Raw genomic sequence first — 115,343 nt, 5'->3', positions numbered from 1 at the left:
ATCCTCTTCCCACGAATCCCACAGCCCTTTCACCACCTGCAAATATTCGTCGGCGATGCGATAACGCAATGCATGCTCAGGATGCTGCTGGCGCGAGAAGTTTTTCGCCGACCCTTCCAGCGGCGAGGTCACCACGTTCCAACCCGCACGTCCCCCGCTCAGATGGTCAAGGCTGGCGAACTGACGCGCCACGGTAAAAGGTTCGCTGTAGGAGGTGGAGACGGTGCCCACCAGGCCGAGATGCTGGGTGACGCCCGCCAGGGCTGACAGCAGCGTCAGGGGTTCAAAGCGGTTAAGAAAATGCGGGATCGACTTGTCATTGATAAACAGGCCGTCGGCAACAAACAGGAAATCCAGCTTGCCCTGCTCCGCTTTGCGCGCAATCTGTTTGGCATAATCAATATTGATGCTGGCATCGGCCAGCGCCGCCGGATGACGCCAGGCAGACATGTTGCCGGATGCACCATGCAGAATGGTGCCCAGTCGAAGTTGTCTTACAGTCATAATGGTCCCTCTTTAGCCATAGCGAAGCCTGACGGCATCGCGCAGGATGCCGCTATAGGTGAATATCGGGTTGAAGAATGGGTTAATTCAGAATGGCGTCACGACATCGGGCATTGAGATGTAGCAGCGCCTGCTGCGCCAGTTGCGTGAAATAACTGGCAGCAGGGGCGATCAGCGCTTCATCCGGGTTAAACCCACCATGATGCAGGCCAAAATCGCTGGCGCTGCCGATGCTGACAAAAGCGCCGGGGATCTGTTGCAGATAAAAGGCGAAGTCCTCGCCACCGAGATGCAGATCGGCGGTTTGCACGCGATAGCCCGCCTGCTGCGCCACGTTACTGGCGAAAGCAGCCCAATGCGCGTCGTTCTCCAGCACCGGTGGCCCGGCGTGCCAGCTCAGGCTGGCGCTGGCTCCGGCGGCAGCCGCCACGTTCTCGACCAGGCGGCGCACCCGTTGTTCCAGCTGCTGCCGGACTTGCCGGTCGTGGGTACGGGCTGTTCCACCAAATTCGACCTCACCCGGCAGCACATTCCAGGTTTTTCCTCCGTCGATGCGGGTGACGCTCAGCACCAGGCTATCGAGCGTATTAAAGCTGCGGCTGGTCAATGATTGCAGCGCCTGAATAATCTGGCTGGCGACCAGGATACTGTCCACTCCCTGTTCCGGGTGTGCGGCATGCGCGCCGGTGCCGCTGACGCGGATCACAAAGCGATCGGCATTGGCATAAAAAGCGCCAGCGCGCGTGGCGAAGGTGCCGGTGGGCAAGCCAGGCTCGTTATGCATCCCAAAAATCGCCTGCACATCCTGCAACACGCCGGCTTTGATGAATTGCCGTGCGCCGGTGGCGTTCTCTTCACCGGGTTGAAACAGGATACGAATACGCCCCGTTAGCTGCGCCTCCTGGGCCTTCAGTTGCAGCGCCGCACCCAGCATCACCGCGCTGTGCACATCATGACCGCAGGCATGCATCACACCGGTATGACGCGAACGAAACGGCAGGCCAGTGGCCTCATGAATCGGCAAACCATCGATATCGGCGCGCAGCGCAATCACCGTATCACCCTGACCGATCTCCGCCACCACACCGGTTTCCAGTGCATAATCCAGCAACCGTATTCCGGCAGCTTGTAGCCAACCGCGCAGACGGGCGGTGGTTTCCACTTCGTGACTGGAGAGTTCCGGCCAACTGTGCAGCTCGCGTCGCCAGTCAATCAGCTGTTGTTGCGAAAATTGCGTCATAGGATGTCTCCGGGGATGTTGCTCAGGCCGCGACCAGACGATGGGTTGCCAACAGTTCAAGGGATTTCAGGCGAGCTTGTTCTTCCGCCACCGGCGAATCAATCACAAATTCATCAATGCCGAAGTTCTGATGCAGCGCCTCCAACTGGGCATGTACCTGTGCGGCGGTGCCTTTCAGTAACGACGGGGTACGGGGTTCAATCACGTAATCGCTGTATCCCCCCTGACGCACATAACGTTCCGCTTGCTCCAGACTGCCAACATTCACGCTCTGGCCGCCCTGCACGTTGACGTGAAAGAAACGCAGATTACTGACCAGCAGGTCAGCCGCTGCCGGGGAATCCGCCACCACCACCTGCACCGCCACCAGTGCGCGCTGACCGTTGCTGAGTTGGTGATAACGTGCCAGCACCCGTTCCATCAATTCACGGTCGCCATTCAGATGCGCGGCGAACACCAGTTGCCAGCCAAGATCGGCTGCCAGCCGGGCACTCTCTTCGCTGGCCCCCAGCAAAAAGCGATTGGCCGGGCGGGTAGGTTGCGGCGTGGCGACCAGTGATTCTTCATCATGTTGTTGCGTTGCGGGCTGAAGCCAGCCATCCAGCAGCGCCAGCTGTTCGGCAAAACTGCCTTTTTCAGCGGCATGGACACCGAGTTGCAATGCACGCGTCGACAGCGGCAGACCACCGGGCGCTTTACCTACGCCAAGATCGATCCGGCCCGGCGCCAGTGAGGCCAGCAGGTTGAAGTTTTCTGCCACTTTATACGGGCTGTAGTGCTGCAACATCACGCCACCGGAACCCACGCGAATATGGCGCGTCTGACCGATAATCCACGCCATCAGCAACTCGGGTGACGGGCTGGCTAACTGAGTAGAATTATGGTGTTCCGCCAACCAGAACCGATGATATCCCCAGGCTTCCGCCTGCTGCGCCAAATGCAGGGTGCGATGCAGCGCGCCAGTCGCACCCTCTCCTTCCGCTATCGGCGATTTATCCAGCAAACTCAGTCGGTATGACATGCGCCTTATCCTTTTCCATCGTGAATATGGCGGCTAGTGTGGAACGGGGAATAACGTTCGTAAAACAACAAAATCGACAAAGTGAATTAAGAAAATGGAAATAGTCCGCCCGGAAGTCCTGACCCAACTGGCCGCAACTTACCTGAACGGTAACGATCCCACCACGCCACTGGCCTCACCGCTATACGGCGCGCCGGAAGTATTACCACCGCTGGCGATTCAGGTTGGAACCGATGAGTTGTTGCTGGATGATGCCACCCGTTATGCCGCAGCGGCCGCATTTATTACGCGTCACTGGCGTTAATTCTGCGCGATAAATCGCGCCGCTGCCGATCGTTCGCTTTGTAGCGCGCGCGATTTATCACGCATTTTTACTCACCCCGCCATTTATTTTTTCCGGCAAAGCTTAGTGCATTTCCTTTGTTCAACTCCGCGCCGTGGCATTCGATGATGAAAACCGCCCGTCGGGTAATTGATAACAAAGGAATTCACCATCATGAAGCAACGTTTTCACTTGCAGGCATTAACTTTCGCCCTGCTGACCGGGATCTTTAGCGCGAAGGCAGCCGACACGCCGGTAAAAGGCGGGACGCTGATTTATCTGGAACAACAACCGCATACCAACCTCTATCCCCCCGCTGGCGGATTCTACCCGAACGGCGGCATTCTCAATCAGATTACCGACAAACTCACCTGGCAAAACCCAAAAACTTTGCAGGTTGAACCGTGGATAGCCGAAAGCTGGAGCAGCAACGCCGATAAAACCGAATACACCTTTAAAATTCGTCCGGGCGTGACCTTCTCCGATGGCACACCGTTAGATGCCAACGCCGTGGCAAAAAACTTCGATACTTACGGGCTGGGTAATAAAGCGCAGCGCCTGCCGGTTTCTGAGGTGATCAACAACTACGATCACAGCGAAGTCATTGATCCTCTGACGGTGAAGTTTTACTTCAAAAAACCGTCGCCGGGTTTTTTACAGGGCACCGCCACCATCGGCTCAGGGCTGGTTTCCCTGAGTACCCTGCAACGCAGTTTTGACCAACTTGGCGATGCACGTCATATCATCGGTTCCGGGCCGTTTGTGGTCAGCAATGAACAACTGGGCCGTGAAGTGGACCTGGTGGCGCGCAAAGATTATCACTGGGGGCCAAAAAACATTCAGCAGCAAGGCCCGGCCAATCTCGACGGCATCAAAATTATTGTGACGCCTGAAGATAGCGTGCGTATCGGCGCGCTGCTGGCCGGACAGGCCGATTTTATCCGTCAGGTACAGGCGTATGACGAAAAACAGGCCACCGCACAAAACTTCCCGATTTATGCGGCCCCCACGCGTGGTGTCAACGACAGCATCAGTTTTCGCCCGGATAACCCGCTGGTCAGCGATGTGAAGGTGCGTCAGGCCTTGCTGCATGCCACCAATGCGCAGCAAGTGGTGCAAACCCTGTTCTCTCCCAATTATCCGCAAGCGACGTCCGTGATTGCTGCCTCAGCGGCGGGTTACGTCAACCTGAGTGACAAGCTGAAGTACGATCCGGCACAGGCGAAACAGCTGCTGGAGGAGGCAGGCTGGCATACCGACAGCGATGGCATCCGTGAAAAAGGCGGTCAGAAACTGGCGCTGACGGTGTATGAATCCCCGCCTCAACCACAAAACAAAGAAGTGCTGCAACTGGTGGCGCAGCAGTGGCGTCAGGTGGGCGTGGTGCTGACGGTGAAAGCCGGTGATGCGGGCAGCAAAACCCTGGATAACCTTGATCCGCTGAAAACGCCGCTGACGGTGTCGGAAGTGGGGCGTGCCGATCCGGATGTGGTAAAAAGCATGTTCTATCCCACCAATCGTGATGCGCTGCTGCAAAAAGGCGGCTCCAGCGACAAGGTGAAAAATTTCCGTGACGACCAACTGAACAGCTTGCTGGTCAATATCTCGGCGGAAGTCGCACCACAAAAGCGTCTGCAATTAACCGCAGACGCCCAGCGTTACCTGCTGGACCACGCCTATGTCATCCCGATTTTTGAAGAACCGCAGGTGTTTGCCGGTGCGCCCTGGCTGAAGGGCATCAGTTTTGAAGCCGTAGGGCGTCCGTCGTTCTACGGCGCGTGGCTGGAAAAACACTAACGGGGGCTGACGATGCGACACTCTCTGCTGCGCAGGTTGGGACAAAGTCTGCTGGTGCTATGGGCGGCGTTTACCCTGTCATTCTTTCTGCTCCAGGTGCTGCCGGGCGATGCGATTCTGATTAAGTTTCAGAACCCGGACCTCGGCCTCAGCCCGGCGCAAATTGCGCAAATGCGGCTGGCGTACGGGGCCGACAGCCCGATCTGGCAGCAGTATCTCCATACCCTGCTGGCGATGTTGCGTGGTGATTTTGGTTATTCGGTACAGGCTGGGGTCGCGGTGAGCGCATTGATCGCCAGTAATCTGCCAGCCACCCTGAGCCTGGCACTACCGGGTTTTCTGTTGGCGGCATTGCTGGCGTTTGCCCTGGCGGCGTTGTCACGTCTGCCGGGCCTGCGTGGGGTGCGAACATTTTTGCAATCAGTCCCGGCGTTATTTATCTCGTTACCCACCTTCTGGCTCGGCATCGCCTTGATCCAGATGTTCTCCTTTCAACTGCGCTGGATCCCGGTCATCAACCCTTCCCCTCTTCAGGGCTTGATTCTGCCGGTGATCACCGTGGCGATCCCTATCTCCGCGCCGCTGGCGCAGATTTTGTTGCGCAGCATTGATGAAGTCGCTACCCAACCCTTTGTCGCGGTGGCGCGCGCCAAAGGGGCCAGCGAAAACCGGGTGTTATGGCGTCATGTGCTGCGCAACGCATTGCTGCCGGTACTGAACATCGCCGGTTTACTGCTCGGCGAATTGATTGCCGGAGCGCTGATTACCGAAACCGTGTTTGGCCGCAGCGGGCTGGGCCAACTGACGCAGCAGGCGGTCAACAATCAGGATGTCGCGGTACTTCAGGCAGTGGTGATGATCTCGGCGCTGGGGTTTGTGCTGATTAATTTGCTGGTGGATGTGTTGATGCCATTGCTCGATCCCCGTTTGCAACCTATTCCAGGAGGCCACTGATGAGTCTGGTGGATTACGCAGCCGCACGCCGTGGCGAACGCGTGTCTGACCCACGCGCCAGGTTATCGCTACAACCGGGTTTGTGGCTGGCGTGGGGGGTGATAACGCTGGCGCTGTTAGCCGCCCTCGCGCCGGGACTGCTGACCCATTTCAGTCCCACCGCAGGCATCGCCGGCGCGCAGCGATTGCCGCCGCAGGCCACTTACTGGCTCGGCACCGACCAACTCGGACGCGACCTGTTCACCCGCATCGTGTATGGCGCGTCGCAGTCGCTGGCGGCAGCCTTTGCCGCCGTGGCAATGGGGTTTGTCGGCGGTACCACGCTGGGGGTGATTGCCGGGGCCGTCGGCCGACGTACCGAAAACGTGCTGATGCGGCTGGTGGACGTGTTGCTCTCCATCCCTTCCTTGCTGCTTTCCCTCAGCATCCTGATTTTGCTGGGATTTGGCACGATTCATGCGGCACTGGCGGTGGGTATTGCTTCGGTTGCCAGTTTTGCCCGCCTGGCGCGCGGTGAAGTGGTACGCGTCAGACGCAGTGAATATGTCGAAGCCGCATACGGCAGCGGTGGTAGTTTCTGGCGCGTGTTATGGCGGCACATTTTACCCAATTCGCTGACGGCGGTGGTCGCCTTTGCCGCCCTGCAATTTGGTCAGGCGATTCTGGCGCTCTCCACCCTGAGTTTTCTCGGGTATGGCACCCCACCACCGACACCAGAGTGGGGATTGTTAATCGCGGAAGGTCGCAATTATCTCGCCACCGCCTGGTGGCTGACCCTGTTTCCCGGCATCGTGGTGGTCGCCGTGGTGCTGGCAGCCAACCGCATCAGTCAACAATTGGCCGGAGGGGCAAAATGAGCGCATTGCTGACCCTTGAAAACCTCACCCTCAGCTATCGCCAGCAGGGGTTATGGCGTCCGGTGGTACATAACGTCAGCTTCAACTTGCAGGCGGGCGAAATGGTGGCGCTGGTCGGCGAGTCCGGCTCCGGTAAAACCACCACGGCTCAGGCGATTATTGGTTTGCTGGCGGAAAATGGTCGCCGCGACCACGGGCGGATTCTGCTTAACGGCACCGATATCAGCAACTGGTCCGCCAAACGGCTGGATAGCCTGCGCGGGGTGCGCATCAGCCTGGTGCCGCAGGACCCCGGCAACTCGCTCAACCCGGTCAAGACCATCGGTGAACAGGTGGGTGAGATGTTGCAACTGCATCTGCGCATCAGCCGTCAGGAGCGGCAGCAGCGGGTGATTGAGTTACTGAGCCGCGTCGGCCTCAGCCATCCCGAGCAGCGTGCCGCCCAGTACCCGCATCAACTCTCGGGTGGGATGAAGCAACGGGTGTTGATCGCAATTGCCCTCGCCCTGCGCCCGCAAATTATCATCGCCGATGAACCGACCAGCGCGCTGGATGTGACGGTACAGAAGCGCATTCTCGATCTGCTGGACGTGCTACGCCGGGAATCCGGCACCGCCGTGCTGTTCGTCACACACGATCTGGCGCTGGCCGCGGAACGGGCGGATCGTTTGCTGGTGTTTCGTCACGGTGAGATTCAGGAACAGGGTGACACCGCGCGGGTGATCCATGCTCCGCAGCATCCCTACACCCGCCAGCTTTTGCAGGATGCTCAGCTTAATCGCCTGGCGCAGGCTCCGCAGGTGAACGCGGCGTTTTCCACCCCGGCGATACAGCTTTCCGCCATTGGTAAACAGTTTCGACTGGGACGACGGCAGCAGTTTCATGCCCTGCGCGAGGTCAGCGTCAGCGTGCCGCGTGGCACCACCCACGCGCTGGTGGGTGAGTCCGGCTCAGGTAAAACCACCCTGGCGCGCATTCTGGTCGGTTTTGAGAAAGCCGACAGTGGCCGCGTTGTGATTGATGGCATTGACGCCAGCGGCCTGAGCAGCGAAGCACGTCGCCAGCTGCGACGCAAAATTCAGTTCGTTTATCAGAACCCGTACGCATCGCTCGATCCGCGCCAGACGCTGTTTGCCATCATCGAAGAACCGCTGCGCAATTTTGAGCGTCTGAGTCGTGACCAACGCCGTCAGCGGGTTGAGGCGGTGGCGCAGCGCGTGGCACTGCCGCTGGAGCTGCTGACACGCAAAGCACGCGAATTGTCCGGTGGACAGCGGCAGCGGGTGGCGATCGCCCGCGCGCTGATCCTCGAACCGGCCATTCTGGTGCTGGATGAAGCCACCTCAGCGCTGGATGTCACGGTGCAGGCGCAGATTTTGCAACTGCTGCAACAGCTCCAACGCGATCTTGGCCTGACCTATCTGTTTATTACTCACGATCTCGCTACGGTGCGGCAGTTGGCGCATAGCGTCACCGTGCTACGCGCCGGAGAAGTGATAGAACAGAGTGACGTTGTCACCTTGTTCACTACCCCAAAGCATCCCTACACCCGGTCATTGATCGAGGCGATTCCCGCTTTCCGTCCGCTGATTAAGGAGTCTGCATGACGCGCAAACGCATTGGTTTTTTTACCCGTCTGCTGGATGAAGGCAGCGCCCAACAGCGCTACCGGCTGGCGACCGAACAGATTCAACACGCCGAGCGCTGCGGCTTCGACAGCGCCTGGATCGCGCAACACCATTTTCATGAGCACGAAGGCGGGCTGCCTGCCCCACTGGTGTTTCTCGCCTATGTGGCAGCGCATACCCGCACCATCCGTCTTGGCACCGGCATCATTACCCTGCCACTGGAGAATGGGCTGCGCGTGGCGGAAGACGCTTCAGTGCTGGATTTGCTTAGTAACGGGCGTCTGGAGGTCGGTTTTGGCTCCGGAGGCACGGCGACCTCGTTTCTGCCGTTTGGTCTGACAATCGAGCAACGCGCGCCTTTTTTTGCCGAACAATTGCATAGCGTATTGAGTGCCTGGCGTGGCGATAGCCTGGCGCATCCCGATAACCATCTTTATCCGCCGGCCACTTCATTGCCACAGCGGGTGTGGATCGCCACCTTTTCGGTGGAGGGAGCCGCACGCGCCGGTCAGGCGGGGCATGGTTTGATGCTATCGCGTACCCAACCGCGTCCCGCCGAACAGCCCGATTTGCCGCTGGATGCGTTGCAAAACCCGATGATCGACGCCTATCTGGCGGCGCTACCCGCAGGGATTGCGCCACGTATCCTCGCCTCCCGCACCGCCTTTGTCGCGGATTCCAGCGGCTATGCGCGGCGTCTGGCGCAAGCCGGTTTGCAGCGTCAGGCCGACCAGTTTCGCGCCAGTGGACATCACCTGTTCGGTGATTCACTGGATGACCATATTCGGCAGTTTGACGCCCATCTCGGCGATGTCGCAGCGGTGCAGGCCTCACTGGCGCAGGACAGTGTGCTGGCGCGCGCCACCGATATCACCTTCCAGGTGCATTCGATTGATCCTCCCCACGCCGATATTTTGCGCTCGATTGAACTGATTGCCGACCACATCGCGCCGCAACTGCGCAATGCTTAACAGGAGAAAGAGATGTCTCAAGTGAATGATTTGCTCGCGGCACTGGCCGATATCGATCCGGCATCGGAACTGGCGCAGGCGCGTGCCCAACGCGATGCTGCCACCCGCCATACTCAGGGCAGCTATGAGGTGCTCTTTGGTCAGCATGACGACGATTTCCCGCTCCCGGCGCGTTTTGCACTGGCGGCACAGGTGGCGGCCTGGCATGGCGAAGTGGCTTTGCAGGCGCATTACCAGCAGCAGGCTTCGGGCGCGCAGCATAGCGCGCGCGATGAGGCGGCGCGTGCTTTTGCCGAACGCCTGAGTTTCCGTCCTGTCGAAGCAACACCGCAGCATATTGCCAACCTGCACAGCGCCGGCTGGACACCACGCGGCATCGTCACGCTGGCGCAGTTGGTCGCCTTTGTCAGCTTCCAGAGTCGGCTACTGGCCGGGTTCCGCTTACTTAACGGCGACAGTTTAGCGTCCACACAACACGCGGTAGCCGGTATCTGGCATAACGCCCCGCGCACCCATAGCGGGAAAACCGCCCTCACGGCTTTCACGCAGCAGGAACTGGGCTGGGAACCCTGGCTGGCGGCTAAACCGCTGCATGAATTTACCACCGAAGAAAAAGCCACGCTGGCACGCTTTGGTCACAGCGATTCTGATTACTTCCGCCTGTTGGGTCGCAACCTGCCACTGCTGGAACAGCGTACCCTGACCGATAAAGGCATCTTTTATACGTCCGGCGGTTTAGCGCGTGCGGAGCGTGAGCTGGCAGCCACGGTGGTGAGTAAAGTCAATGGCTGCATCTATTGCGCCTCAGTGCACGCACGTAAAGCCAGCCAGTTAGCGAAAGATGATGCGGCGGTGCAAAAGCTGCTGAATGTGTCACCTGGCGCGGAGTTATCCCACGGTCAATCGCCGCGCTGGCAGGCCATCATTGATTTCAGCGCCGCACTCTCCGTCACTCCCGCCAGCGCCAGCCAGGCGCAGCTACAGGCGCTGCGCGCGCAAGGGCTGGACACCCTGCAATTGCTGGATCTGGTGCAGTCCACCGCCTTCTTCGCCTGGGCCAACCGTCTGATGCTAACCCTCGGCGAACCCTTTCTCCCCGCTGATGCTCAAGGATAACCATGACGGCCATTTCCACAGAACAACTGATCCACTGGCGACGTGAACTGCATCAGCACCCTGAGTTATCCAATCAGGAACACGCCACCACCGCACGGATTACCCGCTGGCTGCAACAGGCAAATATTCGCTTGTTGCCGCTCGGCCTGAGCACCGGGGTGGTCGCGGAGATTGGTCAGGGCGACGCGGTGATTGCGTTACGCGCTGATATTGATGCCCTGCCGATTGACGAATTGACGCAGCAACCGTGGCAATCCCAACAGCCGGGCGTGATGCATGCCTGTGGTCACGACCTGCACAGCAGCGTGATGCTGGGGGTGGCGCATCAGCTCAAACGCATTGAAGCACAACTGCCTGGCCGGGTACGCATCCTGTTTCAACCCGCAGAGGAAACCTTCAACGGTGCACAGCAGCTGATTGATGCAGGCGCACTGGAGGAGGTGCAGGCGATTTTTGGTTTACACAACGCGCCAGATTTGCCGGTTGGCACGCTGCGTACCCGTGGCGGTGCGATGTACGCCAATGTCGATCGTTTTCAGATCAACATCAGCGGCAAAGGTGCCCATGCCGCGCGCCCGCATGAGGGCATTGATGCGATCGTTATCGCCAGCCATATCGTCACCGCGTTGCAACATCTGCCCAGCCGGGTATTCAGCGCGCTGGCATCGGTGGTGGTCAGCGTGACGCGTTTTACCGCAGGCAATAGCTGGAATGTGTTGCCGCATCAGGTGGAGCTGGAAGGGACGGTGCGTACCCATGATGCCGCCATCCGCGCAGAGATTCCGCAAAGAATCCGCAGCCTGATTGCCGGTATCGCCGCAGGCTTTGACGGAGACGCCGAGTTGGTGTGGCAACCTGGCCCACCTTCGCTGATCAATACCCCGGCGTGGGCAGAGGTGGCGCTGCATCTGGCGCAACAGCAGGGATATGACATCCATACCGCGACACCGCAGATGGGCGGCGAGGATTTTGCCTTTTATCTGCATCAGGTGCCGGGGGTATTTGTCAGCATCGGCAGCGCCAGCACACACGGGTTGCATCATCCCGCCTTCGACCCGGATGAAGCGATGCTCGCCCCGGCGGTGCAATATTTTACGGCCCTGGCACAGCGGGCGCTGGCTGAGGTGCAGCAAGCGCAGGAACTGGCCTCGTGACGGTGAGAACAAGGAGAATACCGATGGCGATAACCGTTCCGCTGCCACGTCTCGATCATGTGGTGATCAACGTGGCAGATCAACTCGATGCAGCCAGCACGCTGTTTCAGCGGCTGGGTTTTCAACTGACCGAACGTGGTCACCACTCGCTCGGGTCCAGCAATCATCTGGCGGTGTTTGGCGAGAATTATCTGGAGTTGCTGGGTTATGAAGCGACGCGTGGCAATCTGCGTCAGGATCTCTGGCAGTCCCCCCTCGGATTGAGCGGTCTGGTGTGGAAAAGTGATGATGCTGACGCAGTGTGGCGTTATCTGGAGAGCCAGGATATTGATGGCGAGCCACCCGCCAGTTTTTATCGGCCGGTGACGCTGCCGGATGGTTCAGCGCAACAGGCTCGCTTCCGTACTGTGCGTTTACGCAGCGATTTGGTGCCGAATGGCCGCAGCTTCTTCTGCCAACACGAAACACCGCAGGCGGTCTGGCAACCGGCATGGCAGCAGCACCCGAACGGGGTCAGTAACATCGTCGAGTTTGTGGTGGTGGCTCAGGATCCGGCAGCCGCCGCGCTGGTGTATAACCGGCTGTTTGGTGCCGGACGGCTGGTGGCCTGTCAGGAAGGGGCTTTTGTGCTGAAAGCCGGTGCCGCAACGGTGCGCTTCGCTGCCGCCGAGTACGTGGTGAAGCGATTTAACAGCCTGCCGGACGATTACGATGGCAGCGCACGCATGGCGGCACTCAGCCTGCACACCCAGGACCTGAGTAAGGTGAAAGCCTGTTTGCTGCTGGGAGACGTGCCCTTTAGCGAGGCGGAGAACGCGGTGAGGGTGGCGGCCGAACACGCGTTCGGTGTCGCGTTACGGTTTCAGCACTAAACACCTTGCGCGATAAATCGCGCCGCTACGGGGGGGATGAGGTGTAGCGGCGCGATTTATCGCGCGTTTCTCAGGCTGCCGCTCGCTCTGCCCCCAGCAGATCGAGAATGCGGCTGCGCAGCGCCACCAACTGTGCATCGTCGCGACGGCGCGGCCAGGGTAAATCCACCGTGATGATATCCAGCACTTTCGCCGGACGCGGGCTGAACACCACCACGCGATTCGCCATGACCAACGCTTCTTCCACATCGTGCGTCACCATCAGGGTGGTGAATTGTTGCTCCTGCCACAAATCGACGATCTCCTGCTGCATACGCAGGCGGGTTAATGAATCCAGCTTACCCAGCGGCTCATCCAGGATCAGCAGACGTGGATGATTGACCAGCGCCCGCGCCAATGCGGCACGTTGCGCCATACCGCCGGATAACTGGTGCGGCCAGGCACGGGCAAACTGCGTCAGGCCGACGCGATCCAACATCGCATTGATACGCTGTTCCCGCACCGTGCGGCACTCACCACGGATTTGCAGGCCAAGACCGACATTGTCGTACACCGTCCGCCACGGATAGAGCGTGGGGTCCTGAAACACCACCACGCGCGACGGATCGGGCGCGGTGATGGCGCGCCCCTCTTCCGCCAGCAAGCCGCTGACCGGTTGTTCGAGCCCAGCCAGCAGACGCAGCAGCGTCGATTTGCCACAGCCCGACGGCCCGAGCAATGCCACAAATTCTCCGGCGGCAACCTGCAGATTAATATTTTCCAGCACCGGTAACGCCCTGCCTTCAAGGCTGAAATGGTGGCTGACTTTTTCTATCGCAATATTCACCCCTGACAGTTCACCCGCCATATATTTGCCCCCACTGTTCAGAAAAATAAAAAATAATTAGCACGCGCCTTCTCGCCCACGAAATAGCAATTTCGGCAATCAATACCCCCGAAAAACATAAAGGGAATTTGCATGAAGACATGCGGGATTGTTATTTGGTGGCGCAGTCAGGCTTTGCCATAGTGCCTGAAGTGATTTTTTTACATGGAAGGAATGATGGCAATGCACAATATCTCTCTCACTCGCCGCAGCTTATTACGTGGATTAGGTTTGCTGGGTGCCGCTGGCGCGGTAAATCCGGCGGTATTTGCGGCGGATAACACGCTGAAAACCGTCAAACTGGCCTGGGGGCAAACCGCTGTCTGTCAGGCCCCCATTTCCGTCGCGCTCAAACAAGGTTTCTTTAAAAAATATGGCCTGAATGTTGAGCCGGTTAACTTTAGCGGGCCAACCGATGCGCTGTTGCAGGCCATCGCGACCGGACAGGCGGATGGCGGCATCGGCATGGCGCTGCGCTGGCTTAAACCGCTGGAGCAGGGTTTTGATGTCGATCTCACTGTCGGTACCCACGGCGGTTGTATGCGTCTGCTGGCACCGCAAAACAGCGGTATCCATCAGGTGAAAGATCTGGTGGGCAAATCCGTGGCGGTGAGCGACCAGGCCAGCCCGATCCGCAACTTCTTCGCCATTCAACTGGCGAAACTGGGCATCAATCCTGATACCCAGGTGAACTGGCTGCAATATCCCTCTGACCTGTTCGGGGAAGCCCTGCGCAAAGGTGAAGTGCAGGCGCTGGCGACCGACGATCCCCAGGGCTGGTTGCTGAAAAAGCAGCATAACCTGGTGGAGGTGGACAACAACCTCAACGGGGAATACGCCCACCTCACCTGCTGTGTGCTGGGCCTGCGTGGCTCGCTGGTGCGTGACGATCCGGCCACCGCGCGGGCAATCACCCAGGCGATTGTCGATGCTCAGCAGTGGACCGCCGACCACCCCGATGAAACCGCGCGCATTTTCCAGCCGTTTGTCCCCGGCTCAGTACCGGTAGCGGATATTGCCGCCATGCTGCGCGAGCATACGCACCATCACCACTCCACTGGCGCGCAATTGCGCAGTGAAGTCGCGGTGTATGTCGATGAATTGAAGAAAATCAATGTAATCCGGTCAGATACGAATGCGCAGCGCTTTGCCGAGCACTACGTCCCGCAGTTGCTGACCGAGTCCTCCAGCCACCAGCACGCCAGCACCCTGGCGTCGATGAGTAACATGTCCAGCTAAGGAGACCATGATGGCCAGTGAAACGCTGACGATAACCCGCAGTCAGGCAAGCGTACGCCGGGTGCAGCCCGCCATCTGGGGTGCGCTGGTGTTGTGGTGGGCGCTGGTAGCGCTGATGGTGGCGGTGCCAGATAAGCCAGTTGGCTTCGCTGCGCCGCGTTTTGTCGATCAAACCCATGAACTGTTTACCGCTCTGGCGGGGTTACTCAGCGTGCTGGCGATTATTGCCGGTCTGTTTCCCCGGTTGCAGGCACTTTCGCCTCTCAAGCGCAGCGGCCCCTGGCTGATGGTACTGGCAGGGCTAATCGGCGTGTGGGAGATCGTCACCGCCAAGCTGGCGTTGCTGCCCGCCCCCTTCTTTGCGCCACCGCGCGCGCTGATTGAGGCGTACGCCACCGACTGGCCACGTCTGCTGGACAGCGTGCTCAACTCGCTGCGCCTGCTGGCATTGGGGTTTATCTACGGTAGCCTGGTTGGCTTTGTCACCGGTGTCGCCATCGGTTGGTCGCGTGGGTTGGGATATTGGGTCCATCCGATTTTACGCTTCCTTGGGCCGGTGCCCTCAACGGCGCTGTTGCCGCTGTCACTCTATTTCTTCCCGTCCAGCTTCTCGGCGGCGGTATTTTTGATTGCGCTGGCAACCTGGTTCCCGGTGACGGTGCTGACCTGGTCGGGCGTCGCCAGTGTCGATAGTCGTTACTACGATGTGGCTCGCACCCTGGGGGCAAACGCGTGGTTCCTGGTGCTGCGGGTGGCAGTCCCGGCTGCGTTACCTCATCTGTTCGTGGGTTTGTTTATGGGATTGGGTGCATCGTTTTCGGTGCTGGTAGCGGCGGAAATGATGGGGGTGAAATCAGGCCTTGGCTGGTATCTGCAATGGGCGCAGGGTTGGGCGGCTTACGCCAATATGTATGCCGCGCTGATCGTGATGGCGCTGCTGTTCTCCTCACTCATCTCTCTGCTGTTCCTGATTCGTGACCGCACGCTGGCGTGGCAGCGTAGTGCGGTGCAATGGTAACCCCTGACTACATGAGGTCGACTAGTAACGGCGCGATGCGCAAGGTATCGCGCCGTTACGGTCACACCAATACATTCGAGGTAATCCCTTTGGCAAACAGCAGCGGATCGGTTTCTGGTCGCAATACGTTGATGGCTTTCAAATCCCGCGCATAGATATCAATCTCTTGTACAAACGCATTGCCCACCGAGTAATGGCCGTGGGTATGGGTTTTCAACACGCTGGCGATTTCCTGTGGCGTGGTGTTGAGCGCTTTGCCGTTAAACGCCTGAGCGACGACCTCCGGGTGTTGTGCGGCGTAAGCGTGGGCCTGCAAAATCGCGTGGGTGATCGCCGCAGCGACGTCCGGCTGATCGCGGATCAAACTGCCACGCGTCCCCACCACGCAGCAACTCAGGTTGGCGTATTCATCCATCAGGTTGGTCGCCACTTCGCGATAACCCGGCTGCTGGGTTAAACGCCACATAATCGGGTCGGAGCCGCTGGCAGCCTGAATTTCGCCTTTTTGTAACACCATCGGCAGCAGGTCCTGCGGAAAAACGCGCCAGTTCACGTCGGCAGTGGGATCAACGCCGTGCTTTTTCAGCAGCAGCGAGAAAAAGTTCTTATCCGCGCCAGCCATATCGGTCACCCCAATGGTTTGGCCTTTCAATTGTTCCAGCGAACGCGGGCCATCATCACGCGTCAGCAGGCGCATACAGCCGCCGTGGGTTCCGGCGGTCAGCTTGACATCAAAACCCTGCTCCAGCGCCTTTAGCCAGCGCAGCGCCATGCCAATCGCCGCTTCAGCCTTACCGGTGGCGATCGATTCCAGTAACAGTTCAGTCGAGTTGCCAAAATTGACGAACTCCACTTCGAGGTTGTGCGCTTTAAAGAATTGATGCTGGTCGGCCACCACCACCGGCGCGAGGCAAATGGCGTTCAGATTGACCGCCATGCGAATGTGGGTGGGTTTAGCCAACGCCCATTTTCCCGCTCCGCCCTGCAATAAATCGCCGGACATGTGCATTCCGGCCAGCGCATCGTCAGCGAACACCTGGCCTGGTGCCAACATAGCGGCAGCGGAATAACTGAGAAAATGGCGGCGTGAAAGTGAATAATTAACTGGCATGGTTTTACTCCCAAAAATAAATGCAGGTTGAGATGTTGTTGCTGTAATAATTCTTTTCAGGAGCAGGCAGGTTAATCGTAATTAACCGTGGCAACCAGCCGCAGAATTATGCCGATTACGCATGTGGTTATCCGCTTTATTGCTTTTACATCCCCGGCATAAAAATAAACAATCAGACCTTATTAAAAATATGCATGAATAAGGCGGCACGTAATGGCGGATAATATTTCTCTGCTCAACGAAATTTTACCGGTGATAACCCGTTCGTTAGAAAGCCAGGCAGCCGCCGTGGATGAAAACGGCGATTTTCCCCACGCCATTTTTGCGCTGCTGCGCCAGCACGGTTTGTTGCATTACGCGTTGCCGCTGGAAGCCGGTGGCAGCGGTGCGACGTTGCGTGAATGTCAGGCGGTTATCGCTGCCGTGGCACGCGGAGAGCCTTCCAGCGCGCTGATTCTGATCATGCAATATCTCAATACCCGCCGTCTGGGCAAAGACGCTGACTGGCCTGACGCCGTACGCCAGCAAGTTGCCGCCAGCGTTCGGCAGCACGGTGCTTTAATCAATGCGCTTCGGGTGGAACCCGAGCTGGGCACCCCGGCACGCGGGGGGTTACCGCGTACCCGGGCACGGCGTACCGCCGAGGGCTGGCGTGTTAGCGGTGAAAAGATTTACTCCACCGGCAGCCACGGTTTGCACTGGTTTCTGGTGTGGGCCAGCAGCGATGATGCCGATCCGCTGGTCGGTGGCTATCTGATACCCGCCAGCGCGCCTGGCATCCGTATTATCGAGGAGTGGGATCATCTGGGTATGCGTGGCACCTGTAGCCATCGGGTGGTGCTGGATGAGGTGCTGATCCCCTTCGATTACGCAGTGAATGTCGCCCCCTGGAGCACACCCAAACCGGGATTGAGTGACGAGGAGCAGATATGGATGGCAACGCTGCTTGGCACCCTGTATGACGCCATCGCCCAAAGCGCGCGCGACTGGTTTATCGCTTTCCTGCAACAACGCGTTCCGGCCAACCTTGCCGCGCCACTCGCCACCCTGCCTCGTTTTCAGGAGATAGTGGGACGAATCGACACCCGGTTGTTTACCAATGCCTGTTTGCTGCATAGCTGCGCGCAGGGAGAGATCGCCAGCGCGCATGCCTCCCAGGTGAAACAGGTGGTGACGGAGAACGCCATCCATGCTGTACAACTGATGGTGGAGAGCATCGGCAACCACGCCTTAACCCGCCAGAATCCGTTACAACGTCACTTACGTAACGTGCTGTGTGGCCGTATCCATACACCGCAGGATGACGCCATCTTCACTTCAGTGGGAAAAGCCGCCCTGGGCGCGGCGACATAACATCCCCTGTAGCGGCAAGGTTTTATAACAGTGCGATATATCGCGCCGCTACGCATTGATGCAGCCAGACATGAGATAAAAAATAGTGATATCAAATATCATAACTATCAATTTCACTTATATGAAAAACAGGCTCATGCTAATCCCATCAAAACACATGAGAGGTGATTACCATGAAAATGAATGCCATTGTCTGGCCGGAAGGCTTTATCCCCGGTTTTACCGATAACTACTGTTCTAATGAAGTGATTGTTGCGGGTCTGTCTGCCGCAGACATTTGGCCGCTGCTGGTAACACCGGCGCTGTGGCCGACCTACTACAAAAACTCCGCCAATGCCCGTTTCTACGACAACAAAGGACCGGTACTGGCACAGGATGATCGTTTCTACTTTGAAACCTTTGGTTTCCCGGTTGAAGCCCGCGTAACGGAATACGTTGCGCCGTCAGCCGGTGAAGCGGGACGTGTTGCGTGGCACGGCTGGGCTGGCGAAGAAGGGGCGGCAGATCGCCTTGATGTGCTGCACGCCTGGCTGGTGGAAGATTTATCTGACAACCGTGTGCGCATCCTGACCCAGGAAACGCAAAACGGTAACCCGGCGAAAGAGCTGGCTAAAGCCCAGCCGAACCCGATGATTAATGGTCATCAGGACTGGCTGGATGGCCTGGTGGCCGCCGCCAGAGCGCAAAAAGGTCAGTAATATTCATTCGTCGCGGCGCGATTAATCGCGCCGCGACAGAAGACGCCGCAGAGGCGTCTTATTATCAGAAGCGGTAAGTCGCGCTGACCGAGAAGTTTCGCGGTTCACCGTAGACAATGCCACCGCTGCCGACGTTGGTGTCGTACTCTTTGTCAAACAGGTTATTCAGGTTGGCCTGTAAGCTAACGTTTTTGGTGACGTCATAACGGGCAAACAGATCCACCAGCGTATAGCTACCCTGACGGGCACGCCAGGTGCCATTGCCGTCCGGACCACTCACACCTCCCCAGGTTTTTGATTGCCAGGTCGCGCCGCCACCCAGTGTTAACGCGTCCAGTTGCGGCAGGCGATAGCTGGTGAACAGGTTGAACGAGGTGCGTGGCAGCTGCGAGTTGTAGGCATCGCCATTACGATCTTCCGCCAGATAGGTGGTGCCGCCGAAGGTCATCTGCCAGTTATCGGTCAACGCACCATTGACTTCAAATTCGACGCCTTTGCTGACCACGCCATTCTTGCCTTCATAAATGGTGTTGCCGGTGCTGGCATTCACCTGCCCGGTGCTCACCGCAACATTGTCCAGCTCAGAACGGAATACGGACAACGTGGTGGTCAGACGGCTGTTATACCAGTCCGATTTCACGCCAGCTTCGTAGTTTTTGCCAATCACCGGGGAGAGGTAACCACCGGAAGCATCCTGATAATCCTGCGGCTGGAATACCGAGGTGTAGCTGGCATAGGCTGACCAGTTATCCGAGATGTCATAAATCACACCACCATAGGGGGTGATGTTGTTTTTCTCCATCTCTGCACTCATGGTCTGGCGGTTCCAGTTGGTATAACGGGCACCGAGGATCACATGCAGTGGATCGGCCAGAGAAATGCGTGTCGCAAGATAGGTCGATTTCTGCCGCACCAGTTGGCTGTCGCTGGACTCGGTACGCGGGTTCCAGTCGGTTTCCGGGTACTGTCCGTTGAAATCGCTGTAGTCACCCAACTGGGTTGGAGAGATATTGTCCCAGGCGCTGTAGTATTTGTTGTCCTGGCGGCTGTAGCTCACGCCCACCATCAGCTCATGCTGACGACCAAAGAGTTCATACGGACCGCTGGCGAAGGCATCCACCGCATCGACTTTACGTTTTCCGGTATTATAACCGGTGCCACCGATGACTGGATAGTTGGCATACGGCGAGGTGCCGATACCGGTGGATTTATCGAAATAGCCATCGACATACAGCATCTTACTGTCGAGGAACATCTCGTTGTGCGTGCCGTTCAGCGTGATGTTCCAGCCGTTATCGAAGTTTTGTTGCAGATTAACAAAGACCTTTTTGTTCTCTTTGTCGTTATAGGCCCAGTCCGGCGCGGTGTTATAACCACGGCGAGTACGAATCTGCGTGCCGTCGGTGTACCAGCGCGGCGCACCACTCCACATCGGTGAATCAGTGTTAACCTGGCTGAATTCATAACCGACCGAGAGTTTGGTGGAATCGGTCAGATCGGCGTCCACCACGGCATAGACAAACTGTTTCTGATTATTGTAACGCTCGATAAAGCTGTCACGGTCCTGATAACCCGCCACCACGCGACCACGCACGCGGCCATCTTCACTCAGTGGTGCGGAGAGGTCAGCAACATAGCGTTGCTTATTCCAGCTGCCATAGCTGGCTTCAAGACTGCCGGTAAATTCTTTGCTGTCGGCGTGTTTGCGCACCATGTTGATGGCGGCTGAAGGGTTGCCCGGACCGGTGAGCAGGCCAGTCGCGCCACGCACCACTTCCACGCGTTCATACAGGGCCATATCAGTTTGCACATCGCCGAGGTTCCAGCGTGAAGCAAACGCGGTGGGAATGCCGTCGATCATGTAGTTATCAATCAGGAAGCCACGCGAATAGAACAGTGGGCGGTCCATATCCTGACTGACACTTTTGATACCGGTGGTATTTTTCAGCACGTCATTCAACGTTTGCAACTGCTGATCTTCCATACGTTGCTTGCTGATAATGCTGACTGATTGCGGAATATCACGCGCGGTCAGCGCCATTTTGGTACCGGCACGGGTCACAGGCACGCTGTAATCCTGTGCAGCCTGCTCCTGCTGGTCAGCATTCGTGGCACTGGCATTAACCGTCAGCGTTTGTTCTTTATTGGCCGTATCTGCCGCATGGGCGATACCCGAGGTAATCAACATCGCCAGCATTGACAACCGCAGCACGCGCTGCGAAGTCCGGGCGTTTTCCCTGACGCGCTTTTCTTCGAAAGACATAATATTCCTCAATTTTTTGTTATTAATGACGACATGCCCGCTGGCGTCTGCTGGCATCCGGCCATAAATAGCTGTTGAAGAATAACGGTCAGGAGGAAATAAGCGCCTGACTGTGCCGTCCCGGCACGTACAGCGCGACAGTAAAGATGTCGTTAAGAAAGCAAATGAGAAATATACGCATTAAGATTTCCATTGCAAGTAATTGTTTCCAGTTGAGTAGAATTTTTTCGTGGAAAAATCACTTATTCTTCAATGATTAAGGAAAGATGAGAGTTTCTGATGGCAATCATCACTCAAGGAAAGCTCCGTAGCGGCACGATTTATCGCGCTTTTGCCTCAATGCGCAAACGGCTCGCGCGATAAATCGCGCCGCTACGAATCACAAGGAACGTCTTACCAATGCCAGCGTTTTTCCGCTAAATCAACCAGTAAACGTGAGGCGGGGGAAAGCTCGCTCAAAGAGCGGAACTGCCAGCCAAAGGTTCGGGGCATGGTGACCAGCGGCAGAGGAATCTCCACCAGCGAGGCATCTTCGCCCTCGCCTTTCAGCAAACGCCGCGAGAGAAAACTCAGCAATTGCGTACTGGCGATGACCTGACGCAGCGGCGATAAGGTATTACTTTCCATTTGTACGCGCGGGGGCGCATAGCCTCCGCTGCGTAAGCGTTGCTCCAGCCACTGACGCGTCGCCACCTGCATGGAAGGCAACAGCCAGTTAAATTGATCAAGCTGTTCCGGTGTCGGATGGATATTCGCCAGCGGATGCCGTTTGCTGGCGGCAATCACCACCGGATCGTCAATCAGCGGGCGGGTAATAAACTCGCTGTTGCCATCCGGCAAATAACCGAGGATGAGATCGATCTTGTTTTCCCGCAGCATTTTTTGCAGCAAGTCGTTCATCCCCACGGTCACTTCCAGCCGTGCCGTTGGCGCTTTATGTAGCAAATCACGACTCAGCATTGGCAGCATAAATTCTGCCGCGGTGGCAGCCACGCCGAGGCGGATCACCCCCGCCGTCCCTGCCCCCAACGCCTGTAAATCCTGGCGCGTCACCTGCATCATGTGCACGACTTTTTGAGCACGTTCACAAAGTAGCAGTCCCGCTTCCGTCAGTTGCATGCCACGCCCGACCTTTAAAATCAGTCGGGTGGCGTAGAACTTTTCCAGCCGCTGCAAACATTTGGTCAGCGCAGGCTGAGTGATACCAAGGGATTGCGCCGCTTTACCCAGATGCCCGGTCTCCTTCACCGCCAGCAGATAATGCAGATCTTTCAGCTCCATTCATTCCCACCAGGAATTAATTGATAAAAATCAGAGAATATAATTTATCACTCCGGACTGCCAGGATGGAAAGACATTAACAACAGAGCAACAAATAACCTGCCATGTTCAGAAGGAAGATAAGGATGAAGCATTCGCTGCAAGCGCTGATCGCGGCGCTGACCGTTACCGTCGCCGCACCGCTACTGGCACAGGATACCCTGCCGGTTAAGCTACCCACCCAACAAGATAGCCGCCTGCAACAGGTGACCACCTCCCCAAGGGTGTGGAATGGCATCACCGTCAGCCACGATGGCCGCATTTTTGCCTCTCTGACCCAATCGGAGGGCAGCGGTTTACAGCTGGCTGAAGTGGTGAACGGTCAGCTTAAGGCGTATCCCGATGCGGCCTGGAATCAATGGCAGAGTACCGATCCTGAGCATCATTTCTATCACGTTAATGCCCTGCGGATTGGCCCGGATGGCGATCTCTGGGTGATGGATGCCGGTAACAAAGGCATCGGTACCGGCGATCACGCGGTAGCAGGCGCAGCCAAACTGGTACGCATCAATCTGCAAAGCGGCAACGTGGTCGGCAGCTACGTGTTTAACGCTCCGGTACTGAAAGCCACCAGCTATCTGGATGATGTGCGTTTCAATGGGGATTACGCCTATCTGACCGATCCCGGTGCGGTGGGGTTGGTGGTGTTAAATATGAAAAGTGGTAAAAGCTGGCGCGTACTGGATGATCATCCGCTCTCTATCGATCATCAACCAATCTATGCCGACGGCAAAAAACTGTTCCTGCGCGATGGCCGGGAAAAACGTGTTGGCCTCGATCAGCTGGAAGTCTCACCTGATGGCAAATGGCTCTACTATCAGGCTATTCCCGGACCGCTGGCGCGCATCGAAACCCGTTATCTGAATGACGAGAAACTTTCACCGGCTGACGTGGCACTACACGCTGAGAAAGTGCGCGACACCTGGAGCACTGGCGGCACGGCGATTGACGCCGCGGGCAATATCTATGCCTCGGATATCAATACCCGCAGCATCAAACGCATTGCGCCGGATGGTGCCGTGACCACGGTGATTCAGGATCCACGCCTCGTTTGGATTGATGCGATGTGGATTTCTAAAGGGGCGTTATGGATGCCTTCGGCACAAATTAACCGCACGCCTGCCACCACCGGCGGGAAACCTTCAACCGTAGAATATCCGGTGAAACTTTATCGCCTGCCACTACCGATTGCGCCTTCACCACGCGATCACGGTTAATTTATGCGCCCGGTTGCAGTGGCCGGGCGTGTTTTATTTCTTTGCGATATGGTTGAGGAGCGCAAATAATACCGCGATAAATCATAACCTGAAGCGATTTTAATTTTATTAAAAATAAGAAGTTGCACGCATTTTTCCCATAAATGCACCTTGCTCTCGTCAAAATAATTTCCGGATAATAATGTCTGAATGATGAGGGAAAAAAGGTGTAACTGAACAATAAATAGTCGTTTGTTTTTATTTATACCCGAAACCTCTGAACAGGACACCTGCCATGCTGTTAATCCTCAGTGTGCTTATGATCGGCTGTTTTATCGGCTTATTAATGAGCAAAAAACTCTCCGCCTTAACGGCATTGATTATTATCCCAACAATTTTCGCGCTGTTATCCGGCCAGGGTGCGGAAATGGGTGCCATGGTGATTAAAGGATTACGTACCGTTGCCCCCACCGGTGTGATGTTGATTTTCGCCATGCTTTATTTTATGAGCGTCACCGATGCCGGAATGTTTGATCCGATTATTAAACGCATCGTATCCGCCGTTGATGGTGACCCGGTCAAAATATTTATCGGCACCGCCCTGCTGGGTTTTATTGTGGCGCTGGATGGTGACGGCGCAACGGTATATATGATTGTACTGGCGGCTTTTATGCCGATATATGAACGCGTTGGCTTATCAAGACTAAGTGTGGCCTGCCTGCTATTACAATGCACCGGCCTGGGGAATATGTTTCCCTGGGGTGGCCCGACAGCGCGTGCCGCTACGGCGGTGCATGCCGATGTTGCCACCTTGTTTGTGCCAATGCTGCTGCCGCTGCTGGCCTGCGTGGTCTGGACCTTTGTCATGGCCTGGTTGCTGGGCCGCCGCGAGCGCACCCGCATTGGTTTTCACCGCGGGAACTCAGCAACGCTGAGCGGATTGCAGTTTGAAGAGAAACCCCGTGTGGCCTGGCGTTTCTGGTTTAACTGGGCGCTGACAATCGCGCTCATGACCTTGCTGGTGCTGGATGTGGTGCCGATGGCCTATTTGTTTATGCTGGCAACCGCCATCATGTTCGTCGTGAACTATCCGCAACTCAGTCAGCAGCAGGAGCAAATTGCGCGCCATGCCCCGGCCATCCTCGCCGTGGCCGGGTTGATCTTCGCAGCTGCGGTGTTTACCGGCATCTTCTCAGAAACCGGCATGGCCGATAGCCTGGCAACCGCGATAGTGAACGTGATTCCGCCTGCGCTTGGCCCTTATCTGGCGGTAATTACCGCGTTAATAAGCATCCCGGTCACCTGGATGGTTTCCAACGATGTGTTTTATTTCGGCATGTTGCCAGTGCTGGTTCAGGCGGCAGGACATTATGGTATCGCGCCAATTGAAATGGCACGCGCCGCGTTGGTGGGACAACCGGTGCATATTCTCAGCCCGCTGGTCGCCTCAACCTATTTACTGATTGGCATGCTGAAACTGGATTATGCGCAAGCTCAACACTTTACATTACGCTGGTCGTTTATAACCTGCCTGGTGTTATTGCTGGTTGCGCTGATTACCGGCTGCTTTCCGTTTTATCGTGATGCCTAAAATATCCTCGCTTTAAACGATGGGATATCAGGTTATAGTTTGCCACCCTGATATCCCGATATTTTTCAGGACTAATCTGGCTGCGACAGAATATTTTCTTTTGCCTTCATTTCCCGTAGAATGCCCTTTTTTGATTGAGTCATACCATTACTAAGGGTTTATTTATGAGCGATGCACTGAAGGCATTGAACAATCTTCGTACACTGCGTGCCCAGGCGCGTGATATTGAGGTTGAAGTTTTAAACGAAATGCTGGAAAAGCTCAGCGCGGTGATCGCCGAACGTCGTGAAGAAGCTGCGGCGGAAAATGCCGCACAGCGCGAGAAAGAAGAAAAACTGGCGCTGTATAAAGAAATGCTGCTTAACGACGGTATTGATATTAATGAACTGGCGCAATTAACTCAGGGCGAAAGCAAACCTAAAGCAAAACGCGCACCGCGTCCGGCGAAATATAAGTTTACCGATGAAAACGGTGAAGAGAAATTCTGGACCGGTCAGGGCCGTACGCCTTCCCCGATCAAAAGCGTACTCGACGCTGGCGGCTCGCTGGATGATTTCCTGATCTAATATTCAGGGAAAACGCCTTGCTCTAACGTGGGCAGGGCTTGCCCTTCTCTTCCAGGCTACGTAGCGGCGCGATAAATCGCGCCGCTACGGTGACGTGCAATTAAATCAATGCTGCACAGGCACGAGCAATGCGATGCCCTGCCTCGGTGACACTCGCAATATCCGTGGCAATCGACAGACGAAAATACGGCGACAAACCGTAGGCACTGCCGGCGACACCGGACACCCCACTTTCCAGCAGGTAGTTCAGCACATCATCTTCACTTTCCAGCCGTTTGCCATCCGGGCGGGTTTTCCCCAGCAGACCAGCACAGCGACAGAAAATAAAAAACGCCCCTTCCGGGTTAAGCACCTCAATACCCGGCACCTGACTCAGCGTTGCCATGATGGCATCACGTCGTTGCTGATACGCTTCGCGCTGCGGCGGCAGAAAATCCAGCCCCCCGTTAAACGCAGCGACCGCAGCGGCCTGGCTGATGGCGCTGGCACCGGAGCTGTTTTGCGACTGCACCACGGTCATGGCGCTGATCAATTTTTTCGGACCGGCGCCAAAGCCGATGCGCCAGCCGGTCATGGCATAGGTTTTCGATACCCCGCCCACCAGCAAGATGCGTGGTGTTAAATCTGGCGCAACGTGCAGCAGGCTAACGTGTTGACGACCATCAAACAGAATATGTTCATACAACTCATCCAGCATAATCAGGACGTCGGGATGATCGCGTAGCACTGCCGCCAGCGCGGCCAACTCTTCGTGGCTGTACACCATACCTGAAGGGTTGCCGGGGTTATTCAGCACCAGCCAGCGTGTCTTGTGGGTGATTGCCGCAGCCAGTTGTTGTGGTTGCAACTTGTACTGCTGCTCCAGCGGGCACGCCAGTAACACCGGCTCGCCACCGTTAAAACGCACGCTGTCCGGGAAGGTCGGCCAGTATGGCACCGGCACAATCACCTCATCGCCCTCGTTGAGGGTGGCAGCAAAGGCGTTGAAGATAACCTGCTTAGCGCCATTAGCGATGGCGATCTGCTCCACCTCATACGGCAATTGATTTTCCCGCGCCAGCTTCTGCTGTACTGCTTTGCGCAGCGCCGTGGTGCCGGGCGTAGGCGTATAACGGGTTTCGCCCGCTTCCATTGCTACCACAGCCGCCTGGCGGATAGGGGCCGGGGTATCGAAATCAGGCTCCCCGGTGGTGAGGTCGAGAATATCCACGCCCTGCTCTTTAAGCTGGCGCGTCAACTGACGCGCCGCAGCATTGGCGGAGAGAGACACGGACTGCACACGCTTTGATAAGGTGACCATGCTGTTCTCCAGTCGTTACACCACAGGCAGGCCGAGGTTCTCGCGCAGGGTGGCAAATTCATACTCATCACGGAACAGGCCGCGACGACGCAACTCCGGGATCACCAGTTCAACGAACAGGTCAAGCTGCTCCGGCATAATCGCTGGCATGATGTTGAAGCCATCCGCGCCCCCCTGCTCCAGCCACAGCTGGAAGTCATCGGCGATATCTTCGGCGGTGCCGACAATCACCCGGTGTCCACGGGAACCGGCAGCGACCGCGGCCAGCTCACGCAGCGTCAGGTTTTCGCGCTTCGCCATATCGGTCATCAGTTTGACGCGACTCTGGTTACCTTCACCCAGCGGCACTTCCGGCACCGGACCATCAAGCGGATACTGGCTCAGATCCATGCTGAAACGCAGGGAGAGCTGACGCAGACCGTTTTCGATATCCACCAGGGTGTTCAACTCTTTCCACAGCGCTTTGGCTTCTTCACGGGTGTGGCCGACAATCGGCATCACGCCCGGCATAATCACCACATGGTCCGGGTTGCGTCCGGCGGCAATCACCTGATCTTTCTGCGAACGGTAGAATGTCTGCGCTTCTTCGAGGCTGGCTGCCGCAGTGAAGATCACTTCGGCGGTTTCCGCCGCCAGCTTCTGACCGTCGGCAGAGGAACCGGCTTCGATAATCACCGGACGCCCCTGCGGCGAACGGGTGATGTTCAGTGGCCCCTGAACCTGGAAATGCTCGCCTTCGTGGTTGATCGGCTGGATCTTGTCATCAATAAAATATTGGCCGGTGGCTTTGTTTGGCTGCACCGCATCTTTTTCCCAGCCTTCCCACAATTTGTAAGTCACTTCGAGGAACTCACGCGCCCGCGCATAGCGCTCAGCGTGATTTGGCATATCGCTGCGGCTAAAGTTGCGCGCAACGTCGGTGGAGAAAGAGGTCACTACGTTCCACGCCGCGCGACCACGGCTGATATGGTCCAGCGAGGAGAAGCTGCGCGCCATAGTGAACGGGTCGCTAAACGTGGTGGACGCCGTTGCCGCCAGGCCGATGCGTTTGGTATTGACCGCGAGGGCCGACAGCATGGTCAACGGCTCAAGGCGTGCCATAGTGGAAGGCAGGCGGTACATACTGGTCGCCAACGCATCGCCAACAAAAAACAGGTCAAATTTGCCTGCTTCCGCTTTTTGCGCGATGGTGATCAGCCAGTCGATATCGGTCGGATCGCCGAGTTGCTGCGTCAGACGCCAGCCACTGACGTGTTGACCAACGGGTTGTACAAAAAGGCCGAGTCGCAGGCGACGAGATGAAGTTGCGCTGTCCATAAAAGATGTCCTGGTCTGTAAAAGAGAAAATGTGCGCCGCAGCGCACGCTTAAAATGCGTTGTCGGTTGCCAGCAAAGCCTGTTCCAGCGCCTCAGCGGACAGGCTAAACGGCAGACGTTCGGCACTGGCGGCCGGGAATTTAATTTGCTGCGCAATGGCACGAATACGCTCAGCGCGATCGCCACTTAGCGGAGCCAGCGTCAGCGGCATATCGTATTGACGCAACAGCGCCAGCAATTCAGCATCCGGTACGCCTTCATGTTCGATGAGCGACTGAACCAGCAGGCTGTAGCCGACCTTTTCGCCATGCAGCCAGTGATGCAGCTCCGGCTGGTGGGTCAGGCGATTATGAATGGCGTGAGCAAAACCTGGGGTGGGCAGCACGTCGCGTACGCTGTTCGCCAGCCCGGCCAGCACGATATTGGCATCAATGACTTTTACCAGCGCCGGGGTGACCTGCTGCTGCTGATTGGCGGCCACCGCCTCAGCGCCAAACTGACGAAAGGTATCCAGTGCGCGTAACGCGGTCATCACCTTGAGATCGAGCGCCAGGTCGTCGGGGTTGTGGCGTTGATAAGGGCGGAATTCGTAGTATTTTGCCAGCGCATCAACAATACCCGCCTTCAGATAACGGGCGTCGCTGCGCGCGATCACTTCACTGTCTACCAGCACCAGTTCAGGCATTTTGCCAAGTGGCTGGCTGCGCACATGCCCGCCCTCCGGGGTGTAGATAATCGCGACCGGCGACCAGGCGGCACAGGTGGCGGCCAGCGTGGCGAAATTAATCACCGTCAATTCCGGCATCTGGCTGCCAACGGCTTTGGCGGCATCCAGCACGCGACCACCACCAATGGCAAACAACAGTTCCGCGCCTTGCTGCTCAACATTGTGTTGCAAGGTGGCGATGGCGTCATCGGTGCATTCACCGTGCAGATATTCCAGTTGCCAGCGAATGCCATGCGCCTCAAGGCTGGTGGTTAATTCTGGGTTCACCGCCTGCCAGGCGTTGGGAGAAGTGAAGATACGGATATGTGTGGCGTAAGGTTTAATAAACTCACCAGCGCGTGCGCGCAGGCCCGCCTCATGCGCATAGGCGCGCGGAGATTTAATCGCTAACACGGCGTTACCCTGATAAAAAGAAAGGCTATAACGGATAAAATTGAGTTGTTACAGAGAGTTAATGCGAATTTGTTATAGCGCTGTATGCTTTCTGCATACTACGGTAAATAAGGATTTAAGCAATAAAAAAGCGGTGATTTCATTTTCACAAATATGCATTAGCTTAGTTATTTTTTAGATATAGCGCGCATAGCCTTTGCTGTTAATCTCATTACCCTTCACGCGTGCCTTAATTATCATGCGCGTTGCCATAAATTCGTAGCGGCGTGATTTATCGCGCGAATCGCAGACCAGCGCGATAAATCACGCCGCCTTAAACGCCAACAGGGCGGTTTTTCCGGGGAATACTATGCAACTCGATTTTCGCCAGGTCAGAGAAGACGAAGTTGAAACTTACCAGGCGCTGATGCATGCCGCTTACGCGTCCACCAAAGCACTGGGAATAAAATTCGATGCCGCCAGCGCCGATCTTGAAAAAACGCTGCGTCATCTGCAAAGCCACGGGGTGTATGGGTTATATGCTGATGGTGAAATGGTTTCTTCCATTACCATCCGCTATCCGTGGGGACCGCTACCCGGTCCGTTTGGCTTGCCGCATATTGGCTGGTTTGGCGCACATCCCAACTATCCCGGTCAGCAATATGGTCGCAAGATTCAGGACAGGCTGGAGCAGGAGATCATCATTGGTCAGTTGCGTGCGCCAGCGGTGTCGCTGGGGACCGCCATCAGCCATCCGTGGTTAAAGGAAATGTACCTGAAGCGTGGCTTCCAGCCGATGCATACCACCGACCTGGGTAAAGGCCATATCACGCTCTATATGAAGAAAGTGCTGGATGAAAGCGCACATGATGCCTGGCTGACGCGCCAGGCAGCACAACAAGGGAACAAGGCATGAGTACCATTGATGAATCCGCGCTGGGTGACTATCTCGTCGCTTTCCGCCAGGAATTGCACCGTTTTCCAGAACTGTCTAACCAGGAATTCGAAACCACCGCGCGTCTGCGCCAGCAACTGGAACACCATCAGATTCGCATTCTCGATTTGCCGCTGAAAACCGGCCTGGTGGCTGAAGTCGGCCCGCAACAGGGGCCGTTGATAGTGCTGCGATCCGATATCGATGCCCTGCCGATTGAAGAACAATCTGACGTCAGTTTCCGTTCCGAACGACCGGGCGTCATGCATGCCTGCGGTCATGATTTCCATAGCTCAGCCGCGCTGGGCGCAGCAATTTTGCTTAAAAAGCAGGAAGCCACCCTTCCCGGCCGCGTGCGTATCTTGTTCCAGGCGGCGGAAGAGACGGGCCAGGGTGCCCCGGATGTGATTGCCACTGGCGCATTGCAGGATGCCGTGGCCATTTTCGGCATCCATAACGATCCTTCGCTGCCGCCCGGCGTCATCGGCAGCAAAGCCGGACCTCTTACCGCCGCCGTGGACCGTTTTGATATCACCATTACCGGCACCGGCAGCCATGCTGCCAAACCGCATGAAGGTAACGATCCGATCATCGTCGCCGGGCAGATTATCGCGGCGGCGCAAACCCTGATCAGCCGTAACGCCCCGTCAGCAGATAATGCCGTGGTGTCGATTACCCAGGTTCACAGTGGCAGCACCTGGAATGTGATTCCCGACAGCGCCTGGCTGGAAGGCACGGTGCGTTCATTTTCGCAAACCACCCGTGAACGGCTGGAGCAGCGTTTTCGCGAAATCGTGCAGGGAATCGGTGCCGCCTTTGGCGTAGTGGTGAAATTTAACTGGCATGCGGGGCCGCCGTCGGTGGTCAACGATGCGTACTGGGCCGATTTTGCGTTACAGCAGGCCAGCGCCAGCGGTTTTGAAGCCCGTGTAGTGGAAGCCAGCCCGATTGGCGAAGACTTTGCCTTCTATCAGCAGCAATTACCCGGCGCCTTTATGATGATTGGCACCGGTGAGCCTTATGCGCTGCATCATCCGGCATTTCGCATCAACGATCAGGTGTTGCTGCCGACGTCGCGTTACCTGGCAAATCTGGCCGTGGCCGCATTGCTCAGCCTGGAGCCACAGCCATGACCCTGACCCGCGCATTGGCAGAACGTATTGTTAACAGCCAACCCGATTACCTGGCGCAGACCAAAGCGCGCGAAGGCATACGTGATTTCCTCGCGGTGAGCTGGCCGGTGCTACGCGGCCAGGTACCGGACAGCGGCTTACCGGCGCTGCGCACCGTTTACGGCGATGGCAGCATCCGTTCCCAGGCGTTGTTACTGGGCTATGCCAGCCATGCGCTGGATTACGATGATTTCCATGCTGATTTTCGTGGCCATCCCAGCGTGGTGATCCTGCCGGCGTTGTTTGCCTGGCATCAGCACCAGCCACAAGCCACGCCTGAGCAGTTCCTCGATGCCTACGCCATCGGCGTGGAAGTAGCCGGACGGCTCGGTCTGGCGGCAAGTCAGCAACATTACGCGCTGGGATATCACAACACCGCCACGCTTGGCACCCTCGCTGCGGCTGCCGCGCTGGCCCGTTTTCTGCGGCTGGATGTCGCCGCAACCGCGACCCTGTTGGGCATCGCCGCCACCCAGGCGAGCGGCTTACGGGCGCAATTTGGTTCTGCCATTAAACCGTTGCACGCCGGATTTGCGGCGGAACGGGCTGTTGCAGCGGCGCAGCTGACGCTGGCCGGAATCGATGGCAAACAGGATGGCGTGCTTGAGGCTTTCCTCGCGGCCAGCAGCAACGGTCAGGCACAGCCGGAAAAGCTGTCAGAAAACTGGGGCACTCCCTGGCGTATCATCACCCCAGGGCTGGAGTTCAAACCTTTCCCGACCTGCGCCGGGACTCACAGTGCCGCCGAGGCTGCGCGCTTATTAAGGCAGGAGTGGCTGGCAAGCGGGCAACCGCTGGAGGCATTGCTGGATAACATCGTCGATATTAGCGTCGCGTTCCCGCCGGGTGGCGATATTGCGGCGTCGATACAAGTGCCAACCAACGGCATCGAGGCACGCTTCAGCCTCGAATATGTTATCGCCGCAATGTTGATGTATGACGACCTGCGTCTGGAGGATTTTGCCGAAGGCGACCTCAACCATAACGTGATGCCGCTGGCGGCAAAAGTACGGCGTACGCCAGATGAATCCGCCCCACCGGATGCAATTAACCCGGCGCTGCGCTTTCATGAAGTGACATTGTCACTAAACAATGGAACGCAACTGCGTCAACGTCGTACCCGGCAGGAATCGCTGGCCGATGCGGTGGATGTGGCGGGCAAACTGCGTCTGGCGCTGAGGCAGGAAACGGCAGAACGCCAGGCTTTGTTGTGGCAAAGCTGTGAGTTAAAGACGTCAGCAGATTTGCAGGCGTTGGCAGACGTGTTGCGGGGATAGATGCCTGTCATCAAGTAACAGCGCGATAAATCGCGCCGCTACGTGATCAAAATATCCGACGCGATTTATCGCGCGCCGTTACGGATGCATTAGCAATACGGCGGAATAAATGCCTGTACCGGCGTGAGTTCCCCGGCATACTTCCTGACCTGCACCACGGTAATTTGCCCGCTACAGCCCTGAGTTAATGACGAGGTGCCAATATCCAGCGTCAGCACGTTGGGATTCCCATGACGACACAACGGCCGCGCAGCAGTGGGATCAACCGGATCGTACCAGGCTCCCGTCGGTAGCTGGACCACGCCCGACATGATGGTATCGGTGACGCGCGCGCTGGCCAGCACATGTCCCCGCTGGTTGTATAACTCGATAATGTCGCCATCATTGATGGCTAACCGCAACGCATCCTGCGGATTCAGGCTGCATACTTCCCGGCCATCACGTTTCCCGCTCAGACTGTAATCACCAAAATCCAACTGGCTATGCAGACGCGTGGCGGGTTGATTGGCGATCAGCCAGAACGGATGTTCATCGTTCGGTTGTTGCTGTGGTTCGCGCCATACCGGGTGTCCGGGGCAGTTTTCATAATCAAAACTGGCGATGGTGGCCGAGTAGATTTCGATTTTTCCGCTCGGCGTCGGCAGCGGTGCCGCGTCCGGGTCGGCGCGGAATGCGTTGATCATGCGCCCGCCGTCCTTCAATTGCGGCAACTCCACAACGCCCTGTTGCCAGAACTGCTCAAAGGTTGGGACCGTGACCTGATGCGCCGCAAGCTTTTCCTGCAACTGCTGGTAATGATGTTGCAACCAACCGCGCGTATCGCGTCCTTCGGTAAACGCCTCTTCCCGGCCCAGCCTGCGTGCCAGTTCACTGAAAATCGCGTAATCATCTTTCGCCTCAGCATAAGGTTGCGCCACGGGTTGCATGGCGAAGAGATGGCGATCGGTCGGTGCTCCACCAATATCTTCGCGCTCCAGCGTCATGGTGGCAGGCAACACAATGTCGGCGTGTCTGGCGCTGGCCGTCCAGGCAATTTCATGGACAATCAACGTATCCAGCTGACAAAACGCCTGGCGTAAGCGCGCCAGATCCTGATGGTGGTGGAACGGATTGCCGCCCGCCCAGTAAGCGAGGCGGATATGGGGATAGGTCAGGCGACGGCCATTGTAATCAAACTGCGTGCCGGGGTTGAGCAGCATATCGGCGATGCGCGCCACCGGGATCAGGCGGTCGATACCATTTTTACCCTGCGGCAACGCCGGGAAGCTGACCAGGTTATGATGCTTACCATAGTGACCGAGTGCGCCGAGGGCGTAAGTGTATCCGCCGCCGGGCAAGCCGGGTTGCCCTAATGCCGCCGCCAGCACCAAACCCAACCACACCGGCTGTTCGCCATGTTCGGCACGTTGCAAGGCGTGCGCCACCGTTACCAACACACGTTTACCCTGTAACTGACGGGCAAATTGGGCGATAAACGCCGCATCAACACCGCAAATCGCCGCCGCCCAATGCGTATCTCGTACCGTGCCATCCTCTTCGCCGCGAATATACGCCACCATCTGCGGCCAGCCGACGGTGTAGCGGGCGAGGAAGGCTTCATCGGTCAAGCCTTCCGCAATCAGTACCGAAAGCACGCCAAGGATAAACGCCGCGTCAGTACCAGGATGTAGCGCCAGCCACTCACCCTGAGCTTCATCCGGTAAATCACTTTTTAATGGGCTGACGGAGATAAAGCGTGTGCCGCGTTGTGCCGCCTGCTGCATAAAGCCACGTTCGGTGTGTTCGCTCAGGCCACCACTGGCTACCTGTGAATTTTTCAGCGCCAGACCGCCAAACGCCAGCACCACGTCGCTGTGTTGGGCAATCTCTTCCCAGCTTACGCCGCGGCGGGCAATCTCGTTCATATCGCCCACGATATGTGGCAACAGCACGGACGCCGAGCCGGAGCTGTAGCTGTTAACCGAGCGTACATAGCCACCCAGGGTGGTATTGAGAAAACGATGTACCTGGCTTTGCGCATGGTGGAAACGCCCCGCGCTCGACCAGCCGTAAGAACCACCAAAAATGCCTTCCGGGCCATAGTTTTCGCCAACACGCTTTAATTCGTTTGCCACCAGGGTATAGGCTTCTTCCCAACTGACGGCAACATACTCATCGTTACCACGGCGTTGATCCGGTCCGGGGCCATTTTCCAGCCAGCCACGACGTACCATCGGACGCGCCACGCGCGCCGGATGGCTGAGGGCGTGACGGAAATTTTGTAACAACGGGCTGGGATCGGGATCGCGGTGGAATGGCTCAATGGTGAGTTGATCGCCCTGCTGTTGAGCATGGAAAGCTCCCCAGTGTGCGCTGTGCATGACTGGTTTCTGCGTCATCATTGTTCCTGGCTAAAAAAGAAAAACGGTGCTTAAAGCACCGTTGCAATAAAGTTTCTCACGCGCCCGTTTTCCGGGTCGTCGAGTACCTGCTGGGTCGGACCGGCGGCGACAATTTTGCCACCTTCCATAAACACAATGTTGTCGGCCACTTCACGGGCAAAGCCAATTTCGTGCGTGACGATCACCATAGTGATGCCGGAATGCGCCAACTGTTTGATCACCTGCAACACCTCACCCACCAGTTCGGGGTCGAGTGCGGATGTCGGTTCATCAAACAACATCACACCAGGGTCCATCGCTAACGCACGGGCAATCGCCACGCGTTGCTGCTGACCACCAGATAGATTCTGCGGCCATTCATCTTCACGGCCCGACAAGCCCACCTGTTTCAGCAACGCCAGCGCTTTGCTGGTAGCCTGCTGGCGACTCTGCTTTTTGATGCGCATCGGGGCATCGATGATGTTCTGCAACACGGTACGATGTGGAAACAGGTTAAACTGCTGAAATACCATGCCAATTTCCGCACGCTGACGCGCAATCGCGCTACTGCTCAGCTCGTGCAGTGCCTGACCTTTCTGCTTGTATCCCACCATTTCGCCGCCGATACGGATGGTACCGCCATCCAGCTTTTCCAGATGGTTGATACAACGCAGCAGCGTCGATTTCCCGGAACCGGAGGGACCCAGGATCACCGTCACCGAACCCGCCGGAATATCGAGGTTAACTTCATCCAGGATGGTGACACCGGAGAAACGTTTGGTCACCTTACGCAGCGCGATTGCCTCAGCCATTGCTCACGCTCCTTTCGGTCTTGGTGGCAGAAAAACGTGGCAGTGACTGCCACAGGCTGCGTTTCTCACGACGTGTCACGCCGCGACCAAAATAGCGCTCGACATAATATTGTCCAATCGACAGGACCGAGGTCATCAGCAGATACCATAACGTTGCGACCAGCAGCAGCGGGATCACTTCATAGGTGCGCTGATAAATAATCTGCGCGGAAAACAGAACGTCCTGTAGTGAAATGACTGAAACCACCGCCGTGGTTTTTAACTGACCAATAATTTCGTTACCCGCTGGCGGCATAATGGCGCGCATCGCCTGCGGTAGGACGGTATGGCGGAAGATCTGCGCCGGACGATAACCCAACGCACGGGCCGCTTCCAGCTGACCATTACCTACGCTTTGGATGCCCGCGCGAACAATTTCTGCCGCATAAGCGGATTGATGCATTACCAGCGCGATCACTGCCGCACTGAACGGGCTAACCAGCGAGTTGGACTGAGCGCTCCAGATCTCACCCAGTCCCGGTATCCACAGCGAAATTTTGGGATAGAGCGCCGCAATGTTGTACCAGAGAAACAGCTGCACCAACATGGGCACACCGCGGAAGAACCAGGTATAGGCCCAGCTTACCGCGACCAGTACCGGATTGGATGACAAACGCATCAACGCCAATACCGTACCGAAGGCAAAACCCAGCACCACGGATATCACCGTAAGTTGCAGCGTCATCAAGACGCCCTGCAAAATGGAGGGGCCGGTGAAGTTCTCCGCAATCACCCCCCATTCAAAACGCGGGTTGTTGATCATGGAGTGCGCCATCGCCACGACGCACAACAGTACCACCAGCGCACTCAGCCAGCGTCCGTAGTAGCGTTTGCCGACGATTTTCAGATCGTCGGTGTGGTCCTGTAAATCACTCATTTAAAGATCTCGTCATTGCGTTTAGCTTCGGTCACAGCGCCAAATCCAATCCCCCAGTTGTCGAGGATTTTCTTGTAGCTACCATCTTTGATTAATGAGTTCAGGGCCGCCTGGACAGCCGGTTCCAGTTCAGACTCTTTCGGGAAGGCAACGGAAACCGGGTAGTCGGTTACGCTGATCTCACCACTCATGGTCAAAGGTTTGATGACTTTAACCTGCCACAGCAGACCTTCGTACGGACCGAGGAACATCGGCACGCGTCCACTCACCACCGCCTGAACACCAGCCGGACGGTCCGGGAAGACCGAAACTTTGATTGGCGGTTTGCCCGCGGCTTCACAAGCTTTGCTGGCTTCTTCCAGACGGGTTACCTGAGTGGTGCCAGAACCCGCACCCACTTCTTTGCCGCACACGGCATCAAAGGATTTGAAAGGGGCGATATTGGCGTCTTTCTGCGAGATGATGCCAAGCAGGCTGGCATTGTAGTAGCTGACGAAATCTACCTGCTTAGTACGCGCTTTAGTCGCGTTGATGTTGGAGAGCGCGACATCATAACGACCGGTTTTGAGGCCAGGAATGATGTTGTCGAAGCCACCGGTATCTTGCCAGTGCACCGGGACACCGAGGCGCTCACCTACCGCATTCATAATGTCGATTTCACGACCGGCCAGAGTTTTGTTGTCTTCTTTATAGAAGGTGGTCGGTGGCGTGTTGGGGTTGGTTCCGGCAACAATGTAGCCACGTTTCACGATATCCGCAGGTAACAGGCTTTTCAGCGCCGGATCGGCTTTAACATGGACTGAGCTGTCGGTGGGAACAGATTGTTCAGCGGCAAACGTGGTGTGCGCACTCAGAGCAAGTGCGAAAAGGGTCATTCCTTTTGCGAATTTCACTGGAACCTTTCTCCTGATATTTAAAATGTTTCCCCAGCGGGAAAAGGCATTGGAGGTAGCGATGTATTGTTCACCTCATAAGCCACATTTATTTTGTGCCTTACGGGTTTATTCATCCTCGTAATGTCCCGTGGTCATTTTCTGTGAATATATGCAGGGATCACAAATGCGAAAAACAGATATCTATTGCCGAAATCTGGCAATAGACTTTTTCAGTGAGTCGGAGGAGACACGAAGTTGTGGTCAGCAGCGGAATTACAGGGATTTTGGCAGAGAATCAATGGGCTACAAATGCAGCACTCACCTCTCTTTTTATTCTTAGACATAGCCATGTTTTCTAAGCGATCGCAAAACGCGCGATGGCAAATGTCCATCACCTAATAACCGTGAGTGCCTGATAAAATTTCTTCGCAGCGCATTGTACGCAGAACAGCGCGATATTTATCAGCAACGCCGGGAATTTTTCCATCCTTCAGTATGTTGTAATTAAATACCCCTCCCCTGATGCGTATCGAACGAATGTTAACCAATTAAGGAGAAATCAGGGAGATTCCTTACTCAATATATACAATGATAATTATTCTCATTATCATGCGCATTTGCTTACAAACGTTAACATATTATGGAGAAATCTTAAGTGAATGTAACCAGATGTAGCCAAAAGCGACCTGTCGCGCTGTTTTTGGCCAGCCTGCTGAGTACGTCAGCTTATGCTGCCAATGAGGAGCCAACCGAAAAACTGGCTGACGATGAATCAATGATCGTCACGGCGGAAGAGGAATTGAAGCAACAGCCGGGTGTTTCAACCATCACTGCGGAAGACATCCAGAAAAGTCCGCCGGTTAACGATTTGTCCGACATTATTCGTAAGATGCCCGGCGTGAATCTCACCGGTAACAGCGCCAGTGGCAGCCGGGGCAATAACCGTCAGATCGATATTCGTGGCATGGGACCAGAAAACACCTTTTATGATTGATGGTGTCCCTGTCACTTCGCGTAACTCAGTACGGTATAGCTGGCGCGGCGAGCGAGATACACGCGGTGATACCAACTGGGTGCCCGCCGAAATGGTTGAGCGCATTGAAGTCATCCGTGGTCCGGCAGCATCACGCTACGGCTCAGGAGCGGCAGGTGGCGTGGTGAATATCATTACCAAACGCCCGACTAACGACTGGCACGGCTCATTGTCATTGTTCACCAATCAGCCGGAAGATGATAAAGAAGGTGCCACTAAGCGCGCCAACTTCAGCCTGAGCGGACCGTTAGCCGGAGATGCGCTGACCATGCGTTTGTATGGCAACATCAATAAAACGGACGCCGACGCTTACAACATCAATACCGCGGAAAACGGTTCCTATGCGGCAGGCCGAGAAGGTGTGCGCAATAAAGACATCAACACGGTGTTTTCCTGGAAAATCACCCCGCTACAAATTGTTGATTTCAGCTATGGCTATAGCCGCCAGGGCAATATTTATGCGGGTGATACGCAATACAGCAACGGCAATATCAGCCCGAATGGTTTGGTCGAGTCACTTTATGGTGATGAAACCAACCGCATGTATCGTCAGAGTTATGGTGTAACTTACAACGGCATCTGGGATTGGGGTACGTCTAAGCTCAATTTTAATTATGAGAAGACCAACAACACCCGCCTGCAGGAAGGTTCGACCGGTCGCGTTGAAGGGATGATCAACAGCAATGACTACGCAACCAGCCGTCTCGAAAGTTATCGTGCCGGAGGTGAGATTAACTTCCCGGTTGAATTGCTGGTTGATCAAACCATGACATTGGGTGCCGAATGGAATCGTGATGAATTGAATGACCCCGCTTCCATGACCGCGACCGATGCATCCGGTGTGATTATTGATGGCGTTTCGGGTAACCCAGCCTCACGCAGCAGTAAAAATAGCGCCACCATTAGTTCGCTTTATTTTGAAGATAACATCGCCGCCACCGACAGTACTGAGGTGATTCCCGGCCTGCGTTTCGATTATCACAATAAATTTGGTGCTAACTGGAGCCCGAGTCTGAATATTTCTCAGGGGCTGGGTGATTATTTCACCCTGAAAGCGGGTATCGCTCGCGCCTTTAAAGCACCGAATCTGTATCAATCGACGGAGGGTTATTTGCTCTCGACCCGTGGCAACGGCTGCCCGGTGGGGATCTCTACCGGAAGCTGCTATTTATTAGGTAATGAAAATCTCGATCCTGAAATCAGCGTCAATAAAGAAGTCGGGATCGAGTTCCATAATGACGGTTACACCGCCGGTATTACCTGGTTCCGCAATGATTATAAAAATAAAATCGTCGCGGGTGACGAGGCAGTGGGCTACACCTCAAACGGATACAATGTGTTGCGCTGGGAAAACGGTGGCAAAGCCATTGTTGAAGGTCTGGAAGGCAACCTGACAATTCCGGTGATCGACGACACGCTGGAGTGGCGTACCAACGCTACCTATATGTTCCGTTCGGAAAGTAAGAAGACCGGTAACCCATTGTCGGTGATCCCGGAATTCACCATCAACTCGCAGTTGGACTGGCAGGTCACGGACAAACTGGACGCCAATATCAACTGGACACAGTACGGTCGTCAGAAACCGCGCCAGTACGCTGAGATTCGTAACGAGTCCGGTGCCATTTCTAATCGTGAAATCAGCCCCTACTCTATCTTTGGTCTGAACGTAAATTACGCTATCACCAAAAATCTGCGTGCCAACGCAGGTATTAACAACCTGTTTGATAAGCGGGTTTATCGTGAGAATGATGGCGCATCCACCTATAACGAGCCAGGTCGGGCTTATTATGCTGGGGTGACGATGTCGTTTTGATGAATGCCACCACCCTGTTGGATATTGACAGGGTGGTTGTTTTGAAGTGGATAGTTATTTGCCAGACGGGTGCGAAATGATGTTGAGTTCAATGGCGAGACTGATGGCATGTTTAGCGTTATTCACACCAAGTTTTTTCACAACTTTACCCATGTGAAACTTGACCGTACTTACCGTAATATCCAGCATACGTGCGATTTCAGGGTAGGTTTTCCCGGTACTGCTCCAGTAGAGGATTTCGTTTTCGCGGGCTGAGAGTGTATTCCCCTCAACAGTAGGCGTCTCATTTTCTTCGCGATAGAGATGAAGTAGCATTTCATGGGTGTCGATTAAAAGCCCCTGAATATCATTTTTATTTTTTGTTATATTATCATACCTTTCTGCTTCTAAGTACTTATTCACATACAATGACAATATAACCAAATTGTTTTTTTGATCATGCAAGATAAACGTATGGCCACTCACGATATTATAAGGCGTGACCGATTCAAATATTCTTTCGATAACCCATCGAGAATTAATCATTAAACTATCATCCCAAATAATTGGAGAGATACGGTTTAATGCATTTATTATAACAGGATCTATATTCTGAAGCCTGCTCTCCAGATAAACCTGTGAAAAGTAATCTGGCAAATCGGAAATGATAATCATGTCATCTGAATTACGCTTATTCATTACTGCAAATGCATAATTCATATCACCATATTTTTTTAGCTGTTTTTCCAGATGTTTCTTTACGATTTCATTTTTTTGAGGATCTGAGAAAAACTTACTATTCATTCAATTATTCCCCTGAACTCATTACATTACAACGAGTGTTGCAGTTGAGAATAGTATCGTATCCAATGATATAGCACAAACATAAATCACAAAAGACGGCATGATGTGAGCCAGCCCACTAAAAGGCTGGTTCGTTTTTAGTAGCCTGCATCAAACCGAGCCAGCAGTGGAGCAGATACTTCGAGGAAAGCACCTCTAATTGACTTTAAACTCAACCTATTGAATTAGGTTCACGCCAGATTGGGAAAAGTTCAGGAAAACCTTCAATTTGCAAAGGTTTGCCCGCATCACGATAACCAAAACGCCTGACTAAAGTACGCGTACTAAAAGCTGTACATTCGGCGTAGCACGGCAGCTTTGCCTTATCCAGAATAACATTCAGCTTGCTGAACAATGCTTTTACAATTCTTCCCCCTCTGTTAGCGCGTGAAACTGCGACAAGGAAAATATAAAAATGCGGTGGTGTTCGAGGATGATACTGGTCAAGCCCGCTCATAAAGGCTGAGGCTGTAATGTAATCAACCCCACACTCCTGCTTAAGCAAACTATCGAGTCGTTCATTTTCTTCTTTAGTCATTTCCATCAACTGCGGATTAAAATAAACCAGCACGCCAACGTCGTCCTCAGCCAGAAGAATGCCGCCTTTTTTTTGAGCAAGATCCACATAAATACGGAAAAATTTTTTCATTGTACCCAGACGTCTCGACATATTCTCATCAGTAAAGGCGAATTTGAGTACTGGGTCGTGATAAAATTCTGAAGCCAATAACTCACAGACTTTTTCCAGTTCGGAAGTTTTCGCATGTCTACATTTCATTGTTCATTCCCCTAATAATTTAATAATCATTCCATTATATTTTATATTCAGACCAGCGCTTGCTTATTTTTTAACTCAGTAATAAGACTATCAATTGCTGCTCGTGTCACATGCGGCATAATAACGATATGTGCTAACTTTCCTCTGCCACTGAGTTGGAATAGATTGAAGATCTCTTCTCTGGGACGGCTAAAAATCACTACCAGCGATTGCGGTCCACGCTCAACACAAAATGAAGGATGAATCGCTTTTACCGATTGCATCTGTTTATAAGCATAAGCGGCAAGTTTCTCGCAGCGTGCTGCGATAGCAGCCTGCATAGTGGGTGTCACCGTATTTATGGTGTACCAGAGAATTAATGCGGCCAAACCATTGCGCGTACCCCCCAGCGTGGTATCCGGTGTATCGACATATTCAGGCAATGTCGCCGGAAGCATGCGATACTTTTCCTTGCTCATGTAAACGCCTGAAGCAAAGGGCGCACCAAACCATTTATGGGTACTCATCACGATCGAATTCACAAACGGCAGGCGAAAATCAAAAAGCGGCCCTCTCTCTGACGTTAGCCGCTGTTCACTGGCTAACTCCAGGTAAGGCAGATACGCAGCCCCCAATGCCCCATCAATATGAATCCAGCAGCCCGAATGATCACAACCATGCCGTTCCAGAATGCCTGACACCTGCTGCCATACCCGCACGGCGTCATCGAATCCACCCAGAAATGTCGTACCCACATTCAAAACAATAATCGGTGGATGCCCTCTGGAGACGAAGAAATCGACCAACGCTGACAATTTTCTCACATCCACCGCACCATCCTGTTCCACCGGTACGCCATTGGGCCATTGACCATCTGGGGTTACAGGACACTGTCCCGGAAAGTATTTATTACCCACTTCCTGAAAAGCGGTAATATCCAAAACATTTGCACATTTTTCTAGTGAATAATGTGCTTCCTGAGAATAATAAAGCACAGGTTCACGCATCGTATTCTGACATATTCCCCTGGTTCTCGCCCGTGAGCTGAAATATTCACGAGCACTCCATAATGCGTACATATTTCCCTCCGTGGCCCCCATTGATAACACGTAGCCCCAAAAGGAATTCTGAGTCAAAGGCGAGCGCGGAAGCGCATGCCAGAGCTTGCAAAAGTAGTCCAGCACCTCTTGTTCCAGCTCGCGTGTATTCAATAAGGTCGAGTTGGCTTCGTAAGGGTCACCGAGATTATTCAGGTGAACATCGATAAATGGTGCCAGTGCCGAATAGTCGAAGTTTTGATTGAGTGGATAACCTAAAGATAATTTCTGACGGCCGATAACTTCACTGTAAATATTTCTCAACCGCTTCATCACTTTTTGCTGCACCAGTTCTTCAGGACAGGCTAACAAATGAGGGTTGTAATCCCCGCACCTCCCAAGCTCACTCGAAATGACTTTATTTACGTCAATTAATTTCTCCATAAAAATACTCCATAAACGCGTACTGACGTATCACCCAGACAACCATTGAAATATCTCGCTGACTGTCATCCTTAAACAAATCTTTTTTATCCTGCCATATTTCGAAATGATTTGTCGCGTTAATGGTAACAACTCAGACCAAATAAATATATCTGGCTCACAGATGATACATATTCATTTCTGAATATATAATAGTTTTCGTGAATTTCGTTATTTATGTATTCAGGTATAGCAGTTATTTCCCTACCCCGCCTCCACCAGCAAACGTCCCAATTCCCCCGCCAGTTCTGAGTTCGCCTGCCCGGCCCGCTGCACCAGCCCTACCTCGCGGTAAAACGTCTCCGCTCCCATCTCCACCACCCGCACCGTCTTCGGCCAGCGCTGAGTCGGTTGGGTTTGTGGCACCAGCGCCACCCCCAACCCATTCGCCACCAGTTTTACAATCGCCTCCAGCTCATCCACTTCGCACAGCTCCTGCACATGGATACTGCGCTCCCGCAGATAACGGTCCACCTGGCGGCCACCAAATGAAGTACGGTCATAACGAATAAACGGATGTGTCGCCAGCAATTGTGCTGCTTCTTCCCCCGTCACCTGACACGGCACAATCAATCGATAGGGTTCGCGACGTAAGGTGGTCCAGTGCAAATCGGTTTGCAGCGCAAACGGCGGGCGGATCACTGCCGCCAGATCCAGCTCCCCGGCGTCCACCAGGTTGACCAATTCCAGCGACAAACCCGGTACGATGCGCGTCTGGCAACCGGGAAACTGCTTATGAAATCGCGTTAACGCAGTGGGCAACAGCGAACGCTGAATAGAGGCAATTGCACCCAGGGTGACGCGAGCTGCCGGACGGGGCAGTTCGGCCTTATCACCGAGATGGCGGTATAGCGTCAGCAGCTCATCCACCTGCGGCAACAATTGTTGACCGCGCAGATTAAGCCTGGCACTGCGCCCGCTGCGGTCAAAAAGATCAAAACCTAACTCGGCTTCCAGTCTGAGCATTTGCGCGCTCACCGCTGCCTGGGTCAGACCAATTTTGTCACCCGCTGCGGCAAAGTTGCCCTCCTGCACCACCACCATGAAGGTTTTTAGTTCCCGAATCATCGATGACACTCAAAAATTATTTGTATTAACCCCAACTATATATTGTTTTTATTCAAACAAAACCATTCGTATGATTTTGAGCAGATGCTGCACCAGCAGCGCACCGCCCCCTCTTTTTGATGCTGGAGACACTATGAGCCTTTCCCCTTTTCACCTTGCCATCCCGGTTTACGATCTTGATGCAGCACGCACCTTCTACGGCACCATTTTTGGTCTGGCAGAAGGTCGTTCCAGCACCCAGTGGGTCGATTTTGATTTTTATGGTCATCAGTTGGTGATCCACGAACACCCCAAAACCGCCTCCCAGGAAAACGTTCATTCCAACCCGGTCGACGGACATGATGTGCCGGTGCCGCACTTCGGCATTATTCTGCATTGGGATGAGTGGGAAGCGTTGGCTGAGCGCCTGCGCGGGTTCAACACCAAATTCGTGATCGAACCCTATGTTCGCTTTAAAGGGCAGGTCGGCGAACAGGCTACGATGTTCCTGTTCGACCCGTGCGGTAACGCGCTGGAATTCAAGGCGTTTAAAGATATGAGCCAGCTGTTTGCCAAATAAGTTTTTGGTGTCAGCCCGTGTGCTTAACGGAAAAAGTGCGCCAGGGCAGCGGCCAGCGCCAGCGGTTGTTCATCCGGGATGAAATGGCCACTTTGGGCGATGGTGATCCCGGTGACATCGTCGGCAAACTGCCGTAACGGTGTCGCCATATCGGGGATGGAACCCTGATCGGCGCTGATTGCCAGCAGCGGTAGCGTCAGTTTGCCCTGCTCACGCAGCGCCCGATTCTGCTCCGCAGATTGCGTCACTACCCGATAGGGTGCCAGTCCGGCGCGCAACGCGCCATTCTGGCGTAGCAAACGCACATATTCAGCCATGTCAGCGTCGCTGAATACCATCGGGCTGGCGGTTTTACGCCGCAGAAACCACTCCAGATAAATCTCCTCGCGCCCACTGATTAAGGCTTCCGGTAAATCCGGCAATAAATGGAAGGCAAAGTGCCAGGTCTTCCAGGCTTTATCCGGCGTGGCTGGAAGCGCCTCGGGCAACGTGATCCCCGGAATGCCCGCGTCCAGCAGCGCCAGTTTGATAACTTGCTGGCTGTAGCGCACGGCATACGGCCAGGCGACCCAGGCTCCTACGTCATGCGCGGCCAGGTAATAGCGCGGATGACCAAGCTGTTGCATCAGCCCCTGAACCTTAGCCGCCAGTGCCTGAGTATCGTAACCAGCCGACGGTTTGTCAGAGTCACCCTGTCCGGGCAAATCCGGCGCGATAATGAAATACCGATCGGCCAACTGCGCCATGACCTGATGCCAGGCGTACCAGCTTTGTGGGAAGCCAGCCAGCAGCAGTAAAATTTCTCCCTGCGGATTGCCGCCGCTAACATAGTGCAGACGAACGCCCTCCACGGTGGCGTAGTGATGCGCAAAACCGGGCAAATTCGCCACCGGTTGGGACCAGGGTTGGGCGATAGCATGATCGGACACGTATACCTCCAGTTATTTAGGAAATGACTATTTCCTTATCAGGTAAAAAATTTTAATCCAGCAGCGTCAGGGCGCTGGCTATCAGTCGCTCACGCGCCGGTAAATCCTGCATTTTTCCCGCCACGCGCATCCCCAACACCAGACAGAGCAACACGCCTCCCACGGCTTCAGCGTCAAGTTGTGGATTTACCGAACCATCCTGCTGCCCCTGCTCCAGCAATTGCAGCATCGATTGCTGGTTGCGTTCGAGCGCCGCACGCACCAGTTCAGCAAGCTCTGCATCCAGTACCTGGAGCTCGATAGCACTCCCCACCACCAGGCAACCGCGCCGCCCTTCAATATCACTGGCGGATTCAAGGTAAAAACGCAGCACTTCAGCAATACGCGACCGGCCATCCGGTTGTTGCGCCAGCCGCTGGCGCAGCGCCTGATTACGTAGCGAGGTATAGCGCGCAAACACCTGCAAAAACAGGCCGCGTTTGTCGGTAAAGGCTTTGTAGATACTGCCGGCGGTAAGTTGCATCGCTGCGCTGAGATCGCTGATTGACGCGCTGTGGTAACCCTTTTCACGAAATACCAGCATGGCACGATCGAGCGCGGCATCGGTGTCAAACTGACGCGGGCGACCGCGTTCACGGGGCTGTACAGACATCTTATTACCATTTAGGAAATGATTGATTCCTAAATGGTGCCACAGTTTTGTTTTGAGGGGAAGCACGATAGCTCGCGGCTGATTTCATATTCTAATCACCTTGCCACTTGCCCTGTTTAAATTTACAGTATCGACCTTACCCAATCCTTCATCTAAGAAAACCTTATGCGAACAACGGATACGTTACGCCTGCTGCTGCTGGCAGCCATCTGGGGAGCCAGTTTTTTGTTTATGCGCATTGCCGTTCCGGCATTAGGTGCCGTCAATACCGCGTTTCTGCGCGTGGTGTGCGGCAGTATCGGCCTGCTGGTGATTATGGCTGTGCTGAGAATGCCGCTGCGTTTCGACGGCAAACTGCGCTGGGCAATGCTGCTTGGGGTGATCAACTCCGGGCTGCCATTCCTGATGTATTGCCTCGCTGCACGCGTGTTGCCCGCTGGCTATTCCGCCATCCTGAACGCCACTGCACCGCTGATGGGCGTAATCATGGGTGCGGCCTTCTTTGCCGAAAAACTGACGTTGAAGAAAGTGATGGGTATGGTGGCGGGGTTTGCCGGTATCCTGCTAATCAGTACCACCGGTGAAGCACATCTTACCCGCGCGTTAATCCTTGGCATTCTGGCCTGTCTGGTAGCAACCACCTGCTACGGCATCGCTGGGTTTCTCGCCAAACGTTGGATCACTGCACGCGGAGGGATGGATGCCACCAAAGTGGCGTTTGGTAGCCAACTGGGGGCATCCTGCTTTCTGCTGCCGTTCTTTGCCGTTACCGCGCCGCAGACCGCAGCCAGCCAGTGGCAAATCCCGGAAGTCTGGGCTTGCATTCTGGCGGTGGGCTTTATCTGTACGGCGCTGGCTTACATTCTTTATTTCCGCTTGCTGGCGGATATCGGCCCACTGCGTACCCTGACCGTGACCTTCCTGATCCCACCCTTCGGCATTTTCTGGGGCTGGCTGGTACTGGGCGAGGCGTTAAATCAAGGATTTACCGCCGGAGCGTTGCTGATCGTTTGTGCGGTATGGCTGGTGGTCAAAGCTGACCGACCAGCCCCGCAGGTCGCCAGCGTAAAATAACCCAGCTACTTTTTGCTGGTCGGTTTCATGCTGCGATTCAGATCCTGAATGCGCTTCATGGTTTTGACGGTGCGCGTCGCATTGGCCGACGCCACCGACAAAATCAGCATTTCCAGACACACCAGCACCGCGCTATGCAACGGCATACGGCCATCTTCCCCGCCGCGTGGCACATTGATCACCACATCCGCTTCTTTGGCGAAAACAGAATCCGCAGCATTGGTCAGCAAAATAATCGGGATCCCCAGACGTTTTGCTTCCTTGATGGTGGTAATCCCTTCCCGATGTGCCGATTTTTGCGCCATCATGATCAACACGTCACCACGTTGTAAGGCGATAAGTTGTTCCGCCAACGCAATACCGGAGCGATTTATTGAGACTGCCGGAATACCAATACGCACTAATAAGCGGCGGCTATAATCCGCCAGCACACCTGAGGCATTAATGCCAAATAAGCCAACCTGACGCGCCTCAATTAATAATGCCACCGCGGCGGCAATGGCCTGGCGATTATGCGGTTCAGCTAACGCATCACAGGCGCGTTTATGTCCATCCAACACAAAATCGATCCCGGAGTTAATATCGCAGGAAAGCTCACTGACGGTGGTTGCCATTTTTTCTTCGGAATTCATGACCGGGCCAAACCAGACTTCCAGCGTTTTTTTTAAATCTCGTAATCCGGCAAAACCTAATGCCTGCACCGCACGGACTACCGTGGCATCTGAACTGTTGGTCGCTGCCGCAATCTCCATTGCCGTGGCTTCCACCACCGCCTCACGATTTTCATGGATATAGCGCACCACGGTTTGTAGCTGTGGCGAAAGCGAAGCAGCCCGCGCGCGATAGCGTTCACCCAGAACATCGACACGATTTTTTATTTTATTTACTGACGCCATATTATGTCCGATCTGTTTGTTTTAAATGAGATTGTTGCCGTCTGGCGTACTCCCCACGGCCACATCCGTAGTGACACTAAAGGAATTTCACAACAAAAACTACAGGGAAATGTGACGGAAAACCATCGCCTTATATCTTTATAATGGATATTATTCAATAGGTTATTGATAAAATGACCGGTTCAAAAATGTCGCTATTGTCGCTGTAGCGACTCGGGTATTTTTTAAATTTACTACTACATTCTCTCATGGTTGAATGATTCTCAATTACATCATATCACACCAAATTCGCTGAGAAAGAGAGGCGATCGTTGAATTCTAAGGCGTTAATCATCCGGCCATTACGTGGGGTAATGGCCCTGTTTTTACTGCTGCTGAGTAGTCACGCGTTGGCAAAAACCATCACCGATATTGATGGCAATCAGGTCACCATTCCTGACAATCCACAGCGCATCGTGCTGGGCGAAAGCCGTATGCTGTACACGCTGGCAATGCTGGAACCGGGTGATCCGTTCAAATATATTGTCGGCTGGCCGCAGGACCTGAAAAAGTATGACAGCCAGACCTGGGACATCTTTGCGCGTCAGTTTCCGCAGATGCTGAAGATCCCAACGCTGGGTTCCGGTGGTATCAATGATATAAACCCGGAGCAGGTGCTGGCATTAAAACCGGACGTGGTGATCCTGCCGAGCCTGGCACGCTATGATGACGGCGATTTGCGCCTGGCAGCGATGCTCAAGGCGGCGCACATTCCGGTGGTTAAAATCGACCTGCGCGTGCATTTGCTGAAGAACACCACGCGCAGCGTCGCGATCTTTGGTGAAGTACTGAACCAGCAGGCACGAGCCAACGCCTTCAATGATTTCTACCGCGCGCATATGCAGGTGATTCAGCAACGTCTGGCGAGTTATCAGGGGCCAAAACCCACGGTGCTGCTGCAACTCCATCTCGGACGCCGCAATGAATGTTGCGTCACCGCCGTAAAAGGCAGCCTGGGTGAGTTGCTGAACGCGGCCGGAGGCGACAATATCGCCAGCAAAACTGTGCAGGGCGTGTTTGGGCGTCTGAGTGAAGAGACGGTGATCGCCACGCAACCGGAATACTACATCGCCACAGGTGCAGGGGATAACGATGCGCAAAGCGCGCTGAAGTTAGGTCCGGCAGTGGCTCCGCAAGCAGTGCAAAGCAGCTTTAACGCCATGACCGCAAAACAGAACGGCCTGCGTGAACTGAAAGCACTGCGCAACGGTCATGCGGCGGTGATTTGGATGAATTTCTACCTCAGCCCGTGGCATATCGCCGCCACTGAGTTTATGGCGAAGACGCTGTACCCGGATCTGTTTAAAGATGTCGAGCCAGAGCAAACCCTGAAGCAAATCTTCCATGACTATCTGCCGATTCCGTATAGCGGCACCTATTTCCTGCAACCCCAGCCATAAAATGCCTACCTTCTCGTAGCGGCACGGTTTATCACGCGCCTTTGACCTTACTGGCGCGAAAAACAATGCGTGATAAATCTCGCCGTTACGGAAAACATGCCACCGTAGTCTATGCTTGTTTCTCACAGGCTAATCCCTGACCACCCCGAAATTTATAGCTCGCATTACCGTATTAGAAACTGCGCGACGTCGTTGACAGCTCACTTCTGGAACCAGCGAGGCGATAAAATGGAGTCCAATACCTTTAACAAAAGTTGGGGTGCTGAGTATGCACCTGACGGCAGCGTGCGCTTTCGCCTCTGGGCCTCCGGCCAGCGCAGCGTCACATTGCGTCTGGCGGGCGATGATCATGTGATGGAAGCCAGTGGCAACGGCTGGTTTACATGGCAGGAGAGCCATGTGACGCCAGGTACGCCTTATCAGTATCTGCTGGCCGATGGCACGCTGGTGCCCGATCCCGCCTCACGCGCGCAGCAATCCGATGTGAATGGCCCCTCGCTGGTGATTGATCCCAACCACTATCCCTGGCAGCACCCTGACTGGACCGGACGCCGCTGGGAAGAGAGTGTTTTCTACGAGCTGCATATCGGCACCTTTACACCGCAGGGCACGTTTCAGGCGGCGATTGAAAAGCTGCCGCATCTGGCGGAACTGGGCATCACCATGATTGAGCTGCTGCCGGTTGCGCAGTTTGGCGGTAACCGTGGCTGGGGTTATGACGGCGTGCTGCTCTATGCCCCCCATTCGGCCTACGGCACGCCCGATGAGCTGCGGGCGCTGGTGGATGCCGCGCACGGGTTGGGTATCTCAGTGGTACTGGATATCGTGCTTAACCACTTTGGTCCGGAAGGCAATTATCTGCCGCTGTTATCACCGGATTTTTTCCACCAGCAACGGATGACGCCCTGGGGGGCCGCAATCGCCTATGATGTCGCGCCGGCACGTCACTACATTGTCGAAGCGCCATTGTACTGGCTGACAGAATTCCGCTTTGATGGCCTGCGCTTTGACGCCATCGACCAGATCAAAGACCCATCCGGGCAACACGTATTGCTGGAAATCGCCGAGCGTATTCGTCAGGAAATCAGTGACCGGCAGATTCATCTCACCACCGAAGACAGTCGCAACGTTATTTTTCTGCATCCACGCGACCCGGACGGCAGCGCGCCACTGTTTACCGGCGAGTGGAATGATGACTTCCATAACGCGATTCATGTCCTCGCCACCGGTGAAACCCATGCGTACTACACCGATTTTGCCGACCAGCCGGAAAAACTGCTGGCCCGCATCCTGACGCAGGGCTTTGCTTATCAGGGCGAAGTCTCGCCCCACAGCGGCAAGCCACGCGGAGTAGACAGTTCCGGGCAACCGCCGGTGGCTTTTGTCGATTTTATTCAAAACCACGACCAGGTCGGCAATCGCGCCCAGGGTGACAGGCTGCTTACCCTCGCCGGAAAGGCTCGCACTCAGGCGCTGTTTGCTACCCTGCTGCTCGCACCACATATTCCGTTACTGTTTATGGGTGAGGAGTATGGCGAGACGCACCCTTTCCTGTTCTTCACCGATTTCCACGGTGATCTGGCAAAAGCCGTACGCGAGGGGCGTGCCCGCGAGTTTACCGGCCATGCCGGACATGAGGCTGACAGCGTGCCGGATCCAAATGCCCGCAACACCTTTGAGAGGTCGAAGCTCGACTGGTCGAAAACCAGCGGCAGCGAGGGACAAGCGTGGCTGGCGTTGACCCGGCAACTGCTGGCGTTGCGTCAGCAACATATCGTGCCATTACTGAATCACACGCCCAAGGGCCGGGTTATCGCCATCGCGCCGGGTTTGGTTGCAGTCAGTTGGCATTTTCCCGCAGGGACCCTGTCGCTGGCGCTGAATATCGGCGAGCAAGCACATCCGCTGCCAGCGTTGCCCGGTACTACCCTGTTTAGCTCGACTCAGGTGACCGCTTCGTTGCCACCCAATTCGGTGATCGTACGGCTGGCGCTGGAGGATCAACCATGACCATTCCAACCGCAACTTACCGCATTCAGTTTCGTGACGGCATGACGTTTGATCGTGCCGCCAGGCTGGTGCCTTATCTGAAAAAGTTGGGCGTGAGCCATCTCTATGCCTCCCCCATTTTCACCGCAACCACCCATTCCACCCACGGATATGATGTTACGCGGGCCACGCAAATTGACCCGGCATTAGGTGGACGGGCGGGTTTTGATCGCCTGGTGCAGGCACTGCAAAACGCCGGTCTGGGGCTGATCATCGATATCGTGCCCAATCATATGGCGGCTTCGCTGGAAAATCCGTGGTGGCGCGATGTCATCGCGCACGGCGAGCACAGCCGCTACGCGCACTTCTTTGATATTGACTGGTCGCGCCCGCTGACGCTGCCGTTTCTCGGCACACCTTTTTCTGAAGCGTTGGAAAAGGGAGAAATCAGCGTCAAAGCCGATCCCCTCACCGGTCTGCCCGCTTTCGCGTATTACGACAATGTTTACCCACTGACACTGGATAGCTGGCAGGGGCTAAATCTTCAGGACAAGGTGGACCTTGCAGCGCTGCACGAACGTCAGCCCTATCGGCTGATGAGCTGGACCGATGCACCGCGCGATCTTTCGTATCGGCGTTTTTTCGAAATCACCGGGCTGGTCGGCGTGCGGGTCGAAGACCCGGAAGTATTTGACGCAACCCATCAGCTGATTCTCGAACTGGTGCACAGCGGTGCGGTCAACGGGTTACGTATCGATCATATTGATGGTCTGGCCGACCCCAAAGGTTATCTGACACGACTGCGTCAGCAGGTCGGCCCGGCGTGCTATATCACGGTGGAGAAAATTCTGGCAGGCGATGAAGCGCTGGCCGCAGACTGGCCGGTATCTGGCACCACCGGTTATGAATTTATCGCCGCCCTCGCCGATGCGCTGGTCGCCAGCACTGGCATTCAGGCGCTGCGCCGCGCCTACAACGCGGTAACCGGCAAGTCACTGAATATGGACGCTGAATTACGGGCGGCGAAAGCGCTGATGGTTGATCGCAATTTCGCAGGCGAATTTACCCGGCTGCTGGCACTGGCGCAGCAACTGGTCGCCACTGACTCACTGGAGAACGATCTACGTGAATTGCTGCTGGCCTTTCCGGTATATCGCACCTATGCCACCGCCGCGGGGTTACCCGCGACTGATGACCTGCTGCTGCAAAAAATTGTGGCGCAAATCGGGGCGGATACCCCGCTTACCCGACTTTTTCGCGGTGCGGCCCCGGATGACGCCACCGCGCTGTTTCGCACCCGCTTTCAGCAACTTAGCGGCCCGCTGATGGCAAAATCGGTAGAGGACACCCTTTTCTTCCGTCAAAGCGTGGCGCTGGCGTTGAATGAAGTGGGTGCAGAGCCACTGGCAGGTGACTTCTCGCCAATCCGTTTCCACCGCGCAATGCAGGCACGACAGCAACAACAACCCGCCGGACTTTCCAGCACCTCCACCCACGATACCAAGCGCGGCGAAGATGCCCGCGCCCGTTTGTATGCCCTCAGCGAAGCGCCAGAGCGCTGGGCGGCCGCTGTAGCGCGCTGGCGACAGATGCATCAGCCATTCGTCCGGCAGTTGCGCGATGGCCCGGCCCCGGAACCGGCGGTGGAGTGGCTGCTGTATCAGGCGCTGGCAGGGGTGTGGCCGGTAACACTGAAACCCGATGACACGCCAGCATTACAGGCGCTGGAAAAACGTTTTATTGATTTTGTCGAAAAAGCCCTGCGCGAAGCGAAACTGCGCACCGACTGGGCGGAGGACAATCAACACTATGAACAGACGGTGCTGGCCTACGCCCGTCAGTTACTGTCGCCCGACAACCCGGACTTTTTGCAGGATTTCACCACCACGCTCCAACCGTTTATTCATGCCGGGCTGGCAAACAGCCTGAGTCAGACGCTGATCAAGCTGGTCGCGCCAGGCGTGCCGGATATCTATCAGGGGAGCGAAGCACTCAATTTTAGTCTGGTCGATCCCGACAACCGTCAGCCACCCGATTTTTCCCGGCTACAACAGATGCTGGCTGAGTCGCCGCCCTACAGCTGGCTCAATGGCCAGATAAAACAACAGGCGATCGCCGCGTTACTGTCTGTGCGCCAGCAACATGCGTCGTTGTTTAACGCCGGTGCTTATCTGCCGCTGGCAACCTCACGCGAGGATGTGATTGCCTTTGCGCGCACCGACGGAGACGCAGCGCTGTTGGTGGTGGTGCCGCGTCTGCCGTTCACGGCGTTTCAGGGGCAGTTGCCGCATCCGCTGCCGCGGGCACCGATTGATCTGCCCGCATCGCTGACTGCACGCCGCTACCGTGACGTGCTGCAAGGCGGCGAACTTGACGTGGGCGATACGTTGATCAGCGCTGAGCCTTACCTGGTTTTATTTAACAGCTCACATTAACTGCGCGATAAATCGCACCGCTACCGGATTCATACGACTCGTAGCGGCGTGATTTATCGCGCATATCGAAATCAGGTGTTTATTTACAGGAGAGGGAACCATGTCACACACCAAACCTGGCGTTATTACCGCCGGTTACAGCTATCCGCTGGGGGCCAATTTCGATGGTGATGGGGTGAACTTTGCCCTGTTCTCCGCGCACGCTGAGCGCGTCGAACTCTGCCTGTACGATGACAGTGGACAGCATGAAATCGCCAGATTTGACCTGCCGGAGTACACCCATGAAGTCTGGCATGGTTATATCCCTGGCCTGCAACCTGGCGCGCTATATGGTTATCGCGTACACGGTCCGTTTGATCCGGAAAATGGTCACCGTTTTAACCCACATAAGCTGCTGCTGGACCCCTACGCCCGTGATCTTTCCGGTGATATCGCCTGGAACGAGGCGCATTTCGCCTATGATTTACATCACGACGGCGAAGACAAGGATCTGACGTTTGATACCCACGACAGCGCCGCCTTTACACCAAAATGTCGGGTTATCGATCCCAACGAATTCGACTGGCACGACCAAAACCGCCCCGTTATCCCCTGGTCGCAGGCCATCATCTATGAAACCCATGTCAAAGGCTTCACCCAGCTTAACCCGGCCATTCCTGAAGCGCTGCGTGGCACCTATGACGGCATGTCGCATCGCGCGTCGGTGGATTACCTCAAAAGCCTGGGCATCACCTCGGTCGAGTTATTGCCGGTGCACTGGTTTCCCGACGACCAGCATCTGCTGGATAAGGGACTGAAAAACTTCTGGGGTTACAACACGCTGAACTTCTTTTCCCCTGCGGCGCGCTATTTTGGCCCACGCGGTATCCAAGGGTTTCGCGATATGGTACGCGCGCTACACGATGCCGGTATCGAGGTGATTCTTGATGTGGTGTATAACCACACGGCGGAGGGCAACGAACTGGGACCGACCCTGTCGTTTAAAGGCATCGACAACTACTCCTATTACCGCACCCTGGCGGATCAGCATCGTTACTACGTTAACGACACTGGCACCGGTAATACCGTCAACACCTCACACCCACGAGTGTTGCAGATGATCATGGATTCCCTGCGCTATTGGGCTGAATCGATGCATATCGATGGTTTTCGCTTCGATCTTGGCACCATTCTTGGACGTGAACCCGGAGGGTTCGACCCACGCGGCGGCTTTTTTGATGCCATGACCCAGGACCCGGTGTTAGGGAAACTGAAACTGATCGGTGAACCCTGGGATATCGGCCCTGGCGGTTATCAGGTTGGCGCGTTTCCCCCTGGCTGGGCGGAGTGGAACGACAAATATCGCGACACGGTACGTGAATACTGGAAAGGCGAAAATGTCTCCAGCGATTTTGCCGCGCGTCTGCTCGGATCCGGCGATTTGTATGATCAACGTGGTCGCCGCCCGTGGGCCAGCATCAATTTTATCACCGCCCATGACGGCTTTACCCTGAATGACCTGGTGTCGTACAACGAAAAACACAATGAGGCCAACGGCGAAGAGAACAACGACGGTCATAACGACAATCGTTCGTATAATTACGGCGCAGAAGGCCCAACCGACGACGAACACATCAATGCGGTGCGTGAACGCCAGAAGCGCAATTTTCTCGCTACCCTGCTGTTTTCCCACGGCACCCCCATGATGCTGGCCGGTGACGAGTTTGGCCGCAGCCAGATGGGCAACAATAACGGTTACTGCCAGGACAGCGAAATCTCGTGGGTTCATTGGGAAAACCTGCCCGCCAGCGCCGACGCGCTGCGCGAATTTACTCGCCAGCTTATTCGGTTGCGCGCCAGTCAGCCGCTGCTGCATCGCGAGAACTGGCGCGACGGCATGGTGATTGAATGGTTCAACGCCGGTGGCGGCCTGCAACAGTCGGAACACTGGGAAGAAGGCACGACCCTCGGCATGTATATTGGCCGTCCCGACCTGCAAACCGTTGAGGGTATCTGGCATGACGTGTTGATGCTGTTTAACCCATTTGAAGGCAACGTGCCGTTCCGTATCCCACAGTTTGGTGAAGGTGGCTGGGTGCTGGAACTGAGTACCAGCGACAATTATCAACCCGGATTAGTGATCACCAAAGAGAAGGATTTCGAGCTGGAAGGCCGCAGCCTCGCGCTGTTCAGACGCCCCTGAGACGTTGTGGAAACACCGCAATCAGCCAGTCAATAAATACCCGCAACCGCTGCGTCACATGGCGGTTTTGCGGGTAAACCACATGAAACGGATAGGCGGGCGGTCGCCAGGGTTTGAGGATCTCCACCAGCGCCCCTCGTTGCTGCGCTTCCGCAGTGGCATAGGTAAAGGTTTGGATAATCCCCAGCCCGGCCAATGCCGCCGCCAGATGTGCGTTGCTCTCGTTGACACCGATACGGTGCTCGCTCTTGATCTCGGTTCTCTCCCCATCACGCATAAAGCGGAACGGAAACGGACGCCCGCTTTGTGGTGACAGGTAGCTGATCAACCGGTGGCCGTTTTTTAACTCATCCGGGTAAGCTGGCACGCCAAAAGCTTTCAGATAGCCGGGTGTGGCGCAGGTAATCATGGTGGCATCGCCGATATGGCGGGCGATCAACGATGAATCGCTCAGCGGCCCACCGCGAATCACGCAATCGACGTTGTCGCTGATCAAATCCACTGCGCGATCCGACACCCCCAGATCAATGCGGATATCAGGATAACGCGCGAGAAAATCGGGGAGCGCCGGAATCAGCACATCGCGGGCGGTTGAGCCGCCAACATCAATGCGCAAATGTCCACGCAAACGGCTGCTGACCACGTTAAACGACGCATCGATATCCTCCAGGTCACGCACGATACGCAGCGCTTTTTCGTAGTAATCACGCCCTTCCGCCGTCACCGTGACGCGGCGCGTGGTGCGTTGCAGCAAGCGAATCCCCAGATGCGCCTCCAGCTCCTGCACCAGCTTGCTCAAGGTGGCATTCGGCATATCGAGTGAATCCGCCGCGCGGGTAAAATTCCCCGCTTCCACCACGCGGGCAAACGCCCTGATCGCCAGCAGTTGATCCATTGCGCCCTCAGTTATTATCCATGTATGTGAATAGTCCTTTTCATTTTACACAATTTATCACTAAATGCGGCAAGGTTACATTGCGTCCATGCACTACACGACACGTTAAATCATCAATCTGGAGAGACAAACATGAACGCATCACTGAAAGGTAAAATTGCATTGGTTACCGGTGGCACCAGCGGTATCGGTCTGGCGTCAGCACAAGTCCTGGCAGCACGCGGCGCGCAGGTGTTTATTACCGGACGCCGTCAGGCAGAACTCGATGCCGCCGTCGCCAGCATTGGCGCAGCCGCTTCCGGCATTCGCGCTGATGCGTCGGTCCTGAGCGATCTCGACGCCGTATATGCTCAAATCGCCCAACAGGCTGGCCGCCTTGATATCCTGTTCGCCAACGCCGGTGGCGGCGATATGTTGCCGCTCGGCAGCATCACTGAAGAACATTTTGACCGTATCTTTGGCACCAACGTACGTGGCGTATTATTCACCGTACAAAAAGCGCTGCCGTTGCTGAGTGACAAGGCGTCGGTGATTCTTACCGCCTCCACCACCTCGGTGAAAGGCACCGGCGGATTCAGCGTCTACAGCGCCAGCAAAGCCGCAGTGCGTAACTTTGCCCGCTCATGGGCACTGGATGTGAAAGAACGCGGCATCCGCATCAACGTGGTCAGCCCTGGCCCGATTCGCACCCCAGGGTTAGGTGAACTGGTTAGCGAAGAGCAGCGTCAGGGTTTGTTTGATGCGCTGGCTGCGCAGGTGCCGCTGGGCCGTCTCGGTGAACCGGAAGAGATTGGTAAGGTGGTGGCGTTTCTGGCCTCCGACGATTCCAGCTTTATTAACGCCACCGAACTGTTTGTTGATGGTGGTATGGCGCAGATTTAGTTGTCATTACGCGGTTAAATACCCGCCATCCACCGGCAAAATAATCCCGGTAATAAACGACGCCGCCGGACTGCACAGGAAGGTCACCGCCTGTGCCACATCGTCCGGCTGGCCCCAACGTTTCAGCGGCGTGCGTGACAGAATCGGTTGCGCACGTTGCGGATCATCCTGCAACGCCTGGGTTAATGGTGTTGCAATCCACCCCGGCGCAACGGCATTAACGCGGATTCCCTCCTCCGCCCAGGCAATCGCCAGTGACTTGGTGAGCTGCATAATCCCGCCCTTGCTGGCGCTGTACCCCGGAACCAAACCGCCACCAAAAAAACTCAGCATCGACGCAGTATTAACGATACACCCCTGGCTTTGCGCCAGCTTTTCACGCGCGGCACGACAACAGCGCATTGTTCCGCTGAGGTTAATATCAATCACTTTTTCAAACACCTCCACCTCATGCTCCCTGCCCCGGCTGATAATCCCGGCACAGTTCACCAACAGGTCGAGTTGCGGTAACGCGCTGAACACATCCATGATCGCCTGGTTATCACGCACATCCAGTTCCTGAATGCGAACCCGTTCGCTGGCGGCAAACTGATGCTGCTCGCTGCCGACACCCGCAGCGATCACCTCCGCACCGAGGCTGGCAAGCCGACTGACAATACCGGCGCCGATGCCACTGGTGCCCCCCGTGACCAGCGCGGTTTTCCCGGCAAACAATGTCGGGTGAAAAGTCATCATGCGGGTTCTCCCTGTCTAACGAATAAATTGATCGACAAAATCGCTACCCAATCCGACCGCGTCGTAGTGCTCACGGCACATCGCGATTTTAGTGAACACATCCTCGAACCCAATATGCTCTCCCCAGGGATCGACGTAATACATACAGCCATGTACCTGGAACAGGGTGATCATCTCTTCCACGTCCGGGTCAACCACCAACGTATGCGTCTCGCCTGGCGGTTCGAAGACGTAGCCGCCTTCTACTGCTTCCCAGTCATGTTCGAGATAGCGCCAGCGTCCTTTCAGCACAAAAGCATGAACCGGGGCAGGATGACGGTGACGACTCAGCACCCCGGACTTGCGTACTTTCAGCAAGTTCATCCAGTAACCGGCAGACCGGTTGAGGCATAGCGGGCGAAACCAGACGTTTTCTGCCTGGGGCACCCAGATACGGTCGTCCAGTGGTACCGCGTTCGGAATGACCAGGTCCGGCACCATTTCGGCGGGCTGGCTGAACTGATAAGGCATACGCCGCAGGGTTTCTGCGTCCGGTGAGGTGTCATTACGCTTCATCGCTGACTCCGCTTTATTAACAATTGAGTTACATAGATTTAGTCGCTGATAACGGCTGTTGGCAACAGGCCACAGGTTGAAATGTGGGCACCATCACGAAAATCTGACATGTTATGATTAAATATGACATCAGCGTATCCTCCTGAGTTCAGGGTCGACATAGCGCGCAAATTCCGCCATTTGTGATCGATATCTAAACAATAAACTCTGCCTCTTGCCGCTTTCACCTGGTCCATGACTATTATTCTGACATGTCAGTTAATAACAGGATATCGCTATGCCATCGCATCAGGTTGTGGGAAAGAAACGTTGGTTTGTTGCTTTTGTGTTACTTGTGGGCGGTTTTATCAACTATCTCGATCGCGCCAGCCTGGCGGTGGCCGCGCCATCGATGATGGCTGACCTGCATCTCACCAACACCGACATTGGGTTAATGGGGTCGGTGTTTTCCCTGTTTTTTGCCTTTAGCCAGTTTCCGGCTGGCTGGCTGGCGGATCGCTTTGGTCCCCGTAAGGTGTATGCTTCGGCAGCCTCCTTGTGGGGACTGTCGACTATGATCACCGGGTTATGCACCAGCCTACCCGCGCTGCTGGGCGCCCGTGCCTTGCTGGGGATGACCGAAGCCCCCGGCTGGCCGACCTCCGCCAAAATCACCTCGATTTGGTTTCCGCGCAAAGAACGGGCGCTGGCAAGTTCCATCTGGGATGCTTCCTCACGGTGGGGACTGGCATTCGCCCCACCGCTACTGGTGTTGATGAGTTTGCATTTTGGTTGGGGAGCGCTGTTTTATCTGGCGGGTAGCCTTGGGGTAATTTTTGGCCTGATCTTCTTCTGTCTCTATCGCCATCCGGAGCAACATCAGGGGCTTGGTGATGCGGAGAAGCAGTACATTGTCACTGGTGGCGGTGGCAGCGTCTCCAACATCCCCCGCGGCAAACGCGTGAAATGGCGTGAGTTGTTCCGCTATCAATCGATGTGGGGAATGATGCTTGGCTGGTTTTGCTACATTTGGCTGTTCAATATCTTTGTCACCTTTCTGCCGCTGTATCTGATGAAAACCCAGCATCTCTCCCTGAGCAGCATGGGGGTGTACGCCAGCATTCCTTATCTCGCCGGTATTGTGGGTGCCGCGTTGGGCGGCTATGCGGTGAAATGGCTGATCGATCAGCGCAAAGTGGCCGAACCACTCAAGGCGAAAAAAGTGGTGATTATGGTCGCGGCCTTAATCAGCGGCGCAACCACCGTTGCCGTGCCTTTTTGTGATTCGCTGATCGGCGCACTCAGCATGATGACAGTGGCGATGTTTTTCCTCTCCGCCGTCTCCTGTACCTGCTGGGCGATCCCTGGCGATGTCGCGACCAATGATATTGTCGGTTCCGTATGCGGCATCCAGAACTTCGGCGGCTTCTTTGCCGGCGCGCTTTCACCGTTGGTCACTGGCTATATTGCCGATGTCACCGGTTCTTACGCGCTGGCCTTTATCAGCGGGGGCGTCATCGCGGCCCTGACCGGGTTGTGTTACTGGCTGCTGGTACGTAAACCGATTGAACATCGCGATGCACCTGTCGCCAGTGACAGCGTGCCGGTCAGCAATCTTTGAAAAATGCGTTAATGGCCGTGGCGGTAGCCAAATCTTATTTGTCAGGTGGGTAATTCTTGCTATCCATGAAGGCGAGGAAATCACTTAACGAAAGGGAATCAGATGAAAAAATCACTTACCGCCGTTGCTGCATTGCTGATGGTTTCAGGTTCTTCGCTTGCTGCCACCCCGGCCAGTTGCGTGAAGGTGGACCAGCAGCAAATCGAAGCTTTATTTGATAAATGGAATGCAGCGTTAAAAACGGGCAACGCGAAGCAGGTTTCCGACCTGTATCTGGAGGATGCGGTGCTACTGCCGACGGTATCAAACCGGGTGCGTCTGACTGAAGCGGAGCGTATTGATTATTTTGCGCATTTTATGGCCAATAAGCCGAGCGGCAAGATTGATAGCCGTACCATTCGCATCGGTTGTAACAAAGCGGTTGATACCGGCACCTATACCTTCACTTATGCCGACAAGCCTGCGGTTTCCGCCCGTTATACCTTTACTTATGCCTGGACGGGTAGCGAGTGGAAAATATCCACCCACCACTCGTCCGTCATGCCGGAGGGATAACCCCGATCAATTGCGCCAGTTCTGCTGGCTTACGCCATTCATATCATGCACCAGGCCAGGATGCAGATCCCTGAGGGAACTGCATCCCAACTGCGCCAGGGTGCGATCTATTTCGGCAATCATCGATTGCAGCGTGGCATTCACCAGCGCTTCACCTCCCGCCGCCACGGCATACAGCAGTGGCCGCCCGAGCAACACCGCATTGGCACCCAGCGCCAGCGCTTTTACCACATCAGTCCCCCGCCGAAAACCGCTGTCGATAAGGATGGAGAAATCTGGTCCCACCGCTGCGCGAATGGCTGCCAAAACCTGCATCGGGCTGAAGGTGCCATCCAGCTGACGGCCACCGTGATTGGACAATACAATGCCGTCGAACCCCAGTTGCCTGGCAATCAGCGCATCCTGTTCGGTCATAATGCCTTTGATATACAACGGCCCCGACCATAACTCGCGCACCCAGCGCAGGGTTTCCCAATTGAGGGAGGGATCCATCTGTTGGGCAAAATAGGTGGCAGCGTTCAGACCACGTTGATATTCCGCAGGAAGATAGGGTTTGAGATTACCAAACCCCGGCATTCCGGCCGGACGTAACGTGCGCCATACCCAACCCGGATGGCTGGCGACATCGGCCAGGGCTTTGACGGAGAGTTTAAGTGGTCGCCGGTAGTGTGTCTTATCGCGCTCACGGTTACCGAAATGTACCGCATCCACGGACACCACCAGCGCGGAACATCCCGCTGCCTGGGCGCGTTCAATCAGGCTGGCGGTGACCTGGCGGTCTTTCAATACATACAACTGGAACCAGCGTGGTCCCTGACTCACCGCAGCGCTCTCTTCCAGCGAGGCAGTTGACACCGTGCTCTGGATATATCCGATCCCATTTTGTGCTGCGGCGCGCGCCAGCATTAAATCGGCCTGGTAACGCAACATGCCATTGTAGCCGGTTGGTGCCACCAGCAACGGCGCCGCCAGAGAGTCATTGGCGAGTGACGTTTGCAGGCTGCGCCTGCTGGCATCTTTCAATACCGCCGGTTTAAACATCCAACGGGCGAAGACCTCACGATTGTGGCGCAACGTTTGCTCGTCATCGGCACCACCATCAACATAATCAAAGGCAAATCCCGGCAGCGCACGCTGCGCTGCCCGGCGTAAATTTTCCCAGTTAATCACCATATTGGCGAGTTAATCCCTGTTGGTTAGGTGGTTGAGACAGAGTAGATGGGGGGATGGGTGTTGTCGATAGTTTCTGGTGTTGTGCATCCTTTGCTGCGGCGCAATAAATCGCGCCGCTACTCATCGGTTCAGAACCTGAGCTGCGCCCTGTCATTATAAAAGCGTCGATAGGCCAGATAGACCGCGATGATGGTAGAAAGACTGGCGGTGCCAATTAACATAAAGGTCACCATGATCTGGTATTTGATGGCTTTAACCGGATCGATCCCGGCAAAGATTAAACCGGACATCATGCCAGGTAAACTCACCAGTCCTACCGTTTTTGCCGCATCCACCGTCGGGATCATCGCGGCGCGAATGCTCTCGCGGATAAGCGATGCGGAAGCCAGTTTTACCGAGGCACCAAGGCTCAACATCTCCAGAATTTTTTGCCGGTTGTCAGCGAAACGCTGGTTCAGGTTGCTGTAACATAAGCCCACCGCCACCATAGCATTACCGGCAATCATCCCGGAAATAGGGATCACCTGCATTGGCATAAATTCAATTGCGCCGCTCAGCACCAGAATCACCAACGTAAGCGCCGTGCCGCTGGTGATGGCGACAAATGAAATCACAAAGGCATGATCGATATTACGGCTGCGTTTGCGCGCGTTCGCCGCCGCATTGACGCAGATAAATAACACCATCAACACCGTTAACCCGTCATTATTGACGTCAAAAATCGATTTCAATACATAACCAACGACCACCAGTTGCACGATGGCGCGGCACACGCTCCAGATGATGTCTTTACTCAGCCCCAGCTTCTCTTTCTGGCTAATCAGCACCGCAATCAGCACCAGGACCAGCGCCATAAGCAGTGATGAGTTGGTGATATTATGCTGACTCATGGTCGTTCCTCTCTGGTGCGTGCAGTTTCAGCACCCGTGATGCCTGGTGGATTTCCTCAACGTCATGGCTAATCCAGATCACCGCCACCCCCTTGTCAGTAACCATCTCGCGGATCAGTCGATGGATCAGTTCTTTATTGTCTTCATCGAGGGCGCTGGTGACTTCATCCAGCAGTAACACCTGCGGCAGAAACTGCAAATTACGCAGCAAACCCACCCGCTGTTTTTCACCACCAGAGAGTTGATCGATTTTTTTATCCAGCGTGTCAGCGGGCAAATTGACTTTTGCCAGGTCGGTAATGAACGCGTCACGGTTGGGTTTCTGTTGCCGAATCTGCCACGGCAGCGCCAGATTGTCATAAACGGTACTGCCGAACAGCACCGGCGTCTGGAAGCAGTACGACACCTGTTGCCGATACGCTTCGGTTTTCAGTTGCGTGATATCCTGGTTTTGCAAGCGTATCTGCCCGCTGCTGGGGGCCAGCAGCGAGGCAATTATCTTCAGCAACGTGCTTTTCCCACTGCCTGAAGGACCGGTCAGCAGTAAAAAATCACCGGGGTTGAGTTGCAGTGAAACGGGCGCCAGTAACTCGCGACCTTCCTGTGAAAACGTAACGCCTTGCACATCCAGCAAGGGAAAATCGTTGGCCATCGTTATCCATCCCTAACAATCTACATTTGCAATGACGGGCTACCGGTCACTGACCAGACAGCCCTGCGCATATTACCAGAAAGGTGATGAGGATAAGCTTAAGGTGCGGCGTCACATTGCAGGAATACCAGACGACCCTCGCGATAGACCCGTTGAACCAGGGGCAAATCGTCGGGCATATCGCCACCTCGCTCCAACAACAGCACCAAAGATACCAGGCCACGTAATTGATGTGAGGCAAGCCACTGACGGAAATCCGCCCTCGAGACAAAACGCGACTGAGAATCGGGATATGCCAGCCCGTAAAGCAGTTCATTTTTCTTCGCGTAGAAATGGATATCGTTGCGCTGTAAATGCCAGGCGATGGCGGAAGCAATGCCGGGATCGTTACTCAAAATATAACGGCTGACCGCGAGTTTATCGGCTATTTACTGACAAACACCTCGGGTTGGTTAGCATTCTGCACACTTTCGGGAATCGCTTTGCCTACGCACAACGCCAGCGCCAGAAAGCCTTTGGTCATAAAGCCCATGCCACAGGCCAGGCCCAACAGCACGTAACCCAGCAGCCACTGTCTGTGATTCACCGCCCCGGCAGCAAACCAGTAGCTGCACATCGCGGCCAGTGCCTGTATCCATATCGGGGATAAGACCCTGGTTTTGTCGTTCGGTTTCACTGACAGAATATAAAAATGCCAGCGCAAACAATGAAGCCTGAATTATGAGGAAGTATCGACGGTTGGCGCCATGCTTAATCTGAAAACCACAATCGCCACCACCACACCAATCAGGGTGTCGAACGCTCTGGCAGCGAACAGAGAACTCACTTCGCTAAAATCACGGCCCCCGGCCGCAATCGTCAATGCATTGGCGGTGATAAACACCGTGGCGACGGCGTATTGCAGCACCACGCCCATCTCAATAGCGAACTGCAACATCCCAACCGTCAACGCGATCCATAACCCTTGAGGATTGAGCGTCAGAATGCTCCACGCCAGCACCAGTCCAACCAGCGTTCCCAAAAGCCGGTTAAAGGCACGCCGGGAGGTTCCCGGTAAACCGTCCGGCTGGTTAAGCACCACCACCACCGCCGCCATTCCCCAGTACGCATGTTCCAGCCCGAGGATGATGCCGATCGACCCGGCCACCAGCGTGCCAAAGGCGACCCGTGCCGCGGTACGTCTGGCGTTTTCTTTGATTACCTTATCCGCAGCCGTACTGTAGTTGGCTTCGGCCCGTTCTAACAGGCATCCCAGCATATGCGCCAGCCACGAGATCGCGCCACCACACAGCACCCACAAGCCACTGAACCAGGGATCGATGCTACTGCCAGGCATGCCAGTGCCGCTGGCACAGGCCAGAGCAAACATATAGGCACCCGGCGGGCCAATCTGCTGTCGGTTGCAGATCAAAGTCGCAAGAGAGGCAATACCGGTCACGGTCACCACACCGAGCCACGGATAAGGCGCGACGAGAATCCCCAGGGTGACGATAACCGCCAACGCCACCGCAATGATCGCCAGCAGACGCGCGCGTCTGCCCCAGGGGAGGCCATCGCCATACAACGCCGTAAATCCACCGATGGTCGCCAGCAGGCCCGCCTGAAGATGTCCGGCGTAATAACCCAGCACCACTGGCAAACCGCAGCATAGCCCCGCGCGCAATGCGAAAGGCAGACGGTGCCGCAGAGCGGCTGAAAGTGGCTTGCTCATCGTTTTCTCCGCGATAGCGTATTAGCACTCCATTTGTAGCGGCGCGCTTTGTCGCGCCACAACTGTCTGAGCTAAACGATAATACCGGACGATCAATTCTAACCCGTTGATTAATGGTAGCCCGTTGCACTTTGCCTGCCATGTTAATTTTTTGTTGTTATTCTTGTTACCCGTATCACATAAAGTAAAAAACATAAAACCTGAAACAGATCCCGCAATTGTCTCATCCCGGCCCGCTTCCTATAACTAACCGTCGATTGACCCTTAGCGATATAAAGACAGGCGGGACTCTTTATGCAAACAAGCTTAACGATAAAAGAAAAAATCAGTTACGGACTGGGCGATATGGCCAGCCATATCGCGATTGATAACGTCATTATTTTTCTCACGTTTTATTACACCGATGTGGTGGGGCTTCCGGCGGTGTTTGTTGGCACGCTGTTTTTACTGGCGCGTGTCGCCGATGCGGTGATCGATCCCGCTATGGGCATGGTGGCGGATCGCACCCGTTCACGTTGGGGACGATTTCGTCCGTGGCTGCTGATGCTGGCGGTGCCGTTTGGTGTGAGCTGCATGTTGATTTACGCCGTGCCGGAAAGCCTGTCGCTGACGGGAAAAATGATTTACGCCGCGGCGACCTATAGCCTGATGATGTTGATGTATACCGCCATCAATATTCCTTATTGCTCGATGGGGGCGATTATCACCACCGACGACACCCAACGTATCTCATTACAATCGTGGCGCTTTTTCCTCGCCACCCTCGGCGGCGCGATGTCCACCTTTTTAATGATCCCGTTAGCCACCTGGCTCGGCGGTGGTAACAAACTGGAGGGCTATTTCGCCGCCATGTCGATTATGGCAACGCTGGCAACCCTGATGTTTTTTATCTGCTTTCTGAATACCCGTGAGCGCGTCAACGCGCCCGCCAGCCACGGCCACTTTCTTGCTGACCTGCGTGATTTGTTACGTAACGATCAGTGGCGCATTGTGGCGCTGCTGGTGTTCTGCAACATCTCATTCGGCGTCGTGCGTCTCGGTGCCATGATGTACTACGTCACCTATTTTCTCGGTAACGCCAGCTTGTTTATGTGGCTACTGGCGGCACACATTGTCGGCAAAAGCGTTGGTAGCGTGCTGGCAAAACTGTTGACGCGCAACGTAAGCAAAATCACCGCCTTTACCCTCAGCGCCATCGTCACCGGCGTGTTAAGCATCAGCATCGTGTTTCTGCCCGGCAACCTTGTGCTGCTGGTGGGCATGACCTTTATCGTCTCCAGTTTCTATCAGGTCACTACCACGCTGATGTGGGTAATGATGTCGGATGTGGTTGATTACGGTGAATATCGTCAGGGCAAGCGCCTCGACGGCACCGTGTTCTCGACGCTGCTGGCGGTGTTGAAAATGGGGATGGCAATCAGCGGGGCGATCGTCGGCTGGACTCTCGGCCTGAGCGGTTATGTTGCCCAGGCCGCACATCAGCAACCCACCGCAATGATGGCCATCGTCGCGCTATTTTCAGTCATCCCTGGCGTGCTGGCGCTGTTCAGCGCGCTGGCGATGCGCGGTTACAAACTTAACGACGCCACCATGCGAACCATCAATCAAAACAAACTGGCAGCACAGCCCGCCACAACCGGCCCCACCGTGCTGCAACCACAGGAGTTGTCATGAGCGAATTACGCGCCGAATCCCAGCGTATTATCTGGACCTTTGACCGTCAGACCCTGGTTATCGAACCCTGGGGGGCAAATAGCCTGCGGGTACGAGCGACCTGCCAGGCGGCACTGATTGACAACGACTGGGCCTTGTTAGCGCCAACGCCTTGCGAGGTAGACATCCAGCGCGAGCCTGAATCGCTACGTATTCGTAACGGCAATATCACCGCCGTGGTCAATATTCGAGGTCAGTTGGCCTTTTACAACCAGCACGGTGAACTGTTGCTGGAAGAGTTCTGGCGTCAACGCAGCACCGTCGGCATAGGTGCGACCGAAAAAAGCCAGGACAAGTACATCAGCGCATTGAAACTGGACGCCCGCACCTTCCGCCCGATTCCCGGCGGGAAGTATCAGCTCAGCGTGCGCTTTGAAGCGCGGCCAGAAGAGAAAATCTACGGCATGGGCCAGTACCAGCAGGATTGTCTGGATCTGAAAGGGTGTACGCTGGAACTGGCACAGCGCAATTCACAGGCCAGCGTGCCGTTTATGGTTTCCAGCCTTGGCTATGGCTTGCTGTGGCACAATCCGGCAATCGGTGAAGTGACCTTCGGCAAGAACGGCACACGCTGGCAGGCCGAGGTGACGGACCAGATGGATTACTGGATCACCGCAGGTGATACCCCGGCGGATATTGTGCGCCAGTATGGCCGTGCCACCGGCACCGCACCAATGATGCCGGGCTTTGCTACCGGTTTCTGGCAATGCAAGCTGCGCTACCGCACCCAGCAGGAAGTGCTGGAGGTGGCGCGTGAATATCGCCGCCGTCAGTTGCCCCTTTCGGTCATCGTTATCGACTTTTTCCATTGGCCAAATCAGGGGACCTGGTGTTTTGATGCCCGTGACTGGCCCGATCCACGGGCGATGGTAGCAGAACTGAAGGCAATGGGGATTGAAACTATGGTTTCGGTCTGGCCTACGGTGGACAGCCGCAGTGAAAATTATCGTCTGATGAAATCCAAAGGCCTGTTGGTAAACAGCGAACGCGGCGTCTCGGTGAACCTGGATTTTATGGGCAACACCACCTTTTTTGATACTACCCACCCCGCCGCCCGCGAGTTTGTCTGGCAGGAAGTGAAGCAAAACTATTACGACCACGGGATTCGCACTTTCTGGCTGGATGAGGCTGAGCCGGAATACCGCGCCTACGATTTTGATAACTATCGCTATCATCTCGGTCCGGTACAGGAAGTGGGCAATATCTATCCGCAACTGTTCGCGCGTGGTTTTTATGAGGGGTTGCAACAGCAGGGGGAAAGCGAAATCGTCAACCTGGTGCGCTGCGCCTGGGCAGGTAGCCAGCGTTACGGCGTACTCGCCTGGTCGGGTGATGTTCACTCCTCTTTCCACGCGCTGCGCAATCAGTTCACTGCCGGACTGAATATGGCGATGGCCGGTATTCCGTGGTGGACCACCGATATCGGCGGCTTCCAGGGCGGCAACATTCACGATCCGGCGTTTCACGAGTTGCTGATTCGCTGGTTCCAGTGGGCGGTGTTCTGCCCGGTGATGCGACTACACGGCTACCGCGAACCGCAGATTGAACCAGCCGAAGCCTGGCGTGACGGCATTGCACAGTGCAACAGCGGCTCGCCCAATGAGGTGTGGAGTTACGGCGACGAGAATTTCGCCCTGATGAAAAGCTGCCTGCTGCAACGTGAACGGCTGCGCCCCTATATTGACGGGCTGATGCACGAAGCCCATGAGCTGGGCGATCCGGTGATGCGCCCGCTGTTTTATCACTATCCTGAGCAAGCCGAGAGTTGGCAGGTGGAAGATCAGTATCTGCTGGGCCGCGATCTGTTGGTGGCCCCGGTGCTGCACGCAGGGCAGCGTGAACGCGATCTCTGGTTACCGGCTGGCGATCAGTGGATTGCGCGCAATGGCGAGCGTTACCAGGGTGGACAGCGTATCACCGTTGCCGCCCCGCTCAGCGCCATTCCGGTGTTTTTACGCGTCGGCGGCAGCGCTGACGTGCTCGAAAACCCATAGCGCAATAAATCGCGCCGCTACCGTGCGTAGCGGCACGATTTATCACGCGTATTTTTACTCACCGCCGCTACGGTTTTCCCCCAGCTTCGTCAGTACGGCACGCCAGCTAAACGGCACCACATCCAGGTAACGCAGATGATGGGCGCTAAGCTGGGCCGGTAAATCGGCCTGTACATGACGGATAGCCTGACTGAGGGTGCCCGCCAGCCCGACATCCTGAAGCGTTTTCACCACTTCCTGCATCTCTTCGGCACGGCGCACGCCGTGTTCTGCCACCCGGCTGATCAGATAATCTGGCAGCTCTGCCTGCCATCCCAGCGACGGGAAACTGGCATGCAGCGATTCCAGTACCGCGTCTTCCACGCCATAACGTTGCGCTGCGCCGAGGCACTCGGTGGTTAACGCTTCCAACCCTTTAATCATCACGCTGCGACACATCTTGATGGCAGAAACCCCACCGACCTCTTCGCTGGCGGCGCGCGCCTGACATCCGAGTTCACTCAACTGCGCGGCAATCTGCCTCGCCTGCGTGCCGCCGAGTAGCAGTGGCGTCGCGAGCCGTTTTGGCGGAACCGGGGCCATCACCGCCACATCGATATAACGCCCCGCCCCCTGAGCCACGGCACGCGCCGCCGCGCGTTTCGTCTCCGGTGCTACGGAGTTGAAATCCAACAGGGTTTGCCCCTCGCGTAACAGCGCGGCAGCCTGTTCGGCGACCGCTAACGCGTTACCGGCGGTCACCAGCGACAGCACCAGCTCCGCCCCTGTCAGCGCCAGCGCAAGGTTGCCCGCCGGCTGTACACCAACCTGTTCGGCCTGCGCCTTCAGCGCATCACCTTCCACATTAAGAAACTTTTTGTCCCACACCTTCACCTGTGCGCCCTGGCTTGCCAGGTCCTGCGCATAGATCCGTCCGGCCTCACCAAAGCCGATAATCGCGATGTTAGTCATTGACCTTCCCCTGCCAGAGTGAACCCGGTACCGCTACCGCACCGATAAACAGCAGTCGGGCGGTGCGAATCAAACCGCTGCGGATAACGTTGCCGGCTTCATCACGCTGCAACATCACGCTGAATTCGCCACTCGGGTGTTCCACCGCCAGCCGTTGTTCACGGCCCGCCTCCAGCCGCGCAATGCCCTGCGCAACCGACCCCGGGATCAGACAAGCCGTTGCCACGCTCACTGCGCCCAGCACCCCGATGGAGGCGTGGCAGCGATGCGGAATAAAGGTGCGCGTCGATACACAGCCACCGTGATTCGGTTCGGCTATCAGCGTCATTTTTGGCACGGTACGCGCAGCAACATCGCCCAGATTCATCCGCGGTCCGGCCTGTAGACGGATCGACTCCAACCGCGCTTTGAGTTCGTCATCATTATCCAGTTGTTCGCGGCTTTCACGCCCGGTACGCCCGAGATCGGCAGCACGTACCAGCACCACCGGCATACCGTTATCGATACAGGTCACGGCGACACCGGCAAAGTGATCCTGCGCCTGGCCGGTGGGCAGCAGTGCGCCACAACTCGAACCGGCGATATCGGTAAAATTCAGCACCTGTTGCGCCGCATAACCCGGAACGCCATCAATCTGAACATCGCCTTCATACTCCACCGCGCCATCCGGCGTGGAGAGTTGCGCTTCGGCGATCTGCCCGGTATTGACCATAAAAATGCGCACCCGCGTTACCGCACCCTGGACCGCCACCACGCCTTTCTCGATGGCAAACGGGGCCACCGCCGCCAGAATGTTGCCGCAGTTCTGCCCGTAATCAACCAGCGCTTTATCGACATTCACCTGGGCGAACAGGTAATCCACATCGGCATCTGCACGGGTTGACGGCGAAATGATCGCTACCTTGCTGGTCAGGGGATCGGCACCGCCGATCCCGTCGATCTGACGTGCATCAGGCGAGCCCATCACCGCCAGCAGCACCCGATCGCGCAACGCCGGGTCGGTTGGCAAATCCTGCGCCAGAAAACAGGCGGCTTTGGAGGTACCGCCACGCATTAACACACAGGGGATCAGCGTCTGTTTCATAGTTAGCTATTCTTCAGTTCAGCCAGCGTTTCGACATAGCGCAGTCCCTTCGCCGCCAGTTTTTGTCGCATCTGATAGATATCCAGTCCCAGCTCACCTGCGGCCAGCCGCTGCCGTTTGCTCTCCTCCACCTCAATGCGCTGCGCCGCCGCCTGCGCAACGGCCGGAATGTCGGCACGGGGAACAATCACCACACCGTCATCGTCAGCCACCACTACATCGCCAGGATGGACTAACTGACCGGCGCAGATCACCGGCACATTGACCGAACCCAGCGTCTCTTTGACTGTGCCCTGCGCGTAAACTGCGCGTGACCAGACCGGGAATGCCATTTCACGCAAGGTTTGGCTATCGCGGATGCCGATATCCCCTACCAGTGCGACCACGCCTCGCGCCTGCAACGAGGTCGCCAGCAGATCGCCAAAGAAGCCGTCATAGCAATCTGAGGTGGGAGCCACCAGCAACACGTCACCGGGCTGGCATTGTTCCACCGCAACGTGGAACATCCAGTTATCCCCCGGCGATACCAGCACCGTCACCGCGCTGCCCGCTATGGTGGTGCCCTGCTGCACCGGACGGATGCGCCTGTCCAGCAAGCCCTGACGCTGCTGCGCTTCGTGTACCGTCGCCACGCCGAAGCGCGCGAATTGCGCGATCAACGCCGCATCGGCACGCTCGATATGCCGTACCACCACGCCTTTCTGGTTGACATCACTCATGCCAGATCCTCCGTCACGCGCGGGAACAGGCTTTGATAACCCTCACCGTGGCTGAGTACGCGTGAGGAAGCGATACCGACATTACGTTTTGCCTGCACGCCACGTTGCAGCGCCACGCGGGTGTAGTACTCCCACAGATGCTCCTGACCGGCCATGCATTGAATCGCGGCGTATTTCTTTTCCCACACCGAGGTGATGTCCAGCAGCACGTCCGGTTTCCAGTGGCACTGCTCGGGCTGATGCGGTTCAAAACAGTAAACCGGCGGGGCGCCAATAATCGGTTCTCCCGGACGGTAACCCTCCGCCTGGGCAATGATGCGCGCTTCCTGGGTCAGATTGGCCGCCAGCGGGTGGTCATAGTTATAGGGATCAGCCACAGAATGGGTCAGGACAAAGTGCGGCTGAACCTTGCGGAACACATCCGCCAGACGGAAAAGCGTCTCTTTATCGGCACGCAGCGGGTAATCACCAAGATCAAAAAACTCAATCGAGGCACCGAGGATGTCTGCGGCTGACTGCGCTTCGCTGCGACGGTTCGCTTTGACGATCTCCTCCGTCATATTGCCTTTACGCCACAGTTTGGCGGATTCACCCCGTTCGCCAAACGAAAGACAAACCACATGGACGTCATAGCCGCGTTCAGCGTGCAGCGCGATTGCGCCACCTGCGCGCCAGACGAAATCGGCGGAGTGAGCACTGACGATGAGGGCACTTTTTTTAGCGGTATTTTCCATCTTGTATTCCTGCTGTTGCGTTTTTTTTCATCCTGACATGCAGCCATCCGCGCGAATAATGCCTTTCATTGCGCGAGCTATGATTTTTATTTATGTTGTGATTTTGATCGCCGCAGGACGTGAGGCTGAACCGAAAATGACGCAGCAAGATAATGATATTAAAATCATGCAACTACGTGCTTTTTGTATGATTGCAGAACGCGGTACAGTGTCAGAAGCTGCGGAGAAATTATTTCGAACCCAGTCGGCGATCACCCGTTCTATTCGTGATCTTGAACACACTTTAGCGATGCCGTTGTTTGAACGTCATGCCAGCGGCATGCTGCTGACCGAAATGGGAAAATGCGTGTTGCCGCGTGCCCAGCGCGCGATCAACGAATTGCAGCACATTCCCGCGGCGCTGGCACGGCTGAAACAGCGTGACCACCAGCGGGAAGAGGCAGAACCGATTTGGTTATTTAATGTGCGACGCCTTCAGGTGTTTCTCCGGCTGTATCGCCTGCACCATACGCAAAGCGTGGCTAACTCTCTCAACATCAGCCAACCAGCGGTGAGCGCCGCCCTGAAGGTGCTGGAAAAGGGTGCCGGGCTGACGCTGTTTCAGCGTACGCCAAAAGGGATGATGCCTTCTACCGCGGCGCGCGAGATGGCCCCCTTTATCAGTCGCGCGCTGAATGAAATCCGTCATATCCCGGAAGATCTCGCCGCTGCAACCGGGATTTTGCGTGGCACGGTGCATGTTGGCGCGCTGCCGCTGTGCCGCAGCACCCTGCTGCCGCTGGCGATAACCCGGCTGGTGGCGGCGCATCCGGGCATTAAAGTGGTGACCAATGAAAGCGCCTTCGACGCCTTAATTACCGAGTTGCGCGCCGGGGATATTGATTTCATTCTTGGGGCATTACGTCAGGACGAGCAGGTGTTGGATATCCACAATCAGGTGTTGTTTGCTGAATCGCTGGTGCTGCTGGTAAGGCCCCAGCACCCTCTGGCGGGACGCACCCTGACGGCCAACGATTTGGCTGATGCGCAGTGGATATTGCCGCGCGATAACACCCCTTCCCGTCACCTGCTGGATGCGGCTTTCGCGACGTTGGGAATGGCCGCCCCCACCCCGGTGGTGGAAAGCGGCGATCTGGCGATTGTGCGCGGTCTGCTGCTAAATTCCGACATGATAGCCGCCGTTTCCTCGCACCAACTGGAGTACGAACTGCAAGCCGGAATTTTGCACCCGTTGAGGTTTGCCTTACCGGACACCCGCCGCGAGATTGGCTTAACCCTGCGCCAGGGCGCACTTCATGCTCCGGCGGCTGAAGCGCTGATTCAATACATTGTTGAGGTGGCATCGTAGCGGCGCGGTTTCCGGCATCGCGACGCGACGAGCGGGTTACGATTCCACTTTGTTAATCCCCAAACGCTTCATCCGCGAAAGTAAGGTGGTTCGCTTGATGCCCAGACGCTGGGCTGCACCACGCGGTCCGGCCACCACACCGTTCGTTTCACGCAGCACCCGCATAATCAGCTGATATTCATCCTCTCCTTCGCGTGGCTCGGTGACGGGTGCGGCAATTTTTTTGGCGGCCGGAGTGTCCAGCATTTCCGGCAGCGACAGGTGCAGCACATTGCCGCGCGTCATCAGCACCGCCCTTTCAATCACATTCTCCAGTTCCCGCACGTTTCCCGGCCACTCCATGCGTCGCAGCATACTCAGGGTTTCCGCGGGAATGCTGTCAATATTACGATTCAGGCGGTGAGCGATTTTGAAAGTGAGCGATTTCACCAGCAGCGGGATATCTTCCGGTCGCTCACGCAATGGCGGTAATCGGATGGGAAAAACGTTCAACCGATAGTAAAGGTCGTTACGAAATTCACGGTCAGCCACCATTTGCTTCAGGTCACGGTTAGTCGCCGCAATCAGTCGCACATCAACCGTTTGCAGTTTGTTGCTGCCAAGACGTTCAAACTCCTTTTCCTGTAACACGCGCAGCAGTTTCGGCTGCAACTCCAGCGGCATATCCCCCACTTCATCAAGGAATAACGAGCTGTTATCCGCCAGTTCAAAGCGACCAATTCGCTGGGTATTGGCCCCGGTAAAGGCCCCCCGCTCGTGACCAAACAAATCGCTTTCCAGCAGCCCGGCAGGCATCGCGGCGCAATTCATTTTTACCATTCGCCGACGATTGCGTTGGCTCTGGTTGTGAATGGCGCGCGCAATCAACTCCTTTCCGGTGCCGGTTTCGCCAAGGATCAACACCGTGCTGTCGCTGGCTGCCACAATCTCGACCTGTTTCAGCACATCCATCATCACTTCGCTGCGGCCAATAATTTCACCAACATCAGGGTTCCCGGCATTGATCGACTCCGTGGCCCACGAACCTTTATCCGTCAGGCTCTCCTTTAGCCGATTGATTTCCTGCCATGCCAGCGCATTATCGAGCGCAATCGCAATGCGTTCAGCGATTTGATGCAACAACTCAAGGTTGGCGGCGCTAAAGCCCCGTTCACCGCATTGCGCCAGCTTCATCACCCCCAACATATTGTCGCCAAATTTTAGCGGCATCAGGCACAACGTCTGAGCCTGATTATCCCAGAGCTCCAACAACCTGCGCTCATAGGAGGCCGCTTGTTGCTGCGGGTAAAGATTCAGCAACAACATTTCACCACTGGCAAACACCTGTTCGGAGAGCGTGCCCGCTTCAGGCACTTCACTCAGATCATGGATAGGTGACGCTTCATCGACAAAATGGGTGGAATAAATGGTAAGCCACGCTTTACGGCTGCTGCGCACCACGATGCTGATGGAATCAATGGCAAAGTGGTGATGGATTTCACGCGCGGTTTCCTGCATCACCTCGTCAAGATCCAGTTTCGACAGCACTGCATTGGTCACCGCCACCAAAATGCGAAAGTCATCCCGTTCACGACTCAGCACCTGGCAATGGTGATCGATATCCTGGGTGCTGCGAATCTGCTGGGCGCACAACCCCACCACCTGCGTCAGGGTATGCAGACGTTCCAGCTCTTTCTCGCTCCAGCCCTTGTTGCTGTCGCGAATAAACTCACAGCCACCGTAGATCTCGCCACTGGAAACCAGCGGTAGCAGGCAGTAGCGCCCAAAAGGTGTATAAAGCGGCAGGCTAGCCACTTGCGGCCAGGCCCCCTCAAATTCACGCCAGGGACAAATCAGCGCTTCAGGACGGGAAAGGATGCGTTGCATTGGTCCCGTCGCCAGTAAGCTCTGCTGATCCGGCGTGAGCGTCTTATCTCTGCCATAAAAACTGACTTGCCGGTGTTGCGGATGATAAAGCAACACATTCACGCGGTCCGCCAATGCCCCTTGTTTAACCAAGCGGGTCAGGCAATCAGCAAGCGCACTAAAATCGGGCTGTTGCAGCAGGGTCTGGGTGATATCAAACAATCCCTGCTGCCCGATATCGCTCATCGGGGTATATGCCATGTATGTCGTCCATTGAAAGACCTCACGCTAAATATGGAGGTGAGTCCATCGTCCAATATTGATGAGAATTAAAGTTTATGTGGTTTTCTTTCGGGGAGACCAGGCATAGATCAACAAATTCGTGGCAAAGGTTCTGCATGCGGGAGTTCCAGGGTACGTCTGACGCCATAAAGTCCGTTCATTCTGACGCCGGGCTTTTCAGTCACGATGCCGATAATTGCGGCACGCTCACCCAAAGGATGGCGCTGCAATGCAGCGACGACTGCCGGTGCCGCTTCGGCTGAAGCCGCTATCAGTAGTTTTCCTTCATTGGCAAAATTCAGCGCATCCAGACCTAACAATTCGCAAACACCTCGCACCGCCGGGGAGAGCGGTAGCTGACTTTCGTGGATTTCCATCCCGCAGTGACTGGCAGCGGCGAACTCATGCAGCACCGCATTGACGCCACCGCGCGTGGCATCACGTAACGCCTTCACGCCGCTGATGCCGACCAACGGCGCAATCAACGTGGACAGTGGCGCGCAATCACTTGCCAAATCCCCATCCAGCCCCAGCTGTTCACGCAAATTGAGGATCGTGGCTCCGTGGTCACCCAGGGTGCCACTGACGATCAACACATCGCCAACGTCAATCTGTGCTGCGCCCCAGCTTAATCCGACAGGAATCGCGCCAAGACCGGCGGTATTGATGAATAGCTTATCGACCGCGCCACGCGGCACCACTTTGGTGTCGCCGGTGACGATGCTGACCCCCGCGTCTCTGGCCATCTGCGCCATGCTGGTCACCACGCGTTCCAGCGTCACCAACGGCAGCCCCTCTTCAAGGATAAAACCACAGGAAAGCCAGCGCGGCTGCGCACCACTGACGGCAATATCGTTGACCGTGCCGCACACCGCCAACTTGCCGATATCCCCGCCAGGGAAAAACAGCGGATCGATAACGTAGCTGTCGGTGGAAAATGCCAGCCGGTCCCCTTTGCCAGTCAGCTCGCTTAACCCCAGTCGCGCCTGATCTTCCTGCTCCGCCAGCCAGTGATTGTCAAACGCCTGGAGAAACAGGTCGGCGATCAGTTGCTGCATCATTCTGCCGCCACTGCCATGCGCTAATTCAATTGATTTCATCATTCACTTCCTGACTTCTGTACTGATACCAGGCCGCGCAGGCCCCTTCCGAGGAGACCATCAGCGCACCAAAGGCGTTTTGTGGATTGCAGCCCTTGCCGAACATCGGACATTGATGCGGTTTACAACGCCCGGTGAGCACATCGCCACAACGTGCGCGCGGGTCGTCACTCACCTGCTGCTGCCGTGGCCGGAACCTGACCTCCGCATCATAGGATTGATACGCCTCCGTCAACTGAACACCGGATTCCGCAATCACCCCCAATCCGCGCCATTCAGACGCCCCTCGGAGGCAAAAAACCTCGCGCATGGCTTGCTGCGCCAGCAGGTTTCCCTCATCCGGCACCACACGTTTGTATTGATTCTCCACCCGACTTTGCTGCTTGATTTTTTGCTCCACCAACATCAACACGCCCTGCAACAAATCCATCGGCTCGAAACCCGCCACCACCAGCGGCCGCCGGAAATGGCGGGGGATAAACTCATAGGCGGCAGTGCCGATCACCATGCTGACATGTCCCGGTGCCAGGAAGGCGTCGATGCGGTTATCCGGCTGCGACAGCAGGCTGCGCAGGGTGGGGATAAGCGTAATGTGCTGGCAAAAGAAGAAGAAATTGGTGACCTGTTGCGCTTTGGCCTGTTGCAGCGTAATGGCCGTGGCGGGCATGGTGGTTTCAAAGCCGAGAGCGAAAAACACCACCTTACGGTGTGGATTCAGACGCGCCAGCGTCAGGGCATCCATCGGTGAATACACCACCCGTACATCCGCCCCCTGCGCTTTAGCCTGCATTAGCGATCCCTGTCTGCCCGGCACGCGTATGGCGTCGCCGAAGGTACAGAAAATCACTTCAGGATGGCGGGCAATGTCAATGCAGCTATCAATGCGCCCCATCGGTAACACGCATACCGGACAGCCCGGACCGTGGATAAAATCGATGTTATCCGGCAGCAACTGATCGAGGCCAAAGCGGAAGATGGCGTGGGTATGGCCCCCGCACACCTCCATAATCTGCAACGGATGCTGTGCATCGTAATCCAGCAATGGCGCCCGCTTATTCAGGGTTTCAATCAGCTGCATCACGCGGGTGGGATCGCGATATTCATCAACATAACGCATCAGCCACGCTCCTCGCCGTACAGCAAGGCCCCGACATCAGGTTCCATGTCGAACATGTTTTGCAGCGCATCGAGGGTGTCACGCGCCTCCGCTTCATCAATGATGCTCATGGCAAAGCCAACGTGCACCAACACCCACTGGCCCACCGCCGCATCATCCACCAGCGTTAAATTGACATCGCGCTGCACGCCACACACATCCACTTTCGCGTCATTACCCTGGCGCTCAACAATCTGGCCCGGAATGCCTATGCACATCGCTCGCTCTCCAGCCAGTTAATCCACGCTTCCATGCCTGCGCCGCTGGTGGCAGAAACCAGCATGATCTGGATATCCGGGTTGACCTCGCGGGCATAGGCCAGACAACGGTCGACATCGAATTGCAGATACGGCAACAAGTCAATTTTGTTGAGCAACATCAGCGAAGCCGCAGCAAACATATACTTATATTTTAGTGGCTTATCCTCACCTTCCGTCACCGAGAGCAGCGCAACTTTGTGGCGTTCACCCAAATCAAAACTCGCCGGACACACCAGGTTGCCGACGTTTTCAATAAACAGCACCCCGTTGTCTGCCAGCGGCAGACGCTGCATCGCCGTCTGAACCATTTGCGCATCCAGATGGCAACCTTTGCCGGTATTCACCTGAATCGCTGGTGTGCCCGTGGCGCGGATGCGTGCGGCATCATTTACCGTCTGCTGATCTCCCTCGATCACCGCGCAGGACACCTTGCCCTGTAACCGTTTCAGGGTTTCGGTCAGCAGGGTGGTTTTACCGGAGCCAGGGCTGGACACCAGGTTCAGCACCAGTTGACGCTGCGCAGTAAAAGCGGCGCGATTCGCCTGCGCCAGCTGATTATTTTTATCCAGCACATCAAGCTCCAGCTCCAGCATCTTACGCTGGCTGATACCCGGTGCATGGGCTTCGGCCACGCCGTGCCCATAATGCAGATCGCCATGCTCACTGAGGTTTATGCCAGAAATCCGCGGCACCCGACGTGGTGCCGGCGCAAACGGGGCGCTGCGAAACGCCGAATGCGGGTTACGCTCATCGCCTTCGATATACAGGTTGCCTTCACCGCAACCACAGCTACTACACATGATTGATCTCCTGATCGATTTCCAGCCGCTTAATTTGCACGCCATCATCCGCCACGATGCGCAGTTGATGACCGCCACATTGCGGGCACCGTCTGACGCGCTGCGTAAGCAGCGTGATGTATTGCTGGCAATCGTGACACCAGCACTCCGCCTCCTGCTGATGAAGATGAAGTTCACACCCTTCAGCCAGGGTGCCCCGGCACGTCAGTTCAAAGCAGAACTGCATCGCGCTGGTCTCCACGCAAGAAAACGCCCCGACCTCCAGCCAGACCGCAGTGACACGGCGTGCGCCATGTTGCCGGGCATGGTTATCGATCAGTTCGACTGCGCGTTGACAGAGGGTAATTTCGTGCATGCTGCCTCCTGGGTTCACTGAGGGCTGCTAATGCAAAGACGGTGCCAGCGCGGCGGCGTGTCGATGTCAAAGATGACGAAATGACATGTCACTGACGGTTTTTTTGCAACGGGGATTTATAGATTAATCATAAAATTCAATAGGTTAAAAACATGGCACGAAATGTGCCTTAGGGGAATATCCGCACAAACAGAGTGATTTAATAATGGATATTAGGGAACTGAGTGACAAAGCAGCCTACATCGCTGATAAGCATCAACGCTTGCAGGCACAGTGGAAACAATACGGCAACGCCTTAGTTCAGGGGATAACCCTGTCAAAAGCCAAACTGCACCACACCATCTCCTGCTCACCTGGGGATGACTTGCGCTTCTTCTTATTTGAACACTTCGTCATTCATATTCAGCCAGGCGAAGGCTTTAACAATCACCGTATCGAGTACTTTCTCGCGCTGCCGGATGACAGCGATAAGATATTGATTGGTCATGCCAATATCGATAATGACGGTTGCATCGACAATGCCTTCAGCAATCGCGATCGCGAGAAAGTACTTACCCACTATCTGGAACTAATTCAGCCGATTTACGACAGCCTCTATCTGGCGGTCCATGAAAACACCCCGGTGTCGATGGAACGGCTACAACAAGCCGCCGTGGCGTGAAGAGGTTGAGGGTGTCGAAAACTGTCGAAGCGACAGGTTATCGGCATGATTTCGTCATTAATGACGACAGTCACCAGAGGAATCCGTTGGTGAACCGTTTTGTAATCGCTGATTCAACATTATGCATTGGTTGCCATACCTGTGAAGCGGCCTGCGCGGAGACGCACCGGCAACAGGGTTTACAGTCGATGCCGCGTTTAAAGGTGATGCGCAACCGGGACGAATCCGCCCCGCAGTTGTGCCGCCACTGCGAAGACGCCCCTTGTGCCAGCGTCTGCCCGGTGAATGCCATTAACCGTGTGGATGGCGCGGTACAGCTGAACGCTAACCTGTGCGTCAGCTGCAAACTGTGCGGCATCGCCTGCCCGTTTGGGGCTATCGAATTTTCCGGCAGCCGCCCGTTACACATCCCGGCAGACGTCAACAGCCCCAAAGCGCCCGCCGCCCCTGCCGATCCCCTGCGCGTTAGTTCGCTGCTGGACTGGGTTCCTGGCATTCGTGCTGTCGCGATGAAATGTGATCTGTGCAGCTTCGATGAGCAGGGTCCAGCCTGCGTGCGCACCTGTCCGACGAAAGCGCTGCAACTGATCGACAACACCGATATCGCCAAAGCCAGCAAACGCAAGCGTGAACTCACGCTGGCGGGTGCGCTGGGTGATTTAAGCCTGTTCAGCCAGCCAGAGGCACGTAAATGAATGTTTTTTTTCTGATCCACTGGGCACTGGCCGGTCTGATGCTCAGTGCGTTACTGGCGGGCATCACCGCGTTTAACCGGCCCGTCAGTGGCGTTGTTGCCGGTATCGGTGGCGCGATAAGTTGTGCGTTGCTGCTGGCAGCCAGCGTCCAGGGCCTGCTCGGATTCAGCGCCATCCTGACGCTGTGGCGTTGGCAGCTACAACTGAATAGCTTTAACAGCATATGGTTAGTGACAGTGTCACTCTGCGGCCTGTTTATCTGCCTGTTTAACGTAAGCTGGCATCGGCATTCTCAGGTTAAAGCCAACGGTTTGCTGGTCAATCTGATCCTCGCCGCCGCGGCTGTTGCTCTGCTCGCCGCTAACCTCGCCACCCTGGTAGCGATGGCCGAAATTGTCGCGCTGGCAGGCTACTTCCTCACCGGCTGTCGTAAATCCGGTCAACTCTGGTTTGCACTGGGTCGCCTTGGCACGCTTCTGCTGGTCGCCGCCTGTTGGTTGCTGTGGCAGCAGTTTGGCACGCTGAGTTTTGACGGATTACGCCTGGCGCTCCAGGGAGCGGCGCTCTCTCCGCTGGTGTTGCTGTTAAGTTTGCTCGGCTTTGGTCTGCTGGCGGGCATTATTCCGCTGCACGGCTGGGTACCCCAGGCGCATGCCAATGCCCCGGCTCCGGCCGCAGCGCTGTTTTCCGCCGTAGTGCTGAAGGTAGGGTTGTACGGCATGATCAGCGTTTCACTGCTCGCCGACATGTTGCCGCTGTGGTGGGGGGGGCTGGTGGTGGTGCTCGGTATGGTGACCGCCTTTACCGGCGGGCTGTACGCCCTGATGGAACACAACATCAACCGCCTGCTGGCTTATCACTCGCTGGAAAACATCGGCATTATCCTGCTGGGCGTGGGTTGCGGCTTTATCGGGATTGCGCTGCACCAACCGGCGCTGGTGGCGTTGGGGATGATCGGTGGCCTCTACCATCTGTTTAATCACAGCCTGTTTAAAACCACGCTGTTCCTCGGCGCTGGCGCGGTGTGGTTCCGCACTGGTCAGCACGACATTGAGAAACTGGGCGGGATTGGCAAGCGTATGCCGCTGATTTCGTTGGCGATGCTGGTGGGTTTGATGGCGATGGCCGCCTTGCCGCCGCTTAATGGCTTTGCCGGTGAATGGGTGATCTATCAGTCATTCTTCCAGTTAGGCAACCAGGCTTCCTTTATCGCGCGTGTCCTTGGGCCGCTGCTGGCGGTTGGACTGGCGATCACTGGCGCGTTGGCGGTGATGTGTATGGCCAAGGTCTATGGCGTCACCTTCCTCGGCGCACCCCGCAGCCCGGAGGCCGAACAGGCCGCCAACCCGCCCGGCCTGATGAATATCACCGTCGTTCTGCTGGCGTTGGGTTGCGTGATTGCCGGTGTCGCTACTCCCTGGTTGCTGCCGTTGCTGCAACATGCCATCCCACTCCCGCTCAACACCGCGCAGACGCTGGTATCGCAACCGCTGATCGCCCTGCTGCTGATTATGACGCCACTGCTGCCTGTGCTGTTGCTGGTGCTGTTCCGTGGCGAACGCCTGCCGCACCGCACGCGTGGCCCGGCATGGGTTTGTGGCTACGACCACGAAGCAGCGATGGTGATCACCGCATCGGGTTTTGCCCAACCGGTGAGAGCCGCCTTTGCGCCCCTCCTCGCCTTACGCAAACACCTTAATCCGGTGCGGTGGGTGCCTGGCTGGCGGGGTGACGGGATCGCCATCACGTTCCGGCGTCTGGCATTTATTGAACTGGCGATTTTGCTGGTCGCGGTCATCGCCTGAGGAACCACTATGACGACGTTATTTTTTGCCCTTACCCAGGCGTTGGCCTTATTTCTGGCTGCGCCCTTGCTCTCCGGCATTTCGCGAATGGCCCGCGCGCGCTTGCATAACCGGCGTGGTCCTGGCGTGTTGCAGGAGTATCGGGATCTGTTCAAGTTACTCGGTCGCCAGAGCGTGGCACCCGCCGCTGCGGGTTGGGTTTTTCGCCTGATGCCGCTGGTGATGGTCGGCGTGATGTTGACCATTGCCACTGCGCTGCCGGTGGTTACCCTCACCTCGCCGTTGCCGCCAGTTGGCGACCTGATCACCTTGATTTATTTGTTCGCCATCGCCCGCTTCTTTTTCGCCATTGCGGGCCTGGACACCGGCAGTCCGTTCACTGGCATCGGTGCCAGCCGCGAGACGATGCTCGGCGTGCTGGTGGAGCCGATGTTGCTGCTCGGCCTGTGGGTGGCGGCTCAGGTGGCAGGCAGTACCCATATCAGCAACATAGCCATGACCGTCCATGCCTGGCCGCTCAGCCACAGTCTGACGCTGTTGCTGGCGCTGGCCGCCTGCGCCTGCGCCACGTTTATCGAGATGGGGAAACTGCCGTTTGACCTGGCGGAAGCCGAGCAGGAGTTGCAGGAGGGGCCACTTTCCGAATACAGCGGCGCAGGCTTTGCCGTACTGAAGTGGGGCATTTCGTTAAAACAGTTAGTGGTGCTGCAAATGTTTGTCGGGGTGTTTTTGCCCTGGGGGCAGATGCACGCCTTTAGCTGGGGTGGAGGGGTACTCGCCGTGGTACTGGCCATCGTCAAACTGATTGCCGCTGCCCTGCTGATCGCGCTGTTTGAAAACAGCATGGCACGCCTGCGGATGCTCGAAACGTCACGTATTACGTGGGCCGGTTTTGGTCTGGCCTTTTTAGCCTTCGTCTCCTTGCTGGCGGCGTAATTGCAGAGAACTTATTTCATGTCTGAAGAGAAAATCGGTCAACACTACCTTGCTGCACTGCACCTCAAGTTCCCCCACGCGGTGCTGGAGGAGAGCTGGCAGACCAAAGATCAAATCACCATTACCGTCAAACTCAACATGCTACCGGAAATTGTCGAATGGCTGTATTACCAGCAGGGAGGCTGGTTATCGGTGCTATTCGGCAATGATGAACGCCAACTCTGCGGCAGCTATGCGGTTTACTACGTACTGTCGATGGAGAGCGGCACCAAATGCTGGATCACCGTCCGGGTGGCGGTAGACGCCCATCGACCAGAGTTTCCATCGGTGACCCCACGCGTCCCTGCTGCCGTCTGGGGTGAACGCGAAGTCCGCGATATGTATGGCTTGCAACCGATTGGGCTGCCGGACGAACGTCGTCTGGTGCTACCGGACGACTGGCCGGATGAACTCTACCCATTGCGTAAAGACAGCATGGATTATCGCCAACGTCCGGCCCCTACCAGCGATAGCGAAACCTACGAATTCATTAATGAACTGGGTAGCAGCAAGAACAATGTGGTGCCCATCGGTCCGCTGCATGTCACCTCTGATGAACCTGGCCATTTCCGCCTGTTTGTCGACGGTGAGAACATTATCGATGCCGATTATCGCCTGTTTTACGTCCATCGCGGCATGGAGAAACTGGCAGAAACCCGCATGGGATACAACGAAGTCACCTTCCTCTCCGATCGCGTGTGTGGCATCTGTGGCTTTGCCCACAGCACCGCCTACACCTCTTCGGTGGAAAATGCGATGGGGATTGTGGTGCCCGCGCGCGCGCAGGTGATCCGCTCGATTTTGCTCGAAGTGGAGCGTCTGCACAGCCATCTGCTGAACCTCGGTCTGGCCTGCCACTTTGTGGGTTTTGACTCCGGGTTTATGCAATTTTTCCGCGTGCGTGAGTTGTCGATGAAGATGGCGGAGATCCTGACCGGCGCACGTAAAACTTATGGGTTGAACCTGATCGGCGGAATTCGTCGTGACCTGATGAAAGACGACATGATACAGACGCGCCAGCTGGCGCAGCAGATGCGCCGCGAGGTCTATACCCTGACCGACATTCTGCTCAGCACGCCCAATATTGAATCGCGCACCGTGGGCATTGGCCGTCTTGATCCGGGTATCGCACGCGATTTCAGTAACGTCGGTCCGATGGTGCGCGCCAGCGGCCACGCTCGCGACACCCGTGCCGACCACCCGTTTGCCGGTTACGGCCTGCTGCCGCTGGAGGTACATACCCTTGCCGGTTGTGACGTGCTTTCGCGGCTTAAAGTGCGCATCAATGAAGTGTTCACCGCGCTGAATCTGATTGATTTCGGCCTTGATAACCTGCCTGGCGGCCCCCTGATGGTGGAAGGGTTTACCTACATCCCGCAGCGTTTTGCTCTCGGTTTCTGCGAAGCGCCGCGCGGTGACGATATCCACTGGAGCATGACCGGCGACAACCAGAAGTTGTTCCGCTGGCGCTGCCGTGCGGCGACCTACGCCAACTGGCCGACGCTGCGCTATATGTTGCGCGGCAATACGGTGTCCGATGCGCCATTGATCATCGGCAGTCTCGACCCCTGCTACTCCTGCACCGATCGCATGACGGTGGTGGATGTACGCAAAAAGAAAAGCCAGGTGGTGCCGTACAAAGAGCTGGAGCGCTACAGCATTGAGCGCACCCATTCACCGCTGAAATAGTCGGGAGTCATCATGTTTAGTTTTATTAAAAACGCGCTCAAAGGCGGTGTCGCGACCGAATCTTATCCCTTGCGACCCATCGACGTGGATGACAACTTCCGCGGTAAACCCGAGCACAATCCGCAGCAGTGCATCGGTTGTGCTGCCTGCGTTAATGCCTGTCCTTCCAATGCGTTAAGCGTGGCAACCGATCTCGAAGCCGGGCAACTGGCGTGGAGCTTTAACCTCGGGCGCTGCATTTTCTGCGCCCGCTGTGAAGAGGTGTGTCCAACCGCCGCAATTACCCTGTCGCAGCAGTTCGAACTGGCGGTGTGGAACAAAGCCGATTTGCTGCAACAGGCGCTTTTTCCGCTGTGCTATTGCCGGGAATGTGGTCACCCCTTCGCGGTACAAAAGGAGATCGACTATGCCATTGCCTTGTTGCGCCATAACGGCGACCAGGGGGCGGAAAACCGGCGGTCGGCGTTCGAAACCTGCCCGGCATGTAAACGTCAGCACAGCCTGGCCTCATCCGGCAGCGCCGTGTTTCACCGTCAGTTGCGAGGAGCCAACGGATGAGTAACGTATCAGGTCCACGCGACCATAACGGCCTGCCACTGCCGCTCTCGGTGGAAGAGTCGATTGCCAGCATGAAGGCTTCATTGCTGAAAAAAATCAAACGATCAGCCTACGTTTATCGCGTTGACTGTGGCGGTTGCAACGGCTGTGAAATTGAGATTTTCGCCGCACTTACCCCGCTTTTTGACGCCGAACGCTTCGGAATCAAAGTGGTCCCCTCACCGCGTCATGCCGATATTTTGCTGTTCACCGGCGCGGTCACCCGCGCCATGCGCTCACCAGCGTTACGTGCCTGGGAATCCGCCCCGGACCCGAAAATTTGTATTTCCTACGGGGCCTGCGGCAATAGCGGCGGTATCTTCCATGATCTCTACTGCGTCTGGGGCGGGACGGACAAAATCGTGCCGGTAGACGTGTATATCCCAGGCTGCCCACCCACACCCGCCGCCACCCTGTACGGCTTCGCCATGGCGTTGGGTCTGCTGGAGCAAAAAATCCATGCCCGTCCGGCAAGCGAACAGGATCTGCAACCCGCACGCATCCTGCATACGGCGATGGTACAGCCGCTGCGCGTTCGCATTGATCGCGCGGCGCGCCGTCTGGCGGGTTATCGCTATGGACGACAAATTGCCGACAACTTCATGCACAAACTGACCGACGGCGATGGCGCAGTGCAGCAATGGCTGGCGGAAGAGAACGATCCACGTCTGACGGAGATTGTTACGCATCTGGAAAATCTGGTGCAGATGGAGCGCGTGTAATGAGCGAGTCCGTGGTGTTTTGCCAACTTAGCCGCAAATTTGTCGATGAAAATGACGCAACGCCGGCAGAAGCACAACAGGTGATGTACTACAGCCTGGCCATTGGTCATCACCTTGGCGTGATTGATTGCCTGGAAGAAAGTCTGGTGTGTCCCTGGGCGGCTTATCTGGCGTGGATTGCCACGCTTCCGGCGGCAAGCCAGGCCAGCCGTAAGATGGCCGGCGTGCCGCGCTACGGGGAAATTGTGATCGACCACAGCCATGTGGTGATGCTGGCGCAGGCATTTGATACCGCCAGAGCGTGTCAGACGACGCAGCAACAGCAATGGAGCCAGGCACTGCTGGCGATGCTCCAGGCCATTCAACAGGAACCGGCTATCTATCTGATGGTCAGGAGGCGTGATGACTAAGGTTTTATTGTGTGTCGGCAACAGCATGATGGGTGATGACGGCGCAGGCCCGTTGCTGGCGGAGAAATGTCGCGCCGCCCCCTGTGGCGACTGGCTGGTGATCGACGGCGGCAGCGCGCCGGAAAACGATGTGGTCGCCATTCGCGAACAACGGCCCGATTTGCTGCTGATTGTTGATGCCACCGACATGTTGCTGTCCCCCGGTGAAATCCGCGTTATCGACCCGGATGACATCGCCGACATGTTGCTGATGACCACCCACAATATGCCGCTCAATTACCTGATTGATCAGCTTAAAGACGATGTCGGTCAGGTGGTGTTTCTCGGCATTCAGCCGGATCTGGTGGGCTTTTGCTATCCCATGACCGAGGCGGTGAAGAACGCGGTAGACCAGGTCTATCGACAGCTTGACGACTGGGTGGGTGACGGAGGGTTTGCAGCGCTCACCAGCGAAGCGTGATGGCACACAACCGTAGCGGCGCGATAAATCGCACCGCTACGACATGAGCCGACAGATGTCATCGTCAAAAGTGTCAATGCCAACAAGCCAGACAAGCAACTCATTGTTATTAAACAACTAAAAAACTGGCACGGTTTGTGTATAGCTCCCTGACAATAACAAGTTCAATGCAGGAGTTTATGATGAACCGCTTCATCATTGCTGATTCAAGCAAGTGTATCGGCTGCCGTACGTGTGAGGTAGCCTGTGTCGTGTCCCATCAGGAAAACCAGGATTGCTCGGCGCTCACCCCGCAGACCTTCCTGCCCCGCATTCATGTCATCAAAGGCGTGAATGTCTCTACGGCCACCATGTGCCGCCAGTGTGAAGATGCCCCCTGCGCCAACGTCTGCCCGAACGGCGCAATCAGCCGTGATAAAGGTTTTGTCCATGTGATGCAGGAACGCTGCATTGGCTGCAAAACCTGTGTCGTCGCCTGTCCTTACGGTGCGATGGAGGTGGTGGTTCGCCCGGTGATTCGCAACAGCGGTGCCGGACTGAACGTCATGGCGGAAAAAGCCGAGGCTAACAAATGTGACCTCTGCCACCAGCGTGAATCAGGTCCGGCGTGCATCGACGCCTGTCCGACCAACGCCATCATGTGCGTCGATCGCAACAAACTCGAACAGATGAGCGCAGAAAAACGCCGCCGCGCCGCGTTAGATGCCCCCTCATCGCTGTCGTTTTAATCCCGGCTTTTCAACTTCTTACAGGTTGGCTATAGATGAAAAAAGTGACTACCGTCTGCCCCTATTGCGGTGCAGGCTGCAAACTGAAACTGGTCGTCGAGAACAACAGAATTCTGCGTGCCGAAGCGGCCGATGGTGTGACCAACCAGAACGAATTGTGTCTGAAAGGCTACTATGGCTGGGACTTCCTCAACGACACCAAACTGCTCACGCCACGTCTGACGCAGCCGATGATCCGTTATCAGAAAGGGGGCAAACTCCAGCCCGTTAGTTGGGAGGAAGCTATCCGCTACACGGCCAAACGCCTTGGCGAGATTAAGCAGCAGTTCGGGCCGCGCGCCATTATGACCACCGGTTCCTCACGCGGCACCGGTAACGAAACCAACTATGTGATGCAAAAATTCGCCCGTGGCGTGCTGAACACCAATAACGTCGATTGCTGCGCACGCGTGTGCCACGGTCCCTCCGTCGCCGGGCTACAGGTGACGCTGGGGAACGGCGCGATGAGCAACTCCATCGGTGATATCGAAAACTCCAAATGCCTGCTGGTAGTGGGCTATAACTGTGCCGACTCTCACCCCATCGTGGCGCGCCGCGTGATCAAAGCCAAAAGTAATGGCGCGAAGATCATCGTCTGCGACCCACGCCGCATCGAAACCGCCCGTATTGCCGATCAACATTTGCAAATCAAAAACGGCTGCAATATGGCGCTGGTTAACGCCTTTGGTTACGTATTGCTGGATGAGCAACTTTACGACAAGGAGTATGTCGCTAAATACACCGAGGGGCTGGATGCCTATCGCGACACCGTTAAAGGTTACGCCCCGGAAGATGTCGAGCATTTGACCGGTATCCCGGCTCAACAGATTCGCCAGGCAATGCGCACCTACGCCGCAGCACCTTCCGCCACCATTATGTGGGGCATGGGGGTGACGCAGTTTGGTCAGGCGGTGGATGTGGTGAAAGGCTTGTCCAGCCTGGCGCTGCTGACCGGTAATCTGGGCCGCGAACATGTCGGCGTCGGGCCGGTGCGCGGTCAGAACAACGTGCAGGGTGCCTGCGATATGGGCGTTATCCCCAACCAGTTTCCCGGCTACCAGGACGTGGTTGATCCGGCGGTGCGAGCGAAATTCGCCAGCGCATGGGGCATTGATCCGGCAGTGATGGACGACAAAGTTGGCGTGCGCATCACAGAAGTGCCGCATCTGGCGCTGGAAGGCGAGATGAAGGCTTACTACATCATGGGGGAAGATCCGCTCCAGACCGAGGCGGATTTAGGCCTGGTGCGTCAGGGTTTTGAAGCGCTCGACTTCGTGGTGGTGCAGGACATCTTTATGACCAAAACCGCCGAAGTGGCCGACGTGCTGCTGCCCGCCACCTCATGGGGTGAACACGGCGGCGTGTTTACCTGTGCCGACCGGGGTTTCCAGCGCTTTGAGAAAGCCATCGAACCGCAATACAACGTCAAACGTGACTGGGAAATCATCAGCCTGATCGCCACCGAAATGGGCTACCCGATGCATTACGACAATAACCAGCAGATCTGGGATGAGCTGCGCGATCTGTGCCCGCTGTTCTATGGCGTAACCTACGAAAAAATGGGCGAGATGGGACACGTTCAGTGGCCTTGCCCGACGCTGGAGCATCCCGGCACCCCTTATCTCTACAAAGGGAATAAGTTTGATACCCCAACCGGTAAGGGGCAGTTGTTCGCCGCTGAGTGGCGCGCCCCGGCGGAAGTGCCGGATAAAGACTACCCGCTGGTGCTTTGCACCGTGCGTGAAGTAGGGCACTACTCCTGTCGATCCATGACCGGTAACTGCGCGGCGCTGCAAACCCTCGCCGACGAACCCGGTTATATGCAAATCAACCCGCTGGATGCCGAAGCATTGGGGATAAAAGACCAGCAACTGGTGTGGGTCAGCTCACGACGCGGCAAAGTGATCAGCCGCGCCGACGTCAATGAACGCATCAATAAGGGTTCGGTGTATATGACTTATCAATGGTGGATTGGTGCCTGTAATGAGCTGACTCAGGACAATCTTGATCCGATTTCCAAAACACCGGAAACCAAATATTGCGCGGTCAACGTCAGCGCGATTGAGGATCAGGCGTGGGCTGAACTCTATGCGCAGACCACCTATAACCAGATGAAAGCGCGACTGCGCGAAGCGGCAGAAGCGTAAAAATACGTCGCGGCGTGATAAATCGTGCCGCGACGGTATAAAATCCTATGAATAACAACGGCATCACATTACGTATTCGCGGCAAGGTCCAGGGCGTCGGTTTTCGCCCCTGGGTCTGGCAACTGGCACAACAACTCCAGCTCAAAGGCGACGTCTGCAACGACGGCGCGGGCGTGTTGGTGCGTCTGACCAGCCCGGCAACAACGTTACTGGCGGCGCTGCATCAGCACTGCCCGCCGCTGGCGCGAATTGATAGCATTGAACAACAGACAATGTGCTGGATAAGCCTGCCGGAGAGTTTCACCATTCGTCACAGTGACGAGGGTGCCATGACCACACAAATCGTCCCCGATGCCGCAACGTGTCCCGCCTGTCTGCGCGAACTGCATGATCCCACGGACCGACGTTACCGCTACCCCTTTATTAACTGTACCCACTGCGGTCCACGCTACACCATTATCCACGCCATACCTTACGATCGTCCCGCCACGGTAATGGCCGCGTTTCCCCTGTGCCCGGCCTGTGAACGGGAGTACCGCAACCCGCTGGACCGCCGTTTTCATGCTCAACCGCTGGCCTGCGCGGATTGCGGCCCGCAGATCATCTGGCACCACAACGGGCAACGGTGTAAGGGAGATTCGGCACTGCAACAGGCCGTGACGCTGCTGAAAAAAGGCGGGATTGTCGCCATTAAAGGACTGGGTGGGTTTCATCTGGCGGTGGATGCCCGCAACTCGCTGGCGGTGCAGCGCCTGCGGCAGCGTAAGCAGCGGCCAGCAAAACCTTTTGCTGTGATGATACCGGATACGCTGGGCTTACCGGATTCGGCCACCGTGTTCCTCACCTCACCAGCCGCGCCGATTGTGCTGGTCGACCGTCACCTGTTAAGCGGGTTAAGCGCCGGGATTGCGCCAGGTCTGAATGAAATCGGTGTGATGCTGGCGGCCAATCCTCTCCAGCATCTGTTGATGGCGGATTTTGGCGGCCCACTGGTGATGACATCCGGCAATCTGAACGGTTTGCCCCCTGCAATTGAGAATGATCGCGCGCTGGCGGAGCTGGCGGGGATTGCCGATGGCTGGCTGCTGCATAATCGCCCGATCCTGCAACGCATGGATGATTCTGTGATGCGCGCCAGCGGTGAAATGTTACGACGCTCGCGTGGGTTTGTGCCCGATGCCCTGCCGCTACCGCCCGGTTTCAACCAACTGCCACCGATACTGGCACTCGGCGGCGATCTGAAAAATACCTTCTGTCTGGTGCGTGACGATCAGGCGGTGCTCAGCCAGTACTTTGGCGATTTAGCGCAAAGCGGCGTCGAAACCCAGTGGCGTCAGGCATTGCAGCTGATGTGCGAGATCTACCACTTTACGCCACAGCAGATTGCGGTTGATGCGCATCCGGCCTGGCGTAGCGCACAACTGGGGCGTGAGATGGCGCTGCCGCTCTCAGAAATATTGCATCATCACGCTCACGCTGCCGCCTGCCTTGCCGAACATCACTGGCCGCTGGAGGGTGGCAAGGTGCTGGCGTTGGCCCTTGATGGTATTGGCTATGGCGCTGACGGTCAGCTCTGGGGGGGTGAATGCCTGCGGGTGGACTACCGGGAATGTACGCACCTCGGCGGTCTGCCACCCGTGGCGCTTCCGGGTGGCGATCTGGCAGCGCGGCAGCCCTGGCGTAATTTGCTGGCACAATGCGAAGCCTTTGTGCCGCACTGGCAACACTATGCGGAAACGGCGGTGGTTCGTGCCCAGCCCTGGCAGCCGTTGGCGCGGGCGATCACCCGCGGGGTCAATGCCCCGCTCGCCTCCTCCTGTGGTCGCCTGTTTGATGCCGTGGCAGCCGCCCTGGGCTTCGCGCCCCTCCAGCAAAGTTATGAAGGCGAAGCCGCCTGCCTGCTGGAGACAATGGCCATCGACCACGGTCCTTGCCCGCATCCCGTGACGTTGCCGCTGGTGCAGGGATGTCCCGATATGGCTACCTTCTGGCAGCAATGGCTGGGATGGCAGGCCAGCGCCCCGGCGCGTGCGTGGGCGTTTCATGATGCCCTGGCTCAGGGGCTGGCCGAGTTGGTTCGTCAGCATGCCAGTCATTTGGGCATTTCCACCCTCGTTTGCTGTGGCGGGGTGATGCATAACCGTCTGCTACGTGAACGCCTGCGCTGGTGGCTTTCTGATCTGGAGATTCTGTTTCCGACACAGTTGCCTGCGGGCGACGGTGCGCTTTCATTCGGCCAGGCATTGATTGCCGCCGCGCGTCTTATACCTCATACACAAGGAAAAAATGATGTTGTTGCGTGTTCTTCGTGAAACCCCGCGCGCTGGCGCTTTATTGGGCGCGCTGGTGGCCGCGAATTTTGCCGCCTGGATTTGGGCATTGGTGGTGTTCCAGCAAAGCACCGCATTGATGGCAACCTGCCTGCTGGCATGGTGTTATGGACTGCGCCATGCGGTTGATGCCGACCATATCGCTGCCATCGATATTGTCACGCGTAAAATGATGCAGCAGGGAAAACGTCCGACAACTATTGGCGCCTGGTTTTCCCTGGGTCACTCAACCATCGTTATTCTGGCATCGATTGCCATCGCCGCCACTGCCGCCGCTTTCCAGAAAAATATGGCCTGGTTCCTTGAGGTGGGAGGCGTGATCGGCACCGCAGTGTCGGCCTGTTTCCTGCTGGCGATGGGGCTGGTTAATCTGGTGATTCTGCGCAGTGTCTGGCGTAACTTCCGCCAGTGGAAACGCGGCGAGCCGCTCACCGCCGACGCGCTGGAAAGCAGCGGGGGTGGCCTGATGAGCCGCTTATTCAACACCACCTTTAAGCTGGTGAATAAAAGCTGGCATATGTACCTGGTCGGTTTTCTATTTGGCTTAGGCTTCGATACCGCCACAGAAATTGGCGTGCTGGGTCTTTCGGCCGCTACCGCCTCTTACGGCATCTCAATGTGGTCGATCCTTATCTTTCCGGTGATGTTTGCCAGCGCCATGATGCTGGTGGATACCCTCGATAACCTGGTGATGCTCAATGCCTATGGTTGGGCGTTTAATAAACCGCAGCGCAAACTGTATTACAACATGACCATTACCGGCACGTCGGTGGTGGTGGCGCTGTTTATCGGTGGCGTGGAGGCACTGGGGCTATTGATCGACAAACTCGGATTACAGGGTGGTATCTGGCCGTGGATTGGCAAACTGAGTGACAACCTGGGTAATGCGGGCTTTGTGGTGGTTGGGTTGTTTGTCGTGTGTTGGGGCATTTCGATGCTTAATTACCGCTTGAGGAACTATGACGCGTTGTAATCAGTTAACGGTTTGATCCCTCTGCTTTCGGGCAGCCAACGAAGTAACAATTTGTTAGCTGCCATGTTCATCTATTACTAACCCTTATCTTTCCCCCTCATTTTTTGACAAAAAATGCATTTTTTCCCCTGCTGTAGCCCGCTTTTGCAGAAAGCCCTTACATTTAACATTTGTAAAATGTTAATGATACAAAGTCGCAACATAAAAATTGACTGCTTGTTTCAATGTCCTGAAAAACCACCTTTGTTTCAAATTTGTTCAACTTAATTAGGAAGCAATATGAAAAAAAGAGCCAAAACACTGCCGGGGGTGACACGACGGCAGGTGTTGACGTGGACAACGTTGGGTGTCGCTGCCACGGTGACACAAGCGGCTGATGCCGTGTCTCTCAAAGGTACACCGGGCTGGACGCCCTTTTCTGACAATCCTCCCGAATCATTCGATCAACAAGGCTGGCTGTTCTTTACCCCTGAAGAAGCACAAACCCTGGAAGCGATCGTTGACCGTCTGATCCCTGCCGATGAACTCAGTATCGGTGGCAAAGAAGCCGGCTGTGCCGTGTTTATTGATCGCCAACTGCACGGTTTTTACGGGACATTTGAACGGCTGTACATGCAAGGCCCATTTCACCAGGGCACACCGCAACAAGGTGACCAGTCTCCGCTGATACCACAACAACGTTATCGCCAGGGCATCGCAGCGCTCAACCGCTACGTGCAACAGAGCGCACAAAAGAACTTCGCCGACCTTCCACCGGAGCAGCAGGACCATTTGTTGCAGGCAATGGAGGCAGGCAAGGTGCATTTCGACGGCTACGATGCGCAATCCCTGTTTAACGATGTGCTGACTAACACTATGGAAGGCTTTTTTGCCGATCCGATTTATGGCGGCAACAAAGACATGGTTTCGTGGAAGATGCTGGGATTCCCTGGCGCGCGTTACGACTATCGCGACTATATCGATCGCCATAACGAGAATCTGGGATTAGAACCCATCAGCATGATGCAATGGAAAGCCAGGGGATAACAGCATGAAAAAATTACCAAAAACGGATGTCGTGGTCATTGGCCTCGGCTGGGCTGGGTCGATCATTGCGAAAGAACTGGCCGATGAAGGCCTCGAGGTGATCGGCATTGAACGTGGCCCCTGGCGCGATACCGCGCGTGACTTCAACGTCGCCACCGTGACTGACGAACTGCGCTATGTGATGCGCGAAGAACTGATGCTGCGCACCCGGCAAAATACCTGCACCATGCGTAACAATCCATCACAGACCGCACTGCCGATGCGCACCTGGGGATCATTCCACCCCGGTAACGGCACGGGTGGCGCAGGCAACCATTGGGCAGGCATCACCTTCCGTTTCCAGCCGGAGGAATTTCGCCTCAAAAGTCATCTGACCGAACGGTATGGCGCAAATGCCATCCCCGATGAACTGGTACTCCAGGACTGGGGGACAACCTGGGAGGAGATGGAGCCGCATTATATGCAGTTTGAGCGGGTGGCCGGTACATCGGGCTATGCCGCCAACCTCAATGGTGAAAAACGTGCTGGCGGTAACCCGTTTGAAGGTATGCGTTCTGGTAATTACCCCACGCCGCCACTGCGTCAGCCTTACGGCCCCACGCTGTTTGCCGAAGCCGCAAAGAATATGGGATATCAGCCTTTTCCGGTTCCCTCATCGTTGGTGTCAGAGGCCTATACCAATCCTTACGGCGTGACAATGGGTCCCTGTACTTTCTGCGGTTTCTGCACCAACTACGGTTGCGCCAACTATTCCAAAGCCAGTGCCATTACCACGGTACTTCCGGCGTTGATGCGTAAGGAAAATTTCACCGCTTACACCAACTGCGAGGTGCTGGAGGTGCTGACCGATTCATCCGGTAAGAAAGCCACCGGCGTGACCTATATCGACTCCTCTGGTGATAAGTGGGAACAACCCGCCGACCTGGTGATTGTCGCCGCGTTCACGTTTGAAAACGTGCGCCTGATGTTGCTGTCAAATATTGGCGAAGCCTACGATCCCGTCACAAATCGCGGCACCACTGGCCGCAATTACGCTTATCAGACAGCAAATGGCGTAACGTTGTTTTTCGACAACAAAAACTTCAATCCCTTTATCGGCGCAGGTGCCGTCGGCATGGGGATTGACGAGTTCAACAACGACAACTTCGACCATAGCGGCCTTGGCTTCCTCGGCGGAGGCAGTATTCGCGTCACGCCCATCGGTTCTGCGCCGATTGGTTACCGGCCAGTGCCGCCGAATACACCAAAATGGGGTTCCCAGTGGAAACGTGCGGTCAAAGATAACTACCTCAGCACCATGTCGATCGGATGTGAGGCGAGCAGTTACACCACGCGTACCAACTATCTGTCGCTCGACCCCAATTACAACGATCCCCACGGGCGTCCACTCCTGCGTATCACCTTTGACTTCGCGGAGAATGATCTGAAGATGGCGCAATACTGCACCGGTAAGGTGGCAGAAATTGCGCAATCAATGAATCCGCGCCAAATCGTCGCCAAACCGATGTCCGGCCACTGGAACAGCGTTCCCTACCAATCATCCCATGTGGTGGGCGGTTTCATTATGGGATCTAACCCCAGCACCAGTTCGGTGAACAAACATTTGCAGGTCTGGGATGTGCCCAATTTGTTTGTCGTCGGTGCATCGGCCTTCCCGCAAAACCCTGGCTATAACCCAACCGGTACTGTCGGTGCGCTGGCATTTAAAGCGGCTCACGCCATTCGTCATTACTATCTCAAACGCCCCGGGGAGATGATCACCGCATGAAAACGCTCACGTCTCTCTCACTCGCGGCGTTACTGGCTACGGCCAGCTTCGTTGCGCAGGCACAACCGGAATATGATCAAATCAGTCGTGGCAGCTACATCGCTACGCTCGGCGATTGCACAGCGTGCCACACCACCGATGCCAAACAGCCTTTCGCCGGGGGTGTAAAACTCCAGACGCCTTTTGGCACCCTGGTGGGTGCCAACATCACGCCGGACCCCGCAACCGGTATTGGCAACTGGAACTATGACGACTTTAAACGCGCCATGACGGCAGGCATCGGTCACGGAGGCAAACGGCTGTATGGTGCGATGCCGTTTACGGCTTACACCAAAATGTCCGATGCGGATCTGCGCGACCTGTGGGCCTGGATGCAAACATTGCAGCCGATTCACCATGAGGTAGAAACCAATCAACTGCCGTTCCCCTTCAACATTCGCAGCAGCCTGATGGTGTGGAACTGGATTAATTTCGACAAAGGAGAATTCCAACCCCATCCCGACAAATCAGCACAATGGAATCGCGGGGCGTATTTGGTTGAAGGCCCAGGCCACTGCGGCACCTGCCACACCCCCAAAAATCTGCTTGGTGGCGATAAAGGCGGCCAGTTTCTCACTGGCGAAGTGGTTGAAGGCTGGTATGCCCCCAACCTGACCAACAGCGACCATAGCGGGCTGGGGAAATGGACAACGGAAGACATCGTCAGCTACTTGCGTACCGGCGTCAACCGCTTCGACATCGCCTCCGGACCGATGGCCGATGCGGTCAGTCATTCAACACAACATTGGCGTGATGACGATCTTCAGGCCGTCGCGACCTATCTGAAAGGTGGAGATAAACAAAGCGAAAAAGTCCCGCAACCCTTGCCAGCCAGTGATGAGCGCATGCAACTTGGTGCGCAGATTTATGCGGCCAAATGTTCGGCCTGCCATAGCCCGGGTGGACGCGGCGAGCAAAATATCTTCCCGCAATTGAAAGATAACCCTTTGCTTAACCAGTCGGATGCAACGTCGTTGATTCGCGTGGTCGCAGCGGGCAGTCGTGGCGTAGACACCGACATCCGCCCGACTGCACCCGCTATGCCCTCTTTTGCTGGTGTGTTGGGTAACGACCAGATTGCAGCGGTGGTGACGTATATCCGCAACAGTTGGGGTAACGCCGCAGCACCGGTTGATGCCACGGCGGTTCAGAAAGTGAAAGACAACCTGCAATAACCTGTTTGGGTGGCAGGGAAGCCACCTCGTTCGCGGCAACATGACTGGCAAAATTGCGCCAAATCAATTCCCCTGCAAATCACGCGAAATTCTTCTGGTTGGTTTTCATCATCAGGATTAGCCTAAAGTTGCATTTAAAATACAACTTATAAAGGGCTATGATTATGTTCTGTGTGCAATGTGAGCAAACCATTCGAACCCCGGCAGCCAACGGCTGTTCGTACGCGCAAGGTATGTGTGGCAAAACTGCCGAAACCTCCGATTTACAGGATCTGCTGATCGCCACATTGCAGGGACTGTCTGCCTGGGCCGACAAAGCCCGTGCCTATGACCTGATCGATCACGACATCGACCATTTCGCCCCGCGCGCCTTTTTCTCTACCCTGACTAACGTTAACTTCGACTCCCTGCGTATTGTCAGCTACGCGCGTGAAGCCATCGCCAAACGTGAAGCCCTGAAGGCGGCCTGCCTGGCGATTGACCCGCGAGCATCTCTCGACCATCCGCTGGCGGATTTACAGTTGGTCAGTGACGATCTCGGCACATTGCAGCAACAAGCCGCCAGTTTCGCGCCCAATCGTGATAAGGCGCTGATTGGCGACAATATTCTCGGTCTGCGTCTGCTGTGCCTGTACGGCCTGAAAGGGGCGGCGGCCTATATGGAACACGCCCATGTACTGGGTCAGTATGACAACGCCCTTTACGCCACTTATCATCGCATCATGGCGTGGCTGGGCACCTGGCCTGCGGATATGGATGCCCTGCTGGCCTGTGCGATGGAAATCGGCCAAATGAATTTCAGCGTGATGCGTATTCTCGATAGCGGCGAAACCAACACCTATGGTCATCCCACGCCGACGCAAGTCAACGTCAAAGCCGTCGCTGGCAAATGTATCCTGATTTCCGGCCACGATCTCAAAGACTTATACAACCTGCTGCAACAAACCGAAGGCACTGGCGTTAACGTCTATACCCACGGTGAAATGTTGCCCGCGCACGGCTACCCGGAACTGCGCAAATTTAAGCATCTGGTCGGCAACTACGGCAGTGGCTGGCAGAACCAGCAGGTGGAATTCGCCCGCTTCCCTGGCCCGATTGTCATGACCTCCAACTGCATCATCGACCCGATGGTCGGTGCCTATGACGCGCGTATCTGGACACGTAGCATCGTCGGCTGGCCAGGCGTGAAGCATCTGGAAGGGGATGATTTCACCGCCGTGATCCAGCAGGCACAACAACTCAATGGCTTCCCGTATAGCGAGATTGAACATTTGATCACTGTCGGCTTCGGTCGTCAGACCTTAACCGGGGCGGCGGATACCTTGATCGACCTGGTCAGCCGGGAGAAATTGCGCCATGTATTCCTGGTGGGTGGCTGTGACGGTTCGCGTAGCGAACGGAGCTACTTCACCGATTTCGCCACCCAGGTACCGCACGACTGCCTGATTCTGACGCTGGCATGTGGCAAATATCGCTTCAACAAACTCGATTTTGGCGACATTGAAGGGCTGCCCAGATTGATCGATGCCGGCCAATGCAACGATGCCTACTCAGCGATCATTCTGGCGGTGACGCTGGCGGAAAAACTCGGTTGTGGCGTCAACGATCTGCCGCTGTCGCTGGTGCTGTCATGGTTCGAACAGAAGGCGATTGTCATTTTGCTGACGTTGTTATCGCTGGGCGTCACCAATATCGTCACTGGCCCGACGGCCCCGGCCTTCCTGACACCAGACCTGCTGGCCGTGTTGAACGAGAAATTTGGTCTGCGTCAGGTCACCACCGTTGCGCAGGATATGCAGCAGTTACTGAGCGCCTGAGGAGATCAACATGACCATGCCAACTCCGCAATGCCCGTGGCGTATGCAGGTGCATCACATCCACCAGGAAACACCAGATGTCTGGACGCTGTCGCTGTTGTGTCACGATTATTATCCTTATCGTGCCGGGCAATATGCGTTAGTCAGTATCGCCAACAGCTCGACCACCCTGCGTGCCTATACCCTCTCCTCCACACCCGGTGTCAGTGAATACATCACCCTCACCGTGCGTCGTATTACAGGCGGTGCTGGCTCGCAATGGCTTACCGGTGAAGTCAAACGCGGTGATTATCTGTGGCTCTCAGATGCTCAGGGGCACTTTACCTGTGACAATGAGGCGCAGGACAAGCTATTGCTGCTGGCTGCGGGTTGTGGCGTGACACCGATAATGTCGATGCGTCGCTGGCTGGCAAAGTACCGTCCGGCTGTCGATGTGCAGGTCATTTATAACGTACGTTCGCCGCAGGAGGTGATTTTTGCCGACGAATGGCGTGACTACGCGGTCACGCTGGTGGCAGAGCAGTCGGCCAGCGCCGGTTTTGTCTCTGGCCGCCTGAGCCACGCGCTATTAAATGAAGTCCCCGACCTCGCCGGACGCACGGTATTTTGCTGCGGCCCGGCACCCTATATGGCGTGGGCGGAAGAGGCGGTGAAACAAGGCGGCGTGACGCGTTTCTTTAAAGAACAATTCTTCACCCCGACAACATCGGTGGCGGCGGCGACCGAAGGGCTAAAATTCAGCAAACTCTCCGCCGGTAAGACCTTTTTCGCTCCGCAGGGCAGTTCGCTGCTCCAGGTGCTGGAGAGCAACAACGTGCCAATCATTGCAGCCTGCCGTGAGGGCGTGTGTGGCTGCTGTAAAACCCAGGTGCTGGCGGGCGAATATCACGTCAGCAGCACCGCGACCTTAACCCAACAAGAAATCGATGACGGTTTTGTGTTGGCGTGTTCGTGTCAGCCTGAAGGAGACATGGTGCTGGCCTGATCGACTGATACGTAGCGGCGCGATTTATCGCGCCGCTACCGTTGGCATTAATCCACCAGATCCTGCAACTCACTCGCGGTGACGCGACTCGACAATGCCGTAAGTTGACCAAATAGCGGGTCCCATTCCTGTATGTCCAGTTGCGCAATGAGATTTTCACGCGCAAAAGGATCAGCATTCACCAGCTTGCTCACTTCTTCACGGCTATCTGCGTTGAAAATCAAAAAACCAGCGCGTAGCGGGGTCTGCTTCAGCGGCCCTGAAGCGATAAGTTTCCCTTGTTTAATCAAGTCCTTCAGATAAACCACATGTTCCCGAACAAAGCTATTCCACTCGGGACCTGCCGGATGGTCCATTCTCACAATATAGATACTCATGATTCACCTCTGCTTATTTGCTGATTAAAAGCGAGTGTAATAAGTACTATGGATACTTAAAATGACCTGATATTGCGTTCTGAAACAACCAGGAGTTGTTAATGTTGGACAAAATCACCGGGATGCGCGTATTTGTCGCCACCGTACAACAGGGATCTTTTGTTGCTGCGGCGGAAAAGCTGGCTATGTCACCGCAGATGGTGGCCCGGCACATCGCTTCAATGGAAAAGCAGCTGGAAACACGTTTACTCACACGAACAACACGTCAGCAGAGTCTTACCCCGACTGGCAACCAATATTTCAAACGCTGCCTGACGATTTTACAGGCGATTGCCGATGCCGATAGTGAAGCCAGTGGCAGTGCTGAGGTTCCCAGCGGTACCTTGCGGTTGAATGCACCTGTCACCTTTGGACGCTACGCCCTGACTGACTTTCTCACTGATTTTCTGGCGCGCTATCCCCACATCAATATCGAACTCACGCTGTCGGACGACGTGATCAATCCGGCAGCGGAAGATTTTGATGCGGTGATCCGCATTGGTGAACTGGATAAAAACTTGCGACTGGCCGCGCGGCCATTAGCCGCCTATCGGCTTATTACCTGCGCTGCGCCAGAGTACCTGGCGAAACAGGGCTGGCCGCAACACCCCGCCGATCTGTCACATCATCAATGCCTGACATTCGCGCCCTGGCAGGCAGGATTGAGCGATTGCTGGCCGTTTATCAGCGAGGGATTACTTTATGACGTTGACGTTAATTCCCGGCTGAAGATTAACGATTGGGGCGCCTTGCTGGAGGCCGCGATCCGGGGAGCAGGCGTGGTCATGGGTTATGATAAAGCGCTGGCCTTGCCACTCAAACGGGGGCAATTGGTTGCTATTCTGGCTGACTACCCCTGCCCGGAACGGGCAATGCATCTGCTCTGGCAACCTGCGCGCGTCAACGAAACCCGTTACCGGGTGTTTATTGACGCGTTATGCGAATACTTTCACTGACTGCGAGATAAATCGCGCCGCTACCGGATATCGGTTCTCACCCCTGATATCCACACTGGCATGAAAGCGCCAACGCCGCTTCACGCATCTTTTCACCCAAACTTTCAACCAACCCCGCCCGGGCTTCGCTGCTGAGAAAACTGGTAGCGATGCCCGCAATCGCCTTGCCGGTATGATCGTAAATCGCTGCGCCAACGCAGGTCATCGCGGCGTGAATCTGACCATTATCAATCGAAAAATGGCGCGCGCGGATCGCGATCAACTCCTGACGCAACTCATCAAGGTTACTCACGCCGGCAGCGGTCATGGGCTGAGGGAAACCGTTCGCAAACAATGCCGCCAGCGCGTCGTCGGGCAGTTCGGAAAGCAACATCTTGCCGGTAGCGGTAAAAGGGGCAGGCAACCGCATACCAATACGGAACGTATGACCGAGGGGTTTTTCTGAATTTCGGCAACTGATGTAGACCACTTCATCGCGGTCGAGCACAGTCAGCGTGATGGTATAGCCAGCCAGCTCGCTGTCGCTGGCAAAGTATTCCCGGAACAGCGCCACGATATCCATCTGTGACAAAAAACCGTCTGCCCAGCGCATCAGATGCGGTCCGAGGCGGAACGCTCCATCGGCGGTCCTGACTAACAGCCCCAGTTCCGTCAGGACATTCAACTGCCCATGCGCGGTACTTTTTGGCAGGGCCAGTTGACGCGTGATATCCGCCGCGGAGAGTGCGCCACCCTGCGCGGCGACCAGATCAAGAATGGTCACCGCCCGACGCAGTGCAGGAACAGTATCAATATTTTTGCGCGTTTGATCGCTTTTTGTTACGGAATCCCCTGACATACTGCCCCCTGTCCAACGTTCACTATACAGATCTTAGTTCAATATATTGAACTAATCTTCAGGGGGAGTCGATGATCAAACTAAAAAACCCAACATTGCTACGCGACCGTTGTCTGGTAAATGGCGAATGGGTCAGCGGCAGTAAAGGTGAAGTGATAGAAGTAGATAATCCTGCCACCGGCAAAATTATTGCCACCGTACCTGCTCTCTCGGCATCCGATACGGAGAACGCAATCCATGCAGCACAAACGGCGTTCCGCAGTTGGAGCAAAATGGCGGCCAAAGATCGCACCGCCGTACTGCGCCGCTGGTTCACTCTGATGGTCGACAATGCCGACGACCTCGCGGCCCTGATGACCGCAGAACAAGGAAAACCGCTGGCGGAAGCTAAAGGCGAAGCGCTGTATGCCGCCTCCTTTGTCGAGTGGTTCGCCGAGGAAGCCAAACGTGTGTATGGCGAAACCATTCCGGCTCCGACCAATAACAAACGGATTGTGGTGATCAAACAGCCGATTGGCGTCTGTGCCGCCATCACCCCGTGGAATTTCCCGGCCGCGATGATCACCCGCAAAGCCGCGCCCGCCCTGGCCGCAGGTTGCACCATGATCGTCCGTCCCGCCGAAAAAACACCGCTGACCGCGTTGGCGCTGGCAGAACTGGCGCAACAGGCTGGCATGCCGGCCGGCGTGTTCCAGGTGATCACCGGCGATGCGCGTGAGCTGGGGGGCGTGCTTACCGCCAGCGATATCGTCACCAAACTCTCCTTTACCGGCTCGACCCAGGTTGGCCGCCTGTTGATGGCCCAGTGCGCACCGACCATCAAAAAGCTATCACTGGAGCTGGGGGGTAACGCCCCCTTTATTGTGTTTGAGGACGCCGACCTCGATGCCGCTGTCGAAGGGGCGCTCGCCTCCAAATACCGTAACGCCGGGCAGACCTGCGTCTGCTCCAACCGCCTTTATGTGCAGGACGCGGTTTACGACCAGTTTGCGGAAAAACTCGCAGCGCGAGTAGCGGCGCTGAAAGTGGGCGAAGGTCATCAACCGGAGGTGCTGATTGGGCCGCTGATCGATGGCAACGCCGTCAAAAAAGTCGAGGAGCATATCGCCGATGCGCTGGCAAAAGGGGCACGACTGGTGACCGGTGGTAAGACTCATGCCCTCGGCGGGACATTTTTCGAACCCACCGTGCTGGCGGAGGTCACCCAGCAGATGAAAATCGCCCGCGAGGAAACCTTCGGCCCGGTCGCCCCGCTGTTCCGCTTTCACAGCGAAGAAGAAGTGATTGCGATGGCGAACGATACCGAGTTTGGCCTTGCCGCCTATTTCTATACCGAAAATGTGCGCCGCACCTGGCGGGTAGCCGAAGCGCTGGAATACGGCATGGTCGGTCACAACACCGGACTGATCTCTAACGAGGTCGCACCGTTCGGTGGCGTCAAACAATCCGGCCTCGGCCGTGAAGGTTCCCATCACGGCATTGATGAGTATCTGGAAATCAAATACCTGTGCTCAGAAATCGCCTGATTCGAGCAGCCAACAAAGAGGAGATGAGATGACTATCAATCCATTTGAGTTCCGCACCGTACCCTCGATTGAGATGAAGTGGGGAGGTGCGCAGCAACTCGGCACCAGCATCGCCAGTCGTTTTACACAACGCAACGCCTGCCTGATCACCGACGCCGGGTTGGTTAAAGCCGGTCTGATTGCGCCGATCGTCGAGAATCTCACCACTGCCGGATTTCGCGTCAGCGTGTTTGATCAGGTGGTGGCGGATCCGCCGGAGGCGATTGTCCACGCCTGCGTTGACGCCGTGAAACAGGTCGGTGCCGATATCATTATCGGCCTCGGCGGTGGCTCCTCACTGGATATCGCCAAAGTCGCGGCGGTGATGGCCGAAGGTGATCAACCGTTGGCCGAGATGTACGGCATTGGCAAGGTAACCGGTTCCCGACTGCCGCTGGTGCTGATCCCCACCACCGCTGGCACCGGCTCTGAAGTGACCAATATCGCCATCATCACCACCGGTGAAACCACCAAGATGGGCGTGGTTGCGCCACAACTGTATGCCGATTTCGTGCTGCTCGATGCCGAACTCACCGTAGGTCTGCCGCAAATCCATACCGCCGCCACCGGTATCGACGCTATGGTGCATGCCATCGAGGCCTACACCAGCAAGCACAAGAAAAATCCGTTGTCCGATGCGCTGGCGCGTGAAGCGCTACGGCTGCTGGGGGCCAATCTGATCACCGCCTGCCAGGATGGCAGCAACCGCGCAGCGCGCGAAGGGATGTTGCTCGGCGCGACCCTTGCTGGTCAGGCGTTTGCCAATTCCCCCGTTGCCGCGGTGCACGCCCTCGCCTACCCGTTGGGCGGGCACTACCATGTCGCGCACGGTCTTTCCAATGCGCTGATGCTCGGGCCGGTGTTGCGTTATAACGCCAGCGCCGCAGCACCGCTGTATGCCGAACTGGCGGAGGTGCTGGGCGTGGCCGGCAGCGGCGATGCCGCTACGCGTGCCAGCGCCTTTGTCGAACATATGCTGCAACTGATGGAGCGCAGCGGCGCACCGCGTCGCTTACGTGATGTTGGCGTCACCGAGGAGAGTTTGCCTCGCCTGGCAAGTGATGCCATGTTGCAAACCCGTCTGCTCACCAATAACCCGGTAGAGGTGCTGGAGCAGGACGCGCTGAATCTGTACCGCGAAGCCTTTTAAGTTCTTACCCCTAAAACAAATAAGTACCCACGACTAACCAGAGGAATGCCCAGTATGAAAGATATACGACTCTACATGCTCCAGTCCGGCACCCTGAAATGTAAGGTTCACAACATCAAGATGAACCAGGGTTCGGGGGCCGATTATGAAATCCCGGTCCCCTTCTTTCTGATCACCCATCCGGATGGTCACACCATTATCGATGGCGGTAACGCGATTGAAGTGGCCACCGATCCGCGCGGTTATTGGGGCGGGATTTGTGATGTCTACTGGCCGGTATTGGGCGAAGACCAGGGCTGTGTTGATCAGGTCAAAGCGCTCGGCATCGACCCGGCGGATGTGAAATATGTGGTGCAGTCGCACCTGCATCTCGACCACACCGGTGCCATTGGCCGCTTCCCGAACGCCCGGCATATTGTGCAACGCGCCGAGTATGAGTATGCCTTTACCCCGGACTGGTTTGCGGCGGGCGGCTATATCCGCCACGATTTCGATCGTCCCGGCCTGAACTGGCAATTCCTGAACGGCACCGATGATGATTTCTACGACATCTACGGCGATGGCACCCTGACCACTATTTTCTCGCCCGGTCACGCGCCCGGACACCAATCCTTCCTGGTCCGTCTGCCTAATAGCAAACCCCTGCTACTGACCATAGATGCGGCCTATACGGTGGATCACTGGGAGCAAAAAGCGCTGCCAGGCTTTCTCGCTTCGGCGGTGGATTCGGTGCGTTCGGTGCAGAAGCTGCGTGCGGTCGCCGAGCGGGCAGATGCGATTGTCGTCACCGGCCATGATCCGGATGCCTGGGCCGGATTTAAAAAAGCCCCCGAATACTATTCCTGAATCCCGAGGGGCGTCATGCCCCTTTTTTTGTTGCCTGCTAAACGAAATTCATACGTTAACTTTACCTCTCCAGCGGCAAAACCCAGCATGGCCGCGCTTTTCCTCTCTCGCAGATTGTCAGCCAGCTCACAATATAAATCTAACTCATACCCCTAAAAGCCTTTTTTGACAGACACTTCCCCCTGCCATGCTTAAGGTGTGATCGGATTGTTAAATTTCTCTCACCATGACAATAGCCGTCTGACACGGCATAACAGAGAGCGTACCCATGAATACAAACAACCTGGTCGATATCAAAGCATGGATCGACGCCCGGCCGATTTCACGCTTTCAATGGCGTGTGTTATTCCTCTGCCTGATCATCATCATGTTCGACGGTTACGATGCCGCCGCTATGGGTTTTATTGCTCCGGCGCTGATTGAACATTGGGGTATCTCCCGCGCGGCGATGGGACCGATCCTTGGGGCGGCGATGTTTGGCGTCGCCATCGGCGCGCTAATCGCCGGACCGCTTTCCGATCGCTTTGGCCGTAAACGTATCATTCTGCTCTCCTTCCTGGTGTTCTCGGCGTTTAGCCTTGCCTGCGCTTTTGCCAGCACACCGCTGCAAATGGCGCTGCTGCGCTTTCTCACCGGGCTGGGACTGGGGGCGGTAATGCCGAACTGCGTCACCCTGCTGTCGGAATATATGCCGGAACGCCGCAAAGGGGTGATGATCACCCTGATGTTCAGCGGTTTTAACATTGGTTCCGGTCTGGGTGGCTTTATCGCCGCGGGCTTGCTGAGTATCTGGTCGTGGCAAGCGGTGCTGGTGTTTGGCGGTATCGTTCCGCTGTTGATGTTGCCGTTATTTATCTGGCTGTTGCCGGAATCCGCCCTGAATCTGCTGGTGCGCAAAGCACCGCGTCGCCAGATTGCCGCGCTGCTGAACCGGATGGGCGGCAGCTTCAGTCATGACAGCAGCTTTGTGCTGCACTCACCTCGCGTGAATGGTCACAGTCCGATTTCGCAACTGTTCCGTCATGGTTTTGCGCGCGGCACCATTATCCTGTGGCTGACCTACTTTATGGGGCTGTTCGTGATTTACCTGCTGAACGGCTGGCTGCCAACCATTATGCGCTCTGGCGGCATTTCGCTGGAGCAGGCGGCGATTCTGGCCGGATTGTTCCAGCTCGGCGGGCCGTTAGGCGGCATTATTGTCGGTGCGCTGATGGATAAGCTGCACGCCAAATATGTGATTGGTGTGGTCTACCTGCTCGGCTGTCTGTGCCTGGTGGCGCAGGGGATGTTCGGCTTTAGTGGTGTGGCGCTTGGGGCCTTCATTTTTGTCATCGGCATGTGCATCAACGGTGCGCAAAATGGCCTACAGGTTTACTCACCGGCTTATTATCCCACGGAAATCCGCGCCACCGGCGTAAGCTGGATGCATGGCATTGGCCGTACCGGAGCGATCCTCAGTTCTTCTGTCGGTGGACTTCTGATGGGCGCTTTCCCTGGACAGTCGGCGATTTTCTTTGTCCTCGCCCTGCCCGCTCTGCTGGCAGCGCTGAGTATCGTATTGCATCGCAACCTTCCTTTAACCCTAAAAATCAAAGGCGCCGGACTTGCCGACATCCCCGCGCTGTCACAAACCCTAAATAACCGATAAGTGGGGGCACATTTCGTAGCGGCGCGATGTATCGCGCCATTACGAAACAGAGGATTAGAACGTCACCACCGTTTTCAGCTCACCCACCCAGGCATCCTGGGTTTCGCTCAGGCTACCCGGACGGTGCCAGTATTGAATGCCCGGTTGTAACTCCAGCCAGCTCACGGGACGGAAGCGATAATAAAGCTCAGCGTTTACCGCATGTCCCGGCACCGGGCTGTACAACGGATCATAATAATCACCCACCCCTTGCAGGCTATTTTTCTCCTGCTGATTGCGGCTGTAGTGATTGCTGATATCGATATACGACACGCCCACACCAATCCAGTCTTCCGGGCGGGCATCAAACAACCCACGATAACGCAGGGTCGCCGCTGTGACGTAGTGGATATAATTACTGCGCTGGTCGCCAAATCCCGCGTTGATGCCACCGCTTAAGCCGCGATTAGCGTCATCTGCATGGCGAGTGAGTTGCTGATTAAATCCGCCGTAAAAAAACCAGGTGCGGTTATATTCTTTATAACCTTCAGGATCATTCGCCCCGGCATTTTGTGTTTTACCGCTGTAAAGATCGGATTGTTTGGCGTTAGTAAATTGCGTACCTAAATTATAAATACCGGGTAATTCATGAATGTGGGTTTTCCACTCCACTTCCAGCGGCAAAATAAACCCTTTGCTACCTTTGGTTGACCAACTCCAGGCATGGCTGCGATCGGTAGCCGAGGGATTTTGCTCCAGAATACCCGCTTTCAGGGTCAATTCAGGGGTGACTTTATACGCAAACGTGGTTCCCCAAGTGTGAATATTCCAGTTGCTCCACAACATTGAGTTGGCTGATTTACCACCGCACAACATCAGCGTCTGAAAATCACAGGGCGCAATTTGGTCGAATGTCTGGACTTTATTCATCATCCCGATACGCCATTGTAACCGGCGATCGTCAAATGTCCGGCTGAAGGTTAACCAGCCCAGACGGGTAATTGAACCGGTTCCGGCACTTTCCTGAGTGGCATCATTAATATTCACCCGCGAATCCTGCACCCGTTTTGTCAGCAGGCTGTCATCGTGATTACGGTTAACAATATTGCCTTCAAGGGTGGCATCGGGAATACCGGTAAAGCGTTCTAAATCCTGGGTAAACGTGATGGCAAATTGATCAATATAGGCGAGGTGGTGATCGTGATTGTAGCCCCCGGCGATGTTGTACGCATTTTCATTGAGATACTGAAAATTATAGTTAAAGCCGTTATCGCTCAGAATGGGACGAATTCCCAGCATATCACCCAGTAAACCTTTACCCGGTGCTTCAAATCCCAATACCGTACCATTCCACTGCGGGTCTTCAGCGTGGGTATTTAGCGCAGTAAAAAGTAATCCAGCCAGAATTGTCGAACGAAAAACCCTCATGCTTTTTATCATGATTATCTCTTCTCTCTTTTTTAGGGCGTAGTTAACCCGGCAGATAAATATCTGCCTGAGTCAATTCACTGTCGGAATTTTGAGCAAAAAAAAACCTAAATCGCCGGACTCTGAATAACAAGAGCCAGGTGATTTAGGTTTTGCCTGTAAAACAGTAACAATCCTGAATGGGGAGCATCATCATCAAAGTACGACGCACAGGCAAGCGGTTATCGAAACCTTAATTAAATAATGTGAAGGAGATCTTATTAACATCGCTTTCAGGTATGCGCATTAAAGCACACTCCGTAGCGGCGCAATTGGGGTTGTCCACATTACGGGTGCATATCCGCGCCAAAACCCTGTGGATAAACTTCTCCGGGCCGCGCCCCGCTTACCCGGAGAAATAGCCGGTCATTTATTGACCGCCTTGCCGCCACTTTTCCTTAACGCAGAAAGGCTTCCGTTAATCGCGCCCAATAGGTTGCACCGGTCGACAGGCAGGCATCATTAAATTGATACAACGGATGGTGCACCGCGTAGTCTGCTTCGCCGGTGCTGGTGCCCAGCCAGATATAGTTTCCTGGTACGTCCTCCAGCATAAATGCAAAATCCTCGCTGCCCATCAGCGGTTTGACCTCCGCGTAATCGGCAACACGATCGGCACCGAAGGTATCCCGTGCCACCTGGGTCGCGAAGTCCGTTTCCGCCGCATGATTGATGGTGACCGGGTAGCCAAAATCAGGCTGGATAGTGGCGGTCAGGCCAAAACTGGCGGCCTGCGCCTGTACCAGTTGTTCAATCCTCGCCTTCGCCTGCTCACGCACCTTCGCACTGAAGGTGCGCAGATTCAGTTTGAGTAACGCGCTGTCCGGAATGACGTTATGGGTGCTGCCACTTTGCAGGCTTCCTACCGTGACCACCACCGCATCCTGTGGATCAACATTGCGTGACACGATGGTTTGTAACGCCATCACCATCGCCGCCCCCGCCACGGTGGGATCAAGGGTGTTTTCCGGTGTCGCGCCATGCCCTCCTTTACCGTGGAGCGTAATGGTCATGCTGTCGGAGGAAGCCATCAGGGGTCCGGGTTTGGTAAAAAAATGTCCGGCAGGCAACAATGGAAAATTGTGCAGACCAAACACCGCATCGCAGGGGAACAAACGAAACAAACCGTCATCCATCATGCGGCGCGCCCCGCCATATGACTCTTCCGACGGTTGGAAGATCACATGTAATGTACCGCTGAAGGGACGTTTTTCCGCCAGATAACGCGCCGCCGAGAGCAGCATCGCGCAGTGCCCATCATGGCCGCAGGCGTGCATTTTGCCCGGCACCTGGCTGCGCCACGGAATATCGGCTAACTCCTGCATCGGTAAGGCGTCCATATCGGCGCGTAATCCCAGCCGTTTGCTGCCGTTACCTGCCTTCAGCGTACCCACTACGCCTGTGCCACCCAAGCCACGATGCACGTCATAACCCCATGACGTCAGCAGTTCGGCAATGCGCGCGCTGGTACGAACCTCTTCAAAACCCAATTCCGGGTGCTGATGAAAATCACGGCGGATGGCAATCATCTCGTCTTCGAATGCGAGAATTTCTTTAATCAACATGTCAAACCTCAGCTTTTAGTCATCGGATAAAACCGGTTGCTCACGCCATGCCAGCAACGCCGACAAGGACACCACTGCACTTAACAGCAGATACCACGCCGGAGCCATAGCATCGCCAGTGACATTCAATAACCAGGTCACATTAAATTGGGCAAAGCCGCCGAACAGGGTGACGCCAATGGCATAGATCAACGCCATACCCGAGGCGCGCACCGGACGCGGAAAGGCTTCGAGGATCAGCAGGAAAAAGGCTACCGCCGTGATATTCGCCAGGACCTGATCAAGGCTAATCAGGGCGATAGTCAGTGCAAAAGGTGCGCCGTGGTGCAGGCTGGCAAAGATCGGCCATACCAGCAACAGCGATCCGATGCCACAACCCAACAACAATGGCTTGCGGCGCGGCAGGCGATCCGCCAGTTTCCCGGCAAAGAACGGCACCACCAGCGTTAATGTCGCGGCCATCAGGCTAATCCAGTACGACGTCCCCTCCGGCATGTGCAAGGTATGCACCATATAGGCGGGCATGTAATAAACGATGATGTAAAACGTGGTGGTACTTTTCATCACCAGCAGAATGCCCAGCAGCATAGTGCGGCGATGTTCGCGCCACAGACGGGCTGCCGGTGTTCCCTCGGCGTGAACAGCCGATGGCGTATGGGTTTCATTCAGGTGGCGACGGATATAGATCCCCACCGGCATAATCGCCAGCCCAACGATGAACGGTATGCGCCAGCCCCAGCTATACAGGGCATCATGGCTTAAGCTATGAGTTAATAATGCCCCCATCGCCGCCCCGAGCAATGCCGCACCGCCCTGGCTGGCCATTTGCCAACTGACGCGAACGCCTCGCTGTGATTTGCCTCCCGCCTCCATTAACCAACTGGTCGCGGCGCCCACTTCGCCACCGGCGGAGAAACCTTGCAGCAAACGTCCGCAAACCAGTAAGGCCGGGGCCAGCATACCGACCTGTTCATAGGTCGGTGCAAAGGCAACCAACGCCACGCCCAGTGCCATCAGCGCCATAATCAACGTCAGGGCTGCTTTACGCCCATGCTTATCGGCGTAATGCCCCAGCACCAGGCTGCCGAGCGGTCGCATAAAAAAACCGACGCCAAAAGTCGCCACCGCCAGGAGTAACGAGGCGGAATCACTATCGGTGGGAAAGAAAAGGTGTCCAATGATGACAGAAAAGAAGCTGTAAACAGCGAAATCATAGATTTCAAGACCATTGCCGAGGGTCACGGCAAACAGTGATTTTGCATGAGCTCGTCGGCTATCCATAGCGGCATCGCTGAAAGGAAGCGATACCGCAACCTCCGCTTCGGCAGGCGCACATTTGACTTTATTCATACGCATATCCTTCCAGTAACGTTCAATAAACGGTGGAAGGTGCACTATTGTCATAAATAAATTACATTTCAATCATGAGAAATTGTTATGCCCTGAGTTATCTGTCCTGAATGCTGATGGTGCATTTTCTGCACCATCTCGTGAGTGAAACCCGAGGAAAACGTGAAAATAAAACTCAATCAGCTCGATGTGTTACTGGAAGTGGCGGCTCAGGGCAGCATTGGCAAAGCCGCCCGCACTCTGCACCTGACACAACCCGCCATCAGTAAAACTATTCAGGAGATGGAAGCGGAGATAGGCATGCCAATTGTCGAGCGATCTTCGCGCGGCGTAGTGCTGAATGAGTATGGGCAGGTACTGCTGCGCCATGCGCGCGATATCGATCGTTCGTTGAGTCAGGCGCGTGAAGAGATTGACCACCTGCTGGGTAAAGCGATGCGCCAGCTTCGTGTCGGTTTCACCTCCGCCGCCGCCTGGGGGCCATTTACCACCACGTTACTTCAGTACCAGCAACGCTTTCCCGGCGTAAAACTGATCGCGATGGAGGGGCGTCCCCACCAGCTTTATGATGCGCTGGAGAATCACCGTATCGACCTCGCCGTGATTTCTTCCACTGATGGGATGCGTATCGCACCGATGTATTATGAAATGCTCTATTCCCTGAGCAACGCCATCATCGCCGGTAAACAGCATCCGATTACCCACACCACGTCATTGCGCAATTTGCTGAGCTACACCTGGCTGGATTGGGACGAGCCGGGCGACCATTCCATTCTGGCGCAAGTTTTCCGCCGCTATAACCTGCCGCTACCGGAACGGGTGATCCACTGTTCATCACCCACCATCATGGCGCGTTTAATGGAAGAGGCTGAGATGGTCAGCATGTGGACGTCGGTGAGGCTACGCTTTCCCGGTTATCAGGAAAGCTTGCGCCCCTTGTCCTTGAAGGAGGTACTTCCGGCCACCGATATCGGCATTTTGTGTGCCAATATTGGCCGTCTGTCGAGTGCCGGGCACAGCTTTTTGGAGCTGCTACGGGTGATTAGCCGTGACTGGTTGCAGCAAAGTGATGCCCACGAAATGGTGGTGAATCAGGGCTGAAGGCACGACTCAACAAAGGAAGCAAACTGGCGTGCTTTCGCCGTCGCCATCCGCCCACCAGGGAAAACGGCCCATAAATCAATGTCGGGCAATTGCCATTCCGTCAACACACGCAGCACCGTGCCGTTGATAATTTCCTGCGAAAACATCCAGTCTGAGGCGATGGTGATACCCATATCGGCCAACACCGCCGCCCGGATACCCTCGGCGGCACTTAAATGCAAACGGCTTTCCGCGGTCACACTCTCTTCCTCACCCGCGCGGGTAAAGCGCCACAGGTTGTTGAGCTGACTGATCACCAACGTCTGATGTTGCGTCAGGTCCTGTGGATGTTGTGGATAACCACAGCGTGCCAGATAGGCAGGTGTCGCCAGAACGGAACGTCGCGTGGTCGCCAGCTTGCGCGCCACTGCGCTGGAATCATTCAAGGTTCCCATGCGCAGGCAGATATCAATCCCTTCCGCGACCAGATCAATCGGGCGATCGTCCAGCACAATATCCACCTTTAATTGCGGATGCTGGTCCATAAAACGAGCCAAATGGGGA

General features: G+C 55.8%; 101 protein-coding genes and 1 pseudogene (2 of these 102 cut by a window edge). 56 read left to right on the top strand and 46 right to left on the bottom strand.

The window, feature by feature from the left end; translation table 11 throughout:
• From AC6I8N_RS21265 to AC6I8N_RS21255, 3 genes are all read right to left on the bottom strand, one after another.
• A protein-coding gene (locus tag AC6I8N_RS21265) for an LLM class flavin-dependent oxidoreductase (RefSeq protein ID WP_497831077.1) crosses the window boundary here: on the bottom strand, nt 1–504 show its 5' portion. Its footprint begins 810 nt before the window's first position; only the first 504 of its 1,314 coding nucleotides appear in the window; it begins with the start codon at nt 502–504; the stop codon falls past the left edge of the window.
• 82 nt (nt 505–586) lie between these two features.
• Nucleotides 587–1,744, bottom strand: a complete 1,158-nt coding sequence (locus AC6I8N_RS21260) for an amidohydrolase (RefSeq protein WP_497831076.1) — start codon at nt 1,742–1,744, stop codon at nt 587–589.
• Nucleotides 1,745–1,766: 22 nt separating this feature from the next.
• On the bottom strand, nt 1,767–2,765 hold the full coding sequence (locus tag AC6I8N_RS21255) for an MsnO8 family LLM class oxidoreductase (protein WP_497831075.1): 999 nt from the start codon (nt 2,763–2,765) through the stop codon (nt 1,767–1,769).
• 94 nt (nt 2,766–2,859) lie between these two features.
• On the opposite strand from AC6I8N_RS21255, the gene AC6I8N_RS21250 reads away from it, so the two are divergent.
• From AC6I8N_RS21250 to AC6I8N_RS21210, 9 genes are all read left to right on the top strand, one after another.
• The gene (locus AC6I8N_RS21250) at nt 2,860–3,069 is read left to right on the top strand and encodes an alpha/beta hydrolase fold domain-containing protein (protein WP_497831074.1); all 210 of its coding nucleotides are present in this window, start codon (nt 2,860–2,862) and stop codon (nt 3,067–3,069) included.
• Between the two features lie 192 nt (nt 3,070–3,261).
• Nucleotides 3,262–4,884 (top strand): TIGR04028 family ABC transporter substrate-binding protein, encoded by a 1,623-nt coding sequence (locus tag AC6I8N_RS21245; RefSeq protein ID WP_497831073.1) that lies wholly within the window; start codon nt 3,262–3,264, stop codon nt 4,882–4,884.
• A gap of 12 nt (nt 4,885–4,896) precedes the next feature.
• Nucleotides 4,897–5,838, top strand: a complete 942-nt coding sequence (locus tag AC6I8N_RS21240; RefSeq protein WP_497831072.1) for an ABC transporter permease — start codon at nt 4,897–4,899, stop codon at nt 5,836–5,838.
• Complete coding sequence (locus AC6I8N_RS21235; protein ID WP_497831071.1) at nt 5,838–6,695, top strand: ABC transporter permease; 858 nt, start codon at nt 5,838–5,840, stop codon at nt 6,693–6,695. The genes AC6I8N_RS21240 and AC6I8N_RS21235 overlap by 1 nt, the downstream gene beginning before the upstream one ends.
• Nucleotides 6,692–8,302, top strand: coding sequence for a dipeptide ABC transporter ATP-binding protein (locus AC6I8N_RS21230; protein WP_497831070.1), 1,611 nt, complete (start codon nt 6,692–6,694; stop codon nt 8,300–8,302). The genes AC6I8N_RS21235 and AC6I8N_RS21230 overlap by 4 nt, the downstream gene beginning before the upstream one ends.
• Nucleotides 8,299–9,294, top strand: a complete 996-nt coding sequence (locus AC6I8N_RS21225; protein ID WP_497831069.1) for a putative FMN-dependent luciferase-like monooxygenase — start codon at nt 8,299–8,301, stop codon at nt 9,292–9,294. Before AC6I8N_RS21230 ends, AC6I8N_RS21225 begins: the two co-directional genes overlap by 4 nt.
• 12 nt (nt 9,295–9,306) lie before the next feature.
• Nucleotides 9,307–10,410 (top strand): alkylhydroperoxidase domain protein, encoded by a 1,104-nt coding sequence (locus tag AC6I8N_RS21220; RefSeq protein WP_497831068.1) that lies wholly within the window; start codon nt 9,307–9,309, stop codon nt 10,408–10,410.
• A 2-nt stretch (nt 10,411–10,412) separates the two neighbouring features.
• Nucleotides 10,413–11,564: an amidohydrolase gene (locus tag AC6I8N_RS21215; protein WP_497831067.1), complete on the top strand. Its 1,152-nt coding sequence runs from the start codon at nt 10,413–10,415 to the stop codon at nt 11,562–11,564.
• A gap of 23 nt (nt 11,565–11,587) precedes the next feature.
• Nucleotides 11,588–12,436: a VOC family protein gene (locus AC6I8N_RS21210; RefSeq protein WP_497831066.1), complete on the top strand. Its 849-nt coding sequence runs from the start codon at nt 11,588–11,590 to the stop codon at nt 12,434–12,436.
• Nucleotides 12,437–12,506: 70 nt separating this feature from the next.
• Here the strand turns inward: AC6I8N_RS21210 and AC6I8N_RS21205 are convergent, their stop codons facing one another.
• Nucleotides 12,507–13,283, bottom strand: a complete 777-nt coding sequence (locus AC6I8N_RS21205) for an ABC transporter ATP-binding protein (protein WP_497831065.1) — start codon at nt 13,281–13,283, stop codon at nt 12,507–12,509.
• Between the two features lie 195 nt (nt 13,284–13,478).
• Here AC6I8N_RS21205 and AC6I8N_RS21200 point away from each other — a divergent pair, with 195 nt between their 5' ends.
• Both AC6I8N_RS21200 and AC6I8N_RS21195 read left to right on the top strand, forming a co-directional pair.
• Nucleotides 13,479–14,540 (top strand): ABC transporter substrate-binding protein, encoded by a 1,062-nt coding sequence (locus tag AC6I8N_RS21200; RefSeq protein ID WP_497831163.1) that lies wholly within the window; start codon nt 13,479–13,481, stop codon nt 14,538–14,540.
• Nucleotides 14,541–14,550: 10 nt separating this feature from the next.
• Nucleotides 14,551–15,558 carry an ABC transporter permease gene (locus tag AC6I8N_RS21195; RefSeq protein ID WP_497831162.1) on the top strand — a complete coding sequence of 336 codons (1,008 nt, stop codon included), beginning with the start codon at nt 14,551–14,553 and terminating at the stop codon, nt 15,556–15,558.
• A 61-nt stretch (nt 15,559–15,619) separates the two neighbouring features.
• On the opposite strand, the gene AC6I8N_RS21190 is transcribed toward AC6I8N_RS21195, so the two are convergent.
• Entirely contained in the window at nt 15,620–16,669 is a 1,050-nt protein-coding gene (locus tag AC6I8N_RS21190; protein ID WP_497831064.1) for an ABC transporter substrate-binding protein, read from the bottom strand.
• 213 nt (nt 16,670–16,882) lie between these two features.
• On the opposite strand from AC6I8N_RS21190, the gene AC6I8N_RS21185 reads away from it, so the two are divergent.
• Together AC6I8N_RS21185 and AC6I8N_RS21180 are read left to right on the top strand one after the other, a co-directional pair.
• Complete coding sequence (locus AC6I8N_RS21185) at nt 16,883–18,022, top strand: acyl-CoA dehydrogenase family protein (RefSeq protein WP_497831063.1); 1,140 nt, start codon at nt 16,883–16,885, stop codon at nt 18,020–18,022.
• A 179-nt stretch (nt 18,023–18,201) separates the two neighbouring features.
• Nucleotides 18,202–18,720 carry an SRPBCC family protein gene (locus tag AC6I8N_RS21180; RefSeq protein WP_415174703.1) on the top strand — a complete coding sequence of 173 codons (519 nt, stop codon included), beginning with the start codon at nt 18,202–18,204 and terminating at the stop codon, nt 18,718–18,720.
• A gap of 64 nt (nt 18,721–18,784) precedes the next feature.
• Here AC6I8N_RS21180 and fhuE read toward each other — a convergent pair whose 3' ends face one another.
• Complete coding sequence (gene fhuE / locus AC6I8N_RS21175) at nt 18,785–20,983, bottom strand: ferric-rhodotorulic acid/ferric-coprogen receptor FhuE (RefSeq protein WP_497831062.1); 2,199 nt, start codon at nt 20,981–20,983, stop codon at nt 18,785–18,787.
• A 393-nt stretch (nt 20,984–21,376) separates the two neighbouring features.
• The gene (locus AC6I8N_RS21170; protein WP_208725789.1) at nt 21,377–22,264 is read right to left on the bottom strand and encodes a LysR family transcriptional regulator; all 888 of its coding nucleotides are present in this window, start codon (nt 22,262–22,264) and stop codon (nt 21,377–21,379) included.
• 125 nt (nt 22,265–22,389) lie between these two features.
• Here AC6I8N_RS21170 and AC6I8N_RS21165 point away from each other — a divergent pair, with 125 nt between their 5' ends.
• The 3 genes from AC6I8N_RS21165 to AC6I8N_RS21155 all read left to right on the top strand — a co-directional run bounded on the left by AC6I8N_RS21165 (nt 22,390) and on the right by AC6I8N_RS21155 (nt 25,656).
• A complete protein-coding gene (locus AC6I8N_RS21165; RefSeq protein ID WP_208725792.1) occupies nt 22,390–23,520 on the top strand; it encodes an L-dopachrome tautomerase-related protein in 1,131 nt (376 codons plus the stop codon).
• 274 nt (nt 23,521–23,794) lie between these two features.
• Nucleotides 23,795–25,090 (top strand): CitMHS family transporter, encoded by a 1,296-nt coding sequence (locus AC6I8N_RS21160; RefSeq protein ID WP_497831061.1) that lies wholly within the window; start codon nt 23,795–23,797, stop codon nt 25,088–25,090.
• Nucleotides 25,091–25,254: 164 nt separating this feature from the next.
• Nucleotides 25,255–25,656, top strand: a complete 402-nt coding sequence (locus AC6I8N_RS21155) for an H-NS family histone-like protein (RefSeq protein ID WP_415174620.1) — start codon at nt 25,255–25,257, stop codon at nt 25,654–25,656.
• 100 nt (nt 25,657–25,756) lie between these two features.
• Here the strand turns inward: AC6I8N_RS21155 and AC6I8N_RS21150 are convergent, their stop codons facing one another.
• Genes AC6I8N_RS21150 through AC6I8N_RS21140 form a run of 3 tightly spaced genes read right to left on the bottom strand, consistent with a single transcriptional unit; the run spans nt 25,757 to nt 29,393 of the window.
• Complete coding sequence (locus tag AC6I8N_RS21150) at nt 25,757–26,956, bottom strand: aminotransferase class I/II-fold pyridoxal phosphate-dependent enzyme (protein WP_497831060.1); 1,200 nt, start codon at nt 26,954–26,956, stop codon at nt 25,757–25,759.
• Nucleotides 26,957–26,971: 15 nt separating this feature from the next.
• Nucleotides 26,972–28,273 (bottom strand): LLM class flavin-dependent oxidoreductase, encoded by a 1,302-nt coding sequence (locus AC6I8N_RS21145; RefSeq protein ID WP_497831059.1) that lies wholly within the window; start codon nt 28,271–28,273, stop codon nt 26,972–26,974.
• Nucleotides 28,274–28,322: 49 nt separating this feature from the next.
• Nucleotides 28,323–29,393: an iron-containing alcohol dehydrogenase family protein gene (locus tag AC6I8N_RS21140; protein WP_497831058.1), complete on the bottom strand. Its 1,071-nt coding sequence runs from the start codon at nt 29,391–29,393 to the stop codon at nt 28,323–28,325.
• A gap of 349 nt (nt 29,394–29,742) precedes the next feature.
• Here AC6I8N_RS21140 and AC6I8N_RS21135 point away from each other — a divergent pair, with 349 nt between their 5' ends.
• From AC6I8N_RS21135 to AC6I8N_RS21125, 3 genes are read left to right on the top strand one after another with little or no spacing between them, the layout of a single operon-like run.
• Entirely contained in the window at nt 29,743–30,288 is a 546-nt protein-coding gene (locus tag AC6I8N_RS21135) for a GNAT family N-acetyltransferase (RefSeq protein WP_497831057.1), read from the top strand.
• Nucleotides 30,285–31,439 carry an amidohydrolase gene (locus AC6I8N_RS21130; protein ID WP_497831056.1) on the top strand — a complete coding sequence of 385 codons (1,155 nt, stop codon included), beginning with the start codon at nt 30,285–30,287 and terminating at the stop codon, nt 31,437–31,439. Before AC6I8N_RS21135 ends, AC6I8N_RS21130 begins: the two co-directional genes overlap by 4 nt.
• Nucleotides 31,436–32,755 (top strand): MmgE/PrpD family protein, encoded by a 1,320-nt coding sequence (locus tag AC6I8N_RS21125; RefSeq protein WP_497831055.1) that lies wholly within the window; start codon nt 31,436–31,438, stop codon nt 32,753–32,755. Before AC6I8N_RS21130 ends, AC6I8N_RS21125 begins: the two co-directional genes overlap by 4 nt.
• Nucleotides 32,756–32,844: 89 nt before the next feature.
• Here AC6I8N_RS21125 and AC6I8N_RS21120 read toward each other — a convergent pair whose 3' ends face one another.
• The 4 genes from AC6I8N_RS21120 to AC6I8N_RS21105 are packed head-to-tail and all read right to left on the bottom strand — an operon-like array spanning nt 32,845 to nt 37,718.
• Entirely contained in the window at nt 32,845–35,133 is a 2,289-nt protein-coding gene (locus AC6I8N_RS21120; protein WP_497831161.1) for a molybdopterin-dependent oxidoreductase, read from the bottom strand.
• Nucleotides 35,134–35,165: 32 nt separating this feature from the next.
• On the bottom strand, nt 35,166–35,927 hold the full coding sequence (locus AC6I8N_RS21115; RefSeq protein ID WP_208725816.1) for an amino acid ABC transporter ATP-binding protein: 762 nt from the start codon (nt 35,925–35,927) through the stop codon (nt 35,166–35,168).
• The gene (locus AC6I8N_RS21110) at nt 35,920–36,843 is read right to left on the bottom strand and encodes an amino acid ABC transporter permease (protein ID WP_497831054.1); all 924 of its coding nucleotides are present in this window, start codon (nt 36,841–36,843) and stop codon (nt 35,920–35,922) included. Before AC6I8N_RS21110 ends, AC6I8N_RS21115 begins: the two co-directional genes overlap by 8 nt.
• A complete protein-coding gene (locus AC6I8N_RS21105; RefSeq protein ID WP_497831160.1) occupies nt 36,840–37,718 on the bottom strand; it encodes an ABC transporter substrate-binding protein in 879 nt (292 codons plus the stop codon). The genes AC6I8N_RS21110 and AC6I8N_RS21105 overlap by 4 nt, the downstream gene beginning before the upstream one ends.
• Nucleotides 37,719–38,373: 655 nt before the next feature.
• Here AC6I8N_RS21105 and AC6I8N_RS21100 point away from each other — a divergent pair.
• Nucleotides 38,374–40,564: pseudogene (locus AC6I8N_RS21100) on the top strand (TonB-dependent siderophore receptor).
• Between the two features lie 54 nt (nt 40,565–40,618).
• Here the strand turns inward: AC6I8N_RS21100 and AC6I8N_RS21095 are convergent.
• From AC6I8N_RS21095 to AC6I8N_RS21080, 4 genes are all read right to left on the bottom strand, one after another.
• Nucleotides 40,619–41,347: a helix-turn-helix transcriptional regulator gene (locus tag AC6I8N_RS21095; protein ID WP_497831053.1), complete on the bottom strand. Its 729-nt coding sequence runs from the start codon at nt 41,345–41,347 to the stop codon at nt 40,619–40,621.
• Nucleotides 41,348–41,558: 211 nt separating this feature from the next.
• The gene (locus AC6I8N_RS21090) at nt 41,559–42,164 is read right to left on the bottom strand and encodes a GNAT family N-acetyltransferase (protein WP_497831052.1); all 606 of its coding nucleotides are present in this window, start codon (nt 42,162–42,164) and stop codon (nt 41,559–41,561) included.
• 47 nt (nt 42,165–42,211) lie between these two features.
• Nucleotides 42,212–43,624 (bottom strand): pyridoxal-dependent decarboxylase, encoded by a 1,413-nt coding sequence (locus AC6I8N_RS21085; RefSeq protein WP_497831051.1) that lies wholly within the window; start codon nt 43,622–43,624, stop codon nt 42,212–42,214.
• 243 nt (nt 43,625–43,867) lie between these two features.
• Nucleotides 43,868–44,731: a LysR family transcriptional regulator gene (locus AC6I8N_RS21080; protein WP_497831050.1), complete on the bottom strand. Its 864-nt coding sequence runs from the start codon at nt 44,729–44,731 to the stop codon at nt 43,868–43,870.
• A 133-nt stretch (nt 44,732–44,864) separates the two neighbouring features.
• On the opposite strand from AC6I8N_RS21080, the gene AC6I8N_RS21075 reads away from it, so the two are divergent.
• Nucleotides 44,865–45,290: a VOC family protein gene (locus AC6I8N_RS21075; protein WP_497831049.1), complete on the top strand. Its 426-nt coding sequence runs from the start codon at nt 44,865–44,867 to the stop codon at nt 45,288–45,290.
• 23 nt (nt 45,291–45,313) lie between these two features.
• On the opposite strand, the gene AC6I8N_RS21070 is transcribed toward AC6I8N_RS21075, so the two are convergent.
• Entirely contained in the window at nt 45,314–46,219 is a 906-nt protein-coding gene (locus tag AC6I8N_RS21070; RefSeq protein ID WP_208725828.1) for an alpha/beta fold hydrolase, read from the bottom strand.
• 52 nt (nt 46,220–46,271) lie between these two features.
• The gene (locus tag AC6I8N_RS21065; protein ID WP_415174637.1) at nt 46,272–46,871 is read right to left on the bottom strand and encodes a TetR/AcrR family transcriptional regulator; all 600 of its coding nucleotides are present in this window, start codon (nt 46,869–46,871) and stop codon (nt 46,272–46,274) included.
• A 165-nt stretch (nt 46,872–47,036) separates the two neighbouring features.
• Here AC6I8N_RS21065 and AC6I8N_RS21060 point away from each other — a divergent pair, with 165 nt between their 5' ends.
• Nucleotides 47,037–47,945, top strand: a complete 909-nt coding sequence (locus tag AC6I8N_RS21060) for a DMT family transporter (protein WP_497831048.1) — start codon at nt 47,037–47,039, stop codon at nt 47,943–47,945.
• Nucleotides 47,946–47,950: 5 nt separating this feature from the next.
• Here the strand turns inward: AC6I8N_RS21060 and AC6I8N_RS21055 are convergent, their stop codons facing one another.
• The gene (locus AC6I8N_RS21055; protein WP_208725834.1) at nt 47,951–48,841 is read right to left on the bottom strand and encodes a MurR/RpiR family transcriptional regulator; all 891 of its coding nucleotides are present in this window, start codon (nt 48,839–48,841) and stop codon (nt 47,951–47,953) included.
• Between the two features lie 353 nt (nt 48,842–49,194).
• Here AC6I8N_RS21055 and AC6I8N_RS21050 point away from each other — a divergent pair, with 353 nt between their 5' ends.
• From AC6I8N_RS21050 to glgX, 4 genes are all read left to right on the top strand, one after another.
• Nucleotides 49,195–50,280, top strand: coding sequence for an ABC transporter substrate-binding protein (locus tag AC6I8N_RS21050; RefSeq protein ID WP_497831047.1), 1,086 nt, complete (start codon nt 49,195–49,197; stop codon nt 50,278–50,280).
• A gap of 228 nt (nt 50,281–50,508) precedes the next feature.
• The gene (treZ, locus tag AC6I8N_RS21045; RefSeq protein ID WP_497831046.1) at nt 50,509–52,290 is read left to right on the top strand and encodes a malto-oligosyltrehalose trehalohydrolase; all 1,782 of its coding nucleotides are present in this window, start codon (nt 50,509–50,511) and stop codon (nt 52,288–52,290) included.
• A complete protein-coding gene (treY, locus tag AC6I8N_RS21040; protein WP_497831045.1) occupies nt 52,287–54,704 on the top strand; it encodes a malto-oligosyltrehalose synthase in 2,418 nt (805 codons plus the stop codon). The genes treZ and treY overlap by 4 nt, the downstream gene beginning before the upstream one ends.
• A gap of 100 nt (nt 54,705–54,804) precedes the next feature.
• Nucleotides 54,805–56,886 (top strand): glycogen debranching protein GlgX, encoded by a 2,082-nt coding sequence (gene glgX / locus AC6I8N_RS21035; protein WP_497831044.1) that lies wholly within the window; start codon nt 54,805–54,807, stop codon nt 56,884–56,886.
• On the opposite strand, the gene AC6I8N_RS21030 is transcribed toward glgX, so the two are convergent.
• Nucleotides 56,873–57,781, bottom strand: a complete 909-nt coding sequence (locus tag AC6I8N_RS21030; RefSeq protein WP_497831043.1) for a LysR family transcriptional regulator — start codon at nt 57,779–57,781, stop codon at nt 56,873–56,875. The two genes, glgX and AC6I8N_RS21030, sit on opposite strands and share 14 nt — an antisense overlap.
• Before the next feature lie 132 nt (nt 57,782–57,913).
• Here AC6I8N_RS21030 and AC6I8N_RS21025 point away from each other — a divergent pair, with 132 nt between their 5' ends.
• Nucleotides 57,914–58,663, top strand: a complete 750-nt coding sequence (locus tag AC6I8N_RS21025) for an SDR family NAD(P)-dependent oxidoreductase (RefSeq protein ID WP_497831042.1) — start codon at nt 57,914–57,916, stop codon at nt 58,661–58,663.
• Nucleotides 58,664–58,669: 6 nt separating this feature from the next.
• Here the strand turns inward: AC6I8N_RS21025 and AC6I8N_RS21020 are convergent, their stop codons facing one another.
• Both AC6I8N_RS21020 and AC6I8N_RS21015 read right to left on the bottom strand, forming a co-directional pair.
• Nucleotides 58,670–59,395 carry an SDR family NAD(P)-dependent oxidoreductase gene (locus AC6I8N_RS21020; protein WP_497831159.1) on the bottom strand — a complete coding sequence of 242 codons (726 nt, stop codon included), beginning with the start codon at nt 59,393–59,395 and terminating at the stop codon, nt 58,670–58,672.
• 18 nt (nt 59,396–59,413) lie between these two features.
• Nucleotides 59,414–59,953, bottom strand: a complete 540-nt coding sequence (locus tag AC6I8N_RS21015; RefSeq protein WP_208725858.1) for a 2,4'-dihydroxyacetophenone dioxygenase family protein — start codon at nt 59,951–59,953, stop codon at nt 59,414–59,416.
• Nucleotides 59,954–60,230: 277 nt separating this feature from the next.
• Here AC6I8N_RS21015 and AC6I8N_RS21010 point away from each other — a divergent pair, with 277 nt between their 5' ends.
• Complete coding sequence (locus AC6I8N_RS21010; RefSeq protein ID WP_497831041.1) at nt 60,231–61,553, top strand: MFS transporter; 1,323 nt, start codon at nt 60,231–60,233, stop codon at nt 61,551–61,553.
• 102 nt (nt 61,554–61,655) lie between these two features.
• Entirely contained in the window at nt 61,656–62,108 is a 453-nt protein-coding gene (locus AC6I8N_RS21005) for an SgcJ/EcaC family oxidoreductase (RefSeq protein ID WP_497831040.1), read from the top strand.
• 6 nt (nt 62,109–62,114) lie between these two features.
• Here the strand turns inward: AC6I8N_RS21005 and AC6I8N_RS21000 are convergent, their stop codons facing one another.
• The 6 genes from AC6I8N_RS21000 to AC6I8N_RS20975 all read right to left on the bottom strand — a co-directional run bounded on the left by AC6I8N_RS21000 (nt 62,115) and on the right by AC6I8N_RS20975 (nt 66,534).
• Nucleotides 62,115–63,281 carry an alpha-hydroxy acid oxidase gene (locus tag AC6I8N_RS21000; RefSeq protein WP_497831039.1) on the bottom strand — a complete coding sequence of 389 codons (1,167 nt, stop codon included), beginning with the start codon at nt 63,279–63,281 and terminating at the stop codon, nt 62,115–62,117.
• A 128-nt stretch (nt 63,282–63,409) separates the two neighbouring features.
• Complete coding sequence (fetB, locus tag AC6I8N_RS20995) at nt 63,410–64,171, bottom strand: iron efflux ABC transporter permease subunit FetB (protein ID WP_497831038.1); 762 nt, start codon at nt 64,169–64,171, stop codon at nt 63,410–63,412.
• Nucleotides 64,158–64,823 (bottom strand): iron efflux ABC transporter ATP-binding subunit FetA, encoded by a 666-nt coding sequence (gene fetA, locus AC6I8N_RS20990; protein WP_497831037.1) that lies wholly within the window; start codon nt 64,821–64,823, stop codon nt 64,158–64,160. The genes fetB and fetA overlap by 14 nt, the downstream gene beginning before the upstream one ends.
• 98 nt (nt 64,824–64,921) lie before the next feature.
• Nucleotides 64,922–65,218: a hypothetical protein gene (locus AC6I8N_RS20985; RefSeq protein WP_497831036.1), complete on the bottom strand. Its 297-nt coding sequence runs from the start codon at nt 65,216–65,218 to the stop codon at nt 64,922–64,924.
• Between the two features lie 29 nt (nt 65,219–65,247).
• Nucleotides 65,248–65,526, bottom strand: coding sequence for a phospholipid carrier-dependent glycosyltransferase (locus AC6I8N_RS20980; protein ID WP_497831035.1), 279 nt, complete (start codon nt 65,524–65,526; stop codon nt 65,248–65,250).
• 15 nt (nt 65,527–65,541) lie between these two features.
• The gene (locus AC6I8N_RS20975) at nt 65,542–66,534 is read right to left on the bottom strand and encodes an FUSC family protein (protein WP_497831034.1); all 993 of its coding nucleotides are present in this window, start codon (nt 66,532–66,534) and stop codon (nt 65,542–65,544) included.
• A gap of 294 nt (nt 66,535–66,828) precedes the next feature.
• Between AC6I8N_RS20975 and AC6I8N_RS20970 the strand changes: the two genes are divergently transcribed.
• Both AC6I8N_RS20970 and AC6I8N_RS20965 read left to right on the top strand, forming a co-directional pair.
• Nucleotides 66,829–68,208 carry a glycoside-pentoside-hexuronide (GPH):cation symporter gene (locus tag AC6I8N_RS20970; RefSeq protein WP_497831033.1) on the top strand — a complete coding sequence of 460 codons (1,380 nt, stop codon included), beginning with the start codon at nt 66,829–66,831 and terminating at the stop codon, nt 68,206–68,208.
• A complete protein-coding gene (locus AC6I8N_RS20965) occupies nt 68,205–70,241 on the top strand; it encodes a glycoside hydrolase family 31 protein (protein WP_497831032.1) in 2,037 nt (678 codons plus the stop codon). The genes AC6I8N_RS20970 and AC6I8N_RS20965 overlap by 4 nt, the downstream gene beginning before the upstream one ends.
• A 54-nt stretch (nt 70,242–70,295) precedes the next feature.
• Here AC6I8N_RS20965 and AC6I8N_RS20960 read toward each other — a convergent pair whose 3' ends face one another.
• The 4 genes from AC6I8N_RS20960 to galB are packed head-to-tail and all read right to left on the bottom strand — an operon-like array spanning nt 70,296 to nt 73,729.
• A complete protein-coding gene (locus tag AC6I8N_RS20960; RefSeq protein ID WP_497831031.1) occupies nt 70,296–71,192 on the bottom strand; it encodes a DUF1932 domain-containing protein in 897 nt (298 codons plus the stop codon).
• The gene (locus AC6I8N_RS20955) at nt 71,185–72,276 is read right to left on the bottom strand and encodes a 4-oxalomesaconate tautomerase (RefSeq protein WP_415174664.1); all 1,092 of its coding nucleotides are present in this window, start codon (nt 72,274–72,276) and stop codon (nt 71,185–71,187) included. Before AC6I8N_RS20955 ends, AC6I8N_RS20960 begins: the two co-directional genes overlap by 8 nt.
• Before the next feature lie 2 nt (nt 72,277–72,278).
• On the bottom strand, nt 72,279–72,995 hold the full coding sequence (locus AC6I8N_RS20950; protein ID WP_415174665.1) for a 4-carboxy-4-hydroxy-2-oxoadipate aldolase/oxaloacetate decarboxylase: 717 nt from the start codon (nt 72,993–72,995) through the stop codon (nt 72,279–72,281).
• On the bottom strand, nt 72,992–73,729 hold the full coding sequence (gene galB / locus AC6I8N_RS20945; protein WP_497831030.1) for a 4-oxalmesaconate hydratase: 738 nt from the start codon (nt 73,727–73,729) through the stop codon (nt 72,992–72,994). The genes AC6I8N_RS20950 and galB overlap by 4 nt, the downstream gene beginning before the upstream one ends.
• Before the next feature lie 136 nt (nt 73,730–73,865).
• Between galB and AC6I8N_RS20940 the strand changes: the two genes are divergently transcribed.
• Nucleotides 73,866–75,077, top strand: coding sequence for a LysR family transcriptional regulator (locus AC6I8N_RS20940; protein ID WP_497831029.1), 1,212 nt, complete (start codon nt 73,866–73,868; stop codon nt 75,075–75,077).
• Nucleotides 75,078–75,113: 36 nt separating this feature from the next.
• Here AC6I8N_RS20940 and flhA read toward each other — a convergent pair whose 3' ends face one another.
• From flhA to hypA, 6 genes are all read right to left on the bottom strand, one after another.
• Nucleotides 75,114–77,183, bottom strand: coding sequence for a formate hydrogenlyase transcriptional activator FlhA (flhA, locus tag AC6I8N_RS20935; RefSeq protein WP_497831028.1), 2,070 nt, complete (start codon nt 77,181–77,183; stop codon nt 75,114–75,116).
• Nucleotides 77,184–77,293: 110 nt separating this feature from the next.
• Nucleotides 77,294–78,304 (bottom strand): hydrogenase expression/formation protein HypE, encoded by a 1,011-nt coding sequence (gene hypE, locus AC6I8N_RS20930; protein ID WP_497831158.1) that lies wholly within the window; start codon nt 78,302–78,304, stop codon nt 77,294–77,296.
• Nucleotides 78,291–79,421, bottom strand: coding sequence for a hydrogenase formation protein HypD (hypD, locus tag AC6I8N_RS20925; protein WP_497831027.1), 1,131 nt, complete (start codon nt 79,419–79,421; stop codon nt 78,291–78,293). The genes hypE and hypD overlap by 14 nt, the downstream gene beginning before the upstream one ends.
• Entirely contained in the window at nt 79,421–79,678 is a 258-nt protein-coding gene (locus AC6I8N_RS20920) for a HypC/HybG/HupF family hydrogenase formation chaperone (RefSeq protein WP_497831026.1), read from the bottom strand. The genes hypD and AC6I8N_RS20920 overlap by 1 nt, the downstream gene beginning before the upstream one ends.
• On the bottom strand, nt 79,669–80,520 hold the full coding sequence (hypB, locus tag AC6I8N_RS20915; protein ID WP_497831025.1) for a hydrogenase nickel incorporation protein HypB: 852 nt from the start codon (nt 80,518–80,520) through the stop codon (nt 79,669–79,671). The genes AC6I8N_RS20920 and hypB overlap by 10 nt, the downstream gene beginning before the upstream one ends.
• On the bottom strand, nt 80,513–80,875 hold the full coding sequence (gene hypA, locus AC6I8N_RS20910; RefSeq protein ID WP_208725884.1) for a hydrogenase maturation nickel metallochaperone HypA: 363 nt from the start codon (nt 80,873–80,875) through the stop codon (nt 80,513–80,515). The genes hypB and hypA overlap by 8 nt, the downstream gene beginning before the upstream one ends.
• 205 nt (nt 80,876–81,080) lie before the next feature.
• On the opposite strand from hypA, the gene hycA reads away from it, so the two are divergent.
• The 18 genes from hycA (at nt 81,081) to hcr (ending at nt 101,916) form a co-directional block, all read left to right on the top strand.
• Nucleotides 81,081–81,536 carry a formate hydrogenlyase regulator HycA gene (gene hycA / locus AC6I8N_RS20905; protein ID WP_497831024.1) on the top strand — a complete coding sequence of 152 codons (456 nt, stop codon included), beginning with the start codon at nt 81,081–81,083 and terminating at the stop codon, nt 81,534–81,536.
• 89 nt (nt 81,537–81,625) lie between these two features.
• The gene (locus tag AC6I8N_RS20900) at nt 81,626–82,231 is read left to right on the top strand and encodes a 4Fe-4S dicluster domain-containing protein (RefSeq protein WP_497831023.1); all 606 of its coding nucleotides are present in this window, start codon (nt 81,626–81,628) and stop codon (nt 82,229–82,231) included.
• Nucleotides 82,228–84,036, top strand: coding sequence for a formate hydrogenlyase subunit 3 (gene hycC / locus AC6I8N_RS20895; protein ID WP_497831022.1), 1,809 nt, complete (start codon nt 82,228–82,230; stop codon nt 84,034–84,036). Before AC6I8N_RS20900 ends, hycC begins: the two co-directional genes overlap by 4 nt.
• A gap of 9 nt (nt 84,037–84,045) precedes the next feature.
• Nucleotides 84,046–84,972 (top strand): respiratory chain complex I subunit 1 family protein, encoded by a 927-nt coding sequence (locus AC6I8N_RS20890; RefSeq protein ID WP_497831021.1) that lies wholly within the window; start codon nt 84,046–84,048, stop codon nt 84,970–84,972.
• Nucleotides 84,973–84,990: 18 nt separating this feature from the next.
• Nucleotides 84,991–86,700 carry a hydrogenase large subunit gene (locus AC6I8N_RS20885; protein WP_497831020.1) on the top strand — a complete coding sequence of 570 codons (1,710 nt, stop codon included), beginning with the start codon at nt 84,991–84,993 and terminating at the stop codon, nt 86,698–86,700.
• A gap of 12 nt (nt 86,701–86,712) precedes the next feature.
• On the top strand, nt 86,713–87,258 hold the full coding sequence (locus AC6I8N_RS20880) for a formate hydrogenlyase complex iron-sulfur subunit (protein WP_415174677.1): 546 nt from the start codon (nt 86,713–86,715) through the stop codon (nt 87,256–87,258).
• Nucleotides 87,255–88,019: an NADH-quinone oxidoreductase subunit B family protein gene (locus tag AC6I8N_RS20875; RefSeq protein WP_208725891.1), complete on the top strand. Its 765-nt coding sequence runs from the start codon at nt 87,255–87,257 to the stop codon at nt 88,017–88,019. Before AC6I8N_RS20880 ends, AC6I8N_RS20875 begins: the two co-directional genes overlap by 4 nt.
• Nucleotides 88,019–88,429, top strand: a complete 411-nt coding sequence (locus AC6I8N_RS20870; protein ID WP_497831019.1) for a formate hydrogenlyase maturation HycH family protein — start codon at nt 88,019–88,021, stop codon at nt 88,427–88,429. The genes AC6I8N_RS20875 and AC6I8N_RS20870 overlap by 1 nt, the downstream gene beginning before the upstream one ends.
• Nucleotides 88,422–88,889 (top strand): hydrogenase maturation peptidase HycI, encoded by a 468-nt coding sequence (gene hycI / locus AC6I8N_RS20865; protein WP_497831018.1) that lies wholly within the window; start codon nt 88,422–88,424, stop codon nt 88,887–88,889. Before AC6I8N_RS20870 ends, hycI begins: the two co-directional genes overlap by 8 nt.
• Nucleotides 88,890–89,071: 182 nt before the next feature.
• Nucleotides 89,072–89,617 (top strand): electron transport protein HydN, encoded by a 546-nt coding sequence (hydN, locus tag AC6I8N_RS20860; protein ID WP_208726618.1) that lies wholly within the window; start codon nt 89,072–89,074, stop codon nt 89,615–89,617.
• Between the two features lie 35 nt (nt 89,618–89,652).
• On the top strand, nt 89,653–91,803 hold the full coding sequence (fdhF, locus tag AC6I8N_RS20855) for a formate dehydrogenase subunit alpha (protein ID WP_497831017.1): 2,151 nt from the start codon (nt 89,653–89,655) through the stop codon (nt 91,801–91,803).
• A gap of 47 nt (nt 91,804–91,850) precedes the next feature.
• Nucleotides 91,851–94,115, top strand: coding sequence for a carbamoyltransferase HypF (gene hypF, locus AC6I8N_RS20850; RefSeq protein WP_497831016.1), 2,265 nt, complete (start codon nt 91,851–91,853; stop codon nt 94,113–94,115).
• Nucleotides 94,093–95,106: a HoxN/HupN/NixA family nickel/cobalt transporter gene (locus tag AC6I8N_RS20845; protein WP_497831157.1), complete on the top strand. Its 1,014-nt coding sequence runs from the start codon at nt 94,093–94,095 to the stop codon at nt 95,104–95,106. The genes hypF and AC6I8N_RS20845 overlap by 23 nt, the downstream gene beginning before the upstream one ends.
• Before the next feature lie 279 nt (nt 95,107–95,385).
• The gene (locus AC6I8N_RS20840; RefSeq protein ID WP_497831015.1) at nt 95,386–96,132 is read left to right on the top strand and encodes a gluconate 2-dehydrogenase subunit 3 family protein; all 747 of its coding nucleotides are present in this window, start codon (nt 95,386–95,388) and stop codon (nt 96,130–96,132) included.
• Between the two features lie 4 nt (nt 96,133–96,136).
• On the top strand, nt 96,137–97,900 hold the full coding sequence (locus AC6I8N_RS20835) for a GMC family oxidoreductase (RefSeq protein WP_497831014.1): 1,764 nt from the start codon (nt 96,137–96,139) through the stop codon (nt 97,898–97,900).
• A complete protein-coding gene (locus AC6I8N_RS20830; protein ID WP_497831013.1) occupies nt 97,897–99,114 on the top strand; it encodes a c-type cytochrome in 1,218 nt (405 codons plus the stop codon). Before AC6I8N_RS20835 ends, AC6I8N_RS20830 begins: the two co-directional genes overlap by 4 nt.
• A 164-nt stretch (nt 99,115–99,278) precedes the next feature.
• On the top strand, nt 99,279–100,931 hold the full coding sequence (gene hcp, locus AC6I8N_RS20825; protein ID WP_497831012.1) for a hydroxylamine reductase: 1,653 nt from the start codon (nt 99,279–99,281) through the stop codon (nt 100,929–100,931).
• A gap of 10 nt (nt 100,932–100,941) precedes the next feature.
• Complete coding sequence (gene hcr, locus AC6I8N_RS20820; RefSeq protein ID WP_497831011.1) at nt 100,942–101,916, top strand: NADH oxidoreductase; 975 nt, start codon at nt 100,942–100,944, stop codon at nt 101,914–101,916.
• 47 nt (nt 101,917–101,963) lie between these two features.
• On the opposite strand, the gene AC6I8N_RS20815 is transcribed toward hcr, so the two are convergent.
• Nucleotides 101,964–102,293 (bottom strand): YciI family protein, encoded by a 330-nt coding sequence (locus AC6I8N_RS20815; protein ID WP_208725901.1) that lies wholly within the window; start codon nt 102,291–102,293, stop codon nt 101,964–101,966.
• Nucleotides 102,294–102,394: 101 nt separating this feature from the next.
• On the opposite strand from AC6I8N_RS20815, the gene AC6I8N_RS20810 reads away from it, so the two are divergent.
• Nucleotides 102,395–103,288 carry a LysR family transcriptional regulator gene (locus AC6I8N_RS20810; RefSeq protein WP_497831010.1) on the top strand — a complete coding sequence of 298 codons (894 nt, stop codon included), beginning with the start codon at nt 102,395–102,397 and terminating at the stop codon, nt 103,286–103,288.
• A gap of 37 nt (nt 103,289–103,325) precedes the next feature.
• Here AC6I8N_RS20810 and AC6I8N_RS20805 read toward each other — a convergent pair whose 3' ends face one another.
• Entirely contained in the window at nt 103,326–104,126 is an 801-nt protein-coding gene (locus tag AC6I8N_RS20805; RefSeq protein WP_497831009.1) for an IclR family transcriptional regulator, read from the bottom strand.
• Between the two features lie 71 nt (nt 104,127–104,197).
• Between AC6I8N_RS20805 and AC6I8N_RS20800 the strand changes: the two genes are divergently transcribed.
• The 4 genes from AC6I8N_RS20800 (at nt 104,198) to AC6I8N_RS20785 (ending at nt 109,335) form a co-directional block, all read left to right on the top strand.
• Nucleotides 104,198–105,652, top strand: a complete 1,455-nt coding sequence (locus AC6I8N_RS20800; RefSeq protein WP_497831008.1) for an NAD-dependent succinate-semialdehyde dehydrogenase — start codon at nt 104,198–104,200, stop codon at nt 105,650–105,652.
• Nucleotides 105,653–105,680: 28 nt separating this feature from the next.
• Entirely contained in the window at nt 105,681–106,841 is a 1,161-nt protein-coding gene (locus AC6I8N_RS20795) for an iron-containing alcohol dehydrogenase (protein ID WP_497831007.1), read from the top strand.
• Nucleotides 106,842–106,895: 54 nt separating this feature from the next.
• A complete protein-coding gene (gene attM / locus AC6I8N_RS20790) occupies nt 106,896–107,687 on the top strand; it encodes an AttM family quorum-quenching N-acyl homoserine lactonase (protein ID WP_208725906.1) in 792 nt (263 codons plus the stop codon).
• Nucleotides 107,688–107,955: 268 nt separating this feature from the next.
• Nucleotides 107,956–109,335, top strand: a complete 1,380-nt coding sequence (locus AC6I8N_RS20785; RefSeq protein ID WP_497831006.1) for an MFS transporter — start codon at nt 107,956–107,958, stop codon at nt 109,333–109,335.
• A gap of 54 nt (nt 109,336–109,389) precedes the next feature.
• Here AC6I8N_RS20785 and AC6I8N_RS20780 read toward each other — a convergent pair whose 3' ends face one another.
• The 3 genes from AC6I8N_RS20780 to AC6I8N_RS20770 form a co-directional block, all read right to left on the bottom strand.
• Nucleotides 109,390–110,742, bottom strand: coding sequence for a carbohydrate porin (locus AC6I8N_RS20780; RefSeq protein WP_497831005.1), 1,353 nt, complete (start codon nt 110,740–110,742; stop codon nt 109,390–109,392).
• Nucleotides 110,743–111,179: 437 nt separating this feature from the next.
• Nucleotides 111,180–112,346 carry a M20 aminoacylase family protein gene (locus AC6I8N_RS20775; protein WP_497831004.1) on the bottom strand — a complete coding sequence of 389 codons (1,167 nt, stop codon included), beginning with the start codon at nt 112,344–112,346 and terminating at the stop codon, nt 111,180–111,182.
• A gap of 15 nt (nt 112,347–112,361) precedes the next feature.
• On the bottom strand, nt 112,362–113,696 hold the full coding sequence (locus tag AC6I8N_RS20770; RefSeq protein WP_497831003.1) for an MFS transporter: 1,335 nt from the start codon (nt 113,694–113,696) through the stop codon (nt 112,362–112,364).
• A gap of 162 nt (nt 113,697–113,858) precedes the next feature.
• On the opposite strand from AC6I8N_RS20770, the gene AC6I8N_RS20765 reads away from it, so the two are divergent.
• The gene (locus tag AC6I8N_RS20765; protein ID WP_208725911.1) at nt 113,859–114,797 is read left to right on the top strand and encodes a LysR family transcriptional regulator; all 939 of its coding nucleotides are present in this window, start codon (nt 113,859–113,861) and stop codon (nt 114,795–114,797) included.
• On the opposite strand, the gene AC6I8N_RS20760 is transcribed toward AC6I8N_RS20765, so the two are convergent.
• Nucleotides 114,788–115,343 carry the 3' portion of a LysR family transcriptional regulator gene (locus tag AC6I8N_RS20760; protein WP_497831002.1) on the bottom strand. Its footprint extends 323 nt past the window's final position, so only the last 556 of its 879 coding nucleotides appear in the window; the start codon falls outside the window, past its right edge; its stop codon occupies nt 114,788–114,790. The genes AC6I8N_RS20765 and AC6I8N_RS20760 overlap by 10 nt on opposite strands.

The sequence above is a fragment of the Pantoea sp. X-Soil-TKNS-1279 genome (assembly GCF_059730565.1).
This window is presented reverse-complemented; position numbering and strand designations above follow the sequence as displayed.

What these genes read in the sequence shown, in the direction of transcription:
- AC6I8N_RS21260 (WP_497831076.1), bottom strand. Translation starts at nt 1,744, where the DNA reads ATGACGCAATTTTCGCAACAACAGCTGATTGACTGGCGACGCGAGCTG.
- AC6I8N_RS21255 (WP_497831075.1), bottom strand. Translation starts at nt 2,765, where the DNA reads ATGTCATACCGACTGAGTTTGCTGGATAAATCGCCGATAGCGGAAGGA.
- AC6I8N_RS21250 (WP_497831074.1), top strand. Translation starts at nt 2,860, where the DNA reads ATGGAAATAGTCCGCCCGGAAGTCCTGACCCAACTGGCCGCAACTTAC.
- AC6I8N_RS21245 (WP_497831073.1), top strand. Translation starts at nt 3,262, where the DNA reads ATGAAGCAACGTTTTCACTTGCAGGCATTAACTTTCGCCCTGCTGACC.
- AC6I8N_RS21240 (WP_497831072.1), top strand. Translation starts at nt 4,897, where the DNA reads ATGCGACACTCTCTGCTGCGCAGGTTGGGACAAAGTCTGCTGGTGCTA.
- AC6I8N_RS21235 (WP_497831071.1), top strand. Translation starts at nt 5,838, where the DNA reads ATGAGTCTGGTGGATTACGCAGCCGCACGCCGTGGCGAACGCGTGTCT.
- AC6I8N_RS21230 (WP_497831070.1), top strand. Translation starts at nt 6,692, where the DNA reads ATGAGCGCATTGCTGACCCTTGAAAACCTCACCCTCAGCTATCGCCAG.
- AC6I8N_RS21225 (WP_497831069.1), top strand. Translation starts at nt 8,299, where the DNA reads ATGACGCGCAAACGCATTGGTTTTTTTACCCGTCTGCTGGATGAAGGC.
- AC6I8N_RS21220 (WP_497831068.1), top strand. Translation starts at nt 9,307, where the DNA reads ATGTCTCAAGTGAATGATTTGCTCGCGGCACTGGCCGATATCGATCCG.
- AC6I8N_RS21215 (WP_497831067.1), top strand. Translation starts at nt 10,413, where the DNA reads ATGACGGCCATTTCCACAGAACAACTGATCCACTGGCGACGTGAACTG.
- AC6I8N_RS21210 (WP_497831066.1), top strand. Translation starts at nt 11,588, where the DNA reads ATGGCGATAACCGTTCCGCTGCCACGTCTCGATCATGTGGTGATCAAC.
- AC6I8N_RS21205 (WP_497831065.1), bottom strand. Translation starts at nt 13,283, where the DNA reads ATGGCGGGTGAACTGTCAGGGGTGAATATTGCGATAGAAAAAGTCAGC.
- AC6I8N_RS21200 (WP_497831163.1), top strand. Translation starts at nt 13,479, where the DNA reads ATGGCAATGCACAATATCTCTCTCACTCGCCGCAGCTTATTACGTGGA.
- AC6I8N_RS21195 (WP_497831162.1), top strand. Translation starts at nt 14,551, where the DNA reads ATGGCCAGTGAAACGCTGACGATAACCCGCAGTCAGGCAAGCGTACGC.
- AC6I8N_RS21190 (WP_497831064.1), bottom strand. Translation starts at nt 16,669, where the DNA reads ATGCCAGTTAATTATTCACTTTCACGCCGCCATTTTCTCAGTTATTCC.
- AC6I8N_RS21185 (WP_497831063.1), top strand. Translation starts at nt 16,883, where the DNA reads ATGGCGGATAATATTTCTCTGCTCAACGAAATTTTACCGGTGATAACC.
- AC6I8N_RS21180 (WP_415174703.1), top strand. Translation starts at nt 18,202, where the DNA reads ATGAATGCCATTGTCTGGCCGGAAGGCTTTATCCCCGGTTTTACCGAT.
- fhuE (WP_497831062.1), bottom strand. Translation starts at nt 20,983, where the DNA reads ATGTCTTTCGAAGAAAAGCGCGTCAGGGAAAACGCCCGGACTTCGCAG.
- AC6I8N_RS21170 (WP_208725789.1), bottom strand. Translation starts at nt 22,264, where the DNA reads ATGGAGCTGAAAGATCTGCATTATCTGCTGGCGGTGAAGGAGACCGGG.
- AC6I8N_RS21165 (WP_208725792.1), top strand. Translation starts at nt 22,390, where the DNA reads ATGAAGCATTCGCTGCAAGCGCTGATCGCGGCGCTGACCGTTACCGTC.
- AC6I8N_RS21160 (WP_497831061.1), top strand. Translation starts at nt 23,795, where the DNA reads ATGCTGTTAATCCTCAGTGTGCTTATGATCGGCTGTTTTATCGGCTTA.
- AC6I8N_RS21155 (WP_415174620.1), top strand. Translation starts at nt 25,255, where the DNA reads ATGAGCGATGCACTGAAGGCATTGAACAATCTTCGTACACTGCGTGCC.
- AC6I8N_RS21150 (WP_497831060.1), bottom strand. Translation starts at nt 26,956, where the DNA reads ATGGTCACCTTATCAAAGCGTGTGCAGTCCGTGTCTCTCTCCGCCAAT.
- AC6I8N_RS21145 (WP_497831059.1), bottom strand. Translation starts at nt 28,273, where the DNA reads ATGGACAGCGCAACTTCATCTCGTCGCCTGCGACTCGGCCTTTTTGTA.
- AC6I8N_RS21135 (WP_497831057.1), top strand. Translation starts at nt 29,743, where the DNA reads ATGCAACTCGATTTTCGCCAGGTCAGAGAAGACGAAGTTGAAACTTAC.
- AC6I8N_RS21130 (WP_497831056.1), top strand. Translation starts at nt 30,285, where the DNA reads ATGAGTACCATTGATGAATCCGCGCTGGGTGACTATCTCGTCGCTTTC.
- AC6I8N_RS21125 (WP_497831055.1), top strand. Translation starts at nt 31,436, where the DNA reads ATGACCCTGACCCGCGCATTGGCAGAACGTATTGTTAACAGCCAACCC.
- AC6I8N_RS21120 (WP_497831161.1), bottom strand. Translation starts at nt 35,133, where the DNA reads ATGACGCAGAAACCAGTCATGCACAGCGCACACTGGGGAGCTTTCCAT.
- AC6I8N_RS21115 (WP_208725816.1), bottom strand. Translation starts at nt 35,927, where the DNA reads ATGGCTGAGGCAATCGCGCTGCGTAAGGTGACCAAACGTTTCTCCGGT.
- AC6I8N_RS21110 (WP_497831054.1), bottom strand. Translation starts at nt 36,843, where the DNA reads ATGAGTGATTTACAGGACCACACCGACGATCTGAAAATCGTCGGCAAA.
- AC6I8N_RS21105 (WP_497831160.1), bottom strand. Translation starts at nt 37,718, where the DNA reads ATGACCCTTTTCGCACTTGCTCTGAGTGCGCACACCACGTTTGCCGCT.
- AC6I8N_RS21095 (WP_497831053.1), bottom strand. Translation starts at nt 41,347, where the DNA reads ATGAATAGTAAGTTTTTCTCAGATCCTCAAAAAAATGAAATCGTAAAG.
- AC6I8N_RS21090 (WP_497831052.1), bottom strand. Translation starts at nt 42,164, where the DNA reads ATGAAATGTAGACATGCGAAAACTTCCGAACTGGAAAAAGTCTGTGAG.
- AC6I8N_RS21085 (WP_497831051.1), bottom strand. Translation starts at nt 43,624, where the DNA reads ATGGAGAAATTAATTGACGTAAATAAAGTCATTTCGAGTGAGCTTGGG.
- AC6I8N_RS21080 (WP_497831050.1), bottom strand. Translation starts at nt 44,731, where the DNA reads ATGATTCGGGAACTAAAAACCTTCATGGTGGTGGTGCAGGAGGGCAAC.
- AC6I8N_RS21075 (WP_497831049.1), top strand. Translation starts at nt 44,865, where the DNA reads ATGAGCCTTTCCCCTTTTCACCTTGCCATCCCGGTTTACGATCTTGAT.
- AC6I8N_RS21065 (WP_415174637.1), bottom strand. Translation starts at nt 46,871, where the DNA reads ATGTCTGTACAGCCCCGTGAACGCGGTCGCCCGCGTCAGTTTGACACC.
- AC6I8N_RS21060 (WP_497831048.1), top strand. Translation starts at nt 47,037, where the DNA reads ATGCGAACAACGGATACGTTACGCCTGCTGCTGCTGGCAGCCATCTGG.
- AC6I8N_RS21055 (WP_208725834.1), bottom strand. Translation starts at nt 48,841, where the DNA reads ATGGCGTCAGTAAATAAAATAAAAAATCGTGTCGATGTTCTGGGTGAA.
- AC6I8N_RS21050 (WP_497831047.1), top strand. Translation starts at nt 49,195, where the DNA reads ATGGCCCTGTTTTTACTGCTGCTGAGTAGTCACGCGTTGGCAAAAACC.
- treZ (WP_497831046.1), top strand. Translation starts at nt 50,509, where the DNA reads ATGGAGTCCAATACCTTTAACAAAAGTTGGGGTGCTGAGTATGCACCT.
- treY (WP_497831045.1), top strand. Translation starts at nt 52,287, where the DNA reads ATGACCATTCCAACCGCAACTTACCGCATTCAGTTTCGTGACGGCATG.
- glgX (WP_497831044.1), top strand. Translation starts at nt 54,805, where the DNA reads ATGTCACACACCAAACCTGGCGTTATTACCGCCGGTTACAGCTATCCG.
- AC6I8N_RS21030 (WP_497831043.1), bottom strand. Translation starts at nt 57,781, where the DNA reads ATGGATCAACTGCTGGCGATCAGGGCGTTTGCCCGCGTGGTGGAAGCG.
- AC6I8N_RS21025 (WP_497831042.1), top strand. Translation starts at nt 57,914, where the DNA reads ATGAACGCATCACTGAAAGGTAAAATTGCATTGGTTACCGGTGGCACC.
- AC6I8N_RS21020 (WP_497831159.1), bottom strand. Translation starts at nt 59,395, where the DNA reads ATGACTTTTCACCCGACATTGTTTGCCGGGAAAACCGCGCTGGTCACG.
- AC6I8N_RS21015 (WP_208725858.1), bottom strand. Translation starts at nt 59,953, where the DNA reads ATGAAGCGTAATGACACCTCACCGGACGCAGAAACCCTGCGGCGTATG.
- AC6I8N_RS21010 (WP_497831041.1), top strand. Translation starts at nt 60,231, where the DNA reads ATGCCATCGCATCAGGTTGTGGGAAAGAAACGTTGGTTTGTTGCTTTT.
- AC6I8N_RS21005 (WP_497831040.1), top strand. Translation starts at nt 61,656, where the DNA reads ATGAAAAAATCACTTACCGCCGTTGCTGCATTGCTGATGGTTTCAGGT.
- AC6I8N_RS21000 (WP_497831039.1), bottom strand. Translation starts at nt 63,281, where the DNA reads ATGGTGATTAACTGGGAAAATTTACGCCGGGCAGCGCAGCGTGCGCTG.
- fetB (WP_497831038.1), bottom strand. Translation starts at nt 64,171, where the DNA reads ATGAGTCAGCATAATATCACCAACTCATCACTGCTTATGGCGCTGGTC.
- fetA (WP_497831037.1), bottom strand. Translation starts at nt 64,823, where the DNA reads ATGGCCAACGATTTTCCCTTGCTGGATGTGCAAGGCGTTACGTTTTCA.
- AC6I8N_RS20975 (WP_497831034.1), bottom strand. Translation starts at nt 66,534, where the DNA reads ATGAGCAAGCCACTTTCAGCCGCTCTGCGGCACCGTCTGCCTTTCGCA.
- AC6I8N_RS20970 (WP_497831033.1), top strand. Translation starts at nt 66,829, where the DNA reads ATGCAAACAAGCTTAACGATAAAAGAAAAAATCAGTTACGGACTGGGC.
- AC6I8N_RS20965 (WP_497831032.1), top strand. Translation starts at nt 68,205, where the DNA reads ATGAGCGAATTACGCGCCGAATCCCAGCGTATTATCTGGACCTTTGAC.
- AC6I8N_RS20960 (WP_497831031.1), bottom strand. Translation starts at nt 71,192, where the DNA reads ATGACTAACATCGCGATTATCGGCTTTGGTGAGGCCGGACGGATCTAT.
- AC6I8N_RS20955 (WP_415174664.1), bottom strand. Translation starts at nt 72,276, where the DNA reads ATGAAACAGACGCTGATCCCCTGTGTGTTAATGCGTGGCGGTACCTCC.
- AC6I8N_RS20950 (WP_415174665.1), bottom strand. Translation starts at nt 72,995, where the DNA reads ATGAGTGATGTCAACCAGAAAGGCGTGGTGGTACGGCATATCGAGCGT.
- galB (WP_497831030.1), bottom strand. Translation starts at nt 73,729, where the DNA reads ATGGAAAATACCGCTAAAAAAAGTGCCCTCATCGTCAGTGCTCACTCC.
- AC6I8N_RS20940 (WP_497831029.1), top strand. Translation starts at nt 73,866, where the DNA reads ATGACGCAGCAAGATAATGATATTAAAATCATGCAACTACGTGCTTTT.
- flhA (WP_497831028.1), bottom strand. Translation starts at nt 77,183, where the DNA reads ATGGCATATACCCCGATGAGCGATATCGGGCAGCAGGGATTGTTTGAT.
- hypE (WP_497831158.1), bottom strand. Translation starts at nt 78,304, where the DNA reads ATGAAATCAATTGAATTAGCGCATGGCAGTGGCGGCAGAATGATGCAG.
- hypD (WP_497831027.1), bottom strand. Translation starts at nt 79,421, where the DNA reads ATGCGTTATGTTGATGAATATCGCGATCCCACCCGCGTGATGCAGCTG.
- AC6I8N_RS20920 (WP_497831026.1), bottom strand. Translation starts at nt 79,678, where the DNA reads ATGTGCATAGGCATTCCGGGCCAGATTGTTGAGCGCCAGGGTAATGAC.
- hypB (WP_497831025.1), bottom strand. Translation starts at nt 80,520, where the DNA reads ATGTGTAGTAGCTGTGGTTGCGGTGAAGGCAACCTGTATATCGAAGGC.
- hypA (WP_208725884.1), bottom strand. Translation starts at nt 80,875, where the DNA reads ATGCACGAAATTACCCTCTGTCAACGCGCAGTCGAACTGATCGATAAC.
- hycA (WP_497831024.1), top strand. Translation starts at nt 81,081, where the DNA reads ATGGATATTAGGGAACTGAGTGACAAAGCAGCCTACATCGCTGATAAG.
- hycC (WP_497831022.1), top strand. Translation starts at nt 82,228, where the DNA reads ATGAATGTTTTTTTTCTGATCCACTGGGCACTGGCCGGTCTGATGCTC.
- AC6I8N_RS20890 (WP_497831021.1), top strand. Translation starts at nt 84,046, where the DNA reads ATGACGACGTTATTTTTTGCCCTTACCCAGGCGTTGGCCTTATTTCTG.
- AC6I8N_RS20885 (WP_497831020.1), top strand. Translation starts at nt 84,991, where the DNA reads ATGTCTGAAGAGAAAATCGGTCAACACTACCTTGCTGCACTGCACCTC.
- AC6I8N_RS20880 (WP_415174677.1), top strand. Translation starts at nt 86,713, where the DNA reads ATGTTTAGTTTTATTAAAAACGCGCTCAAAGGCGGTGTCGCGACCGAA.
- AC6I8N_RS20875 (WP_208725891.1), top strand. Translation starts at nt 87,255, where the DNA reads ATGAGTAACGTATCAGGTCCACGCGACCATAACGGCCTGCCACTGCCG.
- AC6I8N_RS20870 (WP_497831019.1), top strand. Translation starts at nt 88,019, where the DNA reads ATGAGCGAGTCCGTGGTGTTTTGCCAACTTAGCCGCAAATTTGTCGAT.
- hycI (WP_497831018.1), top strand. Translation starts at nt 88,422, where the DNA reads ATGACTAAGGTTTTATTGTGTGTCGGCAACAGCATGATGGGTGATGAC.
- hydN (WP_208726618.1), top strand. Translation starts at nt 89,072, where the DNA reads ATGAACCGCTTCATCATTGCTGATTCAAGCAAGTGTATCGGCTGCCGT.
- fdhF (WP_497831017.1), top strand. Translation starts at nt 89,653, where the DNA reads ATGAAAAAAGTGACTACCGTCTGCCCCTATTGCGGTGCAGGCTGCAAA.
- hypF (WP_497831016.1), top strand. Translation starts at nt 91,851, where the DNA reads ATGAATAACAACGGCATCACATTACGTATTCGCGGCAAGGTCCAGGGC.
- AC6I8N_RS20845 (WP_497831157.1), top strand. Translation starts at nt 94,093, where the DNA reads ATGTTGTTGCGTGTTCTTCGTGAAACCCCGCGCGCTGGCGCTTTATTG.
- AC6I8N_RS20840 (WP_497831015.1), top strand. Translation starts at nt 95,386, where the DNA reads ATGAAAAAAAGAGCCAAAACACTGCCGGGGGTGACACGACGGCAGGTG.
- AC6I8N_RS20835 (WP_497831014.1), top strand. Translation starts at nt 96,137, where the DNA reads ATGAAAAAATTACCAAAAACGGATGTCGTGGTCATTGGCCTCGGCTGG.
- AC6I8N_RS20830 (WP_497831013.1), top strand. Translation starts at nt 97,897, where the DNA reads ATGAAAACGCTCACGTCTCTCTCACTCGCGGCGTTACTGGCTACGGCC.
- hcp (WP_497831012.1), top strand. Translation starts at nt 99,279, where the DNA reads ATGTTCTGTGTGCAATGTGAGCAAACCATTCGAACCCCGGCAGCCAAC.
- hcr (WP_497831011.1), top strand. Translation starts at nt 100,942, where the DNA reads ATGACCATGCCAACTCCGCAATGCCCGTGGCGTATGCAGGTGCATCAC.
- AC6I8N_RS20815 (WP_208725901.1), bottom strand. Translation starts at nt 102,293, where the DNA reads ATGAGTATCTATATTGTGAGAATGGACCATCCGGCAGGTCCCGAGTGG.
- AC6I8N_RS20810 (WP_497831010.1), top strand. Translation starts at nt 102,395, where the DNA reads ATGTTGGACAAAATCACCGGGATGCGCGTATTTGTCGCCACCGTACAA.
- AC6I8N_RS20805 (WP_497831009.1), bottom strand. Translation starts at nt 104,126, where the DNA reads ATGTCAGGGGATTCCGTAACAAAAAGCGATCAAACGCGCAAAAATATT.
- AC6I8N_RS20800 (WP_497831008.1), top strand. Translation starts at nt 104,198, where the DNA reads ATGATCAAACTAAAAAACCCAACATTGCTACGCGACCGTTGTCTGGTA.
- AC6I8N_RS20795 (WP_497831007.1), top strand. Translation starts at nt 105,681, where the DNA reads ATGACTATCAATCCATTTGAGTTCCGCACCGTACCCTCGATTGAGATG.
- attM (WP_208725906.1), top strand. Translation starts at nt 106,896, where the DNA reads ATGAAAGATATACGACTCTACATGCTCCAGTCCGGCACCCTGAAATGT.
- AC6I8N_RS20785 (WP_497831006.1), top strand. Translation starts at nt 107,956, where the DNA reads ATGAATACAAACAACCTGGTCGATATCAAAGCATGGATCGACGCCCGG.
- AC6I8N_RS20780 (WP_497831005.1), bottom strand. Translation starts at nt 110,742, where the DNA reads ATGAGGGTTTTTCGTTCGACAATTCTGGCTGGATTACTTTTTACTGCG.
- AC6I8N_RS20775 (WP_497831004.1), bottom strand. Translation starts at nt 112,346, where the DNA reads ATGTTGATTAAAGAAATTCTCGCATTCGAAGACGAGATGATTGCCATC.
- AC6I8N_RS20770 (WP_497831003.1), bottom strand. Translation starts at nt 113,696, where the DNA reads ATGAATAAAGTCAAATGTGCGCCTGCCGAAGCGGAGGTTGCGGTATCG.